Annotated in this window: 116 protein-coding genes (2 of these 116 running past the window's edge); 84 read left to right on the top strand and 32 right to left on the bottom strand. The window is 71.4% G+C overall.

Translation table 11 applies throughout. The annotated features are described in order from the left end of the window. The 10 genes from O3S82_RS05485 to O3S82_RS05530 all read left to right on the top strand — a co-directional run. On the top strand, window positions 1–39 hold the 3' end of the coding sequence (locus tag O3S82_RS05485; protein ID WP_269306164.1) for a F0F1 ATP synthase subunit B. It extends 504 nt beyond the left edge of the window; 39 of the gene's 543 nt are visible here — the last part of the coding sequence; its start codon lies off the left edge, out of view; its stop codon occupies window positions 37–39. Next, window positions 39–842 (top strand): F0F1 ATP synthase subunit delta, encoded by an 804-nt coding sequence (locus tag O3S82_RS05490; RefSeq protein WP_269306166.1) that lies wholly within the window; start codon window positions 39–41, stop codon window positions 840–842. Before O3S82_RS05485 ends, O3S82_RS05490 begins: the two co-directional genes overlap by 1 nt. Window positions 843–881: 39 nt before the next feature. Then, window positions 882–2,525: a F0F1 ATP synthase subunit alpha gene (atpA, locus tag O3S82_RS05495; RefSeq protein ID WP_269306168.1), complete on the top strand. Its 1,644-nt coding sequence runs from the start codon at window positions 882–884 to the stop codon at window positions 2,523–2,525. Between the two features lie 2 nt (window positions 2,526–2,527). Continuing rightward, complete coding sequence (locus O3S82_RS05500; protein ID WP_179425535.1) at window positions 2,528–3,457, top strand: F0F1 ATP synthase subunit gamma; 930 nt, start codon at window positions 2,528–2,530, stop codon at window positions 3,455–3,457. Window positions 3,458–3,467: 10 nt separating this feature from the next. Further along, window positions 3,468–4,922, top strand: coding sequence for a F0F1 ATP synthase subunit beta (atpD, locus tag O3S82_RS05505; RefSeq protein WP_179425533.1), 1,455 nt, complete (start codon window positions 3,468–3,470; stop codon window positions 4,920–4,922). A gap of 11 nt (window positions 4,923–4,933) precedes the next feature. Next, window positions 4,934–5,308 carry a F0F1 ATP synthase subunit epsilon gene (locus O3S82_RS05510; protein WP_179425531.1) on the top strand — a complete coding sequence of 125 codons (375 nt, stop codon included), beginning with the start codon at window positions 4,934–4,936 and terminating at the stop codon, window positions 5,306–5,308. A 23-nt stretch (window positions 5,309–5,331) separates the two neighbouring features. Beyond that, window positions 5,332–5,778, top strand: a complete 447-nt coding sequence (locus O3S82_RS05515) for a DUF2550 domain-containing protein (protein ID WP_179425529.1) — start codon at window positions 5,332–5,334, stop codon at window positions 5,776–5,778. 67 nt (window positions 5,779–5,845) lie between these two features. After that, window positions 5,846–5,968, top strand: coding sequence for a hypothetical protein (locus tag O3S82_RS05520; protein ID WP_263280671.1), 123 nt, complete (start codon window positions 5,846–5,848; stop codon window positions 5,966–5,968). A gap of 37 nt (window positions 5,969–6,005) precedes the next feature. Continuing rightward, window positions 6,006–6,587 carry a cob(I)yrinic acid a,c-diamide adenosyltransferase gene (locus O3S82_RS05525; RefSeq protein ID WP_179425527.1) on the top strand — a complete coding sequence of 194 codons (582 nt, stop codon included), beginning with the start codon at window positions 6,006–6,008 and terminating at the stop codon, window positions 6,585–6,587. Between the two features lie 68 nt (window positions 6,588–6,655). Then, entirely contained in the window at window positions 6,656–8,641 is a 1,986-nt protein-coding gene (locus O3S82_RS05530) for a protein meaA (protein WP_179425517.1), read from the top strand. 110 nt (window positions 8,642–8,751) lie between these two features. Here O3S82_RS05530 and O3S82_RS05535 read toward each other — a convergent pair whose 3' ends face one another. After that, window positions 8,752–8,952, bottom strand: a complete 201-nt coding sequence (locus tag O3S82_RS05535) for a hypothetical protein (protein ID WP_179425515.1) — start codon at window positions 8,950–8,952, stop codon at window positions 8,752–8,754. A gap of 52 nt (window positions 8,953–9,004) precedes the next feature. On the opposite strand from O3S82_RS05535, the gene O3S82_RS05540 reads away from it, so the two are divergent. Both O3S82_RS05540 and O3S82_RS05545 read left to right on the top strand, forming a co-directional pair. Further along, window positions 9,005–9,529: a ferritin gene (locus O3S82_RS05540; RefSeq protein WP_179425514.1), complete on the top strand. Its 525-nt coding sequence runs from the start codon at window positions 9,005–9,007 to the stop codon at window positions 9,527–9,529. Between the two features lie 4 nt (window positions 9,530–9,533). Then, the gene (locus O3S82_RS05545) at window positions 9,534–10,472 is read left to right on the top strand and encodes an endonuclease/exonuclease/phosphatase family protein (RefSeq protein ID WP_179425512.1); all 939 of its coding nucleotides are present in this window, start codon (window positions 9,534–9,536) and stop codon (window positions 10,470–10,472) included. 101 nt (window positions 10,473–10,573) lie between these two features. Here O3S82_RS05545 and nucS read toward each other — a convergent pair whose 3' ends face one another. Both nucS and O3S82_RS05555 read right to left on the bottom strand, forming a co-directional pair. Beyond that, window positions 10,574–11,251: an endonuclease NucS gene (gene nucS / locus O3S82_RS05550; RefSeq protein WP_179425510.1), complete on the bottom strand. Its 678-nt coding sequence runs from the start codon at window positions 11,249–11,251 to the stop codon at window positions 10,574–10,576. Continuing rightward, window positions 11,248–11,616: a hypothetical protein gene (locus O3S82_RS05555; protein WP_269306172.1), complete on the bottom strand. Its 369-nt coding sequence runs from the start codon at window positions 11,614–11,616 to the stop codon at window positions 11,248–11,250. The genes nucS and O3S82_RS05555 overlap by 4 nt, the downstream gene beginning before the upstream one ends. A gap of 96 nt (window positions 11,617–11,712) precedes the next feature. On the opposite strand from O3S82_RS05555, the gene O3S82_RS05560 reads away from it, so the two are divergent. Genes O3S82_RS05560 through O3S82_RS05570 form a run of 3 tightly spaced genes read left to right on the top strand, consistent with a single transcriptional unit; the run spans window position 11,713 to window position 14,052 of the window. Continuing rightward, complete coding sequence (locus O3S82_RS05560) at window positions 11,713–12,903, top strand: 3-hydroxyacyl-CoA dehydrogenase NAD-binding domain-containing protein (protein WP_269306174.1); 1,191 nt, start codon at window positions 11,713–11,715, stop codon at window positions 12,901–12,903. A gap of 50 nt (window positions 12,904–12,953) precedes the next feature. Then, window positions 12,954–13,229, top strand: coding sequence for a hypothetical protein (locus O3S82_RS05565; RefSeq protein ID WP_179425504.1), 276 nt, complete (start codon window positions 12,954–12,956; stop codon window positions 13,227–13,229). Window positions 13,230–13,275: 46 nt separating this feature from the next. Continuing rightward, the gene (locus O3S82_RS05570; protein WP_269306176.1) at window positions 13,276–14,052 is read left to right on the top strand and encodes an alpha/beta hydrolase; all 777 of its coding nucleotides are present in this window, start codon (window positions 13,276–13,278) and stop codon (window positions 14,050–14,052) included. Here the strand turns inward: O3S82_RS05570 and O3S82_RS05575 are convergent. From O3S82_RS05575 to mce, 3 genes are all read right to left on the bottom strand, one after another. After that, window positions 14,033–15,091, bottom strand: coding sequence for a heparan-alpha-glucosaminide N-acetyltransferase domain-containing protein (locus O3S82_RS05575; protein WP_269306178.1), 1,059 nt, complete (start codon window positions 15,089–15,091; stop codon window positions 14,033–14,035). The two genes, O3S82_RS05570 and O3S82_RS05575, sit on opposite strands and share 20 nt — an antisense overlap. Before the next feature lie 5 nt (window positions 15,092–15,096). After that, window positions 15,097–16,434, bottom strand: a complete 1,338-nt coding sequence (gene ccrA / locus O3S82_RS05580) for a crotonyl-CoA carboxylase/reductase (protein ID WP_179425498.1) — start codon at window positions 16,432–16,434, stop codon at window positions 15,097–15,099. Window positions 16,435–16,510: 76 nt separating this feature from the next. Then, the gene (gene mce, locus O3S82_RS05585; protein WP_269306181.1) at window positions 16,511–16,957 is read right to left on the bottom strand and encodes a methylmalonyl-CoA epimerase; all 447 of its coding nucleotides are present in this window, start codon (window positions 16,955–16,957) and stop codon (window positions 16,511–16,513) included. Window positions 16,958–17,023: 66 nt separating this feature from the next. Between mce and O3S82_RS05590 the strand changes: the two genes are divergently transcribed. The 6 genes from O3S82_RS05590 to O3S82_RS05615 all read left to right on the top strand — a co-directional run bounded on the left by O3S82_RS05590 (window position 17,024) and on the right by O3S82_RS05615 (window position 21,519). Beyond that, the gene (locus O3S82_RS05590; protein ID WP_179425494.1) at window positions 17,024–17,449 is read left to right on the top strand and encodes a pyridoxamine 5'-phosphate oxidase family protein; all 426 of its coding nucleotides are present in this window, start codon (window positions 17,024–17,026) and stop codon (window positions 17,447–17,449) included. A gap of 77 nt (window positions 17,450–17,526) precedes the next feature. Next, window positions 17,527–18,717, top strand: a complete 1,191-nt coding sequence (locus tag O3S82_RS05595; protein WP_269306183.1) for an acetyl-CoA C-acetyltransferase — start codon at window positions 17,527–17,529, stop codon at window positions 18,715–18,717. Window positions 18,718–18,742: 25 nt separating this feature from the next. Further along, window positions 18,743–19,699, top strand: coding sequence for a methylmalonyl Co-A mutase-associated GTPase MeaB (gene meaB, locus O3S82_RS05600; protein ID WP_179425490.1), 957 nt, complete (start codon window positions 18,743–18,745; stop codon window positions 19,697–19,699). Between the two features lie 58 nt (window positions 19,700–19,757). Beyond that, entirely contained in the window at window positions 19,758–19,913 is a 156-nt protein-coding gene (locus tag O3S82_RS05605; protein ID WP_179425488.1) for a hypothetical protein, read from the top strand. Window positions 19,914–19,922: 9 nt separating this feature from the next. Then, window positions 19,923–20,588, top strand: coding sequence for a PH domain-containing protein (locus tag O3S82_RS05610; RefSeq protein WP_223303418.1), 666 nt, complete (start codon window positions 19,923–19,925; stop codon window positions 20,586–20,588). 22 nt (window positions 20,589–20,610) lie between these two features. Next, window positions 20,611–21,519 (top strand): tetratricopeptide repeat protein, encoded by a 909-nt coding sequence (locus O3S82_RS05615; protein ID WP_179425486.1) that lies wholly within the window; start codon window positions 20,611–20,613, stop codon window positions 21,517–21,519. Window positions 21,520–21,535: 16 nt separating this feature from the next. Here the strand turns inward: O3S82_RS05615 and O3S82_RS05620 are convergent, their stop codons facing one another. Next, window positions 21,536–22,450: an NUDIX hydrolase gene (locus tag O3S82_RS05620; RefSeq protein ID WP_269306188.1), complete on the bottom strand. Its 915-nt coding sequence runs from the start codon at window positions 22,448–22,450 to the stop codon at window positions 21,536–21,538. A 39-nt stretch (window positions 22,451–22,489) separates the two neighbouring features. On the opposite strand from O3S82_RS05620, the gene O3S82_RS05625 reads away from it, so the two are divergent. From O3S82_RS05625 to O3S82_RS05660, 8 genes are all read left to right on the top strand, one after another. Further along, window positions 22,490–22,975, top strand: a complete 486-nt coding sequence (locus O3S82_RS05625; protein ID WP_179425484.1) for a GNAT family N-acetyltransferase — start codon at window positions 22,490–22,492, stop codon at window positions 22,973–22,975. 43 nt (window positions 22,976–23,018) lie between these two features. Continuing rightward, window positions 23,019–23,798 carry an enoyl-CoA hydratase/isomerase family protein gene (locus O3S82_RS05630; RefSeq protein WP_179425482.1) on the top strand — a complete coding sequence of 260 codons (780 nt, stop codon included), beginning with the start codon at window positions 23,019–23,021 and terminating at the stop codon, window positions 23,796–23,798. Window positions 23,799–23,961: 163 nt separating this feature from the next. Further along, complete coding sequence (locus O3S82_RS05635) at window positions 23,962–24,741, top strand: electron transfer flavoprotein subunit beta/FixA family protein (RefSeq protein ID WP_269306191.1); 780 nt, start codon at window positions 23,962–23,964, stop codon at window positions 24,739–24,741. Window positions 24,742–24,757: 16 nt separating this feature from the next. Next, window positions 24,758–25,720, top strand: a complete 963-nt coding sequence (locus tag O3S82_RS05640; protein ID WP_269306193.1) for an electron transfer flavoprotein subunit alpha/FixB family protein — start codon at window positions 24,758–24,760, stop codon at window positions 25,718–25,720. Between the two features lie 216 nt (window positions 25,721–25,936). Beyond that, complete coding sequence (locus tag O3S82_RS05645) at window positions 25,937–27,553, top strand: peptide ABC transporter substrate-binding protein (protein ID WP_179425478.1); 1,617 nt, start codon at window positions 25,937–25,939, stop codon at window positions 27,551–27,553. A 145-nt stretch (window positions 27,554–27,698) separates the two neighbouring features. Continuing rightward, on the top strand, window positions 27,699–28,625 hold the full coding sequence (locus O3S82_RS05650) for an ABC transporter permease (RefSeq protein WP_179425476.1): 927 nt from the start codon (window positions 27,699–27,701) through the stop codon (window positions 28,623–28,625). Beyond that, the gene (locus O3S82_RS05655) at window positions 28,618–29,616 is read left to right on the top strand and encodes an ABC transporter permease (RefSeq protein ID WP_269306197.1); all 999 of its coding nucleotides are present in this window, start codon (window positions 28,618–28,620) and stop codon (window positions 29,614–29,616) included. Before O3S82_RS05650 ends, O3S82_RS05655 begins: the two co-directional genes overlap by 8 nt. Beyond that, window positions 29,613–31,316: a dipeptide ABC transporter ATP-binding protein gene (locus tag O3S82_RS05660; RefSeq protein ID WP_269306199.1), complete on the top strand. Its 1,704-nt coding sequence runs from the start codon at window positions 29,613–29,615 to the stop codon at window positions 31,314–31,316. Before O3S82_RS05655 ends, O3S82_RS05660 begins: the two co-directional genes overlap by 4 nt. A gap of 58 nt (window positions 31,317–31,374) precedes the next feature. On the opposite strand, the gene O3S82_RS05665 is transcribed toward O3S82_RS05660, so the two are convergent. Continuing rightward, window positions 31,375–32,070 carry a CPBP family intramembrane glutamic endopeptidase gene (locus O3S82_RS05665; protein ID WP_269306201.1) on the bottom strand — a complete coding sequence of 232 codons (696 nt, stop codon included), beginning with the start codon at window positions 32,068–32,070 and terminating at the stop codon, window positions 31,375–31,377. A 50-nt stretch (window positions 32,071–32,120) separates the two neighbouring features. Here O3S82_RS05665 and O3S82_RS05670 point away from each other — a divergent pair, with 50 nt between their 5' ends. The 10 genes from O3S82_RS05670 (at window position 32,121) to O3S82_RS05715 (ending at window position 44,781) form a co-directional block, all read left to right on the top strand. Continuing rightward, window positions 32,121–32,726, top strand: a complete 606-nt coding sequence (locus O3S82_RS05670; protein WP_269306203.1) for a TetR/AcrR family transcriptional regulator — start codon at window positions 32,121–32,123, stop codon at window positions 32,724–32,726. A gap of 31 nt (window positions 32,727–32,757) precedes the next feature. Beyond that, window positions 32,758–33,429 (top strand): hypothetical protein, encoded by a 672-nt coding sequence (locus O3S82_RS05675; RefSeq protein WP_179425466.1) that lies wholly within the window; start codon window positions 32,758–32,760, stop codon window positions 33,427–33,429. Beyond that, window positions 33,429–35,003, top strand: a complete 1,575-nt coding sequence (locus O3S82_RS05680) for a DNA polymerase Y family protein (protein WP_269306205.1) — start codon at window positions 33,429–33,431, stop codon at window positions 35,001–35,003. Before O3S82_RS05675 ends, O3S82_RS05680 begins: the two co-directional genes overlap by 1 nt. A 90-nt stretch (window positions 35,004–35,093) precedes the next feature. Then, on the top strand, window positions 35,094–38,459 hold the full coding sequence (locus tag O3S82_RS05685) for an error-prone DNA polymerase (protein WP_269306207.1): 3,366 nt from the start codon (window positions 35,094–35,096) through the stop codon (window positions 38,457–38,459). 21 nt (window positions 38,460–38,480) lie between these two features. Continuing rightward, window positions 38,481–39,368, top strand: a complete 888-nt coding sequence (locus tag O3S82_RS05690; protein WP_269306209.1) for a GNAT family N-acetyltransferase — start codon at window positions 38,481–38,483, stop codon at window positions 39,366–39,368. 72 nt (window positions 39,369–39,440) lie between these two features. Continuing rightward, window positions 39,441–40,082, top strand: coding sequence for an NUDIX hydrolase (locus O3S82_RS05695; protein ID WP_269306211.1), 642 nt, complete (start codon window positions 39,441–39,443; stop codon window positions 40,080–40,082). Beyond that, window positions 40,079–41,323: a quinolinate synthase NadA gene (gene nadA / locus O3S82_RS05700; RefSeq protein WP_269306212.1), complete on the top strand. Its 1,245-nt coding sequence runs from the start codon at window positions 40,079–40,081 to the stop codon at window positions 41,321–41,323. The genes O3S82_RS05695 and nadA overlap by 4 nt, the downstream gene beginning before the upstream one ends. Beyond that, on the top strand, window positions 41,323–42,840 hold the full coding sequence (nadB, locus tag O3S82_RS05705; protein ID WP_269306215.1) for an L-aspartate oxidase: 1,518 nt from the start codon (window positions 41,323–41,325) through the stop codon (window positions 42,838–42,840). The genes nadA and nadB overlap by 1 nt, the downstream gene beginning before the upstream one ends. Beyond that, window positions 42,833–43,669 (top strand): carboxylating nicotinate-nucleotide diphosphorylase, encoded by an 837-nt coding sequence (gene nadC, locus O3S82_RS05710; RefSeq protein WP_269306217.1) that lies wholly within the window; start codon window positions 42,833–42,835, stop codon window positions 43,667–43,669. Before nadB ends, nadC begins: the two co-directional genes overlap by 8 nt. Beyond that, a complete protein-coding gene (locus tag O3S82_RS05715; protein ID WP_269306218.1) occupies window positions 43,666–44,781 on the top strand; it encodes a cysteine desulfurase family protein in 1,116 nt (371 codons plus the stop codon). Before nadC ends, O3S82_RS05715 begins: the two co-directional genes overlap by 4 nt. 1 nt (window position 44,782) lies before the next feature. Here the strand turns inward: O3S82_RS05715 and O3S82_RS05720 are convergent, their stop codons facing one another. The 3 genes from O3S82_RS05720 to O3S82_RS05730 are packed head-to-tail and all read right to left on the bottom strand — an operon-like array spanning window position 44,783 to window position 47,721. Continuing rightward, window positions 44,783–45,379 (bottom strand): hypothetical protein, encoded by a 597-nt coding sequence (locus O3S82_RS05720; protein ID WP_269306220.1) that lies wholly within the window; start codon window positions 45,377–45,379, stop codon window positions 44,783–44,785. Window positions 45,380–45,381: 2 nt separating this feature from the next. Continuing rightward, a complete protein-coding gene (locus O3S82_RS05725; RefSeq protein WP_179425446.1) occupies window positions 45,382–47,367 on the bottom strand; it encodes a DUF6571 family protein in 1,986 nt (661 codons plus the stop codon). 9 nt (window positions 47,368–47,376) lie between these two features. Further along, complete coding sequence (locus O3S82_RS05730) at window positions 47,377–47,721, bottom strand: hypothetical protein (protein ID WP_179425444.1); 345 nt, start codon at window positions 47,719–47,721, stop codon at window positions 47,377–47,379. A 203-nt stretch (window positions 47,722–47,924) separates the two neighbouring features. On the opposite strand from O3S82_RS05730, the gene O3S82_RS05735 reads away from it, so the two are divergent. The 3 genes from O3S82_RS05735 to O3S82_RS05745 all read left to right on the top strand — a co-directional run bounded on the left by O3S82_RS05735 (window position 47,925) and on the right by O3S82_RS05745 (window position 49,800). Continuing rightward, window positions 47,925–48,230 (top strand): WXG100 family type VII secretion target, encoded by a 306-nt coding sequence (locus O3S82_RS05735; RefSeq protein ID WP_269306224.1) that lies wholly within the window; start codon window positions 47,925–47,927, stop codon window positions 48,228–48,230. Between the two features lie 65 nt (window positions 48,231–48,295). Beyond that, entirely contained in the window at window positions 48,296–48,868 is a 573-nt protein-coding gene (locus O3S82_RS05740) for a DUF6318 family protein (RefSeq protein WP_269306226.1), read from the top strand. Further along, window positions 48,838–49,800: a hypothetical protein gene (locus O3S82_RS05745; protein WP_269306227.1), complete on the top strand. Its 963-nt coding sequence runs from the start codon at window positions 48,838–48,840 to the stop codon at window positions 49,798–49,800. Before O3S82_RS05740 ends, O3S82_RS05745 begins: the two co-directional genes overlap by 31 nt. A 102-nt stretch (window positions 49,801–49,902) precedes the next feature. Here O3S82_RS05745 and O3S82_RS05750 read toward each other — a convergent pair whose 3' ends face one another. Both O3S82_RS05750 and O3S82_RS05755 read right to left on the bottom strand, forming a co-directional pair. Next, window positions 49,903–50,832 (bottom strand): hypothetical protein, encoded by a 930-nt coding sequence (locus tag O3S82_RS05750; RefSeq protein ID WP_269306229.1) that lies wholly within the window; start codon window positions 50,830–50,832, stop codon window positions 49,903–49,905. Between the two features lie 116 nt (window positions 50,833–50,948). Then, window positions 50,949–55,505 carry an FtsK/SpoIIIE domain-containing protein gene (locus O3S82_RS05755; RefSeq protein ID WP_269306232.1) on the bottom strand — a complete coding sequence of 1,519 codons (4,557 nt, stop codon included), beginning with the start codon at window positions 55,503–55,505 and terminating at the stop codon, window positions 50,949–50,951. Between the two features lie 201 nt (window positions 55,506–55,706). Between O3S82_RS05755 and O3S82_RS05760 the strand changes: the two genes are divergently transcribed. The 10 genes from O3S82_RS05760 to O3S82_RS05805 all read left to right on the top strand — a co-directional run bounded on the left by O3S82_RS05760 (window position 55,707) and on the right by O3S82_RS05805 (window position 64,498). Next, window positions 55,707–56,477: an SAF domain-containing protein gene (locus tag O3S82_RS05760; RefSeq protein ID WP_269306234.1), complete on the top strand. Its 771-nt coding sequence runs from the start codon at window positions 55,707–55,709 to the stop codon at window positions 56,475–56,477. 79 nt (window positions 56,478–56,556) lie between these two features. Next, a complete protein-coding gene (locus O3S82_RS05765; protein WP_179425423.1) occupies window positions 56,557–57,333 on the top strand; it encodes a hypothetical protein in 777 nt (258 codons plus the stop codon). Beyond that, the gene (locus O3S82_RS05770) at window positions 57,333–58,640 is read left to right on the top strand and encodes a CpaF family protein (protein WP_179425421.1); all 1,308 of its coding nucleotides are present in this window, start codon (window positions 57,333–57,335) and stop codon (window positions 58,638–58,640) included. The genes O3S82_RS05765 and O3S82_RS05770 overlap by 1 nt, the downstream gene beginning before the upstream one ends. Further along, complete coding sequence (locus tag O3S82_RS05775) at window positions 58,640–59,494, top strand: type II secretion system F family protein (protein WP_269306237.1); 855 nt, start codon at window positions 58,640–58,642, stop codon at window positions 59,492–59,494. The genes O3S82_RS05770 and O3S82_RS05775 overlap by 1 nt, the downstream gene beginning before the upstream one ends. Beyond that, entirely contained in the window at window positions 59,491–60,396 is a 906-nt protein-coding gene (locus tag O3S82_RS05780) for a type II secretion system F family protein (RefSeq protein WP_269306239.1), read from the top strand. The genes O3S82_RS05775 and O3S82_RS05780 overlap by 4 nt, the downstream gene beginning before the upstream one ends. Before the next feature lie 29 nt (window positions 60,397–60,425). Beyond that, window positions 60,426–60,632: a Flp family type IVb pilin gene (locus tag O3S82_RS05785; protein ID WP_269306241.1), complete on the top strand. Its 207-nt coding sequence runs from the start codon at window positions 60,426–60,428 to the stop codon at window positions 60,630–60,632. A 4-nt stretch (window positions 60,633–60,636) separates the two neighbouring features. Then, a complete protein-coding gene (locus O3S82_RS05790) occupies window positions 60,637–61,026 on the top strand; it encodes a TadE/TadG family type IV pilus assembly protein (RefSeq protein ID WP_269306243.1) in 390 nt (129 codons plus the stop codon). Next, window positions 61,023–61,439: a TadE/TadG family type IV pilus assembly protein gene (locus O3S82_RS05795; RefSeq protein ID WP_269306245.1), complete on the top strand. Its 417-nt coding sequence runs from the start codon at window positions 61,023–61,025 to the stop codon at window positions 61,437–61,439. The genes O3S82_RS05790 and O3S82_RS05795 overlap by 4 nt, the downstream gene beginning before the upstream one ends. Further along, window positions 61,436–61,840 carry a TadE/TadG family type IV pilus assembly protein gene (locus O3S82_RS05800; RefSeq protein ID WP_179425404.1) on the top strand — a complete coding sequence of 135 codons (405 nt, stop codon included), beginning with the start codon at window positions 61,436–61,438 and terminating at the stop codon, window positions 61,838–61,840. Before O3S82_RS05795 ends, O3S82_RS05800 begins: the two co-directional genes overlap by 4 nt. A gap of 12 nt (window positions 61,841–61,852) precedes the next feature. Further along, a complete protein-coding gene (locus O3S82_RS05805; RefSeq protein ID WP_269306247.1) occupies window positions 61,853–64,498 on the top strand; it encodes a BTAD domain-containing putative transcriptional regulator in 2,646 nt (881 codons plus the stop codon). Window position 64,499: 1 nt separating this feature from the next. Here O3S82_RS05805 and O3S82_RS05810 read toward each other — a convergent pair whose 3' ends face one another. Both O3S82_RS05810 and O3S82_RS05815 read right to left on the bottom strand, forming a co-directional pair. Then, window positions 64,500–64,946, bottom strand: coding sequence for a hypothetical protein (locus O3S82_RS05810; RefSeq protein WP_269306249.1), 447 nt, complete (start codon window positions 64,944–64,946; stop codon window positions 64,500–64,502). Next, on the bottom strand, window positions 64,943–66,649 hold the full coding sequence (locus O3S82_RS05815) for an alpha/beta hydrolase (protein ID WP_269306251.1): 1,707 nt from the start codon (window positions 66,647–66,649) through the stop codon (window positions 64,943–64,945). Before O3S82_RS05815 ends, O3S82_RS05810 begins: the two co-directional genes overlap by 4 nt. A 110-nt stretch (window positions 66,650–66,759) precedes the next feature. On the opposite strand from O3S82_RS05815, the gene O3S82_RS05820 reads away from it, so the two are divergent. The 3 genes from O3S82_RS05820 to O3S82_RS05830 all read left to right on the top strand — a co-directional run bounded on the left by O3S82_RS05820 (window position 66,760) and on the right by O3S82_RS05830 (window position 70,317). Next, window positions 66,760–67,968: a cysteine desulfurase family protein gene (locus O3S82_RS05820; RefSeq protein WP_269306253.1), complete on the top strand. Its 1,209-nt coding sequence runs from the start codon at window positions 66,760–66,762 to the stop codon at window positions 67,966–67,968. Further along, complete coding sequence (mnmA, locus tag O3S82_RS05825; RefSeq protein ID WP_269306255.1) at window positions 67,965–69,062, top strand: tRNA 2-thiouridine(34) synthase MnmA; 1,098 nt, start codon at window positions 67,965–67,967, stop codon at window positions 69,060–69,062. The genes O3S82_RS05820 and mnmA overlap by 4 nt, the downstream gene beginning before the upstream one ends. Window positions 69,063–69,252: 190 nt before the next feature. After that, window positions 69,253–70,317, top strand: coding sequence for an NAD(P)-binding domain-containing protein (locus tag O3S82_RS05830; RefSeq protein WP_269306257.1), 1,065 nt, complete (start codon window positions 69,253–69,255; stop codon window positions 70,315–70,317). Here O3S82_RS05830 and O3S82_RS05835 read toward each other — a convergent pair. Further along, window positions 70,305–70,832 carry a GNAT family N-acetyltransferase gene (locus tag O3S82_RS05835; protein ID WP_179425390.1) on the bottom strand — a complete coding sequence of 176 codons (528 nt, stop codon included), beginning with the start codon at window positions 70,830–70,832 and terminating at the stop codon, window positions 70,305–70,307. The genes O3S82_RS05830 and O3S82_RS05835 overlap by 13 nt on opposite strands. 41 nt (window positions 70,833–70,873) lie before the next feature. Here O3S82_RS05835 and O3S82_RS05840 point away from each other — a divergent pair, with 41 nt between their 5' ends. Beyond that, window positions 70,874–71,806, top strand: coding sequence for a methionine synthase (locus O3S82_RS05840; protein ID WP_269306260.1), 933 nt, complete (start codon window positions 70,874–70,876; stop codon window positions 71,804–71,806). An 88-nt stretch (window positions 71,807–71,894) separates the two neighbouring features. Here the strand turns inward: O3S82_RS05840 and O3S82_RS05845 are convergent, their stop codons facing one another. Beyond that, window positions 71,895–72,896 (bottom strand): DNA topoisomerase IB, encoded by a 1,002-nt coding sequence (locus tag O3S82_RS05845; RefSeq protein ID WP_269306261.1) that lies wholly within the window; start codon window positions 72,894–72,896, stop codon window positions 71,895–71,897. Between the two features lie 94 nt (window positions 72,897–72,990). Here O3S82_RS05845 and ligA point away from each other — a divergent pair, with 94 nt between their 5' ends. Next, a complete protein-coding gene (gene ligA / locus O3S82_RS05850; RefSeq protein WP_269306263.1) occupies window positions 72,991–75,270 on the top strand; it encodes an NAD-dependent DNA ligase LigA in 2,280 nt (759 codons plus the stop codon). Between the two features lies 1 nt (window position 75,271). On the opposite strand, the gene O3S82_RS05855 is transcribed toward ligA, so the two are convergent. Then, on the bottom strand, window positions 75,272–75,976 hold the full coding sequence (locus O3S82_RS05855) for a cutinase family protein (protein WP_269306265.1): 705 nt from the start codon (window positions 75,974–75,976) through the stop codon (window positions 75,272–75,274). An 82-nt stretch (window positions 75,977–76,058) separates the two neighbouring features. Between O3S82_RS05855 and O3S82_RS05860 the strand changes: the two genes are divergently transcribed. The 6 genes from O3S82_RS05860 to O3S82_RS05885 all read left to right on the top strand — a co-directional run bounded on the left by O3S82_RS05860 (window position 76,059) and on the right by O3S82_RS05885 (window position 80,890). Then, window positions 76,059–76,619, top strand: a complete 561-nt coding sequence (locus O3S82_RS05860) for a hypothetical protein (RefSeq protein WP_269306267.1) — start codon at window positions 76,059–76,061, stop codon at window positions 76,617–76,619. Window positions 76,620–76,657: 38 nt separating this feature from the next. Beyond that, complete coding sequence (gene gatC, locus O3S82_RS05865) at window positions 76,658–76,960, top strand: Asp-tRNA(Asn)/Glu-tRNA(Gln) amidotransferase subunit GatC (protein WP_179425378.1); 303 nt, start codon at window positions 76,658–76,660, stop codon at window positions 76,958–76,960. Continuing rightward, entirely contained in the window at window positions 76,957–78,462 is a 1,506-nt protein-coding gene (gene gatA, locus O3S82_RS05870; protein WP_269306270.1) for an Asp-tRNA(Asn)/Glu-tRNA(Gln) amidotransferase subunit GatA, read from the top strand. The genes gatC and gatA overlap by 4 nt, the downstream gene beginning before the upstream one ends. Continuing rightward, window positions 78,459–79,979 carry an Asp-tRNA(Asn)/Glu-tRNA(Gln) amidotransferase subunit GatB gene (gene gatB / locus O3S82_RS05875; RefSeq protein WP_269306272.1) on the top strand — a complete coding sequence of 507 codons (1,521 nt, stop codon included), beginning with the start codon at window positions 78,459–78,461 and terminating at the stop codon, window positions 79,977–79,979. The genes gatA and gatB overlap by 4 nt, the downstream gene beginning before the upstream one ends. A 93-nt stretch (window positions 79,980–80,072) precedes the next feature. Further along, entirely contained in the window at window positions 80,073–80,363 is a 291-nt protein-coding gene (locus O3S82_RS05880) for a DUF1540 domain-containing protein (RefSeq protein ID WP_179425372.1), read from the top strand. Window positions 80,364–80,410: 47 nt separating this feature from the next. Beyond that, the gene (locus tag O3S82_RS05885; protein WP_269306274.1) at window positions 80,411–80,890 is read left to right on the top strand and encodes a pyridoxamine 5'-phosphate oxidase family protein; all 480 of its coding nucleotides are present in this window, start codon (window positions 80,411–80,413) and stop codon (window positions 80,888–80,890) included. Between the two features lie 10 nt (window positions 80,891–80,900). Here the strand turns inward: O3S82_RS05885 and O3S82_RS05890 are convergent, their stop codons facing one another. Together O3S82_RS05890 and O3S82_RS05895 are read right to left on the bottom strand one after the other, a co-directional pair. Continuing rightward, on the bottom strand, window positions 80,901–81,149 hold the full coding sequence (locus tag O3S82_RS05890; RefSeq protein ID WP_179425368.1) for a hypothetical protein: 249 nt from the start codon (window positions 81,147–81,149) through the stop codon (window positions 80,901–80,903). Further along, complete coding sequence (locus O3S82_RS05895; RefSeq protein WP_269306277.1) at window positions 81,146–81,541, bottom strand: hypothetical protein; 396 nt, start codon at window positions 81,539–81,541, stop codon at window positions 81,146–81,148. Before O3S82_RS05895 ends, O3S82_RS05890 begins: the two co-directional genes overlap by 4 nt. Window positions 81,542–81,681: 140 nt before the next feature. On the opposite strand from O3S82_RS05895, the gene O3S82_RS05900 reads away from it, so the two are divergent. After that, window positions 81,682–81,933, top strand: coding sequence for a type II toxin-antitoxin system Phd/YefM family antitoxin (locus O3S82_RS05900; RefSeq protein WP_269306280.1), 252 nt, complete (start codon window positions 81,682–81,684; stop codon window positions 81,931–81,933). Next, window positions 81,930–82,190, top strand: coding sequence for a Txe/YoeB family addiction module toxin (locus tag O3S82_RS05905; RefSeq protein ID WP_269306281.1), 261 nt, complete (start codon window positions 81,930–81,932; stop codon window positions 82,188–82,190). The genes O3S82_RS05900 and O3S82_RS05905 overlap by 4 nt, the downstream gene beginning before the upstream one ends. 12 nt (window positions 82,191–82,202) lie before the next feature. Here the strand turns inward: O3S82_RS05905 and O3S82_RS05910 are convergent, their stop codons facing one another. Next, entirely contained in the window at window positions 82,203–82,577 is a 375-nt protein-coding gene (locus O3S82_RS05910; protein WP_269306283.1) for a hypothetical protein, read from the bottom strand. Between the two features lie 78 nt (window positions 82,578–82,655). Here O3S82_RS05910 and O3S82_RS05915 point away from each other — a divergent pair, with 78 nt between their 5' ends. Both O3S82_RS05915 and O3S82_RS05920 read left to right on the top strand, forming a co-directional pair. Beyond that, the gene (locus O3S82_RS05915) at window positions 82,656–83,192 is read left to right on the top strand and encodes a hypothetical protein (RefSeq protein WP_269306285.1); all 537 of its coding nucleotides are present in this window, start codon (window positions 82,656–82,658) and stop codon (window positions 83,190–83,192) included. A 69-nt stretch (window positions 83,193–83,261) separates the two neighbouring features. Continuing rightward, complete coding sequence (locus O3S82_RS05920) at window positions 83,262–84,206, top strand: DUF2510 domain-containing protein (RefSeq protein ID WP_269306287.1); 945 nt, start codon at window positions 83,262–83,264, stop codon at window positions 84,204–84,206. On the opposite strand, the gene O3S82_RS05925 is transcribed toward O3S82_RS05920, so the two are convergent. The 5 genes from O3S82_RS05925 to O3S82_RS05945 form a co-directional block, all read right to left on the bottom strand. Next, the gene (locus tag O3S82_RS05925) at window positions 84,203–84,589 is read right to left on the bottom strand and encodes a nuclear transport factor 2 family protein (RefSeq protein ID WP_179425358.1); all 387 of its coding nucleotides are present in this window, start codon (window positions 84,587–84,589) and stop codon (window positions 84,203–84,205) included. The two genes, O3S82_RS05920 and O3S82_RS05925, sit on opposite strands and share 4 nt — an antisense overlap. Before the next feature lie 18 nt (window positions 84,590–84,607). Beyond that, complete coding sequence (gene hrpB, locus O3S82_RS05930) at window positions 84,608–87,130, bottom strand: ATP-dependent helicase HrpB (protein ID WP_269306290.1); 2,523 nt, start codon at window positions 87,128–87,130, stop codon at window positions 84,608–84,610. Window positions 87,131–87,174: 44 nt separating this feature from the next. Next, on the bottom strand, window positions 87,175–88,791 hold the full coding sequence (locus O3S82_RS05935; protein WP_269306292.1) for a helicase: 1,617 nt from the start codon (window positions 88,789–88,791) through the stop codon (window positions 87,175–87,177). 187 nt (window positions 88,792–88,978) lie between these two features. Continuing rightward, window positions 88,979–89,563: a hypothetical protein gene (locus O3S82_RS05940; protein WP_269306294.1), complete on the bottom strand. Its 585-nt coding sequence runs from the start codon at window positions 89,561–89,563 to the stop codon at window positions 88,979–88,981. Window positions 89,564–89,972: 409 nt separating this feature from the next. Next, entirely contained in the window at window positions 89,973–90,560 is a 588-nt protein-coding gene (locus tag O3S82_RS05945) for a hypothetical protein (protein WP_269306296.1), read from the bottom strand. 128 nt (window positions 90,561–90,688) lie between these two features. Here O3S82_RS05945 and O3S82_RS05950 point away from each other — a divergent pair, with 128 nt between their 5' ends. The 3 genes from O3S82_RS05950 to O3S82_RS05960 all read left to right on the top strand — a co-directional run bounded on the left by O3S82_RS05950 (window position 90,689) and on the right by O3S82_RS05960 (window position 92,008). After that, a complete protein-coding gene (locus tag O3S82_RS05950; RefSeq protein WP_269306298.1) occupies window positions 90,689–91,318 on the top strand; it encodes an NAD(P)-dependent oxidoreductase in 630 nt (209 codons plus the stop codon). Window positions 91,319–91,341: 23 nt separating this feature from the next. Further along, window positions 91,342–91,521: a hypothetical protein gene (locus tag O3S82_RS05955; protein ID WP_179425350.1), complete on the top strand. Its 180-nt coding sequence runs from the start codon at window positions 91,342–91,344 to the stop codon at window positions 91,519–91,521. Between the two features lie 85 nt (window positions 91,522–91,606). Beyond that, complete coding sequence (locus O3S82_RS05960; RefSeq protein ID WP_269306300.1) at window positions 91,607–92,008, top strand: Rid family detoxifying hydrolase; 402 nt, start codon at window positions 91,607–91,609, stop codon at window positions 92,006–92,008. A gap of 6 nt (window positions 92,009–92,014) precedes the next feature. Here O3S82_RS05960 and O3S82_RS05965 read toward each other — a convergent pair whose 3' ends face one another. Continuing rightward, entirely contained in the window at window positions 92,015–92,677 is a 663-nt protein-coding gene (locus O3S82_RS05965) for a response regulator (protein WP_269306302.1), read from the bottom strand. Beyond that, on the bottom strand, window positions 92,674–93,810 hold the full coding sequence (locus O3S82_RS05970) for a sensor histidine kinase (RefSeq protein ID WP_269306304.1): 1,137 nt from the start codon (window positions 93,808–93,810) through the stop codon (window positions 92,674–92,676). The genes O3S82_RS05965 and O3S82_RS05970 overlap by 4 nt, the downstream gene beginning before the upstream one ends. Window positions 93,811–93,969: 159 nt before the next feature. Between O3S82_RS05970 and O3S82_RS05975 the strand changes: the two genes are divergently transcribed. The 12 genes from O3S82_RS05975 to ilvC all read left to right on the top strand — a co-directional run bounded on the left by O3S82_RS05975 (window position 93,970) and on the right by ilvC (window position 106,111). Continuing rightward, window positions 93,970–94,440 carry a DUF6326 family protein gene (locus O3S82_RS05975; RefSeq protein WP_269306306.1) on the top strand — a complete coding sequence of 157 codons (471 nt, stop codon included), beginning with the start codon at window positions 93,970–93,972 and terminating at the stop codon, window positions 94,438–94,440. Between the two features lie 44 nt (window positions 94,441–94,484). Further along, window positions 94,485–95,324, top strand: a complete 840-nt coding sequence (locus O3S82_RS05980) for a hypothetical protein (protein WP_269306308.1) — start codon at window positions 94,485–94,487, stop codon at window positions 95,322–95,324. Then, the gene (locus O3S82_RS05985) at window positions 95,321–96,025 is read left to right on the top strand and encodes a hypothetical protein (RefSeq protein ID WP_269306310.1); all 705 of its coding nucleotides are present in this window, start codon (window positions 95,321–95,323) and stop codon (window positions 96,023–96,025) included. Before O3S82_RS05980 ends, O3S82_RS05985 begins: the two co-directional genes overlap by 4 nt. Window positions 96,026–96,208: 183 nt before the next feature. After that, on the top strand, window positions 96,209–97,246 hold the full coding sequence (locus tag O3S82_RS05990) for a patatin-like phospholipase family protein (RefSeq protein WP_269306312.1): 1,038 nt from the start codon (window positions 96,209–96,211) through the stop codon (window positions 97,244–97,246). A 73-nt stretch (window positions 97,247–97,319) separates the two neighbouring features. Then, entirely contained in the window at window positions 97,320–97,913 is a 594-nt protein-coding gene (locus O3S82_RS05995; protein WP_179425334.1) for a SatD family protein, read from the top strand. Beyond that, complete coding sequence (locus tag O3S82_RS06000; protein WP_269306315.1) at window positions 97,913–98,596, top strand: hypothetical protein; 684 nt, start codon at window positions 97,913–97,915, stop codon at window positions 98,594–98,596. The genes O3S82_RS05995 and O3S82_RS06000 overlap by 1 nt, the downstream gene beginning before the upstream one ends. Window positions 98,597–98,637: 41 nt before the next feature. Further along, complete coding sequence (gene ilvD / locus O3S82_RS06005) at window positions 98,638–100,332, top strand: dihydroxy-acid dehydratase (RefSeq protein ID WP_179425330.1); 1,695 nt, start codon at window positions 98,638–98,640, stop codon at window positions 100,330–100,332. Between the two features lie 148 nt (window positions 100,333–100,480). Continuing rightward, window positions 100,481–101,908, top strand: coding sequence for an SDR family NAD(P)-dependent oxidoreductase (locus O3S82_RS06010; protein WP_269306317.1), 1,428 nt, complete (start codon window positions 100,481–100,483; stop codon window positions 101,906–101,908). Between the two features lie 5 nt (window positions 101,909–101,913). Then, window positions 101,914–102,450 (top strand): GNAT family N-acetyltransferase, encoded by a 537-nt coding sequence (locus O3S82_RS06015; protein ID WP_269306319.1) that lies wholly within the window; start codon window positions 101,914–101,916, stop codon window positions 102,448–102,450. A gap of 256 nt (window positions 102,451–102,706) precedes the next feature. Continuing rightward, complete coding sequence (locus tag O3S82_RS06020) at window positions 102,707–104,482, top strand: acetolactate synthase large subunit (protein ID WP_233456579.1); 1,776 nt, start codon at window positions 102,707–102,709, stop codon at window positions 104,480–104,482. Beyond that, window positions 104,482–105,012 (top strand): acetolactate synthase small subunit, encoded by a 531-nt coding sequence (ilvN, locus tag O3S82_RS06025; RefSeq protein WP_179425324.1) that lies wholly within the window; start codon window positions 104,482–104,484, stop codon window positions 105,010–105,012. The genes O3S82_RS06020 and ilvN overlap by 1 nt, the downstream gene beginning before the upstream one ends. Before the next feature lie 73 nt (window positions 105,013–105,085). Then, window positions 105,086–106,111 carry a ketol-acid reductoisomerase gene (gene ilvC / locus O3S82_RS06030; RefSeq protein ID WP_179425315.1) on the top strand — a complete coding sequence of 342 codons (1,026 nt, stop codon included), beginning with the start codon at window positions 105,086–105,088 and terminating at the stop codon, window positions 106,109–106,111. Window positions 106,112–106,181: 70 nt separating this feature from the next. Here ilvC and O3S82_RS06035 read toward each other — a convergent pair whose 3' ends face one another. The 3 genes from O3S82_RS06035 to yczR form a co-directional block, all read right to left on the bottom strand. Beyond that, window positions 106,182–107,087 (bottom strand): universal stress protein, encoded by a 906-nt coding sequence (locus O3S82_RS06035; protein ID WP_269306323.1) that lies wholly within the window; start codon window positions 107,085–107,087, stop codon window positions 106,182–106,184. After that, entirely contained in the window at window positions 107,084–108,571 is a 1,488-nt protein-coding gene (locus tag O3S82_RS06040) for an APC family permease (protein WP_269306324.1), read from the bottom strand. The genes O3S82_RS06035 and O3S82_RS06040 overlap by 4 nt, the downstream gene beginning before the upstream one ends. Before the next feature lie 94 nt (window positions 108,572–108,665). Continuing rightward, a complete protein-coding gene (gene yczR, locus O3S82_RS06045; RefSeq protein WP_269306326.1) occupies window positions 108,666–110,111 on the bottom strand; it encodes a MocR-like transcription factor YczR in 1,446 nt (481 codons plus the stop codon). Window positions 110,112–110,171: 60 nt separating this feature from the next. Between yczR and O3S82_RS06050 the strand changes: the two genes are divergently transcribed. Next, a complete protein-coding gene (locus O3S82_RS06050) occupies window positions 110,172–110,303 on the top strand; it encodes a hypothetical protein (RefSeq protein WP_269306328.1) in 132 nt (43 codons plus the stop codon). Beyond that, window positions 110,300–110,902, top strand: a complete 603-nt coding sequence (gene yczE, locus O3S82_RS06055; protein ID WP_269306330.1) for a membrane protein YczE — start codon at window positions 110,300–110,302, stop codon at window positions 110,900–110,902. The genes O3S82_RS06050 and yczE overlap by 4 nt, the downstream gene beginning before the upstream one ends. 7 nt (window positions 110,903–110,909) lie before the next feature. Here yczE and O3S82_RS06060 read toward each other — a convergent pair whose 3' ends face one another. Then, a protein-coding gene (locus O3S82_RS06060) for an aromatic ring-opening dioxygenase LigA (RefSeq protein ID WP_269306332.1) crosses the window boundary here: on the bottom strand, window positions 110,910–111,093 show its 3' end. 251 nt of this gene lie beyond the right edge of the window; the window shows 184 of its 435 coding nt (coding positions 252–435); its start codon lies off the right edge, out of view; it ends in the stop codon at window positions 110,910–110,912.

The raw sequence follows: 111,093 nt of genomic DNA on the forward strand, positions 1-111,093 counted from the left end.
CAGCGCTTCATCGACGAGCTCGAGGGGTCGGCGAACTGATGCGCGGATCGTCTGCCAAGTCGCTCGACGCGACCCTCGCCGCGGTCTCCGCGGTGCCGGGCGCGTCGGCGGCCCAGGTCGGCGCCGAGCTGTTCGGCATCGTCGAGGCCCTCGACTCCGCCGTCGCGGCGCGTCGGGTGCTGACCGATCCCTCGATCGAGGCCGACGGCAAGCGCACGCTCGCCGCCGGCATCTTCGACGGCAAGGTCAGCCAGGACGCCCTCGCGGTCCTGCAGGCCGCGGTCGGCGGTCGCTGGGCCGCGGGTCGTGACCTCACCGACGGCCTCGAGATCGCCGGAGTCGCGGCGTTCACCCGGGCCGCCGACGAGGCCGGCCGGGGCGACGATCTCGAGAACGAGCTGTTCGAGGCCGGTCGCGTCATCCACCAGTCCGACGAGCTGCGTCAGGTCGTCTCCGACAAGACCGTTCCGGTCGCGGCGAAGACCACCCTGCTGCAGGACGTCTTCGGTGGAAAGGTCTCCGAGTCGACCCTGTCCCTCCTGGGCCAGGCCGCGGTCGGACGCTCCGGCTCCTTCGAGCGGGTCCTCGAGGCGTTCAGCCGTCAGGTCGCAGCGCGTGAGGACCGGCTCGTCGCCGTCGCCCGCGTGGCCTACGACCTCGACGACGCCGAGCGCCAGCGGCTCACCGACGCCCTCTCGCGTCGCTACGGCCGCGCGATCCAGCTCAACACCGTGGTCGATCCGTCCGTGATCGGCGGGATCGCCGTCTCCGTGGGCGACGAGGTCGTCGACGCCACCATGTCCACCCGCCTCGAGGCCGCCCGCCGGCGCATCGCAGGCTGACCAGAACGCATCGTTCGCACAAGAAGGCAGGCACACAGCATGACTGAACTCTCGATTCGTCCGGAGGAGATCCGCGACGCGTTGCAGAAGTTCGTGTCGGATTACACCCCGACGCAGGGCGAGGCCGAAGAAGTCGGCGTCGTCGCGACGGCGGCCGACGGCATCGCGCAGGTGGAGGGTCTTCCCTCGGCGATGGCCAACGAACTGCTCGAGTTCGAGGACGGCACCCTCGGTCTGGCGTTGAACCTCGACGTCCGCGAGATCGGTGTGGTCATCCTCGGTGACTTCGAGGGCATCGAAGAAGGCCAGAAGGTCAAGCGCACCGGCGAGGTCCTCTCGGTCCCCGTCGGCGAGGGCTACCTCGGCCGCGTCGTCGATCCGCTCGGCACGCCCATCGACGGCCTCGGCGAGATCGCTGACCTCGAGGGACGTCGTGCCCTCGAGCTCCAGGCGCCGAACGTCATGCAGCGCAAGAGCGTCCACGAGCCCCTGATGACCGGCCTGAAGGCGATCGACTCGCTGACCCCGGTCGGCCGTGGCCAGCGCCAGCTGATCATCGGCGACCGTCAGACCGGCAAGACCGCCATCGCGATCGACACGATCATCAACCAGAAGGAGTTCTGGGAGTCGGGCGATCCGAGCAAGCAGGTCCGCTGCATCTACGTCGGCATCGGCCAGAAGGGCTCGACGATCGCCTCCGTGCGCGGCGCGCTCGAGGCAGCCGGCGCCCTGGAGTACACCACGATCGTCGCGGCTCCCGCGTCGGACTCGGCGGGCTTCAAGTACCTCGCCCCGTACACCGGCTCGGCCATCGGCCAGCACTGGATGTACCAGGGCAAGCACGTCCTGGTGATCTTCGACGACCTGTCGAAGCAGGCCGAGGCGTACCGCGCCGTGTCGCTGCTGCTGCGCCGCCCGCCGGGCCGCGAGGCCTACCCGGGTGACGTCTTCTACCTGCACTCGCGGCTGCTCGAGCGTTGCGCCAAGCTCAGTGACGACCTGGGCGCGGGCTCGATGACCGGTCTGCCGATCATCGAGACGAAGGCCAACGACGTGTCGGCGTACATCCCGACCAACGTCATCTCGATCACCGACGGCCAGATCTTCCTGCAGTCGGACCTGTTCAACGCCAACCAGCGTCCCGCCGTGGACGTCGGCATCTCGGTCTCCCGCGTGGGCGGCTCGGCGATGACCAAGGCGATGAAGGCCGTCACCGGCTCGCTGAAGGTCGAGCTGGCCCAGTACCGCGCCATGGAGGCGTTCGCGATGTTCGCGTCCGACCTCGATGCCGCGTCGAAGGCCCAGCTCGCCCGTGGACAGCGCCTCATGGAGCTGTTCAAGCAGGCGCAGTACAACCCGTTCCCGATGGAGCAGCAGGTCGTCTCGATCTGGGCCGCCACCACGGGCAAGCTCGACGCCGTGCCCGTCAACGACGTGCACCGCTTCGAGGCCGAGTTCCTCGACTACGTCAAGCGTTCGCACTCCGGTGTCCTCGACGCGATCCGCGAGAGCGGCAAGTTCGAGGATTCGAGCGCCCAGACGCTCGACGGCGCGTACGACTCCTTCCTCGACCAGTTCGAGACCAGCGACGGTGGATCGATCAAGGCCGGCCACGAGGAGTTCGACGCACTCGCCGACGAGGACGTCGAGCAGGAGCAGATCGTCCGACAGAAGCGAGGCTGACGATGGCTGTCTCACTCCGCGAGTACCGCGCGAAGATCAGGTCGACGCAGTCGACCAAGAAGATCACGCGTGCGATGGAGTTGATCGCCGCGTCGCGGATCATCAAGGCCCAGCAGCACGCGGCCGCGGCCGCACCGTACGCGCGAGAGCTCACGCGTGCGGTGTCGGCCCTGGCCACGTACTCCAACGTCGACCACGTGCTGACGACGGAGAACCCGGACGCGAAGCGGGCCGCCATCCTCGTGGTCGCCAGCGACCGCGGTCTGGCGGGCGCCTACGCGTCCAGCGTGCTGAAGGAGACCGAGCAGCTCGCCGAGCGCCTGCGCGCGGAGGGCAAGGAGGTCACGTACTTCCTGGCCGGCCGCAAGGCGGAGTCGTACTTCAACTTCCGCCAGCGTGAGTTCGAGAAGTCGTGGACCGGCTTCTCGGACAAGCCCACGTACGACGACGCGCGCGCGATCGGCGACGAGCTGATCGCTCGCGGCGCGGAGCACGAGACGGCCGAGGAGGCCATCGACCCGGCCCAGGCCGTCGACGAGCTCTTCGTGGTCTACACGCGCTTCAAGTCGATGCTGGTGCAGGAGCCGACGGCGATCCGTCTGTTCCCGCTCGAGATCGTCGAGGGGGAGGAGGCCCCGGAGGACTCCGAGGTCCTGCCCCTCTACGAGTTCGAGCCGAGCGCCGCCGAGGTGCTCGAGGCCGTGCTGCCGAAGTACCTCTACAGCCGCATCTACTCCTGCCTGCTGCAGGCGGCGGCCTCCGAGCTCGCCGCGCGCCAGAAGGCCATGAAGTCCGCGACCGACAACGCGCAGGACCTGATCGAGAAGTACACCCGACTGGCGAACCAGGCTCGCCAGGCCGGCATCACCCAAGAAATCAGCGAGATCGTGGGTGGCGCGAACGCGCTCGCCGAGGCCTCCCAGTCCGATTGAGGAAGACACCATGACTGCAACCGTCGAAGAGACCACCACCGACTCGGCCGCCGTGACCGGCCGCGTGGCCCGGGTCATCGGCCCGGTGCTCGACATCGAGTTCCCGGCCGACCAGATGCCGGAGATCTACAACGCCCTGCTGGTCGACACCGAGGTCGCCGGCACCAAGGAGACGCTGACCCTCGAGGTCGCGCAGCACATCGGCGACGGCATGGTCCGCGCGATCAGCCTGCGTCCCACCGACGGCGTCGTCCGCGGCACCCCCGTCACCGACACCCGCGAGCCGATCTCGGTTCCCGTCGGCGACCAGACCCTCGGCAAGGTCTTCAACACCACCGGTCAGGTCATGAACCTGGCCGAGGGTGAGACCTGGGAGGTCAACGAGCGCTGGGGCATCCACCGCAAGGCCCCGGCCTTCGACCAGCTCGAGTCCAAGACCGAGATGTTCCAGACCGGCATCAAGGTCATCGACCTGCTGACGCCGTACGTGCTGGGCGGCAAGATCGGCCTGTTCGGTGGTGCCGGCGTCGGCAAGACCGTGCTGATCCAGGAGATGATCGCCCGCGTCGCCAAGGACCACGACGGCGTGTCGGTGTTCGCCGGCGTCGGCGAGCGCACCCGTGAGGGCAACGACCTCATCGTCGAGATGGAGGAGTCGGGCGTCCTCGACAAGGTGGCGCTGGTCTTCGGCCAGATGGACGAGCCGCCGGGAGCGCGTCTGCGCGTCGCCCTGTCGGCCCTGACGATGGCCGAGTACTTCCGCGACGTCCAGAACCAGGACGTGCTGCTGTTCATCGACAACATCTTCCGGTTCACCCAGGCCGGCTCCGAGGTCTCGACCCTGCTGGGTCGCGTCCCCTCGGCCGTGGGCTACCAGCCCACGCTGGCCGACGAGATGGGCGTGCTGCAGGAGCGGATCACCTCGACGCGTGGTCACTCGATCACCTCGATGCAGGCGATCTACGTGCCGGCCGACGACTACACCGACCCGGCCCCGGCCACGACGTTCGCCCACCTGGACGCCACGACCGAGCTGAGCCGTGAGATCGCGTCGCTGGGCATCTACCCGGCCGTGGACCCGCTGACCTCGACCTCGCGCATCCTGGACCCCCGCTACATCGCGGCGGACCACTACGCGACGGCCAACCGGGTCAAGGGCATCCTGCAGCGCAACCAGGAGCTCCAGGACATCATCGCGATCCTCGGTGTCGACGAGCTCAGCGAGGAGGACAAGACGATCGTCTCGCGCGCTCGTCGCATCCAGCGCTTCCTCTCGCAGAACACCTACGTGGCCAAGCAGTTCACCGGCATCGAGGGCTCGACCGTCCCGCTCGACGAGACGATCGACGCCTTCACCAAGATCTGTGACGGCGAGTACGACCACGTGGCCGAGCAGGCGTTCTTCATGTGCGGCGGTCTGGACGACGTCGACAAGAAGTGGGCCGAGATCCAGAAGAACCTCTGAGGTCCGCTGACATGACACTGCAGATCGAGCTCGTCGCCGCCGACCGCGTCGTGTGGTCGGGCGAGGCCCGTGAGGTCATCGCCCGTACCGCCGAGGGCGACATCGGCGTGCTCACCGGCCACGCGCCGCTGCTGTCCCTGCTGGTGCCCGGCGTCGTCGAGATCCACCCCGTGGAGGGCGGCGAGGTCCTGCGCGCCGCCGTCAGCGAGGGGTTCATCTCCGTGGCGGCCGACCGCGTGTCGATCCTGTCCGAGGACACGTTCCTCGCCGACGAGGTCGACGAGGCGGCCACCACCGCTGACCTGGAGAAGGCTCGCTCGTCCGACGACGAGCTGGCCGTCCGCCGCGCCGAGGCGAAGCTCCGCCTCATCGGCAAGGCGTCCTGATGGTGATCGCGAGGGGTTGATCGATGCCGCTGTGGTTGTGGCTGGTCGACTCCCTCGCGATCATCGTCGTGCTGGGCCTGCTCTTCCTCGTCGGGCTCATCGCACGTCGTCGGTGGATCGCCCGCCAGGGCGTGACCTTCGAGCTGAGCGTGAATCGTGGCGCCGAGCACTCCGCCTCCGGCTGGGTGCTCGGCGTCGCGGTCTATCGTGACGACGCCATCGACTGGTATCGCACCTTCTCCTTCTCCCCGCGCCCGCGCCACCGGTTCGAGCGCGGCGGCGTCCTCATCGAGGGGCGCCGCGACCCCGAGGGCGCCGAGGCGTACGCCCTGCACGACGGCCACATCGTCGTGCGCACCGAGAACGCTGCCGGCATCGAGCAGTTCGCGCTGAGCCCGAACTCGCTGACCGGGTTGCTGTCGTGGCTGGAGTCATCGCCGCCCGGACGTGGCGTGAACAACGTCCTGTGATCTTCGATACGAGGCAACTCCGCCATTTCGGTTGCTCGTGACCTCGCCACCCTTCACACTTGTGATCATGAAGAAGATCATCGCTGCAGCGCTCCTCGCCCTCGCCGTCGCCGCGGGCACCGTCGCCTCGCCCGCCCAGGCGGACGACTCCTCGGCGCCCATCAAGATCAACCGCATCGACTGGATGTGATGCGAGGTCCTCTGACCTCAACCTCTAGGGTGAACGCATGGTTCACCTGACGAGGATCTACACCAGGACCGGAGACGACGGGACCACCAATCTCGTCGACTTCTCGCGCACGTCGAAGAACGACGTGCGCTTGGTCGTCTACGCCGACGTCGACGAGGCGAACAGCCAGATCGGCGTGGCACTGGCCACCGGCGAGCTGGACGCCGACGTCACCGCCGTGCTGACGCACATCCAGAACGACCTGTTCGACCTCGGGTCCGACGTCGGAAACCCGATCGTCGATGAGCCCGAGTACCCGCCGCTGCGCGTGGAGCCCGACTACGTGGAGCGCCTTGAGCAGTGGTGCGACCGCTTCAACGAGGCGACGCCGAAGCTCGACTCGTTCATCCTCCCCGGCGGCACGATGGCCGCCGCGCAGCTGCACGTGGCCCGCACCGTCACCCGCCGTGCCGAGCGCGCAGCCTGGCGTGCCATCGAGGAGCACGGCGACACGGTCAACCCGCTCGTCGCGAAGTACCTCAACCGCCTCAGCGACCTGCTGTTCATCCTCGGTCGCTACGCGAACCGTGAGCGCGGCGACGTGCTCTGGGTTCCCGGCGGCGACCGCACCGGCGCCTGATCGCAACCGACCGTGACGGCGGGGTGGACCCGCCGTCGCGCGCCGCAGGGCAGCGGTACCCTTGCCGCATGTCAGTGCAGCCTGATCGCCCGTGGGTGATGCGAACCTACGCCGGCCACAGCTCCGCAGCCGAGTCCAACGCCCTCTACCGGCGCAACCTGGCGAAGGGTCAGACCGGCCTCTCGGTCGCCTTCGACCTGCCGACGCAGACGGGCTACGACCCCGACCACGTGCTGTCGCGTGGTGAGGTCGGCAAGGTCGGCGTGCCGATCCCGCACCTGGGCGCCATGCGCCGCCTCTTCGAGGACATCCCGCTGTCGGAGATGAACACCTCGATGACCATCAACGCCACGGCCATGTGGCTGCTGGCGATGTACCAGGTGGCCGCCGAGGAGCAGGGCGTCGATCCCTCGGCCCTCGCCGGCACGACCCAGAACGACATCATCAAGGAGTACCTCTCCCGGGGCACCTACGTGTTCCCGCCCGAGGCCTCGCTGCGGCTGACCACCGACATGATCGCGTACACCGTCGCGAACATCCCGAAGTGGAACCCGCTCAACATCTGCAGCTACCACCTGCAGGAGGCGGGCGCGACGCCCGTGCAGGAGCTCGCCTTCGCGATGAGCACGGCCATCGCCGTCCTCGACGCGGTCAAGGACTCCGGCCAGGTGCCCGACGACCAGTTCGAGCAGGTCGTGGGTCGCATCTCCTTCTTCGTGAACGCCGGCGTGCGCTTCGTCGAGGAGATGTGCAAGATGCGCGCCTTCGGCCGGCTGTGGGAGGAGATCACCCGCGACCGCTACGGCGTCAAGGACCCGAAGATGCGTCGCTTCCGCTACGGCGTGCAGGTCAACTCGCTCGGCCTCACCGAGGCGCAGCCCGAGAACAACGTCCAGCGCATCGTGCTGGAGATGCTCGGCGTCACCCTCAGCAAGAACGCCCGCGCCCGCGCGGTGCAGCTGCCCGCCTGGAACGAGGCGCTCGGCCTGCCGCGTCCGTGGGACCAGCAGTGGTCGCTGCGGCTCCAGCAGGTGCTGGCCTACGAGTCCGACCTGCTCGAGTACGGCGACATCTTCGACGGCTCGCACGTCATCGAGGCGAAGGTCGACGAGCTCGTCGAGGGCGCGAAGGCCGAGATGGACCGTGTCCAGGCGATGGGCGGCGCCGTCGCCGCGGTCGTCTCGGGCTACATGAAGCAGGAGCTCGTCACGTCGCACGCCGAGCGTCGCGCGCGCATCGAGTCCGGCGAGATGAAGGTCGTGGGACTCAACAGCTTCGTCGAGACCGAGCCGTCGCCGCTGACCGCCGACCTCGACACCGCGATCATGGTCGCCGACCCGCAGGCCGAGGCCAACGCGATCGCCGACGTGCAGCAGTGGCGCAGCCAGCGCGACCAGGCCGCCGTCGACGCGGCCCTCGAGGTCGTCCAGCAGCAGGCCAAGACCGATCAGAACCTCATGGCCGCCACCCTCGACGCCGTGCGCGCGGGCGCCACGGTGGGCGAGTGGTCCGCGGCGCTGCGCGAGGTCTTCGGCGAGTACCGGGCGCCCACGGGCGTGGCAGGGGTGAGTGGCGTGGCCGAGGCAGGATCCGAGCTGACCGCCGTGCGCGAGAAGGTCCGCCAGACCGGTGAGGAGCTGGGCGGCCGCCTGCGCTTCCTCGTCGGCAAGCCGGGACTCGACGGGCACTCCAACGGCGCCGAGCAGGTCGCTGTGCGGGCACGTGACGCCGGCTTCGAGGTCATCTACCAGGGCATCCGTCTGACGCCCGAGCAGATCGTGGCGGCCGCGGTGGCCGAGGACGTCCACGTGGTGGGCCTGTCGATCCTGTCCGGCTCGCACATGGAGCTGGTGCCCGACGTGCAGAAGGGCCTGGCGGACGCCGGCCTGACGAACGTCCCGATCATCGTCGGCGGCATCATCCCCGACTCCGACGGCCGCAAGCTCGAGGCCGCCGGCATCGCCGCCGTCTTCACGCCGAAGGACTTCGGCATGACCGACATCATGGGCCGCGTCGTCGACGAGATCCGCAAGGCCAACGACCTCCCCGTCTGATTCCGGGAAATGGTCCGCTCGAGGGACAGGTGGGCGAAGGCTCGCCTGTCCTTCGTGGCGTCGGCGCGCGCCGACCAATAGGCTCGCCGTGATCGAAGCGGTCGAAGTGATCAGGCGGCCAGCGGCTTGGCCTTGGTCTTGGAGGACTTCGAGGACTTCTTGTCCTTCTTCTTGTCCTTCTTGACCTTGACCAGCTTGCGCTTCTTGACGGTGTAGCCGTCGGGGAGCGTGCCGTCGGCCATCATGCGGATCGGGCAGCGCTTGCAGCGCGGCTTGCTCACGCAGCACTTCTTCTTCGGCGGCTTCGGCACGACAACCACGGTACATCGCGAGGTGAGGCTGTCCTCGCCGAAGGAGGAGCACATGGCGTCCCAGCAGTTCGTGAAGGCCCTGCAGGAGCAGATCGGACACGAGTTCAGCGCACACCAGCAGTACGTGGGGATCGCGACGTACTACGACGCGCTCACGATGCCGCAGATGGCCGCCCTGTTCTACGCCCAAGCGCTCGAGGAGCGCGACCACGCCATGATGATGGTGCAGTACCTGCTCGACCAGGACCAGCAGGTCGTCATCCCGGGCCTGCCCGCCCCGCGCATGGACTTCGCCGACGTGGTCGAGCCCGTCCAGGTCGCGCTCGACCAGGAGAAGCGCGTCACCGCGCAGATCAACGAGCTCACGAGACTCGCCCGCGAGGACAACGACTTCGCCTCCGACCAGTTCATGCAGTGGTTCATCAAGGAGCAGGTCGAGGAGGTCGCCAAGATGAGCGACCTGCTCGCGGTGGTCACGCGCTCGAAGGACGACTACGAGCGCATCGAAGACTGGATCGCGCGCGAGGAGACCGGCGAGGACTCCGACCCCACCGCTCCGCCGATCGCGGGCGCCTGACGCCGTGAGGGTCGTCCGGGCGCTGTTGACGCTCGTCGCCGTGGTGCTGCTGGCACTGGCGGCGACGCCGTGGCTGGACCGTGTGGAGCCGTCGTGGCTGCCCGCGGTCCAGGCGCTCGGGCGGCTCTGGATCGTGCTGGCCGTCGCGGGCATCGTCCTGAGCGTGCTCGCGCGGGCCTGGCTCGCGTGCGGCGCCAACGCCGTCGTGATCGCGGTGGCGCTCGTGACGATCCTCAACGTCAGCAACCGTCCGGACTGCGACGCGGGCCAGGCGCGGCTGTCGGTGATGACCCTCAACGCGTACTACGCCGAGGCCGACGTCGACGAGATCGTGGCGGCCGTGAAGAGCCACGACGTCGACGTGCTGATCCTCAACGAGGTCACCGAGCCGATGATCGCGGCGATCTCCGCCACCGAGGACGGCAAGCGCTTCACGCACCGCAGCGGCCAGACGCCCGAGGCGCGCGACACCGACGGCTCGGTGATCCTCTCGCGGTACCCGGCCACGCGCGTCGACGTGCCGGCCGGCGAGGCCGCCACCTTCCAGCAGCCGGCGATGTCCGTCGACGTCGACGGCACGGCCGTGCTGGTGCGCGCCGTGCACCCGATGCCGCCGGTGAGCCAGTGGCTCGAGGACTGGCGTGGCGGCCTGCTGGAGCTGGGGCAGTGGCAGCGCGCCAACCGCGGCCGCCCGCTCGTGATGGCGGGCGACTTCAACGCGTCCTCGGCGCACGCCGCCTTCCGCGACGCGAAGCGCGGCATGTATGACACCGCGGGGCTGTGGCCCACCGCCACGTGGCCGATGGACCGCCTCTACCCGCCGTTCGCCGACATCGACCACGTGCTCGTGCGCGGCCTCAGCGTGCAGGACTCGGGCACCGAGGACATCTCCGGCGCCGACCACCGCGCCGTCTGGGCCGACCTGCGCGTCTGCTCCCGCTGACCCGCGGCTCCGCCGCGCGAGATGTGTAGCGGCAGCCACCGTTTTCCGGCCAGGTCGGCCGGGAATGGGTGGATACCGCTACAGATCTGGCTGACCGGAGGTCAGAAGAGGCGCAGGCTCGGGTCGTCGAGGCCGCGGAGGTCGTCGTAGTCGACGACGACGCAGTCGATGCCGCGGTCCTTGGCGAGGGTGCGCGCCTGGGGCTTGATCTCCTGGGCGGCGAAGATGCCGCGCACGGGACGCAGCTTCGGGTCGCGGTTCATCAGCTCGAGGTAGCGCGTGAGCTGCTCGACGCCGTCGATCTCGCCCCGGCGCTTGATCTCCACGGCGACCGAGCCGCCGGCCGCGTCGCGGCACAGCAGGTCGACCGGGCCGATGGCGGTCATGTATTCGCGCCGCACGAGGGACATGCCGTCCTCGAGGGCCGAGGTGTGCTCCGCGAGCAGCTCCTGCAGGTGCTTCTCCACGCCGTCCTTCTGCAGGCCGGGGTCGACCCCCAGCTCGTGCTCGGAGTCGTGGATGACCTCCTCGAGGCGGATGCGCAGCGTGTCGTCGGTCTTCTTGGCCGTGACGGTCCACTCGACGACGCCGTCCTCGGCGACGCCCTCGCGCAGCGTGCACGGAGGGCTCATCCAGTTGAGCGGCTTGTAGGACCCGCCGTCGGCGTGCACGAGCACGGAGCCGTCGGACTTCACCATGATGACCCGCAGCGCGAGCGGCAGGTGCGCGGTCAGCCGGCCGGCGTAGTCGACCTGGCAGCGGGCGACGACGATCCTCACAGGCGCTCGAGCATCCCGAGCTTGAAGTTGATGGTCTCGCCGGAGAGCTCGCCCTCGGTGGTCTCGCCGTCGTCCCCGTCGAGGTAGACGATGCCGTCCTCGACACGGTACGCACCGCGGCGGAAGTCCACGTTGCCCTCGAAGTCCTCGGTGAACGAGCCGTCGGCCGCGAAGTGCACGGTCCAGTCGGCCTCGTCGGCGCGCCACGAGCCCACGAGCGCGGCGCGGGGATCGTCCGTGGGGACGGTGGCGCTGGGCGTCTGCGAGGTCGGGTCGGACGGCGTCGCGGGCTCGTCCTTCGCGCACCCGGCGATGCCGGCCAGCAGGACGGTCGCGAGGGCGGTGGCGGCGAGACGTGAGGACATGGGACTCCCATCGAGACAGAGGTGCTGTCACGCTACCCTTTCACGAACGCTCGGCGGGAAGCAGTACCGGCGGGCCAAGCCTCGAAGGAGATTCTGATGGCAGAGATCGTCGATCGCATCACCGCCGACGACGAGGGCGGACGCATCGCGCGCACGCTGCTCTACCCGTACCTCAACCACGCGGCCACGATGTACGGCGACGGTTACGCGACCGCGGCCGACATCGATGCGGGCATGCGCTTCGGCTGCGGCTACCCGATCGGCCCGCTGGCGCTGATCGACGCGCTCGGCGCGAAGACGGTCGTCGACGGCCTGGCCGAGCAGTTCGCCCAGACCGGCGACCCGCTGCACCGCCCGGCCCCCGCGCTGGTCGAGATCGCCGACTCCGGCTCCTCCTTCTCCGGCGAGGGCGCCGACGGCACCCCCGTCCCCGAGGTCAAGCGTCCCGTCGCCACGGTCGGCGTCGTCGGCACCGGCACCATGGCGTCGGGCATCGCCCAGGTCTTCGCCCAGGCCGGCTACGACGTCGTCTACGTCGGTCGCTCGCAGGAGAAGCTGGACGGCGTCGTCGCGTACGTCACCAAGAACCTCGACCGCGCCGTCGCGCGCGGCAAGCTCGACGAGGCCGGCAAGGACGCCGTGCTCGGCCGCCTCACCGGCGCCACCGAGCGCGAGGCACTGGCCGACGTCGACCTCGTCGTCGAGGCCATCGCCGAGGACCTCGACATCAAGCTCGAGCTGTTCCGCGACCTCGACCGCATCTGCAAGCCCGGCTCGATCCTGGCCACGACCACGTCGTCGCTGTCGATCCGCGCCTGCGCCGACGCCACGAGCCGTCCGGCCGACGTCATCGGCATGCACTTCTTCAACCCCGCCCCGGTCATGAAGCTGGTCGAGGTCGTCACCACCGAGGTCACCGACCCCGACGTCGACGAGACCGTGCGCGCCCTGTGCCTGGCCACCGCCAAGCACCCGGTCTCGTGCGGTGACCGCGCCGGCTTCATCGTCAACGCGCTGCTGTTCCCCTACCTCAACGACGCGATCCGTCTGCAGGAGTCCGGCGCCGCCTCGATGGAGCAGATCGACGCCGCGATGAAGGAGACCAAGCTGCCGATGGGCCCGTTCGAGCTGCTCGACGTGGTCGGCAACGACGTCTCGCTGGCGATCCAGCAGACCCTCGTCGAGACGTTCGGCCACGAGGGCTGGCAGCCGGCCCCGTCGCTGGAGAAGGTCGTCGCCGAGGGCCGCCTGGGCCGCAAGACCAAGGCCGGCTTCCACACCTACTGAGCCGCACCGCACGCCCCTCGCACATGGCCCCGATCGGTACGATCGGGGCCATGTCGCGTCGCAAGGCAGCCGCCGCCCGTGCCGCCCGACGCGAGCCTCCCGCGCGGCCCGAGGAGCTGGTCCGTCGGCGCTCCGGCGACTTCTGGCAGCGGTTCATCACCGGCACCACCTCGTCGTACCCCTACCGGTGCCCCGGCTGCGACCAGCTGATCCCGCCGGCGACCCCGCACTTCGTCGTGTGGCCCGACGTCCCGAGCCTGCTGGAGACCGACGGCATCAACGAGCGCCGGCACTGGCACCAGCACTGCTGGCAGCGCCAGTCCTGATCCCGCCCGGCGCGAGGCGTCGTGCCTCCTCGGGCAGGATGGACGTGTGAAGATCACGGGATCGTCGGTGCTGCCCGCCCGGCGCGAGGACATCGAGCTCACGACCGCCGACGGACTGACCCTGGTGGGCGAGCTGGCGCTGCCGCAGGACCGCGACCCGGTCGCGACGATGATCTGCCTGCACCCGCTGCCCACGCACGGCGGCATGATGGACAGCCACGTCTTCCGCAAGGCCTCCTACCGCCTGCCCGCGCTCGCCGACATCGCCGTCCTGCGGTTCAACACCCGCGGCACCGAGAGCGTGCGCGGCCGCAGCGAGGGCGAGTTCGACCGGGCGCAGGGGGAGCGGTTCGACGTGGCCGCCGCGATCGAGTACGCCGAGTTCTCCGAGCTGCCGAACGTGTGGATCGTGGGCTGGTCCTTCGGCACCGACCTGACCCTCATGTACGGGCTGGAGCCCGACGTCGCCGGGGCGATCCTGCTGTCGCCGCCGTTGCGCTTCAGCGCGCCCGAGCACCTGGAGGCCTGGGCCGCCGACGGCCGGCCGCTGATCGCGCTCGTGCCCGAGTTCGACGACTACCTCCAGCCCGCCGAGGCGCGGGAGCGCTTCGCCGCGGTGCCGCAGGCCGAGGTGATCGCGGTCGACGGCGCCAAGCACCTGTGGGTGGGGGACACCGAGCGCGTGCTGGACGAGATCGTCGCTCGCCTCAACCCACAGGCCGACCTGCCCCTGCCGGGGGAGTGGGACGGCCCGATGGAGCGCGCCGACTCGTCGGCCTACGCCGACCGCACCACCGCGGTGTTCAAGGACCACCCGCGCTGACGCCGTGCCGCGGCCCGAGGGTGGCCTGCACGATCCGGTGCAGCGCCCACTCGAGCGGACCGCGGGAGAACCGCAGGAACCACAGGCTCGCCAGCACGAGCGCGACGACCAGCGTCCACCCCGCCAGGGCGCCCGATCCTGCCTCGAGCACCGGATCGGTCTCGATCGCGATCCAGTAGGCCACGATGTGCCCGACGTAGAGCGTCAGCGCCATCCTGCCGGCGGACTCCAGCGGGTACAGCAGCCCGTGCAGCTGGGGCGTGAGCGCGATGAGCAGGGCCAGGACGGCCACGCTGATCGCCAGCACCGAGGCGGCCTCGATCGGGTTCTGCGACCGGTGGTCGGACCTCAGCAGGTTCAGCACCAGGCCGTCGCGCGCACCCGGCTCGCTCATCAGGCGCTGGAGGACGTCGAGCATGAGCTGGTGCAGGATGATCCCCACGCCGAGCCCGACGGCGGCGATCGCATACAGCGTGGTGTCGGAGGGCTGCAGGCGCCCCAGCGCGAGGCCCACGAGCAGGAACCCGGTCCACTGGATCGCGGGGTAGGGCATCGCGACGAAGAGGTCGCCCACGGGACTCTCCGCCAGCTCGGGCACCCGTTCGACGAGCCACGCGATGATGACCGGCCCGCCCACGGCGAGCACGGTGCCGGCGCCCAGCAGCACGGGGACCGGCGCCCGCAGGAAGGGCAGCGCCACGACGAAGTACACGGCGTACGAGGCCAGGATGACCGCCACGGGCGTGCCGAGGGCGGTCAGGGCGGCGCCGAGCGCGGCCAGCACGGCCGCGCGCACGAAGATCGCCAGCCGGTCGTCGGCCATCCGCTCGCCCTCGTGGGGACGCGTGCCGCCGGTGGTCAGCGCGAGCGCGAACCCGGCCACCACGACGAACAGCACGGCAGCGCGCCCGTCGCCCACATGGCGCCAGGACGCAGCGACACCCGGATCGAAGTCGATCCGGGTGTCGAGGTGGGCGACCACCATGCCGACGAGCGCGAGTCCGCGGGCGGCATCCAGCCCGCGGACTCGCGACCTCATCGGGATCAGATGCCGCGGAAGCGGTTGATCTCGTCGATGTACTTGGCGCGCTTGGCCTCGTCCGTCACGCCCAGGCCCTCCTCGGGCGCCAGCGTCAGGACGCCGACCTTGCCCTGGTGCTTGTTGTGATGGACGTCGAGCGCCGCCTGGCCGGTGTCCTCGAGCTTGTAGACCTTGGACACGGTCGGGTGGATGAGGCCCTTGTCGATGAGGCGGTTGGCCTCGAAGGCCTCGCGGTAGTTCGCGAAGTGCGAGCTCTTGATGTTCTTGAGGTTCATCCACAGGTAGCGGTTGTCGTACTGGTGCATGTAGCCCGAGGTCGACGCGCAGGTGATGATCGTTCCGCCCTTGCGGGTGACGTAGACGCTGGCGCCGAAGGTCTCGCGACCCGGGTGCTCGAACACGATGTCCGGGTCCTCGCCGCCGGTGAGCTCGCGGATCTTCTTGCCGAAGCGCTGCCACTCCTTCGGGTCCTGGTTGTGCTCGTCCTTCCAGAACTTGTAGCCCTCGGCCGAGCGGTCAATGATGTGCTCGGCGCCGAGGGAGCGCACGATCTCGGCCTTGTCGGGGCTGGACACGACGCACACGGGGATGGCGCCGCCGTTCAGGGCCATCTGCGTGGCGTAGGAGCCCAGGCCACCCGAGGCGCCCCAGATCAGGACGACGTCGCCCTGCTTCATGTTGGCGCCGTTCTTGCTGACCAGCTGGCGGTAGGCGGTGGAGTTCACCAGGCCCGGCGAGGCGGCCTCCTCCCACGACAGGTGGGCGGGCTTGGGCATCAGCTGGTTGGACTTGACGATCGCCAGCTCGGCGAGGCCGCCGAAGTTGGTCTCGAAGCCCCAGATCCGCTGCTGCGGGTCCATCATCGTGTCGTCGTGGCCGTCGGGGCTCTCGAGCTCGACCGACAGGCAGTGTGCGACGACCTCCTGGCCGGGCTTCCAGGCGTTGACGCCCGGGCCCGTGCGCAGCACGACGCCGGCGAGGTCGGAGCCGACCACGTGGTACGGCAGGTCGTGGCGCTTCGTGTACTCCGAGAGGCGGCCGTAGCGCTCGAGGAAGCCGAACGTCGAGACGGGCTCGAAGATCGAGGTCCACACCGTGTTGTAGTTGATCGCGCTGGCCATCACGGCGACGAGGGCCTCGCCCGGAGCCAGCTCGGGCAGGGGGACGTCGTCGAGGTGCAGGCTCTTGCGGGGATCCTTGTCCCGGGTGGCCACGCCCTCGAACATGTTCTGCTCGTCCTTGTGGACGGTGATGCCCCGGTAGGTCTCGGGGAGCTCGAGGTTCTGGTACGTCTCTGCGGTGCGGTCGCCGGACATGATGGCGTCGAGGATGTGCTGCACTGAGGGTCCTTCGCGTCGGTGGTGCAGGGGGTCTGCGGTGATGTTACTGGCGGGGAACTTGGGCCGCGAGCCGGAATCAGTGCGCGGCCGCAGGCTCGACAAGCTCGACGAGCACGCCCCCGGCGTCCTTCGGGTGCACGAAGTTGACGCGACTGTCGGACGTGCCCCGCTTGGGGGTGTCGTACAGGAGGCGCACGCCGCGGTCGCGCAGGGTGTTGGAGACCGCGTCGATGTCGGTCACACGGTACGCCAACTGCTGCACGCCCGGTCCGTTGCGGTCCAGGTACTTGGCGATCGTGGACTCCTCGCTCAGGGGGGCGAGCAGCTGGATGCACGAGCCGGAGTCGCCGACGGCGAGCATCGCCTCGCGCACGCCCTGCTCCTCGTTGACCTCCTCGTGGATCGACTCGAGGCCGAACACGCGCGAGTAGAACTCGATGGCGTCGTCGAGGTCGGGGACGGCGATGCCGACGTGGTCGATGGCGGTGAGCAGGTGGCCCGGAACGAGCGATTCACTGGTCATGGCGGGCAGCCTAGTACGGGAGCGGCGGGTCCTCCCCGTGGACCGCTTCCGGGGTGACAATGAGACATGGACACCTCTGCGATCACCGAGATGACCGGGAACGAGCCGTGGGACTTCGTCGCCGACCACACCTTCGGGCGGCTGGCGCTGACGGTCCTGGGCCAACCGGAGATCTTCCCCGTCAACTACGCACTCGTCGGCCGCCGGATCGCCTTCCGCACGGCCGAGGGCACCAAGCTCATGGGCGTCCTGCTGGACAGCCACGTCGCCTTCGAGGTCGACGAGGTCTCGGCCGACGGCGCCACGAGCGTCGTGCTGAAGGGCACGGCGCGCCGGATCGAGACGCAGGAGGAGGCCGAGGAGCTCGACCTGGCCGACCTGCACTCGTGGGTGCCCACGCTCAAGTACCACCTCGTCGTCATCGACGTCGGCGAGATCAGCGGACGCCGGTTCCGCTTCGGGCCGGAGCCCGACCTCACGCCCGTCATGTGAGGTGGCCCACGCCCAGTCGGGCCGTCCGGTCCCATGGGTACAGTGACCCCAACGCACGCACCGAAGGAGCACGTTTCATGACCACTTCCGTCATCGTCGCCGGGGCCCGTACCCCGATCGGTCGACTGCAGGGCGGCCTCAAGTCGCTGTCCGGTTCCGATCTCGGCGGCATCGCGATCAAGGGCGCCCTGGACAAGGCCGGCATCACCGGCGACCAGGTCGACTACGTGATCATGGGCCAGGTCCTCGGAGCCGGAGCCGGCCAGGTGCCCGCGCGCCAGGCCGCGTTCAAGGGCGGCATCCCGCTCGACGTCCCCGCGATCACCGTCAACAAGGTGTGCCTGTCGGGCATCAACGCGATCGCGCTGGCCGACCAGCTCATCCGTGCGGGCGAGTACGACGTCGTCGTCGCCGGCGGCCAGGAGTCGATGACCCAGGCCCCGCACCTGCTCACGGGCTCGCGCGACGGCCACAAGTACGGCAAGGTCACGATGCTCGACCACATGGAGTACGACGGCCTGTGGGACGCGCTCACCGACCAGGCCATGGGCTCGCTCACCGAGCAGCGCAACGCCGCCGCCGACACCCTCACCCGTGAGGAGCAGGACGCGTTCGGCGCCCGCTCGCACCAGCTCGCCGCCGAGGGCCAGAAGAACGGTGTCTTCGACGACGAGATCGTCCCCGTCGAGATCCCGCAGCGCAAGGGCGACCCGGTCGTCGTCAGCGCCGACGAGGGCGTGCGTGGCGACACCACCGGCGAGTCGCTCGGCCGCCTGCGTCCCGCGTTCTCCAAGGAGGGCACGATCACGGCCGGCACCGCCAGCCAGATCTCCGACGGCGCCTGTGCCGTGATCGTCATGAGCAAGGCCAAGGCCGAGGAGCTCGGCCTCACCTGGCTCGCCGAGATCGGCGCCCACGGCAACGTGTCGGGCCCCGACTCCACGCTGCAGGAGCAGCCGGCCAACGCGATCGAGAAGGCCGCCCAGAAGGAGGGCATCGCCGTCTCCGACATCGACCTGTTCGAGCTCAACGAGGCGTTCGCCGCCGTGGGCATCGTCTCGGCCAACAAGCTGGGCGTCAGCCAGGACAAGGTCAACGTCAACGGCGGTGCGATCGCGCTCGGCCACCCGATCGGCATGAGCGGTGCGCGCATCGTCCTGCACCTCGCCCTCGAGCTGCAGCGTCGTGGCGGCGGCACCGGCGCGGCCGCGCTGTGTGGCGGCGGTGGCCAGGGCGACGCCCTGATCATCCGGGTCCCGCAGGCCTGATCGGCCCTCACCCGAATCTGCGGAGTTGAGTCCCAGGAACGTCGACGTCACCGACCTGGTCACGCGGGCGCAAGCCGGCGAGGCCAGGTCGGTGGCGCGTCTGATCACCCTCGTCGAGACCGAGTCCGACCACCTGCGTGAGGTCAGCGCCGCGCTGGCCCCGCTCGTGGGCGGCGCACACGTCGTCGGCCTCACCGGGTCGCCGGGCGTGGGCAAGTCGACGACCACGTCGGCCCTCGTCACCGAGCTGCGCGCCCGGGGCCTGCGCGTCGGCGTGCTCGCGGTCGACCCCACCTCGCCCTTCAGCGGGGGAGCGCTGCTCGGCGACCGCATCCGCATGACCGACCACGCCACCGACTCCGAGGTCTTCATCCGCTCGATGGCCAGCCGCGGCCACCTCGGCGGCCTGTCGTGGGCCACGCCCCATGCGATCCGCGTCCTCGACGCCGCCGGCTGCGACGTGGTCCTGCTCGAGACGGTCGGCGTCGGGCAGTCCGAGGTCGAGGTCGCGGGTCTGGCCGACACCACGGTCGTGCTGCTGGCGCCCGGCATGGGCGACGGGATCCAGGCCGCGAAGGCGGGCATCCTCGAGATCGGTGACGTCTTCTGCGTCAACAAGGCCGACCGCGACGGCGCCGCCACCACGCGGCGCGAGCTACGCACGATGCTCTCGATGAGCGACCGCCAGGACGGCTGGAAGCGTCCGATCGACCTCACCGTGGCCACCGAGGGCACGGGCGTGCCCGAGCTCGTCGACCATCTGCAGGAGCACGCGGCCCATCTGCGCACCTCCGGCCAGCTGGCCCGGCGACGCACTGATCGGCTCCGCCGCGAGATCCAGGCGATCGCGCTCGACCAGGTCCGGCGACGGTTCGTCCTCGACGGCGGCGAGGAGCTCGACGCGCTCGCCGCGCGGGCGTTCGCGGGCGACGTCGACCCGTTCTCGGCCGCCGACACGCTCCTGGCCGATCTCGACGCGTAGCGCACACGCCTGCGCGGCGTCCCGCATTTCGGGTTGCAGGTCCGGTAGAACTGTGCGCGTGGTGAAGAAGGCAGTGATCCTGTTCGTGGTGGGCTTCGGGCTCTACTACCTGTTCAGCACGCCTGAGGACGCCGCGTCGGCCGTTCGCGGGGCCTTCGACGCCGCCATCAGCGCATTTGGGCAGGTCGGAGTGTTCGTCGCCGAGCTCTTCTAGGCCGGCGCCATGACCGAGCGTCCGGCGATCGAGACCGCGCCCCCTCCGGTGACGGCGCGGTTCTGGGGACGCCTGCGCGAGCCGTTCCCCGACCCCGAGCACCACGTCGCGCTCAACAAGCGCCTCAATCCCCGCAGCGGCGAGCGCGTCCTGCAGATCGTGCCCAAGCACGTGGCCGTGTACTGGCCGTTGCCCGCCTCGATGCTGGCGTCCGCGGGCTGCCTGCTCGTCCTGCTCTTCCACTGGAACTCCGGCCCGGCGCAGGTGCTGTGGCTGCTGTCCCTCGTCGTCGTCGGCGCGGCCGCCGTGCGCGCGTACGTCGAGTGGCGCGACGTCTTCGTCGTCACGAACTGGCGGGTCGTCCGGCTCAGCGGTGTCCTGACCGCGCGCGTGGCCACGATGCCCATCAACCGCATCCTCGACATGACCATGACGCGCCCGCTGCTCGGCCGGGTGTTCGGATACGGGCACTTCGTGTTCGAGTCGGCGGCGCAGGAGCAGGGCCTGCGCGAGATCAAGTTCGTGCCGGACATCCTTGCGGTCGACCGCGAGATCAACAACGCCGTGAACAAGGAGAACCGACGGCGCGAGCGGCTGATGTCGGCCTCGCGCGACCGGCGGCTCGACGGCGGACCCGACGGGGACGAGCGCACCGAGCCGATCCGCGGCCTGTGAGCCGTCTTCCTAGACTGTCCCCATGAGCTTCTCGCAGCCCGGCGCGTTCGACCTGTCCTCCCTGGCCCAGCCCCGCCCCGCCGCCGGCGGTGGCGCGCCCGCGCCCGAGGGCGCCGTCTACGTCATCGACGTCACCGAGGCCGACTTCCAGCAGGTGGTCGACTCCTCGATGCAGCACCTCGTCGTGCTGTCGGTGTGGTCCCCGCGCTCGCCGCAGAGCGTGGAGTTCAACGAGGTCCTCGCGCAGGCCACCGCCGCCTACGGGGGCGCGCTGCAGCTGGCCAAGGTCGACGCGGACACCAACCCGGGCATCGCCCAGGCGCTGCAGGTGCAGGCCGTGCCGTTCGTGGTGGGCCTCGTCCAGGGCCGTCCCGTCCCGCTGTTCCAGGGCACGGTCGACGCCAGCGAGGTCAAGCGGTTCTTCGACGAGCTCGTGCGCCTCGCCCAGCAGAACGGCCTCAACGGTCGGGCCCAGCCGTCGGGCGGCGCCGAGGTCGAGGCCCCGGAGGAGCCGGAGGACGACCCGCGCTTCGCCGCCGCCGACGAGGCCTACGCCCGCGGTGACTTCGCCGCCGCCGTGGCCGAGTACGAGGCCCTGCTCGCGCAGTCCCCGGCCGATGCCGAGGTGGCCGAGCGCCTCGCCGCGACCAAGCTGTACGCGCGGGTGGACGGCGCCGACCTCCAGGAGGCCCGTCGCGCCGCGGCCGACGCGCCCGACGACATCGACGCGCAGCTGCTCGTGGCCGATCTCGACGTCACCGGTGGCCACGTGGAGGATGCGTTCCTGCGCCTCATCGACCTGGTGAAGCGGACCTCGGAGGACGACCGGGAGCGCGTGCGCCAGCACCTGCTCGACCTGTTCACCGTGGTGGGCCTGGCCGACCCGCGCGTCGCGCAGGCCCGCCGCTCGCTCGCCGCCGCCCTCTTCTGAGGCGCTGGGCCGCAGGTCAGCGGGCCTGGTCGCGCACCGGGTCGGGCTGGCGCGGGGCCTCGCGGTAGGCCGGGAGCGGGGAGTCGGCCAGCGACTCGAGCAGCTCGGTCGTGGCCAGCGTGGCGCGCTCGCGCACGAGGTCGAGGTCGCACCAGTGCACGGCGGCGATCTCGGTGCGCTGCAAAACCATCTGCTCGACCAGCTCGGCGTCGACGACCCCGAGGTCGAACACGAACAGGCACGCGTCGTCCCAGCGGCTCCACGGCGGCAGCCAGTTCATCGTCACGAGCCCGTTGACCTCGACGGTGATGCCGAGCTCCTCCTCGAGCTCGCGGACCAGGCCGGTGGCCGGGCTCTCGCCCACCTCGACCACGCCGCCGGGCAGGTCCCACTCGCGCTTGTAGGTCAGCTCGCACAGCAGCACCCGGCCGTCGCGGTCGCGCAGGACGCCCTGTCCGATGACGCGCTTGCGGGGCAGCCCAGCGTTGAGGATGGCGACGAAGCCGTCGCGGCTGAAGGCCGGCGGGTCGTCGACGATGCGGCCCAGCAGGACGAGGTCCTCGGCGTCGCCGGGGGAGCGGGCGATGCCCTCGCGGCGCAGACCGGCGATCGACGCGGCGCGCAGGCCGAGCGGGTCGTCGGCGGGCACCCGCGCCTCGATCCGGGTCCAGCCCAGCTGCTCGAACGCGTACTCCACGGCGATGCGCAGGGCGCGGCTGGCGACCATCGCGCCGGGACCGGAGGAGAAGTTCCACCGCATCGAGCCGAGCCGGCGGCCGGCCTTGCCGTGGGCATGCTGCAGGGCCACGGTGCCGATGCGGTCGCCGCCGTAGACGACCGCGAAGCCGTGCAGGTCGTCCGCGCCCGAGGTGGGCTCGAGGACGAGGTCGTCGTCGCGCAGGGAGGCAGAGGGCTCGGCGGACTCGGTCACGTGGCCGAGGCTACCGGCCGCCGTGATGGAATCGAGCCCATGACCGATCCGCGGATCCGCCCCGCCACCGCCGCCGACGTGCCCGACATGGTGCGTCTCGTCCATGACCTCGCCGCCTACGAGCGGGCCCCGGAGCAGTGCGTCCTGACCGACGAGATGCTGCACGAGCGGCTGTTCGGCACGCAGCCCGCGCTCTACGCGCACGTCGCCGAGGCCGACGGCGCGGTCGTCGGTACCGCGATCTGGTTCCTCAACTTCTCCACGTGGGACGGGGTCCACGGCATCCACCTCGAGGACCTCTACGTCGACCCGGCGCAGCGGGGGAGCGGACTGGGCAAGGCCCTGCTGACCGAGCTCGCCCGGGTGTGCGTGGAGCGGGGCTACAGCCGGCTGCAGTGGCAGGTGCTGGACTGGAACACCCCGTCGATCGAGTTCTACCGATCCCTGGGCGCGGTCGACCTCGAGGACTGGCGCACCTACCGGCTGTCGGGGGAGGCGCTGCAGGCCGTCGGATCGGTGTCCTGACGCTGTCCTATGCTCGGGCGCAACCCACACAGGAGGCACTGACATGGCCGCATTCGTCCGACTCGAGGTGACCGACGGCGTCGGCACGATCCGCCTCGACCGGCCCAAGATGAACGCACTCGACGCACAGGTCCAGACCGAGCTGCTGGAGGCGGCGCGCGAGGCCGACCGCCGCGACGACGTCGCCGCGGTCGTGGTGTGGGGCGGCGAGCGCGTCTTCGCCGCGGGCGCGGACGTCAAGGAGATGGCCGACATGGGCTACCAGGAGATGTTCCGTCACGGACACCTCCTGCAGGACTTCACCCGGGCGATCGCCGCGATCGGCAAGCCCACGGTCTCGGCCATCACGGGCTTCGCGCTCGGCGGCGGCCTCGAGCTCGCCCTCTCCACCGACCTGCGCTTCTGCGCCGACGACGCGAAGCTCGGCCAGCCCGAGATCCTGCTGGGCATCATCCCCGGCGCCGGCGGCACCCAGCGCCTCGCGCGCCTGATCGGCCCGTCGAAGGCCAAGGACCTCATCTACACGGGCCGGTTCGTCGGTGCCGACGAGGCGCTCGCGCTGGGTCTGGTCGACGAGGTCCTGCCCGCGGCGCAGGTGTACGAGCGCGCCGTCGCGTGGGCGTCGCAGTTCGTCGGGGGGCCGGCGATCGCGCTGCGCACCGCGAAGGACGTGGTCGACCGGGGTCTGGAGGTCGACCTGCAGACCGGCCTGGAGATCGAGCGGGCCGGCTTCAGCGGCCTGTTCGCCACCGAGGACCAGACGAACGGCATGCGGTCCTTCGTCGAGAACGGTCCCGGCAAGGCGACGTTCACCGGCACGTGACCCACGCCACTCCCGCTGGGATGGGCGCGCTGGTTACCTTTCGGTAACATCGTCCACAGGAAGGGTCGCCTCACTCGCGAATGGCTTCGCGTGGCAAGGTGGACCCGATAACTCGCGAGTGATCAAACCGTCGCTCGCGCCCCGAATTCACAGGAGGGTCCTCGTGACCAAGATCGTTGTCGCTGTGAAGTACGTGCCGGACGCCACGGCGGACCGCACGTTCGAAGCGGATAACACTGTCGATCGTGAGAACGTCGACGGACTTCTGTCCGAGCTCGACGAGTACGCGGTCGAGCAGGCGCTGCAGGTCGTCGAGGCCGGCGACGGCGAGGTGACCGTGCTGACGGTCGGTCCCGCCGACGCCTCCGACGCGGTCCGCAAGGCCCTGCAGATGGGCGCCGACGCCGGCGTGCACGTCGAGGACGACGCCATCGCGGGCTCCGACGCCTTCGCGACGTCGCTCGTGCTGGCCAAGGCCATCGAGAAGCTCGACTACGACCTGGTGTTCTTCGGCATGGGCTCCACCGACGCCGGCATGGGCGTCGTGCCCACGCTGGTCGCCGAGCGCCTGGGCCTGCCGGCCATCACGTTCGCCTCGGAGATCTCGGTCGACGGCGAGACGGTCAAGATCCGTCGTGACGGCGATGCCGCCACGCAGGAGATCGAGGCCACCGGCAAGCTCGTCGTCTCGGTCACCGACCAGACGGGCGAGGCCCGCTACCCGTCCTTCAAGGGCATCATGGCCGCGAAGAAGAAGCCGGTCGAGGAGTGGACGCTCGCCGACCTGGGTGTCGACGCGGCCGAGGTCGGCCTCGACAACGCCTGGACCAAGGTCGAGTCCACGACCCCCCGCCCGCCGCGCACCGCCGGCGAGATCGTCACCGACGAGGGAGACGGCGGCACCAAGCTCGTCGAGTTCCTCGCGTCCAAGAAGTTCGTGTGAGTAGGAGCCTGAATCAATGAGTGAAGTTCTCGTTCTGATCGACGCCCCGCAGGGCAAGGTCACGAAGCCCTCGCTGGAGCTCCTGACGATCGCCCGCCGCATCGGCGAGGCCTCGGCCGTCGTCTTCGCCGACGCTGATGGGCAGAGTGCGGACACCTCGGTCCTGGCCGAGTACGGCGCGGAGAAGATCTACACGTACGCCGACAGCGCCTTCGCCGAGTACCTCGTGGCCCCCAAGGCCGAGGCGCTCGCGGCCCTGGTCGCCGAGAAGTCGCCCGCGGCCGTCCTGGTCCCGTCGACCTCGGAGGGCAAGGAGATCGCGGCTCGCGTCGCGCTCAAGTCCGAGGCCGGCCTGATCACCGACGCCATCGACGTCGCCGTCGACGGCGGCTCGATCACCACCACCCAGGCGGCCTTCGCCGGCAACTTCACCGTTGCCGCGCAGGTCACCAAGGGCGCCCCGGTCATCGCCGTCAAGCCGAACTCGGCCGCTCCGGAGGCCGCTGCCGGCGCCGGGACCGTCGAGGCCGTGTCCTTCGACGTCCCCGAGTCGGCCAAGCAGGTCAAGATCGTGTCCTCCGAGGCGCGTGTCTCCACCGGTCGTCCCGAGCTGACCGAGGCCGCCATCGTGGTCTCCGGTGGCCGTGGCACCGGTGGCGACTTCTCCGAGGTCGAGGCCCTGGCCGACGCCCTCGGTGCCGCCGTCGGCGCCTCGCGCGCCGCCGTGGACTCGGGCTGGAAGCCGCACACGTTCCAGGTCGGCCAGACCGGCAAGACCGTGTCGCCGCAGCTGTACGTCGCCAACGGCATCTCCGGTGCGATCCAGCACCGCGCCGGCATGCAGACGTCCAAGACGATCGTCGCGGTCAACAAGGACGAGGAGGCGCCGATCTTCGAGCTCGTCGACTTCGGCGTCGTGGGCGACCTCAAGTCGGTCCTGCCGCAGGCGACCGAGGAGATCACCAAGCGCAAGGGCTGACCGGCCCTCGTCCGACGGCCCCGCTCCCTTCCGGGAGCGGGGCCGTCGTCGTGCTCGGGCATGGCCCGATCGTGCCAATGGGAGTGGTTCTTTCGTTTGGTTGCAGTTCGATGAAGTACGCCGTCGGGAGTGGGCTGGGGCACCCCCGAGGTGATACCTATGAAGCACGCGTACACATGCACGTTCACCGACGTACGCCTTCACAGGAGGAAATACATGCGAACTCGGCGTTCAGCCCTCGCAGGTGTCGCCCTCGCCGCAGTCGCCAGCCTGACCCTGGCGGCCTGCTCGAGCGGCGGCGATGACGACAACGGCGGTTCGGAGTCGACCGATGCGGTCATCACCGCCTACGGCACCGAGCCCCAGAACCCGCTGATCACGACCAACACGAACGAGGTCGGCGGCGGCAACATCATCGACCTGATCTACGCGGGTCTCGTCTCGTACAAGGCTGACGGCTCGCAGGAGCTCGAGATCGCCGAGTCGATCGAGTCCGACGACAACAAGGTCTGGACGATCAAGCTCAAGGACTGGAGCTTCACCGACGGCACCCCGGTCACCGCCGAGTCCTTCGTGAAGGCGTGGAACTTCGGCGCTGCCGCCGAGAACGCCCAGCTGCAGAGCTACTTCTACTACCCCATCGAGGGCACCGACGACGAGGGCGTCATCCTCGACAAGGGCACCGAGATGAGCGGCCTGAAGGTCGTCGACGAGAAGACCTTCGAGGTCACGCTCAAGAACCCCGAGGCGCTCTTCCCGCTGCGTCTGGGCTACTCGGCGTACTACCCGCTGCCCGAGGCCGCGTTCGAGGACATGGACGCCTTCGGCAAGGCCCCCATCGGCAACGGCCCCTACAAGCTCGACAAGTGGGAGAACAACGTCGAGGCCGTCATGACGCCGAACGAGGAGTACAAGGGCAACCGCGAGGCCAAGAACGGCGGCGTGACCTTCAAGTTCTACACGAACCCGGACTCGGCCTACTCCGACGTCCAGGCGGGCAACCTCGACGTCCTCGACCAGGCTCCGCCGAGCGCCCTGACGACCTTCAAGACCGACGACTCGGTCCAGGCGTTCGAGGCGGCCGGCTCGGTCAACGGCACGGTCACGATCCCCGAGTCGCTCGATCACTTCTCCGGTGAGGAGGGCAACCTGCGTCGCCAGGCCATCAGCCGCGCGATCGACCGCAAGGAGATCACCGACAAGATCTTCGACGGCACCCGTTCGCCCTCGAAGGACTTCAGCTCCGAGCTGATGCCCGAGTTCACCGCCGACATCCCCGGCTCCGAGGTCCTGGAGTTCGACGCCGACGAGGCCAAGAAGCTCTGGGCCGAGGCCGACGCCATCGCCCCGTTCGAGGGCAAGTTCGTCGTCGCGTACAACGGTGACGGCCCGGGCAACAAGGAGTGGGTCGAGGCCCTCACCAACCAGCTCAAGAACAACCTGGAGATCGACGCGGAGCCCAAGGCCTACGCGACGTTCGCCGAGCTGCGCACCAAGGTCACCGATCGCACGATCGGCACCGCCTTCCGTACCGGCTGGCAGCCCGACTACCCGTCGGTCTACAACTACCTCGGCCCGGTCTTCGGCACGGGCGCCGGCTCGAACGACGGCGACTACTCCAACAAGGAGTTCGACAAGCTCCTGTCCGACGCGCTGAGCGCCGAGGGCGACGAGATGGCCAAGCTGCTGGCGCAGGCCCAGGAGATCCTGTTCAAGGATCTGCCGGCCATCCCGCTCTGGAACACCAACGTCGCGGCTGTCGCGGCCAAGGGTGTCGAGAACGTGGAGTTCAACTGGCAGAACAAGCCGGAATACCAGAACATCACCAAGTGATGCTCGCGTGAGGTGGGGCGGCACCAACCCGGTGCCGCCCCACACTCATGACCGAACGCACCCCGTGCCCGCGCTCGATCCGTGGGCACGCGGGTACGCTTAATCGACGCACGGGACGACCCTCGTGCCCCGGAGGTAGCTAACAATGTGGTGGTACATCGGCCGGCGAATCCTGCAGGCCATCCCCGTGCTGCTCGGGTCCACGTTCCTGATCTACGCCATGGTCTTCGCCATGCCGGGAGATCCGATCGTGGCCCTGTTCGGCGAGAAGCCCGTCTCGGAAGCGGTTCGCTCCCAGATCGAGCAGCAGTACAACCTCGACAAGCCGTTCCTGGTGCAGTGGCTGCTGTTCCTGGGCAACGCCGCTCAGGGTGACCTCGGCGTCTCCTTCTCGGGACGTCCCGTCAGCGAGCTGCTCGCCGAGACGATCCCGGTGACCTTCAAGCTCGCGCTGATGGCGCTGGTCATCGAGGGCGTGCTCGGCATCGCCGCCGGCTTCTACGCCGGCCTCAAGCGCGGCAAGCTCTTCGACTCCACGATGCTCGTGGCCTCGCTGCTCGTCATCGCCGTCCCGATCTTCGTCTTCGGCTTCACGATGCAGCTGATCTTCGGTGTGAAGCTCGGCTGGGCACCGGTCACCGTCGGCGGAGACGCCAGCTGGGACCGCCTGATCATCCCGGCATTCGTGCTGGGACTCGTGTCCTTCGCGTACGTCCTACGCCTCACCCGCACCTCCGTGGTCGAGAACCTCACGGCCGACCACGTGCGCACCGCTCGCGCCAAGGGCCTCACCGACGGCCAGGTCAACCGCCGTCACGTCCTGCGCAACTCGCTCATCCCCGTCGTCACCTACCTCGGCGCCGATCTCGGCACGCTGATGGCCGGCGCGATCGTGACGGAGGGCATCTTCAACATCCCGGGCCTGGGCAACCTGGCCTTCCGCGCCATCCAGCAGAAGGAGGGCCCCACGATCGTCTCGGTCGTGACGGTGATGGTCCTCATCTACGTCGTCATGAGCCTCATCGTCGACCTTCTGTACGCCTGGCTCGACCCGAGGATCCGCTATGCCTGAGTTCCCCACCGACATCCCCCCGAAGGCCCTGCCGGGCCAGGAGCGCTTCGTCGCCGCCGTCGAGCTGACGCCGCTGGCCGAGACGGGCTCCTTCGACGACAGCCGCAGCCCCGAGAGCCAGTGGAAGGAGGCGTGGAAGCGCCTCCGCAAGAACTGGATCTTCTGGGTCTCGGTCGTCATCCTGACGATCGTCACGATCGTCGTGCTCTTCCCGCAGCTGTTCACCGACGTCGACCCGACCCGCGCCGACCTGAGCCGCAGCCTCGAGGGCCCCAGCGAGGGTCACATCGCCGGCTTCGACAAGCAGGGCTACGACGTCTTCGCCCGCACGATCTACGGCGCCCGCGCCTCGGTGCTGGTGGGCGTGCTGTGCACCATCGTGGTGACGGTCCCGGGCGTGATCTTCGGTGCCATGGCCGGCTTCTTCGGTGGCTGGTCCGACACGATCATCTCCCGCGTCGCCGACGTCTTCTTCGCGATCCCGCTGCTGCTGGGCGCGCTGGTCGGCCTGTCGATCATCAACAACCTGTGGCCCGACCGCGGCTACTGGGGCTTCATCCTCACGGTGGTGTTCGCCCTCGCGGCGTTCGGCTGGCCGCAGGTGCTGCGCATCTCGCGCGGTGCCGTGCTGGAGGTCAAGAACCTCGAGTTCGTCGACGCCGCCCGCGCGATCGGCAAGACCCGCCGCGCGAACCTGTGGGGCCACGTGGTGCCGAACTCGCTGGCACCGGTGATCGTGCTGGCGACGGTGTCGCTGGGCGTCTACATCGTGGCCGAGGCGACGCTGTCGTTCCTGGGCCTGGGCCTGCCGACCAGCATCGTCTCGTGGGGCAACGACATCTCCGCGGCCCAGAACCAGGTGCGCTCCGGCGAGCGCCTCGGCGTCATGTTCTGGCCCGCCTCGGCGCTGGCACTGACCTCGCTGGGATTCATCCTGCTGGGCGACGCCGTGAGCGACGCCCTCGATCCGAAGTCGAGGAACCGCGCATGACGACACCGCTGCTGGAGGTCATCGACCTCGACGTCGCGTTCCGCCAGGGCAAGGAGGTCATCCCGGCCGTCCGTGGTGCGAACCTCACCGTCTACCCGGGCCAGACCGTCGCCATCGTGGGCGAGTCCGGATCGGGCAAGTCCACCACCGCGCACGCCATCATCGACCTGCTGCCCGGCACGGGCCATGTCACCGGCGGCTCGATCCTGTTCGACGGCAAGGACGTCGCGAAGGCGAACAAGAAGGACATCCTGGCGCTGCGCGGCTCGCGCATCGGCCTGGTGCCCCAGGACCCGATGAGCAACCTGAACCCGCTCGTCAAGGTCGGCAAGCAGATCGCCGAGGTCCTCGTGGCCAACGAGGTGGTCAAGGGCTCCGACGTCGAGCGACGCGTCGTCGAGCTGCTGGAGGAGGCGGGTCTGCCCGACGCCGAGCAGCGCGCGAAGCAGTACCCGCACGAGTTCAGCGGTGGCATGCGCCAGCGTGCGCTCATCGCGATGGGCCTGGCCGCGCGGCCGAAGCTGCTCATCGCCGACGAGCCCACCAGCGCGCTCGACGTGACCGTCCAGAAGCAGATCCTGGACCACCTCGACCAGCTGACCGCCGATCTGGGCACCGCCGTGCTGCTGATCACCCACGACCTCGGCCTGGCCGCCGAGCGCGCCGACCACCTGGTCGTCATGTACAAGGGTCAGGTCGTCGAGTCGGGTCCGGCGCTGGAGATCCTCCAGGAGCCGCAGCACCCGTACTCCAAGCGCCTCATCTCCAGCGCTCCGTCGCTGGCCTCGCAGCGGCTGCTGTCGCAGCAGCGCGCCGAGGTCCGTGAGCACGCGCAGGAGGCCGCCGAGGAGCTGGCGGAGGAGGTCGCCCAGACCGATCCCGAGTTCGGCTCGGGCACCGACATCGTGCTGGAGGCCAAGCACCTCACGAAGGTCTTCAACATCCCCGGCTCGGCCCCGTGGCGCAAGAACGACTTCGTCGCCGTCGACGACGTGTCGTTCCAGCTGCGTCGCGGCACCACCACGGCGATCGTGGGCGAGTCCGGCTCGGGCAAGTCCACCGTCGCGCGGATGGTGCTCGACCTGCTCGAGCCCACCACGGGCTCGGTGGAGTTCGACGGCGTCGACATCTCCACCCTGCGCACCAAGAAGCAGCAGCTGGCCCTGCGCCGGCAGATGCAGCCGGTGTTCCAGAACCCGTACGCCTCGCTGGATCCGCAGTACACGATCTTCCGGGCGATCGAGGAGCCGCTGCTCACGCACGACATCGGCTCCAAGGCCGAGCGAGAGGCGCGGGTCCGCGACCTGCTCCAGAAGGTCTCGCTGCCCTGGACGGTCGCGCGCCGGTTCCCCAACGAGCTGTCCGGCGGCCAGCGTCAGCGCGTCGCCATCGCGCGCGCCCTGGCCCTGCAGCCCGAGGTGGTCATCCTGGACGAGGCCGTCAGCGCGCTCGACGTGCTGGTCCAGGCGCAGATCCTGTCGCTGCTGGCCGACCTGCAGGCCGAGCTGGGCCTGTCGTACCTGTTCATCACCCACGACCTCGCCGTCGTGCGCCAGATCGCCGACGACGTGCTGGTGATGGAGAAGGGCAAGCTGGTCGAGCACGCCTCGGTCGACGAGGTCTACAGCAACCCCAAGCAGGCGTACACGCGCCGACTGCTCGACGCGATCCCCGGCGGGTCGATCGAGCTCTCGCGCTGATCGCTCGAGGCTGAGGGCGGGTCGTCCCACGGGACGGCCCGCCCTTCGTCGTTCTCGGTCAGCCGGCGAGCCGCTGGCCGATCGTGGGGATCAGGATCGGCAGGTTGACGCCCAGGTGCAGCAGCATGCAGGCGGGCAGGTTGCGCGTGATGGCGTAGAGGACGTAGATCGCGACCGTGCCCGCGCCGGCGGTCCAGAGCCACGGCAGGCCGAAGAAGGCCACGTGGGGCGCCACGAACAGCGGGACCGTGAGCGCGAAGGCGATCGTGCGCCGTCCGGTCAGCTCGCTGAGTCGCTCGATCGGATAGCCGCGGCACAGGATCTCCTCGAAGACCGCGGCCGAGACGACGAGGGCCAGGACGACGGCGACCGGCTGCGCCGTGAGGGTCGCCGTGCCGTCGTCGGCCGGTGGTGGCCAGAGGGTGAGGACGACCCACTGCCACGTCATGGCGATCCCGAACAGGTACATCGCCCACTCGAGGTCCTTGGCCCGCGGGCGCGAGATGCCGAGGGAGGCCAGCGGGCGTCGCTCGACGACCAGGACGTGGGCGAGCAGGACGGTGACGGCCAGCCCGTTCCAGACGATGGACGAGGCGGGCCCGTCGACGCCCGGCGAGAGGCCGGCCGCGCGGCCCAGCGGGGGCAGCCACATCGGGGCGTAGGCGATGGCCAGCCCGACTCCCACGACCAGCCAGGGCAGTGGACCCGGGGGCCGGGCGGGCGAGGAGGCGGGGGAGGGCGTCCGATCATTCATAGAGTAGCCACTCTAGAGTGTTTGCTCTATTCATGCCCTAGAGTGCGGACGTGCCTCGATCCGTGGACCCCCAGCGCCATGGCGCGCGTCGTGCCGTCATCGTCGCCGCCGCGGCGGCCCAGTTCGCCGAGCTCGGCTACGACCGTGCGACGACGGCCGGCATCTGCCGGGCCGCCGGCATCTCGTCCGGCACGTTCTTCCACTACTTCCCCAGCAAGCTCGACGTCCTGGTGGCGGTCCTGACGACCGAGCTCGAGAGCCTGCGCGAGTCGCTGGAGCAGGTGGCCCGCGAGGCGTCGGGGCTGGCGGCGGTCCTGGCCCATGCCGCGAGGATCGAGGCGGAGATGGCCGACGACTCGTACGTCACGTTCGTGAACGGCCTGCTGGGCGTGGTCGGGGAGCCCGAGGTCGCCGCAGCGCTCGCCGCCGAGAGCGAGATGGTCGAGCGGTTCCTCGCCGAGCACCTGGGGCGCGGCCGCCGCGACGGCGACGTGCGCGAGGATGTGGATCTGGCGGACCTGGTGACGTGGATCGGCTGGCTCGTGGACGGGGCGTCCCAGGGGGCCCTCCAGCGGCCGACGGGCGCGGCGTCGCCGCTGGCGGCGGCGATCCTGGCACTCGTCGCGACACGCCCGGGAGTGCTCGAACCGGATTGACTGATTCGAACAGGTGTTCGATGATGGGAGGGTGAGCTCCGCCGTCCCCACCGCCACCCTGGTCGATGACCTGCGGGCCACGATCGGGCGGATGCAGGGACGTCCGTCGGTGCTCTCGATGGCCACGCATCCGGCGCTCAGCGGTCTGCTCGCGCTGCAGCCCGGCGGCAGCTACGCGGTCGACTCCACCAGCCTGGCGCTGCTGCTCATGGCGGGTCCGTCGCGCGACGGCGCCTGGTCGGCGATCGTCGGCAGCGACCGAGTGGGCTTCGAGGCCGCCGCCGCGATGGGGGTCGACCTCGACCGCACCGTCTGGGTGCCCGACGCGGGCGCCGACCCGGCCTCGGTGCTGGGCGCGCTGGTCGACGCGGTGGGCGTGGTCATGGTCGACCGGGTCAGCCTGCCCGAGCGCGAGGTCGCGCGGCTGCGGGCCCGGCTGCACCGGCGGCAGGCCGTGCTCGTGGCCGTGGGGGACTGGCCGCGGGTCGACGCCCGGCTGCGCCTGAGCGACGCGGTCTGGGCGGGTCCGCAGGACGGCCACGGTCACCTCGTCGCGCGCCAGGTCACGGTCGAGGTCGAGCGCGGGGGCCGCGTCGCGGGCACGCGTCGGCTGTGGCTGCCCAGCCGCGACGCGCGGGTGGCCCCGGTGGGCGTGTCCGTCGCCGACGCTCGTCGTGGCGCGATGGAGCAGGTGGCGGGCTGATGCGCACGATGGTGGTGTGGGTGCCCGACTGGCCCGCGCTGGTCCAGCTGGCCGACCACGTCGAGGCCGCCCGTGGGGGCGCGGCCGAGCCGTCCGACGCGTTGGCCGTCCTGGAGAAGGGCGTCGTGCTGGCCTGCACGCCGGCCGCCCGCGCGCAGGGGGTCCGGCGCGGGATGCGCCGCCGCGACGCGCAGTCGCGCTGCCCCGACCTCGTGGTGAGCGACCACCGTCCCGAGGCCGACGCGAAGGCGTTCGAGCAGGTCGTCACCACGCTCGAGGAGCTCAGCCCCGGCGTGGCGCCGCTGCGCCCGGGCCTGTGCGCGCTCACCGTCCCCGACCGGTACTACGGGGGCGAGCCCGAGGCCGTCGCGGTGATGGCCGAGGCGCTCGTGGGCCTGGGCGTGTGGGACGTGCGGTTCGGCATCGCCGACGGGGTCTTCGTCGCCGAGCTGGCCGCCCGCCAGGCCCCGGCCCAGGACAGCGTGATCGTGGCGGCCGGCGGGAACGTCGACTTCCTGCGCGACCTGCCCGTCGAGGTGCTCGAGGTGCCCGACCCGGCCGGCACGTCCGCGCCCGGCCTCGACCTCGTCACGGTGCTGCGGCGGCTGGGGATCCGTCGCGTGGGGGAGTTCGCGGCGCTGGCCGGCTCCGACGTGCTCGCGCGGTTCGGCGCGCACGGCGCGCTGCTGCACCGGTGGGCCCGCGGCGAGGAGGTCCGCCAGATCTCGCGCCGCACCCCGCCGGCCGAGCTGACGGCGTCGGTGGCGTTCGAGCCGCCGCTCGAGCGCGCCGACGCGGTGGTGTTCAGCGCCCGCCAGACCGTGGAGGACTTCGTCTGGCGGCTCGACCGCGCGGGGCTGGTGTGCGCCACGCTGCGGATCGAGGTCGACGCCGAGGTCGCGGGGGAGTCTCGGGTCTCCAGTCGGCTGTGGCGCCACCCTCGCTGGTTCGGCTCGGGCGACGTGCTCGACCGGCTGCGCTGGCAGCTGTCCGCCGACCCGCCCGGAGGTCCCGTGGCGGCGGTGCGGTGCGTCCCGGTCGAGGTCGAGCCCCTCGGCGAGCACGCCGAGAGCCTGTTCGGCGGCGGTCCCGACGACCAGGTCGAGCGGTCGGTGGCGCGCGTGCAGGCGCTCGTCGGGCCCGAGGGGGTCCGCTCGGTGGGGGTGCAGGGCGGTCGTGGTCCGTCCGACCGGCGGCTCTCCGCCGCGTGGCGCGAGCGTGCCGTCGTGCAGCGCCCGCTCGACCGGCCGTGGCCCGGCAGCGTGCCGGCGCCTGCGCCCGCCACGGTGTTCGCCGAGCCGGCGCCCGCCCAGGTCGTGGGCGCCGAGGGGATGCCGGTCAGCGTCAGCGGCCGCGGTGGGCTGTCGGGGCGACCCGCCCGCTTCCGGGCCGGTGCCGACCTGGCCTGGCAGCCCGTCGCGGCGTGGGCCGGTCCGTGGCCCGTGGACGAGCACTGGTGGGACGAGGCCTCCGCCCGTCGCGTCGCCCGCTTCCAGGTGGTCGGCGTCGACGGCAGCGCCTGGCTCATGGTCGTCGAGAACGGCCGCTGGTGGACCGAGGCCCGCTATGACTGAGCCGACCGCAGCCCTGGGCGTGACGTTCGCGGGGTCGTTCACGGCGTGTCGACCCCGTGAACGTCACGGCCAGCGCTCCGGGGGGTCCTGATGGGCTGGAACAACCCCGACATCTCGTGGCGCGAGCTGGAGGCGCGGCTCTCGGGGCGGTGGCGCGATCCCGCGCAGCCGCTGCCCGACGGCGGCGACGGGCCGGCGTTCTCGCGCAAGCGCGGCGCCTACGAGGCCGCCGAGCTGCCCGAGGCGCCCGGCGCGGTCGTGCCCTACGCCGAGCTGCACTGCCACAGCAACCACAGCTTCCTCGACGGCGCGAGCCACCCCGAGGAGCTCGTGCGCGAGGCGAAGGCGCTGGGCCTGTCGGCGCTCGCCCTGACCGACCACGACGGCTTCAGCGGCGCCGCCCGGTTCGCCGAGGCGGCCCAGCTGCACGGGCTCCGCACGGTCTACGGCGCCGAGCTGTCGCTGGGCCTGTCCGGCCCGCAGAACGGCGTCCCCGACCCCGAGGGCGACCACCTGCTCGTGCTGGCCCGCGGCGTCGAGGGCTACCACGCGCTGGCCGCGGCGATCACCGAGGCGAACCTCGCCGGCACCCAGAAGGGCCAGCCGGTCTACGACCTGCGCGAGCTCGCCGAGCGGGGCCGCGACCGGTGGGTCGTGCTCACCGGCTGCCGCAAGGGCTGGGCGCGCCGCGAGGGGATCGCGGGTCTGCGCCGCCTGGTCGACCTCTTCGGCGCCGAGCACGTCGTGGTCGAGCTGACCGACCACGGCGGGCCCGGCGACGGTCCCGCCAACGACGCGCTCGCCGGCTGGGCCGCCGACCTCGGCCTGCCCACCGTCGCCACCGGCAACGTCCACGCCGCCCGGCCGGCCGATGCCCGGCTGGCCCAGGCGTTCGCCGCGGTGCGGGCGCGCCGCAGCCTCGCCGAGCTCGACGGCTGGCTCGCGCCGCCGCCGTTCCTGCGCTCGGGCGCCGAGATGGCCCAGCGGTTCGCCCGCTGGCCCGGGTCGGTGGCGCGCTCGGTCGAGATCGCCGACGCCTGCGCCTTCGACCTGCGCAAGGCCTCGCCGCGGCTGCCCAAGCAGGAGGTCCCCGAGGGCCACACGCCGATGAGCTGGCTGCGTGAGCTCGTGCGCCGGGGCGCCGACCGGCTCTACGCCGACATGCGCGACGAGGCCGAGCAGCGGCTCCAGCGCGAGCTCGCCGTCATCGAGGACAAGGACTTCGCCGGCTACTTCCTCATCGTCCACGACATCGTCGCGTTCGCCCGCGGCCGCGGCATCCTGTGCCAGGGTCGCGGCTCGGCCGCGAACTCGGCGGTCTGCTACGCCCTCGAGATCACCGCGGTCGACTCGATCACCTACGGCCTGCCGTTCGAGCGCTTCCTGTCGGCCACCCGCGACGAGGAGCCCGACATCGACGTGGACTTCGACTCCGAACGGCGCGAGGAGGTGATCCAGTGGGTCTACGAGAAGTACGGCCGCCGCAACGCCGCCCAGGTCTGCAACGTCATCAGCTATCGCCCGAAGTCGGCGGTGCGCGACATGGCCAAGGCGCTGGGGTACTCCGTCGGCCAGCAGGACGCGTGGAGCAAGCGCATCGACTCGTGGTCCTCGGTCCGCACCGACGTCCCCGAGGCCGAGACGATCCCCGAGCCGGTCGTGCGACTGGCCGAGCAGGCGATGAAGTCGCCGCGGCACCTGGGCATCCACTCCGGCGGCATGGTGCTCACCGAGCGCCCCGTCGGCGAGGTCGTGCCGATCGAGCGCGCCCGGATGGAGAACCGCACCGTGCTGCAGTGGGACAAGGACGACTGCGCCTACATGGGCCTGGTCAAGTTCGACCTGCTCGGCCTGGGCATGCTCGGCGCGATCCAGCACACCTTCGACATCGTCGAGGAGCGCGTCGGCGAGCGCTGGACCCTGGCCACGATGCCCAAGGAGGAGCAGGGCGTCTACGACATGCTGTGCCGCGCCGACTCGATCGGCGTGTTCCAGGTCGAGAGCCGCGCCCAGGTCGGCACGCTGCCACGGCTGCGACCGCGCCGGTTCTACGAGCTCGTCATCGAGATCGCACTGATCCGGCCCGGACCCATCCAGGGCGGCGCCGTGCACCCCTACATCCGGCGCAAGCTCGGCGAGGAGCCGATCACCTACCCGCACCCCGTGCTCGAGCCGGTGCTGGAGCGCACGCTGGGGGTCCCGCTGTTCCAGGAGCAGCTCATGCAGATCGCGATGGTCCTCGGTGGCTGCACGGGCGACGAGGCCGACCTGCTGCGCCGGGCGATGGGCTCCAAGCGCGGCGTCGAGAAGATCGACCGGCTGCGCGACCAGCTCTACCGGGGGATGGCCGAGAAGGGCATCACCGGCGACCTCGCCGACGACATCTACGGCCGGATCCAGGCGTTCGCGAACTTCGGGTTCGCCGAGAGCCACGCGATCAGCTTCGCGCTGCTGGTCTACGCCAGCAGTTGGCTCAAGCTGCACCACCCGGCCGCGTTCCTGGCTGGACTGCTGCGGGCGCAGCCGATGGGCTTCTACTCGCCGCAGTCGCTCGTGGCCGACGCGCGGCGCCACGGGGTCGAGGTGCGCCGACCCGACATCGTGCGGTCGGGCGTCCACGCCGACCTCGAGCCGACCGGCGACCGCACGGGCCCTTCGGGGCGGGCGTCCTGCGCGCAGGCCCAGCAGCCACCGGTGGGGGAGTTCGACGCCGCAGCGGCCCCCGACCACGCCGACCACCGTCGCGACGGCCACCACGCGGTGCGGCTGGGGCTGACCTCGGTGCAGGGCATCGGCACGGCCGACGCCGAGCGGATCCTGGCGGCGCGGGCGGAGCGGCCGTTCGCCGACATGGCCGACGTGGTGCGCCGCTGCGGCCTCACCCGTGCGCAGCAGGAGCAGCTGGCCACGGCGGGCGCCTTCGACGACTTCGGCCTGACCCGCCGCCAGGCGATCTGGAACGCGGGCTACACCGACGGCCAGGACCGGCTGCCCGGCACGGCCATCGTGGCGCCACCGCCGATGCTGCCGGGGATGAGCGACGTCGAGCTGACCCTGGCCGACCTCGAGTCCACGAAGATCTCGCCGAGCGAGCATCCGTTCGAGCACCTGCGCCCGATGCTGCAGGAGCAGGGGATCCTCGCCGTCGGGGGACTGCTGCACCACGAGCCCGATCGGCGGGTGCGGGTGGCGGGGCTCATCACGCACCGCCAGCGGCCGTACACCGCCGGCGGCGTCACCTTCCTCAACCTCGAGGACGAGACCGGGATGCTCAACGTGGTCGTGTTCGACGCGGTCTGGCAGCGGCACCGCGCCGTGGCGCGCTCCAGCGCCGCCGTGGTGATCCGGGGTCGTCTCGAGCACCAGCAGGGCGCGGTCAACCTGGTGGCCGAGACCCTCGAGCGCCTCATCGACCCCGCCGTCCCGCGCGGCCACCGCTCCCGCGACTACCGCTGAGGGATCGCCTACGGTCGGTCCATGGAGATCCGCAGACTGACCGAGGCCGACCGCGACGCGCTCATCGCCGTGAGGCTGCCGGCGTTCGGGTCGGGCCGGCTGCCGAACGACCGCGTCGAGCACCCGGCGTACGAGCGGTGGGGGCTGTTCGTCGACGGGCAGCTCGCGGCCACCGCGTCGCGCAAGCCCTACGCCTCGTGGTTCGCCGGTCGCGCGGTGCCCACGTGCGGCATCGGCGGCGTCGCCATCGCGCCGGAGCACCGCGGTCGCGGCCTGCTGCGCCCCCTCATCGAGCGCCTGCACGAGTCGGCCCGCTCGCAGGGTGATGTCATCGGCACGCTGTTCGCCAGCTCGCCCGGCATCTACCGGAGCCTCGGCTACCGCACGGTGGGCGCGATGGACACGATCGAGGTCCCGACGACGGCGCTCCACCGCTTCGAGCGCACCCGCGAGCTGCGCCGCGCGACCGCCGGCGACCTGCCCACGCTCAAGCGCCTGTACGCCGACTGGGCGCGGCAGCAGGACGGCCCGCTCACGCGCGAGTCGGCCGAGTTCGACGACGACGCCTGGCTGCACGACGCCACCGGCGTGACGCTCGCCCTCGACGAGGACGGCTCGGCGGTCGCGTACGCGGCGTGGAACCGTTCGCCGGGGGAGGGCGAGGGTGCGTACGTCGAGGTCGAGGACATGGTCTGGGCCGACGACGCGGCGCGCGACTCGCTGTTCTGGATGCTCGGCACGTTCTCGACCGTGGTCCCCGCGGTCCGCTTCGACACGTCCGGCACCGAGCTGACCGACGTGCTCACCGAGCACCGGGTCCTGGAGCACCGCCCCTACGACCTCGCGGTGCTGCAGCCCGGCTTCTTCGAGGCGCCGACCGCGCCCGTCATCATCCGCGACTACTTCTGAGACGGGTCGCACTTAGTGTTGACATGACCTTAACCACCCCTTAGTGTCGCGGTGACCCTAAGGAGGTGCGTGATGGAGCAGCGAATCGAGCTGGCCGTGTCGACCGTGATCTTCGCGCTGCGCCCGCACCCCACCACCGGCTGCGACACGCTGTGGCTGCCGCTGGTCCGCCGCATCCGCGACCCGTTCCTCGGCCAGTGGGCGCTGCCCGGCGGTCCGCTGGAGCCCGCGCAGGACCTCGACACCTCCGCGCGCGGCACCCTGATGCGCACCACCGGCCTCGAGCCGGCCCACCTCGAGCAGCTCTACAGCTTCGGCGGCATCGACCGCTCGCCCGACCGTGTCGTCTCGATCGTCTACTGGGCACTCGTGCGCCCCGACGAGGACGCCCGCGCGATCGACGGCGAGAACGTCGAGTGGTTCGTCGCCGACGAGGTGCCGCGGCTGGCCTTCGACCACAACCTCATCGTCGAGTACGCCCTCAGCCGGCTGCGCGCCAAGATCACCTACTCCGACATCGCGCATGCGTTCACGGGCGAGGAGTTCACGATCGCCCAGCTGCGCGAGGTGCACGAGGCCGTCCGCCAGGTCCGCCTCGACCCCGCCAACTTCCGACGCCAGACCCTCGCGCGCCCGCGCATCGTCGCCACGGGCCGTCACGTCACCGGCACCAGCCACCGACCCCCGGCCCTCTACCGACTGGAGACAACATGACCCTCTCGATCAACGACCTCATCGTGTCGGCGCCGGGCAGCAGCTGCGACGCCGACCTGGCGAAGCAGCCGTGGGAGTTCGACCGGATGCCCGGCTACGGCCCCGGCGCGTCCGAGACCGACGTGATCCCCGCTCCGGTCACGCGTCCCGGTCAGCTGCCCGCGGCGTACCAGCGCATGGACGAGGCCGAGCTGCACGCGCGGATCCGGGCCGCCAAGGCCACGCTCGGCGATCGCCTCGTGATCCTCGGGCACTTCTACCAGCGCGACGAGGTCGTCCAGTACGCCGACTTCGTGGGCGACTCGTTCCAGCTGGCCAACGCCGCGCTGACCCGTCCCGACGCCGAGGCCATCGTCTTCTGCGGCGTCCACTTCATGGCCGAGACCGCCGACATCCTGGCCCGGCCCGAGCAGCGGGTCATCCTGCCCAACCTCGCCGCGGGCTGCTCGATGGCCGACATGGCCGACGAGGACTCGGTCGAGGCCGCCTGGGAGGCGCTGACCGAGTTCTACGGCGACGACGACACCGTGCCCGTCACGTACATGAACTCCTCGGCTGCGCTCAAGGCGTTCTGCGGCCGTCACGGCGGCATCGTCTGCACGTCGTCGAACGCCTCCACCGTGCTGGAGTGGGCGTTCGAGCAGGGTCGCCGGGTGCTCTTCTTCCCCGACCAGCACCTCGGTCGCAACACCGGCAAGGCGATGGGCGTACCGCTGGAGCAGATGCCGATGATCAACCCGCGCCGGCCCGACCTCGGTGTCGAGGCCGATGTCCTGCGCGACGCCCGCGTGCTCCTGTGGCCGGGCTTCTGCTCGGTGCACAAGCGGTTCACCGTGGCGCAGATCGAGCAGGCGCGCGCCCAGTACCCCGGCGTGCGCGTCATCGTGCACCCCGAGAGCCCCATGGCCGTGGTCGACGCCGCCGACGCCGCGGGCTCCACCGACGCGATCAAGAAGTTCGTGGCGGCGGCGCCGGCCGGCTCCGTGGTCGCGATCGGCACCGAGATCAACCTCGTGAACCGGCTCGCCGCCGAGAACCCCGACAAGACGATCTTCTGCCTCGACCCGGTCGTGTGCCCGTGCTCGACGATGTACCGGATCCACCCCGGCTACCTCGCGTGGGTGCTCGACGGCCTCGTCGAGGGCGAGGTCCGCAACGAGATCGTCGTGGACGACGACGTCGCCGTCCACGCCAAGGTCGCCCTCGAGCGGATGCTCGCGGCCCTGCCGAAGGACGCCTGATGGTGCACGTCGTCGTGGTGGGCAGCGGCGTCGCGGGACTCACCACGGCCCTCGACCTCGTCTCGCGTCCCGGCGTCGAGGTCACGCTCGTCGCCAAGGCCCGGCTCGACCAGTCCAACACCGCGGTCGCCCAGGGCGGGATCGCCGTGGTGACCTCGCCCGAGGACACCGTCGCCTCGCACGTGGCCGACACGCTCGCCGCCGGGGCGGGCCTGTGCGCCCAGGACGCGGTCGAGGTGCTGTGCGGGCACGGCCCGTCCGCGGTCGCCACGCTGATCCGCCGCGGCGTGCCGTTCGACCGGGTCGGCGGACGCATCGCGCTCGGCCTCGAGGCGGCGCACTCGCACCAGCGGATCCTGCACTCCGGCGGCGACGCCACGGGTGCCGCGATCGCCACGGCGCTGATCGGGCACCTCGCCACCAGCGGGATCGCGGTCCGCGAGAACACCACGGTCGTCGACGTCGTCCTCGAGGGCGGTCGTGCCCGAGGCGTCCGTCTGCTCGACGGTGAGGAGCTGCCCGCCGACGCCGTCGTGCTCGCCACCGGCGGCGCTGGCCAGCTCTTCCCCTGCACCACGAACCCCGCGGTCGCCACGGCCGACGGCGTCGCGATCGCGCTGCGCGCCGGCGCCGTGGTGGCCGACCTCGAGTTCGTCCAGTTCCACCCCACGTCGCTGGCCACGCCGGGAAACCACCTCGTGTCCGAGGCGGTACGCGGGGAGGGTGCCGTCCTGGTCGACGAGGCCGGCCACCGGTTCATGACCGACCTGCACCCCGACGCCGAGCTCGCGCCGCGCGACGTCGTGGCGCGCGGGATCGCCGAGCGGATGCGCGCCCAGGGCGGCACTCCCGTGCGGCTCGACGCCACGGCATTGGGCGCGCGCTTCCTCGCCGAGCGCTTCCCGACGATCGACGCCGTCGTCCGATCACAGGGGCTCGACTGGTCCCGCGATCCGATCGCCGTCACGCCCGCCGCGCACTACGCGATGGGCGGCGTCCGCACCGACCTCTCGGGCCGCACCAGCGTGCCCGGCCTCTACGCCGTCGGCGAGGTCGCCTGCACGGGCCTCCACGGCGCCAACCGGCTCGCGTCGAACTCGCTGCTCGAGGGCGCCGTCTACGGCACCCGGGTGGCCGACGCGATTCTCAGCCGCCCCTTTGGCGCGCACGCCGACTTCGACGACTCCTGGGGGGCGCCGCTCGGGCTGGACGTCCGCGCCGGTGACGAGGCGTTCGGACGCACCGACCTCCAGCAGCTGATGTGGGACGCCGCGGGACTGGCGCGCGACCGTGCCGGCCTCGAGGAGGCGGCGGCGGTGCTGGCCGGCTGGGCGCCCCCCGCTCCGATCGACGCGAAGTCCGCCGAGGACGCCAACCTGTGGTGGGTCGCGCGCGCCGTGGTGGCCAGCGCGCTCGCCCGAGAGGAGTCGCGCGGCGGGCACTTCCGCCGCGACGTCCCCGAGGCTGCGCCGGGACCGGTCCGGCACTCCACGCTCACGGCGGTGCACCATGCTTGAGCGCCGCCAGATCCTCCGCGTGGTCGAGATGGCCCTCGACGAGGACGCGCCCCATGGCGACCTCACCTCCGAGGTCTTCGTGCCGCGCGACGCCGTCGCCACCGCCGACCTCGTCGCCCGAGAGCCCGGTGTCCTCGCCGGTGCCGAGGTCGTCGAGGTCGCCTTCACCGCGATCGACCCGGCCGTCGAGGTCGAGGTGCTGGTCGCCGACGGCCACCGGTTCGCGGCGGGGGAGAAGCTGGGCACGATCCGCGGCAACGCTCGCGCCGTGCTGCGCGGCGAGCGCATCGCCCTCAACCTCGTCCAGCGGATGTGCGGCATCGCCACGCTGACGGCGGCCTATGTGGAAGCGGCCGGACCGTCCGTGCGCGTCGCCGACACCCGCAAGACCACGCCGGGCCTGCGCGCGCTCGAGCGGCACGCCGTGCGCTGCGGGGGCGGCCACAACCACCGCTTCAGCCTGTCCGACGCGGTGATGGCCAAGGACAACCACCTGGCCCTCGTCGACGACATCACCGCCGCCATCCGGTCGGCGCGCGAGCAGCTCCCGCACACGACCCACCTCGAGGTGGAGGTCGACCGCCTCGACCAGATCGAGCCCGTGCTGGCCGGCGGCGTGGACACGATCATGCTCGACAACTTCAGCCTCGACGACCTGCGTGCGGGCGTCGAGCTGGTCGCCGGCCGAGCGCTCGTCGAGGCGTCCGGGGGAGTGGACCTCACGACCATCGGGGCGATCGCCGCCACGGGCGTCGACGTCGTCAGCGTGGGCGCGCTGACCCACTCGGTGCGCAACCTCGACCTCGGCCTGGACGTGCGGCTCTCGTGATCTACCTCGACCACGCCGCCACCTCGCCCGTCCGGCGCGAGGTGCTCGAGGCGATGTGGCCGTACCTCACGCGCGACTTCGGCAACCCCGCGAGCCACCACGAGCCGGGCGCGGTCGCGCGACAGGCGCTCGACGACGCCCGGCGCCGGGTCGCCGGCGTGCTGGGCGCGCGCGCCGGTGAGGTCACGTTCTGCAGCGGCGGCACCGAGTCGGACAACACGGCGATCAAGGGCATCGCGCTCGCGGCGCCTCGCGGGCGGCACGTGGTGGTGAGCGCGGTCGAGCACCCGGCGGTGCTCGAGTCGGCCGAGTGGCTCGGACGCCTCGGCTTCGACGTCACGGTGCTCCCGGTGGACCGCAACGGCACGGTCGCGCCGCAGACCCTTGCCGACGCGCTGCGCGACGACACCACGCTCGTCAGCATCCAGCACGCGAACAACGAGGTCGGCACGATCCAGCCGATCGCCGCGCTCGCGGGCCTTGCCGCCGAGCGCGGCGTGCCGTTCCACACCGACGCGGTGCAGGCGGCGGGCTGGCTCGACCTCGACGTGAGCACGTCGGGCGTCACGGCGCTGAGCCTCAGCGGTCACAAGCTCGGTACGCCCAAGGGCGTCGGCGTGCTGTGGGTCCAGCGTCGTCAGCCGTGGGAGCCGCTCGTGCACGGCGGGGGACAGCAGGACGGCCGTCGCTCGGGCACCGAGGACGTGGCCGGAGCCGTCGGGCTGGCCACCGCCCTCGAGCTGGGCCACGGCGACCCGCAGGTCGTCACCGAACGGCGCGACCGGTTCGTCGGCCTGGTCGAGCGGCTCGTCCCCGGCGCGAAGCTCACGGGTCACCGCACGCATCGCCTGCCCGGGCATGTCTCGTTCGTGCTGACCCGCACGCCGCGCAGTGGCGAGTCGATCCTCGTCGACCTCGATGCGCGCGGCATCGTGTCGTCCAGCGGGTCCGCCTGCGCCGCCGGCAGCGACGAGCCCAGCCACGTGCTCACCGCGATGGGCTACGACCGCGAGACGGCGCAGACCGCCGTGCGGTTCACCTTCGACGACTCGGTCGACGACGCGACCTTGGAGCAGGTGGCGCGTGAGCTCGCGCAGGTGACGAAGGGCTGAGTCAGCCCTGGGCCCGCTCGAGCGCCTTCGGCAGCAGCTCGGCGGCGGTGACGGCCGGCTCGCCCTCGCCGACGTGGTCGACGGTGACCACCACGGCGGTGTCGTCGTCGGCCGCGACGTACGCGCGCTCGGTGGTCTGCGGGCCCTCGGACGTGTCGGTGACGGTGCGGAAGCCCACCGCGCCCTCGGGCAGGCCCTCGATCCGGGCGAAGGTGCCGGTGGCGGCGCCGGGCGCGGAGCAGGCGGTGACCGCGGTGTCGACCTGCTCGAGCGTGTGGTCGACCGTGGTCTGGTTCTGCGCGGGCCCCTGCAGAGAGGACCTCACCTGGTCGCCGTCGGCGAGGACGTAGAGTGCGCTCACGTCATCGCTGTCGGTGATCGTGAGGTTGTACTCGCCGTCCATGTCGGCGCAGTTCGTCTTGGTGAGGATCGAGCGGTCGTCGGTGGTGACCTTCTCGACGTCGGGGAGGTCGTCCCGCTGCAGCAGCGTGCTGGGCACGCCGTCGTCGTTCGTGCCACCCTCGCCGCCGTTGTCGTCGTCGGCGCAGCCCGCCAGCATGGCGGCGCACGCGACGGCCCCGATCACCAGACGTCGCACCGTCACTCTCCCGCCGGTCCGTAGTACTCGAGGAACTCGTCCCGGTACGGCCCCTCGAGGTCGTTGTTCGACGCGTACGAGCTGACGCCGGACATCGCGGTCTGGGCGTAGGCGGACACCTGGTCGGGCGGGATGTCGGCGGCGCTGATGAGGCGACCGTTCTGGAAGAACGAGTCCGGCACCTCGTCGCGCGGGATGACGCCCGACTCGACCAGGGCGAGGTACGCCGTGATCTTGACCCGGTTGGTGCCGGCCGCGGCCCGGTCGTTGGCGTTGTCGGTGGCCGCTGCGGCCTCGGACGTGAACGCGTCACCGGCCGCGTCGGTGCCGAGGTCGACGGCCTGGCTGAAGCCGAAGTCGATCAGGTCGCTGCCGAACTCGCCGACCACGTCGGCCCCAGGCAGGGGCACGAGGCTGGTGGCGTCGCTGACCAGGTCGATGAAGGCCTGGCGCTGCGCGTCGCGGTCCTCGGCGCCGTCGATCTCGACCTGGCCGACCGAGTACTCGCCGAAGCCCTGGAGGGCCGCCGAGCGCTGCAGCACGTCGCGCAGCTGCATGCGCAGGTCGGGATCGTCGGGGTTCGCCTCGAGCGCGGCGGCGATGTTGTTGATCTGCGTCTGCTGGTAGACGCCGACGCCCTCCGCGATGCGCTGCATGCCCTCGGGCGTGCTCATCGAGACCTGCATGAGCGAGTCGAGGTCGTCGGTGAACAGGATCGGGTAGTGGTCGAACGACCCGAAGTTGTCGATCGTCAGCGACGTGGAGCCGCCGTCGCCGTCCTCGTTCGGGAACCGCAAGGCCGTGTCGACCGCCGGCATGTAGAACTTCAGCAGGTCGGCGATGTACGGCGAGGCCGGCTGGGCGTCGTTGGCGTTGAAGCCAGGGCTGTTGGCGACCTGGTCGAGGAACCGCGAGACCAGGCCGGTGGTGGCCTCCGGGTCGTTCGTCAGGTTCTCCGCGGAGGTGCCGATGCCCTCGACCGCGTGCGAGATGCCGCCGTAGCCGTCGGCCTTCCACTCGCGGTCGTTGAAGTAGTAGGTCTGACGGTCCCAGCCGTCCTCGGTGGGCTGGGTGAAGAAGGTCAGGCCAGCCTCGGGGTTCTCCCCGAAGTTGTGCATGATCATCGCCATCGGATCGTCGTACCAGCCGGTCTCGTTGCCGGTGGGCAGCGGTCCGTAGCCGTTGTGGCTGTACCAGTCCTGCGCGGTCAGCACGCCGTCGCGGGCCATCCGCTCGAAGTCGTCGAGCTGGTTGGCCGCCCCGAGCAGGAAGTCGTCGGAGTACGACGTGTCGCCCATGAGGAACGTGAGGATGTTCGCGCCGTTCATGCCCATGCCGAACTCCTCGGCGAAGGCCTGCTGCTCCTCGTCGGTGAGCAGGGGCGCGACGCTGAAGCGCACGATCTCCTGGCCGAACTCCTCGGCCGGGAAGCCGGGGGCGTTCGAGGCGGTGGCGAGTCCGGAGCGGAAGTCCTCGGCCAGGGACGTGTAGACGTCGGGGTCGCCGACGCCGCCGTAGCCCATCGCCGAGGAGATGGTGGCCATGAAGCCGACGGTGCCGTCGGGGCCGAGCTCGGTGAACATCGCCGACATGACGTCGGGATCGTCCTTCCACGTCTCGAGCAGGCCGGCGAGGTGGTCGAGCTGGTCCTGGTCGGACGTGGCGTCGATGGTGCCCGCGGCGGCCGCGAGCTCCTGGCCGAGCATCTCCTTGACGTTGGACAGCGTGTCGCTGGTGACCGTGTACGACGCGGAGCCAGTGCCCTCGGTGTCGAGCAGGATCGCCAGGTCGCGGCGCGTGGTGAGGTCCTCGAGGTGGTCGTCGAGCCAGCGGGTCTTCTTGCCCAGCGTGCTCTCGGACAGGCTCGGCAGGCTGATCGGGGACGCGGATCGCGCGACCCCCGCCTGGGAGGTGACCTCTGAGGAGAGGTCCTCCATCGCGGTGATGGCGGCGCTGATCTCGTCGATCTTGATGGTGACGGTGGTCATGGGCCGTCCTCAGTACATGCTCTGCATGCGCCACTGGCGCGGCCAGTTGTTCCCGCGCCAGTCGTTCTCGGGCACCCGGTCGGGCTCGGAGCCGATGCGCGCCTGGATCGTGGAGACGGCGTCGTCGAAGGCCTCGGGGATGCCAGTGCACTGCTCCTTGAGCTCGGCGATCCACGAGTCGGCCTCGGTGCAGACCCAGCCGCCGTTGGCGAGCGGGTTGGCGATCGCGTCAAGCGGCGATCCGTAGCCCGAGTACACGTTGTTCCCACAGTTCGTGACCGTGGTCTTGGCGGACTGCAGCGTCCCCCGGAACAGGTTGGGCTCGGTCTTTTCCTCGGTGTCTTCAGGTGTCATCGTTTCCCCCGGCGATGGTGTGCTTCGGCAGGGCCAGCGTAGCGTCGATCGCCGACCTCGTCAGCCCGGCATGGTCACAACGGGCCATGTTCGATGGTCGGGTAGGGCTGCCAGCGTGCGCATCGTCCGATACGCTCGTGCCCAGCATCCTGGTCCCTGCGTTCGAATAAATCGGGGGACGAACTCACGAAGGAGACAAACCCATGGTGCAAGCTCGGATCGAAGATCTCTACGCGCTGTACAACACGCTGAACAAGTCGATGCAGGAAACCGACACGATGATCAACAACGTGGACGGCTCCCTGAACCAGGCCAACGAGGAGTGGCAGTCGACCGGCGCCAAGGAGTTCAACGAGGCCTGGGTCCAGTTCAAGCAGGCGCTCACGCAGCTGTGCCAGGCGTTCGCCAACGCCGGCACCGACGTGGCCTTCCAGCACAACAAGTTCGCCGAGGGCGCCAAGGAGGCCGACCAGCACCCCGTGCTGTCGCCCCTGCAGTCGCCTCGCTGACCTGCCTGTGACGCCCGGCCTCCCGTGGGGGCCGGGCGTCTCGGCTGTGCCGAAGGGAGCACCTCATGCGCAGGACCATCGCCACCGCTGCCGTGGCGCTGATGCTCGGACTGACCGCCGCGTGCGGCGGTGGTGACGACGACACCGCGGGCCCGCGGCCCAGTGCGTCCGCCACGACCGAGCCCACCACCGAGGCCACCTGGGCCGCCGATGCGCTGCCGCAGCGGCCCGCCGACGAGCAGAGTGCCGAGGGCGCCGAGGCGTTTGCGCAGTACGCGGCCGACACCGTGTTCTACATGATGGCCACCTCGGACGTTCCCGCCCTGACCTCGATCGCCGACCTCGGCTCGTGCGAGACGTGCCGCGAGTGGGCCGACAACCATGACAACGGCAAGATCAACAAGCAGTCGATCCTGTCCGGCCCGGTCACCTACGAGTTGGCTGGAAAGCCGACCATCAACGACGATGTCTTCTACCAGGTGAAGCTGACGATGGACGTGCCTGCGGGCGAGTCCGTGGTCACCACCGACGGCAAGAAGAAGACGACGACCATCGACGCGGCCAAGGGCTTGCCCTTCACGGCCGATCTTCAGTGGAAGGACGACCAATGGGTGCTGCTGCGCTACCAGTTGGGCTGACCTCGTTCGCGCGCCGCGTCGGCGCGCTCCTGTCCGCCACGGTCCTGCTCGCAGGCCTCGTGGCGGCTCTCCAGCTGTCCACCGTGGCTCCCGCCACCGCTGACGACTGCCCCGGGGGATGGGGTGGCGAGGCCGGCTCCGGCGGCGTCGACGTCTGCGGCTCCGAGGGCGGCGAGCAGGGCAACCCGGGCGGCGGTGGTGGTGGAGGCGGAGGTGCCATCAGCGTGCCGGTGCCGTGGACCCAGCGGGTGTACGTGCCCAACTGCGCCGACAACTCCGTCCGTGCCACGGGCCCCGGTGTGAGGGACTACGAGACCATCAACGACGTTCTCTGCACCGCCTTCGACGCGCAGTGCCCGGTGGACGGCGAGTACAGCTACCGGGTGTTCGAACGGGCGATGGGCGCGGACAACCGCGCCACGGAGGACAACTTCTCCAGCGCCGGCATCACGTGCCGTGGATCGGACGAGCCGAACGAGTCCGAGCCGCCGACGATCACCACCGAGGACATCATCGAGCGGGCGCTCGCGCTCGCGCCGACGCCCACGTTCGTGATCGAACCGGCCGACCGCTCCTACGTCAACATTCCGACGAACTTCGCCGCCGAGGCGCAGGCGACCACGGTCACGGTCGACATCCTCGGCTTCCAGATCCCGGTGGAGTTCACGCCGGGCACGGTGACGTGGTCGTTCGGCGACGGTCGGTCGGGCAGCGGCATCGGCGTCGAGGGCGCCGCGGTCGGCCAGTCCGGCGCGGTCGAGCACGCCTACGCCCGGTCGGGTGCGTTCGACGTCTCCGTGTCGGTCGCCTACACCGTGCGCATCACGACGCCCGCGGGCCCGATCGACCTGCCGGCCCCGATCGACCGGACCTCGGCGCCGCAGACCCTCGAGGTCGGCGAGATCCAGTCCGTCGTCACCGAGGTCGACTGACCCTCCGCCGTTCCCGCCTCCGGCGGGCGAGATGTGTAGCGGTGTCCACCGTTTTCCGAGCCATCCGGCCGGATTCCGGTGGACACCGCTACACATTTTCTGTCAGAGGCGCTGGCGGACCACGCGGTGCCACCGCGGGCCGAACACCGGGCGAGGCCCGCGGTAGCCGCCGCGCACCAGGGCGTCGTGCACCCGGGTCACGATCGAGACCGGCTTCGCGAGGTCGGTGTCGTGCACGACGATCACGGTCCAGCCACGCCGCTCCAGCTCCTCGCGCCGGTCGCGCTGCCAGCGCCGGTCGTCGGGTGACCGCTCGTGCCAGATCCCGTCGTACTCGACCACCACCTTGAAGCGCGCCCACTGGAGGTCGGGCGTGGCGACCAGGCGCCCTGCGTCGTCGAGGAGCATCACGTTGCACGCCGGGTGCGGCAGCCCCGAGAGCACGATCATGAGGCGTACGAGCGTCTCCATCGGCGAGCGCGCGTCGGCCACGAGGTACTGCATCGCGCGGCGGGCGTTGACGACGCCGTCGAGGTGACGACCGCGGCAGTAGTGCAGCAGCTCGTCGAACTCCACGAGCCCGCGGTGGATCAGCCAGTCGCCGAAGACCACGAGCTGGACGAACGTCAGCGACAGCGCGCAGTCCACGAAGGTGCGCGCCGGCGTCGTGACCGGGAGACCGTCGACCTCGTGCGACGCGATCGGGTGGAGGCGGCGGTGCACGGCGATGCGCTCGTCCCGGCTGACGGCGTTGCGCCGGGTGGACAGGTGGATGCGGTCGTCGGCGCCGCTGAGCTCGGGTCCGTAGAGCTCCTGCGCGGTGCGGTGGCTGACCACGGCGTCGGAGGGCCCGGCCAGGACCGCGGCCCTCAGCCACGTCCGTGACGTCGGCTCCTCGGAGGCGAGGACATGGACGCCGCGGAACAGCCGCCGGAAGCGACTGCCGTCGAGCGTCCGCGCGCTCACTCCCGCAGCACGCGCCTCGGCGACGGTGAACGGCCGACCGGTCAGCGACTCAGGGATCTCGCGCATCCCTCGAGGCTGGCGGGCAGGGGAGGGGGAGGGAACAGCCGCGCGGTGGCCTGTGGACGAGGGAGAACGCTGTCCCCAGCGCTACACATCTCGCTCGCCGGAGGCGAGAGCCCCGGTCAGGCCTTGGGGACCTGGACCCAGCGGTAGCCGGTGGGGTTGATGAGGAGGCCGCGGCCGGGTGGGACCGCGGCGCCGACCGAGCGGGGGAGGCGGGCGTTGAGGACGTCGCCGTCGTTCGAGGCGCGGGGCGACAGGATGAGGCCCGTGCGACCGCGTTTGAGGTCGGACGGGAGGCCGCGGTAGACCGAGCCGAGCTCGTCGATGCCGCCCGCGATGATCATCGCGTTCGACGTGTCGCGCATCGCGCCGTAGGTCTCGCCGAGCAGCTGCCCGATCGGCGAGTCCGCGCCGAGGACCTCGAAGTCGTCGACGACGATCAGGTGCTGCGTGCGCAGGCGCCCGATGGCCTCGCGGATCTCCTCGATGGGCTCGGCGCCGGTGAACTGCTGGAGGCGCCGGTCGTCGAGGTCGCGCAGCGGCGAGCGGCGCGGCGCGATGACCAGGACGTCGCGCCGGTGCGCGAGGTGCTGGCCGATCGGCACGACGAGCGCCGAGCTGCGGCCCGAGCGCGGAGGACCGGCGACGAGGAAGCCCGGGCCGGTGGACAGCGGGTCGAAGCCCTCGAACGCGAGCGTGTCACCGCCGACGCCGACCGGGATGAAGCTGGGGCTGAGCGCGGCCTCGGACGGCTCGAGGGTGAGCGCCTCGTCGAGGCTGATCGCCACGGGCAGCTCGTCGATGCGGTGCGGCCGCAGCTCGCGGGGGATGTCGCCGTAGCGCTCGGAGACGGCGCGGCCGAGCTCGTGGATCGCGCGGACCTGCGCGGTGCCCTCGCCCGAGGCGTCGAGCATCGCGAACTGCACCTCCTGCGGGCGCTCGCCGGCGCGGAAGCCGCGACCCGGCGGGATGTGCGCGGGCACCTGTTTCGTCGGCAGGCCGACGACCGAGTAGTCGGACGGGTCGCTCATCGACAGGACGATCCGGTCGTCGACCAGCAGCGCGTACCGACCGAGCACGCCCGAGCGGTCGGCGCCGATGACGATGCGGATGCCGGCGCCCACGCCCTCCTGGAGCAGGCCGACGAGGCGCTCCAGCAGGACGCCGCCGTCGACGGACTCGAACGCGCTGGTGAAGCCCTCGAGCCGGTCGAGCAGCACCACGAGGTACGGCAGCCGGTCGGCGCCGGCGACCGCCGCGCGCTGCTCGCCGATGTCGGCGAAGCCCTGCTCGGCCAGCAGCTGCTGGCGCCGCGTGAGCTCACGACCGAGGTGGTCGAACAGGCGGAAGATCCGGTCGATCTGGGTGCGGGTGACGACGGCGCCCACGTGCGGCAGCGACACGAGCGGCAGCAGGGCGTTGTTGCCGGCGTCGATGCCGAAGACGTGCACGTCGGTGGGCGCGGTCTGCCGGGCGATCGCGGCGGCGATGGCACGCAGCGACCACGAGCGGCCCGACCGCGACTGGCCGGCGATCACGAGGTGGCCGGCGTTCTGCAGGTCCCACGAGGCGACCTCCTGCTGCTGCAGGTGCGGCAGGTCGCCGCGACCGAAAACGATCGGTGCGATGACGGGCTCGGCGCCGATGTCCGGTGCGGTGGGCGCCTCGAGGTCGTCGAGGACCAGGGTCTCGGGCAGCGGCGGCAGCCACGGCTTGCGCATGGGCTCAAGGCCGATGAGATCGTTCGCCTCGCGCACCGCGCCGACCAGGGTGGCCAGGTCGGTGGGGATCGAGACGTCGTCCTCGTCGGACGTCGCGGCGGACGGCGGCGCCACGAGCTCGTCGACGCCGAAGCCGCGGGTGCGCAATTCGGCGCGCTCGGTGCCGGCGGGACGGCCACCCACGCGCGAGCTCTGGAACGGCGTCAGCGACGAGTGGCCCAGACGCGCGTACGCGCGGCCGGGGAACGACTTCGGGATCTCGGCGGCCACCTTGGACTCGATGACGTCGTCGGAGTCGTTGGCGTCGGTGACGCGCAGGGCGATGCGCAGGTTGGTGTTCGACTTGATCTCGGCGTTGACGACGCCCGCGGGGCGCTGCGTGGCCAGGATCAGGTGCACGCCGAGCGAGCGACCGCGTCGGGCGACGTCGACCAGGCCGGTGACGAAGTCGGGCAGCTCGGCCACGAGGGCCGCGAACTCGTCGATGATGATGAGCAGTCGCGGCATCGGCTCGTCGCCCGGCTGGCGGGCGGCGAGGTAGTCCTCGATGTCCTTCGCCGCGGCGTCGGCGAGCTGGTGCTCGCGCCGCCGCAGCTCGGCACCGAGGGACTCGAGTGCCCGCGTCGTGAGGTGGCCGTCGAGGTCGGTGACCATGCCGACGGTGTGGGGCAGGTGCTGGCAGTCCATGAAGGCCGCGCCGCCCTTGTAGTCGATGAGGACGAAGTTGAACTCGTCCGGCCGGTTGCCCACCGCCAGCGACGCGATGATCGTCTGGAGGAGCTCGGACTTGCCCGAGCCGGTCGTGCCGGCGATGAGACCGTGCGGTCCGTCGGCGCGCACGTCGATGCGGAAGGGTCCGTCGAGGCCCTCGCCGATGACGGCCTTGGTGGTGCGGCCGCCGCCGGCCCAGCGGCGGACGAGGTCCTGGCCGGTGGGGGAGTCCAGGCTCAGCACGTCGAGCAGACGGCTGGCGGCCGGGAGGCTCGAGCTCAGGTCCTCGGTGCTGACGTCGCGGATCGGCGCGACCGCGCGACCGAGCCGCTCGAGCCACACGCCGTCGACCTCGTCGCGACGCACGGCATCGATGTGGCGCTCGGCGGTGGTCTCGAGGTCGAGCAGGTCGCCGTGCAGCTCGACGATCGCCCGGCACTCCTCGGGCAGCTCGCGGCGCGTGCGGTCGAGGCAGATGAAGTAGACGTGCACGAACGCGCCCATCTTGAGCAGCGAGGTCATGCCGGGCGCCATGCGCAGCTCGCGGGCGCCGTCGAGGACGACGACGACCGAGGGCAGCGCCTCGCGCTCGTCGGTGTCGAGCTCCTTGCGCCGGTCGACCAGGTGCGTCAGCTCGGAGATCATCGAGGCGCGATCGTCCTCGTCGAGGGCGAGCCGGGCCGCGCGCGGGTGGTCCTCGCTGGTGCGCGCGTGGGGCAGCCACTTCGTCCACTCCCACGCGGCGGCGTTGTCGCGGTCGGTGAAGACCCAGACCGAGGCGTCGGTGGGGGAGTGCAGCGCCGCGACCTGGGCGATGAGCCAGGACGTGGTGGACAGGCACTGGTCGGACGGGCCGCACACGCCGAGCACCGCGGTGGGCGCCAGCGGCACGATCACCGGGACGTCGGGCGCGGTCCAGCGCAGCGGGCCCTCGTGCTGCTCACGCGTGGAGTCCTTGACGACGACGTCGGACGGCAGGTCGCTGGTGCCCAGGCGCAGCTCGAGGAAGTCGGGGTCCCAGCGACGGCGCTCCCACAGGCGCGCCCGCGGTCCGGTGGCGAACAGCAGCACGGAGGCCGGGTCGGGGTAGATGGAGCGACGCTGGCCCCGCTCGTCGGCCAGCGACTTCACGGCGGCCTTCTCCACGTCGGCGCGGCGGCGGTGGAACTCGGCGAGCTGCTCCTGGTAGCGGACCTTCTGCTGGCGGCGCGTGCCCGTGGCGTTCAGCAGCATCATGATCGGCATCAGGATCATGAACATGAGCGAGAAGATCGAGCCGGTGCGCCAGTACATGAAGCCGCTCATGACCATCGGCGACAGCATCATCACCAGCGGAATGGGCGACTTGTCGGGCTTCTTCGGCTCGGTGGGCAGCGAGAACTCGCGGGTGCGCGCGGGCGGGTGCAGTCGCGGCGGACGGTTGTAGTCCAGCTCGGGACCGTTGGCCGAGGGCGACAGCGAGGCGTCCGGGGCGCTCACCGAGCCGAGCTCGAAGAGCACGTCGGCGACGCCCAGGACGGCGCCCGGCGCCCAGGTCACCGAGGCGGTGACGGGCTCGCGGTCGAGCCGGACGAGCGGCAGGGGAGCGGACGGGTCGACCTGGCGTCCCTGCTGCAGGGCGCTGAGGCCGGGCTTGCGGCGGCGGAAGCGGCGCTTCGTGCGGGTGGCGACGCTGGCCTGCAGGACGATCGGCTCGGTGGGCGGCTCGCGCCGCTCGGGGATGGGCAGGGTGAGGTCGCGCGCGGACTCGTCAGCGGTGACGACGACCCGGCCCTGCGCGTCGACCTCGAGGCGGGCGGCCACCTCGGGGGCGCCGTCGACGCGGATCGCGCAGTGGCCGGCGGACCCGATCGTCCAGGTGCCGATCCCGAGGCGGTGCACGCGGCCGGCGCCGCGGCCCGAGCTGACGCGCACCTCGACGAGGCCCTGCGGCTCGCGCTCGCGGTGGCGGCTGGGACCGCCGAGGCCCACCACGACGCCGTGGCGGATGCCGGCCGACGCGAGGGTGTCGGCGGGGTCGAGGCGGCGGGAGCCGAGGAAGACGCCGGGACCCGTGCGGTCGACTCCGCCGCGCCGGGCGTCGAGGTCGATGACGTCCGCGACGTCGGCATGGGGGCTGCGCATCCCGAAGAGCTGCTGCAGCACGGACTCGAGATCCCCGACCGTGCTCGTGGCGGAATAGGCGACGATGGCATCTCGGATCTCCCCCGACGATGCCGCCTCCGCGGTGACGAGCAATCGCATGGACCTCAGCGTAGAGGGTGGGACGCCGCGTTTCGGCCCGAGCGGCGGGACGGAGGGCGCCTTCGTGACGTCCGACCACCCGACAGGACGAGATGGCTGGATCGGGCTAGACTGTGGTGGTTCCTGCGGGGGGCTGCGCTGAGGGAGCGTGTCTTCAGTCCGTCGTGGGGCGCCTCAACGTCTGCAAGGGGGAGCCACTTCATGTCGATGCGCACCAGCACCGATTCGGTCGGCGACGCGGTCCAGGACCGTCAGCGCGCACGCACCGCTCGCGGGGTCGGGGGACGAGCCGCTCCGTCGGCCGCGCGTCCCACGCCGCCGCGCCGCCGCCGTCCGGCCGTGGCGCTGCTCGGCGTCCTGCTGATCGTCGGCGGTGCCGCGCTCGCCGGACTGCTCGCCCTGCGCATGGACTCGCGCGACCCCGTGCTGGTCGTCGCCACCGACGTGCCCGCCGGCACCGAGATCACCCGCGACATGCTCCGCGAGACCAACGTGGCCACCGAGTCCGACCTCATCGTCCCGTCGGGCGCGCTGTCGAGCGTGCTGGGCACGTACTCGCGCGTCCCGCTCGTGGAGGGTCAGCTGCTCGACACGACGATGCTCGTGCGCACCAACCCGCTCAGCGGTGGCCAGCGCGCCGAGGTCGGCGTGCCGCTCGTCGAGGGCCGCGTCCCCGACGACCTCGACTCCGGCGACCTCGTGCGCGTCGTGCGCATCGGCGAGGGCGAGACGCCCAGCCAGCCGCTCGCGCTCGCGCTCGTGATCCGTCCGCCGGTCTCCTCCGGTGGTGGCGGCGTCCTCGGCGGCGGCAGCGACGCGAAGGGCTCGGCGGCCACGCTGCTCGTCCCGCTCGAGGTGGCCGACGCGATCGTCGACGCGGCGGGCAACAACCGCATCGGCATGTCGCTCGTCGACCGCGGGGTGGCGGTGACCGACTCCGACCGGCTCCGCAGCCTGGCGAGTGCGCGATGAGCGAGCGTCAGCGAGTGAACGAGTCCACGCTCTCCATCGCGGCACCGACCTACCGTGCCCTTTCCGAGGCGGTGGCGCGATGACCGTGATCAGCTTCGTCTCCGCGAAGGGATCGCCGGGCGTGAGCACGGCCGTGATGGGCCTGGCCGCGCGCTGGCCCGAGCCGGTCGTCGTCGCCGACCTCGACCCGATCGGGGGCGACGTCGCCACGCGTGAGCGCGACGCCGACGACAACGCGCTCGACGAGCAGCGTGGCCTGGTCTCCCTCGGCGCGGCCGTCCGCTCCGGTGACGAGGTCGACCTGGCCGACCACCTGCAGGAGACCAGCCACGGCATCGACGTCCTCGTCGGCGCCTCGGGCCCGCGCCAGGCGCAGAGCCTCGGTCCGGCCTGGCCCCACCTGCAGCGCACGCTGCGTGCCCACTCGGGCGACGTCCTGGCCGACGCCGGCCGGTTCATCGCCGGCTCGCCCGCCGGTCCGGTGGTCGAGGGCTCCGACGCCGTCGTCTTCCTCGTCCGCTCCGAGATCGCCGCGGTCGCGCACCTGCGCGACCGGCTCTCCACCGTGAAGGAGCCCTGGTCGCTCGGCCGTCCCGGTGCCACCCGCGTCGGCGTCGCCGTGGTCGGCGACCCGCGCGACCAGCGCGCCGTCGACGACATCGGCCGGCTCCTCGCCGCGTCCGAGCTCGACGTCACGATGCTCGGCACGATCGCCTGGGACCCGAAGGCCGCCGCCCGCGGCGCCGCCTCGTCCTCGCGCGCCGTGCAGCGCTCCCTGTTCTCGCGGTCGCTCGTCGACCTGGTGCCCCGGGTCCGCGCCCTGGCCGCTCCGTCCACCGTCGCGCAGGAGATCTGATGGACCAGCAGCTGCTGCGCACCCTGCGCGAGGAAGTCGCCGACACGCTGGCCCGCCAGCGTCGTGAGGACGCGGCCGCCGGCCTGCCCTCCATGTCCACCGAGGACGAGCGCCAGTTCGCGCGCGCCATCATCGCGCGAGTCCTGGAGTCCTACGCCCGCCAGGAGATCGCGGCCGGTCGCGCCCCGCTCTCGGGCACCGAGGAGGCCGAGCTCGCCGACGGCATCCACGCCGCTCTCTACGGCGTCGGCCGTCTCCAGCCACTGCTGGACGACCCCGACGTCGAGAACATCGACATCAACGGCTGCGACAACGTGTTCGTCGGCTACGCCAACGGCGAGGAGCGGCGGATGCCGCCCGTAGCCGACAGCGACGACGAGCTCGTCGAGCTGGTGCAGGTGCTGGGCGCCTACTCCGGCCTCACCAGCCGCCCGTTCGACACGGCCAACCCGCAGCTCGACCTGCGCCTGCCCGACGGCAGCCGCCTCTCGGCGGTCATGGGCGTCACGCCGCGGCCGTCGCTGTCGATCCGTCGCTCGCGCCTGGCGCGGGTGTCGCTCGACATGCTGATCGAGAGCGGCACGATGACGCCCGAGCTGGCGTCGTTCCTGTCCGCCGCGATCGCGGCGCGCAAGAACATCATGATCGCGGGCGCCACGAACGCCGGCAAGACCACGCTGCTGCGTGCGCTGGCCAACGAGATCAAGCCCGCCGAGCGCCTCATCACCGTCGAGCGCGCACTCGAGCTGGGCCTGGGGGAGTTCCCCGACCTGCACCCGAACGTCGTCGCGTTCGAGGAGCGGCTGCCGAACTCCGAGGGCCAGGGTGCGATCCACATGTCCGAGCTCGTGCGCCGCTCGCTGCGCATGAACCCCAGCCGCGTCATCGTCGGCGAGGTGCTCGGCGACGAGATCGTCACGATGCTCAACGCGATGAGCCAGGGCAACGACGGCTCGCTGTCCACGATCCACGCGAACTCCTCGCTCGAGGTGTTCAACCGCATCTGCACGTACGCGATCCAGTCCGCGGAGCGGCTGCCGGCCGACGCCACGATGATGCTCATCGCCGGCGCGATCGACTTCGTGATCTTCGTGGAGCGCCGCAACGAGTTCCAGACCGGTGGCGGCCTGCGCCGCGTCATCACGTCGGTCCGCGAGGTCAACGGCGTCGACGGCCGCGTGCTGTCGAGCGAGGTCTTCGCCGAGGGCCCCGACGGCATGGCCCACGCCGCCGCCGCGGTCAGCTGCATCGAGGACCTGCAGATGCACGGCTACCGGCCCACCGCCTACGAGGGCCAGGCGTACTGATGCTGTCCCTGGCCTTGATGGTGACGCTCCTCGGCGCCGTGGTCGGCGCCGGGATCCTGCTCGTCGTGGTGGGCATGTCCGACCACGACGACACCCCGAAGCGTCCGGGTCCCTCGCTGCGCGACCGCCTCCAGGGCAGCGCGCGCCGGGCCCTGCTCGGCGCCGGCGCCGGACTCCTCGTGCTGCTGCTCACCAGCTGGCCCGTGCTGGCCATCGCGGTCGGCGCGCTCGTGTGGTTCGCGCCCCTGCTGTTCGGCGGCCTGGCCAGCGAGAAGCGCGCGATGGCGCGACTCGAGGGCCTCGCGGCCTGGACCGAGTCCCTGCGCGACACGATCGCCGGTGCCGTCGGCCTCGAGCAGGCCATCCCGGCCACCGCCTACGCCGCGTCCCCCGCGATCAAGCCCGCGCTGATCCGGCTCACCGACCGGCTCCGCGTGCGCACGTCGCTGCCCACCGCGCTGCAGGGCTTCGCCGACGACATCGACGACCCCAGCGCCGACCTCATCGTCGCCACCCTGATCCTCAACGCGCGGCTGCGCGGCCCGGGCCTGCGCGAGGTGCTGACCTCGCTGGCGAAGTCGGCACGCGCCGACCTCGACATGCGCCGCCGCATCGCCGCCAGCCGCTCCAGCACGCGTCGCAGCGTCCAGATCGTCATGGCGATCTCCGTGTCCTTCGTGCTCTTCCTCTCGATCTTCAACCGTGGCTACGTCGAGCCCTACTCCTCTCCGATCGGCCAGGTCGTCCTGCTCGTCGTGATCGGCCTGTTCGGCGCCGGGTTCGTCTGGATGCGCCGCCTGTCGGAGTTCGAGATGCCCGAGCGGTTCCTGCTGGCGAAAGAGGAGTCGCGATGACCCTCATCCTCATCTGTGGCGCGATCGTGGGCGCCGGCGCTTGGCTGCTGTTCAGCAGGACGCCTGCCTTCAGCGCGACCGCAGCCTCCGAGCTGGCCCGTCTCGACGTCCAACGTCGGCGCGGCGGGGTGCGGACCAACCGTGGTCCGCTGGAGCCTGCGGAATCACGGACGCAGAAGCTCGGCACGCGACTGGCCGGCCTGCTCAACGACCGTGGCATCGAACTGCCCGCGAGCATCCGCTCCGACCTGTCGGTCGTCGACCGCTCGGTCGACAGTCACCTGGGCAACACGCTCGTGGCGGCCATCGTCGGCGCGTTCGCACCTGCGCTCATGCTGTCGCCGTTCATGGTCGCGGGCTGGATCAGCCCCGTCCTGCCGCTGTGGCTGGCGATTCTCGGTGCCCTCGGCGGCGCGGTGCTCGGCCAGCTGCAGCTGCATTCCGAGGCCACCGACCGTCGACGCGACTTCCGCCACGTCGTCAGCGCCTTCCTCGATCTCGTGTCGATGAACCTCGCCGGCGGCCGCGGCGTGCCCGAGGCCCTCTCGGCCGCGGCCGGCGTCAGCCAGGGCTGGGGCATGGTTCGGCTGCGCGAGACCATCGAGAACGCCCGGCTCCAGGGCATCACCCCGTGGGCCGCGCTCGGCCGCCTCGGCGACGACATGAAGGTCGAGGAGCTGCGCGACCTCGCCGCGGCACTGGCCCTCGTGGCCGAGGACGGCGCCAAGGTCCGCGACTCGCTCACCGCCCGAGCGGCGTCGATGCGCCAGCGCGAGCTGGCCGACTCGGAGAGCCGCGCGCAGGAGCGTTCTCAGTCCATGCTCGTGGCCCAGCTCCTGTTGGCCGCAGGCTTCCTCGTCTTCCTCATCTTCCCGGCGCTGTCAGGCATCGTCGGGCTCTGAAACCACCGCACCATCGAAGGAGAAACACCATGATTCATCCCACCGCACTGGGGTTCCTCGTCACGCTGCTGGGTGCACGACTCGACAAGGCTCGTCGCGAGGAGGGCGCGTCCGCGGTCGAATGGGTCGTCATTGCCGCCGTTCTGGTTGCGATCTGCGCAGCCATCGCCGTGATCCTGCGAGGCGCGCTCGAAGGCAAGGCCAACAACATCGGCGACCAGATCGAGGGCGCCTGATCACATGCGGTCCAGGGCAAGGGCTGAGCGGGGGACCAGTGCGATCGAGCTGGTCCTCTACACGCCCCTGCTCATGATTGCCATGATCATCACCATCCAGTTCGCGCTGACCTATCTGGCCAAGCAGTCGGCCAGCGCGGCGGCCCGCGAGGCCTCGCGTGTCGCCCGCGTCACGGGCGACGCGGACCAAGGTCGCGCGAAGGGTATGGCATCGGCCACGGCCCTCGGCCGCGGAGTATTGCGGGGGCCGCAGGTCTCGGTGGTGCAGGTGGGCGACAGCATGCGGGCCACGGTCTCCGGGCGGGCCAGTCAGCTGTTGCCGTTCATCGGCTCCCCGCGGGTGGAGGAAGTGGTCCAAGGGCCGATCGAGGAGTTCCAGGAGGACACGCCGTGATCCGCCTGATGCGCAGGTCCGAGCGCGGCTCGATGTCGGTCGAGGTCGTGCTGATGGTGCCGATCCTCGTCATGTTCCTCATGCTCGTGCTCGCCGGCGGCCGCTACGTAGCCGTCCGGGCCGACATCGATGCCGCTGCCCGCGATGCCGCCCGCGCGGCGTCCTTCGAGCGCAGCCAGTCAGCGGCGTACTCGGCCGCCTACGCCGCGGCGAACGCCAGCGACGTCGACGACAGCTTCTCGTCGTGCGACGTCGCGAACATCGGCGGCACGTTCGCCGCGGGCGGCGTGGTCGAGGTGACCATCCGCTGCCGCGTGTCCAACGATGGCCTCGGGCTCGTCGGCCTCACCGGCAGCCGCGACTTCGAGGCCAGCAGCAGTGCCCCCATCGACCAGTACCGGAGGTTCGGATGAGCAGGCGTGAACGCGGAGGCGCGACGATCTTCGTGCTCGGCATGTCGCTCGTGCTCATGCTGTGCGCCGGCCTCGTGATCGACGGCGGCATGGGCATCAACGCCCGCATGCGCGTCGCCGACGACGCCGAGCAGGCCGCGCGGGCCGGCGCCAACGCCGTCAACGTCGACCAGCTGCGCAGCGGTGGCGCGCTCGCGGTCGACCCCGGCCTGGCCCGGCTCTACGCGCAGGACTTCCTCAGCGCGCGGGGCTACCCCGCCTCGCAGTTCTCGATCACGGTGAACGCCAACACCGTCGCTATCGAGGTCCGCGACACCAGCGAGACCACGATGCTCAAGCTCATCGGCATCAACCAGTACCCGGTCACCGCCCGCGCCACCGCGACCGCCGCCACCTCCTGACGTAGGAGCACCATGACTGATCCCACCCTGACCCCGGACGCCAGCCGCTTCGAGTCGCTCGCACCTGCCCCGGTGGAGGAGTCCTCGTCGGTCGCCTCGCGGATCGGGTCCGCGCTCGCGCTCGTCGCGCTGCTCGTCGGTCTGCCCGTCGCGCTGCTGCTGCTCGGCGGCGCCCCGCCGATCCCCAGCGAGCTGCCGGCCCTGCGCGACCTCGCGCGCCAGCTCGGTCCCGAGGACCTCGTGTCCGTGCTCGTCGGGATCGTCTGGCTGCTGTGGCTCGTGTTCGTGGTCTGTGTGGTCCTCGAGATCGTCGCCACGCGTCGCGGCGGCCTCGCCCGCACCGTGCCGTTCGCCGGCCCGCTGCAGCACCTCGCGCGCGCCCTCATCGGCGGCCTGCTCGTGACCGGTCTGGTCGCCGGTCCGGCCGCCAACGCCGCGGGTCCGTCCGAGTCGGACATCGCCCCGCAGACCGGTGCCGTGGCGGCTGCCGTCGTCGACGCCGTCACCCCGGCGCCCGAGGAGAAGCCGGCGGCCACGGACAAGATCGAGAACCGTCTCGAGGGCGAGCTCGTCTACACCGTGAAGGCGCCGAAGGACGGCTACCACGACAACCTCTGGGACATCGCCGAGCGCCACCTGGGCGACGGCTTCCGCTACAAGGAGATCTACGAGCTCAACAAGGACAAGGTCCAGCTCGACGGTCGCAAGCTCGAGCTCGCCCGGCTGATCCAGCCCGGCTGGCAGCTGGTCATGCCCGGCGACGCCAGCGGCGTCGACCGCGTGGCGGTCGAGCAGGCGCCGGTCACCCCGCCCGCCGGCTCGCAGGGCGGCGGCGGTGGCGGCACGTCCGACGCCGGCGGCGTCGAGGCCGACTCCACGGCACAGGCCCCCGAGTCCACCGCCTGGTGGATGGGCGCCGGCCTGCTGGCCAGCGGCCTGCTCGCCGCGCTCGCGGTGGCGCGTCGCCGTCGTCCCGGTGGCGAGCCCGACGAGAAGGCACGCGAGACCGAGGCCGACCTGCGACTGGCCGCGGACCCCGAGCGCGCCGCCGCGCTCGACACCGTGCTGCGTCACCTCACGGACGCCTGCGAGCGCGCGGGCGTCGACGTCCCGGCAGCCTACGCGGCTGTCGTCGGCCACGACGACGTGGCCCTGCACCTCGCGCCTGCCGTCCCCGAGGCGGTGGAGGGCTGGGAGGCCGTCGAGGACGGCGCCGTGTGGCGCCTGACCGCCGACCTCGCCACGCTCGAGGCGCCCGAGGACGCCGAGCCGGCGTACCCGTCGCTGGTCAGCCTCGGCGTCGACACCGAGGGCCGTGACGTCCTGGTCGATCTCGCGTCGTCGGGCGGCCTCATCACCGTCGGCGGCGACCTGCACGTCAGCGCCGAGGTCATCACCTCGCTCGTCCTGCAGGCTGCCGTCAGCCCTTGGTCGCGATCGGTCCGCGTCCTGGCCACCGGCCTGCCGTCCGCGGTCGCCGAGGTGGCCGAGCGCGTCACGCTCGTGTCCGACCTCGAGGCCGCCGCCTCCGAGCTCGAGGCCACCCGCGCCGACGACGTCCTCACCGGCCGCCGTCGCGAGGACGAGGTCGCGATCCTGGCCGTCGGCAGCCAGTCGCCGGGCTTCGCGCTCGAGCGGCTCGCCGGCGTGGCCGCGGCCCACCCGGGCACGGCCGCCATCGCCGTGGGCGACCACGACGCCGCACGCTGGCGCCTGCACGTCGACGAGCACGGCACGCTGCACGTGCCCCAGCTCGGCCTGGCCGTCACGGCCAACCGCATCGGCGCGCACCACGCCGAGGCCGTGGCCTCGCTGTTCGCCTCGGCCGGCCTGACCACGCGTCCCGGCGACGGCGACCGCGTGGCCATCGCGCTGCCGCGCCGCGACGCCGACGACGCCGCCTGGCTCACCGCCACGAGCCGCGTCGGCATCCTCGGCTCGGTCGTCGTCGACGGCCCGGGGGAGCAGACCGAGCGTCGCGCCACGGTCCTCACCGAGATCATCACGTTCCTGGCCCTGCACCCCGAGGGCGTGCACCCGACCGTGCTCGCCGGCGCCGTCTGGCCGCTCGGCGTCACGCCCGAGGTGCGCGACGCCAACATCGAGCGCGCCCGCGTGTGGCTCGGCTCCGACCGCGAGGGCCACCACCGCCTGCGCGAGAGCCTCGACGGCCGCCTGTCGCTCGGTCCCGACGTCGTGTGCGACTGGGACGCGTTCCGTCACCTGGTGATCGCCAGCCGCCGGGCCGAGTTCCCGCGCGACGAGATCGACCTGCTGCGTCGCGCGCTCAAGCTCGTGCGCGGTCCGGCGTTCGAGGGCGCGCCGCGCGGCCGCTACGCCTGGGCGGCCACGCTCGACCTGCCGCGCACGATCGGCGAGCTCGTGATCGACGCGGCCCTGCGTCTGGCCACACTGCTGCAGGACGGCCGCGACCCGGCCGGCTCCGCGGCGGCGGCCGGCGCGATCCTGCGGATCTACCCGACGCACGAGGAGGCGTGGCGCATCATCCTGCGCGCCCGTCACGAGACCGGCGGCGTGTCCGCGGTCGCCGTCGCGGTCGACCAGCTCGAGACCGCGCTCGCGGGCGAGCCGATGGACCACACCACCGCCACGCTCGTGGACGAGCTGCTGCCGCACCGCGGCTCGCAGATCTCCTGAGTCAGAGCACGCAGCCGCCGGTGCCGCTCACCGCGGCCCGGCCGGCTGTCGTGCTGATGTTGGCGCCCATGGTGAACGGGCCCTTGGCGAAGCGGACGCTGACCTCGTCCTTCGCGGGGTCCACGGGGTCGGCCTTGATCTCCCAGCCCTCGGCCGCGAAGTGGTCGGCGATCTCGCCGCGCAGCCGATCGGCCGCGGCGTCGTCCACCGTGACGTGCACGGCGTAGGACAGGTCGATCCCGCTGTCCTCCTGGCCCGGCACGCAGTCGCCGAGCTCGTCCTGCACGACCTCGGGGTCGGCGCCCACGCGAGCGGCCAGGTCGTCGACGTACGTGCGTGCCTCGGCCGCGCGGGCCTCGGCCCGTTCCTGCAGGTCCATGTCGTCCTCCTTGCCGCACCCTGCCAGGACGATCCCGCAGAGCATGAGCGCCGCCACCGCGCGCCTCATCGGATGTCGATCCTCTCCCCGTCGTCCTGCCAGCCCACCTGCACGGGGATCGCGGGGCCATGGGGCGACCGAGGGACCTGGTACTCGGGCGAGCGGTACGTCTCCACGACGCCTCCGGTGAACACCTCGTACATGTTCCTCCATGCGTCGCTCTGCTCCTCGAACACGCCCGAGTGCGAGTCGGGACCGGTGTTCAGCGAGCCGTCGACGCGGTCACCGGTGTGCAGCCGCGTGGTGCCGTCGAAGTGGTCGGGGTCGGCACCGTGCCCGATGTCCCCGATCTGGACCCCTTGGGTCAGCTCGATGATGTCGCCCGGCGCGGTCATGGAGTAGCGGTCCACCGACGACTGCGAGTCGGGGAGGTCGTCGGGGTCCCGGACGTCGTGCCCCATCCCGGCGGACTCGATGTGCAGGACGCGGTCGGCGACGAGTCCGCTGAGCTCCGACCGGCCGACCACGGCGCCACCGTAGGAGTGCCCGGCGACGGTGACGCTCGGCCGGGAGTCGGTGGCGCTGCCGATCTCCTGGTCGAGGTCGCGCGAGAACTCGGCGAGCCGCGGACCGAGGTCGAGGCTGTAGCTCGCGAAGGGCGCGTCGGCGACCACGTCGTCGGGCAGGTCGCCGCCCATCCACGACACCATCGCCAGCTCGCCCGCGGCGTTGGTGTTGACGAAGCCGCGCGACCGCCGGGCCACGCCGCCCTCGTAGTTCGACAGGTCGCTCCCGGTGCCGGGCACCAGCACCCCGACGTTGCGGGTCCTGGCGTCGATCGTGCCATGAAGCTCGGCGATCGCGCCGTCGCCCGCCAGGTCGAAGAAGACGATCGTGCGATCGTCCTCGAGGATCGACTCGTACAGGCTGATCCGGTCCTCGAGGTTGCCGATCGGGCCCTCGAGGTCGTCGTTGTTGAGCCCGAGGAAGTGCCAGTCGTCCTGGTTCCGGGCGTGCTGCTCGCGCAGGTCGGCCAGCTCGCGACGCTCGTCCGCGAGCGCCGCCACGACGTTCACCGTGTTCGCGTGGGCGCGGTTGGCGAAGGGGACGCCCGCGAGGTTGCCCACGATCGACGGGTAGGTCATGGCGAGGATCGCGGCGTCGTCGGGGGAGAGGCTCGCGAACAGCTCGCGCGCGTCGGCCCGGCGCTGGTCCCAGACCTCGGCGGCGCCGCCGGGCGCGGTCATGAACGGGCCGGTGAGGGACCGCAGCGAGCCCGCCGGCCCGGTGCCGAGCGGCAGCGTCGACTGCAGCGCCGTGGCGACACGGGGATGGTCGACGACGAAGCGGCGCAGCTCGGCGGCCGTCATCGCCGACCCGGGAGGAAGGTCGCGGCCCACCGACCCCAGTGTGAGGAGCAGGGCCGACAGCTCCTCGCCCTCCAGCCCGGTCGCCTCGACGAACCCGGGACCGAACCTCTGGTCGCCGGCCTGTCCGACCAGCGTCGCAGCGTCCCAGCCGCCCTCGGGCACGGTGACGACGGTCGTGCCGTCGCCGTCCTCGTCGAGCAGGAGGGCGATCGCGGCGAGGTTGCCCACCATCGGCAGCTGCTCGTGCAGCCAGGTGGCCTTCTCGCGCAATGGCGCCAGGCTCGGGAGCGTCACGGGCGACGTCGCCACGGCGAGACCGGACTCGGCGTCGACGGACTGGACCAGCCGCCGCATCTCCCCGCGCGCGGCCAGCAGCAGGGCGTGATCCAGTTCGACCCGCACGCGTCCCCCCGATGGTCCGTGTCCGGTCAATCTATGAGCGCCGCCCGGCCACGGCAACCGCGGCTGGACGGCCCGGGCGGCCCTCGTGCGCCCCCATTACGCTGGAGACGATGAGCACGACCCCCGATCGCGTCTACCTCGACCACGCGGCCACCACCACGATGTGGCCCGAGGCCGTCGAGGTGATGCACGACGAGCTGCGCCGCACGGGGAACCCCTCGAGCCTGCACGAGGCCGGCCGCCGCGCCCGCCGCGTCGTGGAGGAGTCGCGCGAGTCGATCGCCGAGCGACTGGGCGCCCGGCCCAGCGAGGTCGTGTTCTGCTCCGGCGGCACCGAGGCCAACAACCTCGCGATCAAGGGACTCTTCTGGTCGCGCCGGTCCGCCGATCCGCAGCGCGACCGCATCGTCTTCAGCTCGATCGAGCACCACGCGCTGCTCGACCCCGTCACCTGGCTCGCCGCGCACGAGGGCGCCCGCATCGACGTCACGCCCGTCGACCGCCAGGGCCGCGTGCGCCTCGACGCCCTCCGCGAGTCCATCGAGGACCGTCCCGAGGACGTCACGGCGATCACCACGATGTGGGCCAACAACGAGATGGGCACGATCCAGCCCGTCAGGGAGGTCGTCGAGATCGCCCGCGCGCACGGCATCCCCGTGCACTCCGACGCGGTCCAGGCCGCCGGCTACCTGCCCCTCGACTTCGCGGGCATGGGCCTCGACGCGATGACCGTCACCGCGCACAAGCTCGGCGGCCCCGTCGGCGTGGGCGCGCTGGTGATCCGCCGCGAGATCGAGGCCACCCCGCTGCTGCACGGCGGCGGCCAGGAGCGCGACCTGCGCTCCGGCACGGTCGGCGTGGCGCTGATCGCCGGCTTCGCCACGGCCCTCGAGCTCACGGTGCAGCGACAGGCGGAGAACGCCGCCCGCATCGAGACCCTGCGCACGCGCCTCGTCGAGGGCATCGCTCGCGTCGTGCCCGAGGCGGTCGTGAACGGCGATCCCGAGCCCGGCCCCACGCACCGTCTGCCGAACATCGCGCACGTGACGTTCCCGGGCTGCGAGGGCGACGCGCTGCTCATGCTGCTCGACGCCCAGGGCGTGGAGGTCTCCACCGGCTCGGCGTGCCAGGCCGGCGTGCCCCAGCCCAGCCACGTGCTGCTCGCGATGGGCTTCGACGACGCCGCCGCGCGGGGCTCGCTGCGGTTCAGCCTCGGCCACACCTCCACCGAGGCCGACGTCGAACGCCTGCTCGAGGTGCTGCCCGCCGTCCACGAGCGAGCCCGCTCGGCCGGCCTGGTCCGGAGCCGCACGCGATGAGGCTCATCGCCGCGATGTCCGGCGGCGTCGACTCCGCCGTCGCGGCCGCTCGCGCCGTGGACGCCGGCCACGACGTCACCGGGGTGCACCTCGCGCTCAGCCGCAACCCGCGGTCCTACCGCTCCGGCGCCCGCGGCTGCTGCTCGATCGAGGACGCGGGTGACGCGCGCCGCGCGGCCGACGTCATCGGCATCCCGTTCTTCGTGTGGGACATGAGCGACGAGTTCGCCGACGAGGTCGTCGACGACTTCATCGCCGAGTACACCGCCGGCCGCACGCCCAACCCGTGCCTGCGCTGCAACGAGAAGATCAAGTTCGCGGCGGTGCTCGAGCGGGCCGTCGCGCTCGGCTTCGACGGCGTCGTCACCGGCCACTACGCGCGACTGGCGACCTCCGAGCGAGCTGGCGGAGAGGTCGTCGAGCTGCACCGCGCCGTCGACCACGGCAAGGACCAGTCCTATGTCCTCGGCGTGCTCACGCAGGACCAGCTGGGGCGCTCGGTGTTCCCGCTCGGCGACGACCCGAAGACCCTCGTGCGCGAGGAGGCCGCCCTGCGTGGCCTCCAGGTGGCGAACAAGCCCGACAGCCACGACATCTGCTTCATCGCCGACGGCGACAACGCGGGCTGGCTGGCCGACAGGCTCGGTCCGCGGCCCGGGCCGATCGTCGACGAGTCCGGGGCCGAGGTCGGCTCCCACGACGGCGCCTACGCGTTCACGATCGGCCAGCGCAAGGGTCTGCGCCTCGGCGTCCCGGCGTCCGACGGCAAGCCGCGCTTCGTGCTCGACATCGAGCCGGTCTCGGGCACCGTCACGGTCGGGCCGCGCGAGCACCTGGCCATCGACGCGATCGAGGGCATCAAGCCGCTCTGGTGCGACGAGCCGCCCACCGAGCCGCTCGACTGCACGGTCCAGCTGCGCGCCCACGGCGACGAGCACCGCGCCACCGTCACCGTGGACGGCGACGTCGTCCGGGTCGAGCTGCGCGACCCCGCCGCCGGCATCGCCCCGGGTCAGGCCTGCGTGATCTACGCCGGCACCCGCGTCGTCGGCTCGGCCACCATCGCGCGCACCTCCCGCTCCGTCCCCGCCTGACCCCCGACCCGGACCGCTTGGAGGGCGGTGAGTGGTCAACCCTTCCGCTGGCTGAGCGGTGAGTGGTCAACCCTTCGAGGGTCGGATGCGGTTGACAGCTCACCGCTCCCACCCGGGTGCGGTTGACAGCTCACCGCTCACCGAGGGTGCCCGGGGGAATCGCGGAGGGACCGGAGCCGTTGACCCTGGCGTGTGGGACAGCATCGTCATCGGAGCCGGGCAGGCCGGCCTGTCGACCTCGTTCCACCTGAGCCGGCTCGGCGTGCGCCACCTCGTCCTCGACGCGAATCCTCGCGCGGGCGGGGCGTGGCAGCACCGGTGGGACGCCCTCACGATGGCCGACGTCCACGGGGTCGCCGACCTGCCGGACGACCCGGTGCCGCCGGCCAGCGGCTCCGAGCGTGCCAACGACTTCGTGCCGGGCTACTTCAGCGACTACGAGACCCACCACGACCTGCCCGTCGTGCGCCCGGTGGTGGTGAGGTCCGTGCGCGACGAGGACGGCGTGCTCCGCGTGGAGGCCGAGGACGGCCGCACGTGGCACACCCGCACGCTCGTGAACGCCACCGGCACCTGGCGTCGCCCGTTCGTGCCGCGCTACCCGGGACAGGAGTCGTTCAGGGGCCGCCAGCTGCACACCGCAGGCTTCGGCGATCCGGAGGACTTCCGCGGGAAGCGCGTGCTCGTGGTCGGCGGTGGCGCGTCGGCCGTGCAGTTCCTCGGCCTGCTGCGCCCCCTCACCGACACCCTCTGGGTCACGCGACGCGAGCCGGTCTGGCGCACGGACGAGTTCGACCAGGAGGCGGGCCGCGCGGCCGTCGCGATGGTCGAGGAGCGAGTGCGTCGCGGACTGCCGCCGCGCAGCGTCGTCAGCGTCACCGGGCTCATGCTGCGGCCCCAGGAGCAGGAGGCCGCGCGCCTCGGCGCCTACGAGCGCCTGCCGATGTTCGAGCGGATCGAGCCCGACGGCGTGCGCTGGGCCGACGGCACGTTCGAGCCCGTCGACGTCATCCTGTGGGCGACGGGCTTCCGGCCCGACGTCGACCACCTGCGACCGCTGAGACTGCGTTCGCCGCTCGGCGGCATCCAGCTGGGGGACACGACGGCGACCTCGACGACCTCCGTCGCGGACCCGCGCGTGCAGCTGGTCGGATACGGCCCCTCGGCCTCGACGATCGGCGCGAACCGAGCCGGCCGCGTGGCCGCCCGCGCGGTGCAGCGGGCGCTGGAGCAGGCCTCCGCTCAGGCCAGCTGACGCTCGAGGACCAGGTCGTCCTCGGTGTGCGCGCCGACGACGAAGCGGCGCTCGCCGACGACCTCGAAGCCCTGCTTGGCGTAGAAGCGCTGGGCCCGGGCGTTGCGGCCGTTCACCCCCAGCCACACGCTGGCCGCGCCCGCGGCGCGCGCCGACTCGACGACGGCCTCCATCAGCCGCGCGGCGACGCCGGTGCCGTGCGCGGTCGGGTCGGCGTAGCACTTGCTGAGCTCCACCGTGGGCCGCAGCCGCACGAGCGAGGCCAGGTGATCGTCGTAGGGCTCGCGCGCGAACGTCAGCGTGTAGCCGGTCAGGACGCCGTCGTCCTCGGCCACCAGGACCTCGGCGACCTCGTGCGCGAGGTACTGCGCGAACCGCTCGAGCGACAGATGCTCGGCGACGAACGCGGTCATGCTCGCCTCGGGCATGTCGGGCGGGCAGGCGAGCGGGAACGTGCGCGCGGCCAGGTCGGCCAGGGCGGGCAGGTCGGCTTCCGTGGCGGGTCGAACGGTCACCGGATGATTCTCACAGGCGACCGTGCGGGAGAATCGTCGGCATGCGCGCCACGGGGATCGGATCCATGCCCGGCGAGGAGCTCGCTCCCGTCGCGCGGCACGTGATCGACACCTTCGGCGACGACGGGATCGTCTTCGTCCCCGAGCTGCCCGACCGCGGCGCGCCGTCGGCGATGCTCGGCCGCACGCTCGGGCTCGTGCCGCTGCCGATCGACCTGCAGCCCGCCGGCTGGCGACTCGCGCCGGGGGAGGGCATGGACCAGCGTCGCGCCCGCTCGGCGCTGCGGGCCGACCTCGACCTGCTCGAGGAGCTGCTCGCCGAGCACGATGCCGCGGTCAAGCAGCAGGTCACCGGTCCGCTGACGCTCGCCGCCATGGTCGAGCGGCCGCGCGGCGACAAGGTGCTCTCCGACCACGGGGCGCGACGCGAGCTGGCGGAGGCGCTGGGCGAGGGCGTCCGCGATCACGTGCGCGAGCTGCGCCGGCGGTTCAGCGGCGAGCTCACCGTCCAGGTGGACGAGCCCGCGATCACCGCCGTGCTGGGCGGCAAGGTGCCGACCGCGAGTGGCTTCGGACGGCACCGATCGGTCGACGCGCCGCTCGCCGACGCGCTGCTGCGGCCCGTCGTCCGGGCGATCGTGGACGAGGGTGCGCGGCCCGTCGTGCACTCGTGCGCGCCCGACGTGCCCGTCGCGCTGCTGGCCGGCGCGGGCTTCGAGGCGATCGCGTTCGACGTGTCGCTGGCCCGGCCGTCGGACGAGTGGGCGCAGGCCTTCGAGTCCGGCACCGACCTGTGGTTCGGCGGGGCCGACGAGGCTCGGGTCGAGGACTTCATGGGACGGCTCGGGTTCGCGGCGGAGTCGTTCGCCGCGCGCGGCGCGGTGACCCCCGCCTGCGGCCTCGCCGGCCGCTCGCCCGCCGACGCCCGCCGCGCCCTCGAGCTCGCCGCCACCGCCGCCCGCTCCCTGACCTGACTGCCCCCGCCGAGATTTGCTCCAGTTTCTACCTTTCAACCGGTCTGAAAGGTGGAAATGGGAGCAAATCTCGGGAGAGGCCGAGAGCTCAGTCGGCCTTGCGCAGCAGCCGGAGGGTCTCGCGCTCGACCGCGTTGCGTCGCTCGAGCTCGTCGATCTCCTGCTCGAAGGACTGCCGCGGGATGACGGTGCCGGACTCGTAGAGGCTCACCAGGCGCGGATCGACGTAGGAGCTGCGCACCACCGACGGCGTGTTGCCGAGCGCCAGCGCGACCTCGGTCATCGCCGAGCGCACCGCCCGAGCTCGTGAGGCCTTCGTGTCACCGGGCTCGTCGGACAGCGCCAGCACCTCGGCCGCGAGCACGGTGGCGGCCCACGTGCGCAGGTCCTTCGCACTGATGTCGAGGCCGGTCTGCTCGCGCAGGTACTCGTTGACGTCGGAGGAGTCCAGCGCGTAGCGCGCCCGGTTGGCGCGGTACTCGAGCAGTCGAGGCCCGCCGCCGCGCCGCCGCCGCATCCGGTTCACGGCGTCCACGACCGGCGCGTCCTCGAGCACCACCTGGTGCTCCACGCCGGACTTGCCGATGAACCTGAACACGAGCGCCTCGCCCTTGGCGCGCACGTGGCGCCGCTCCAGCGTGGTCAGCCCGAAGCTGCCCTGGCGGGCGTAGACGTCGTTGCCGACGCGGAACGAGCCCGAGTCCAGCAGGCGCACCGCCACCGCGGCCGCGTGCTCGCGCGACGAGTCGGTCGCGGTGATGTGGTCGGTCACGAGCGCGCGCAGCTTCGGCAGCTCCTGGGCGATCTGGCTGACCCGGTCGAACTTCTCCAGGTTCCGCTGGCGCACCCACTCGGGGTGGTAGAGGTACTGCGTCCGCCCGGCCTCGTCCACGCCGGTGGCCTGCAGGTGACCGTTCTCCCAGGGGCTGATCCAGACGTCGGTCCACGCGGGCGGGATCACCAGGGCCTCGATGCGCTCGCGCTCCTCGCCGGTGATCGTGGCGCCGAGCTCGTCGAGGTAGGTCCACCCGCGCCCGGCACGCCGCCGCGTCCAGCCCCGGGTGCGGGTCGTCACGCGGCGAAGTCTCATGTTCCGCACCTTAGGTCGCTCGCGGCGCGCGGCAACTCGGCCGCACGCGCGCACCGGCGTGGCAGTGTCCGACGCTCGCACTAGGCTCGGCGACATGGCGGAAACACGTGCGACGGCGGTCCCCGACGACGATCCCGGCGCGGCGGGTGCGCGCACGGAGGCGGCCGAGCTCACCGAGCAGATCGAGCGTGCACGGGACGCCTACTACGGCCAGGACACGTCGCTCGTCGACGACGCCACGTACGACGGCTGGATGCACCGGCTGGAGGAGCTCGAGCGGCTCCACCCCGAGCTGCAGGGGCAGGACTCGCCCACGCTGAACGTCGGCGCGGCCACGGGCGCCACGGCGCTGCCGCCGATCCAGCACGCCGAGCGGATGCTCAGCCTCGACAACGTCTTCTCGCCCGAGGACCTGCGCGAATGGTGCGCCAAGACCGAGCGCGCGGCGGGCCGCCAGGTCCGCTGGCTCACCGAGGCCAAGATCGACGGCCTCGCGATCAACCTGCGCTACGAGGACGGCGTGCTGGTCTCGGCCGCCACGCGCGGCGACGGGCGGGTCGGCGAGGACGTCACGGTCAACGCGCTGAAGGTCCGCGGCATCCCCGAGCGACTCGACGGCGAGGGCCACCCGCCGCTTGTCGAGGTCCGCGGCGAGGTCTTCATCGGCATCGCCGAGTTCGAGCGGCTCAACGCGTTCCAGGCCGACCTGCGCGATCGCGCCGTCGCCGAGTCCACGAGCCGCGGCGTCAGCGAGGAGCGCGCCACCGCCAGTGCGGCCCGCCGCTTCCCGGCCTTCGCCAACCCGCGCAACGCCGCCAGCGGCGGCCTGCGCCAGCAGCTCGACAAGAAGTCGGGCCTCGAGCTCGAGGCCGGCCACGAGCGCATCGCGGTGCTCAACCTCTACGTCCACGGCATCGGTGCCTGGGAGCGCCCGCCGGTCGCCGCCCAGAGCGAGGTCTACGACCTGCTGCAGGGCTGGGGCCTGCCCACCAGCCCGAACACGCGCGTCCTCGACGACGTCGACGCCGTGGTGGCGCGCATGGAGGAGCTGGGCGGTCAGCGGCACTCGCTCCAGCACGAGATCGACGGCCTCGTCGTCAAGGTCGACGAGCTCGCCCTGCACCCCGAGCTCGGCGAGACCAGCCGCGCGCCGCGGTGGGCGATCGCCTACAAGTACCCGCCCGAGGAGGTCCAGACCCGGCTGCTCGACATCGTCGTGTCGGTCGGCCGCACGGGCCGCGCCACGCCCTACGCGCAGATGGAGCCGGTCCGGGTGGCCGGCAGCGTCGTCCGCCAGGCCACCCTCCACAACCAGGACGTCGTGAAGGCCAAGGGCGTGCTGATCGGCGACACCGTCGTCCTGCGCAAGGCCGGCGACGTGATCCCCGAGGTCCTCGGTCCGGTCGTCGAGCGCCGCGACGGCAGCGAGCGCGCGTTCGTCATGCCTGAGGGCTGCCCCGAGTGCGGCACGCCGCTGCGGGCGATGAAGGAGGGCGACAAGGACCTCCGCTGCCCCAACGCCCGCACCTGCCCGGCGCAGGTGCGCGGACGCGTCGAGCACGTCGGCTCGCGCGGCGCCCTCGACATCGAGGCGCTCGGCGAGGTCACGGCCGCCGCGCTCACCCAGGGCAAGGGCGCTCCGCTCGACTCCGAGGCCGGGCTGTTCTCCCTCACGATCGACCAGCTCGTCCCGATCGAGGTCGAGGTCCGCGACGCCGAGACCGGCGAGCCGAAGCTCGACGAGAAGACCGGCGAGCCCGTGGTCCGCACGCCGTTCCGGGTCAAGACGGGCGATCCGTCCAAGCAGGCCCAGGTGCTGCTCGACGAGCTCGAGAAGGCCAAGACCAAGGACTTCTGGCGCCAGCTGGTGTCGCTCAACATCCGCCACGTCGGCCCGGTCGCGGCGAGGGCACTGGCGCAGTGGTTCGGGTCGATCGAGGCGATTCGGGCGGCCACGCGTGAGGAGCTCGCGGCGGTCGAGGGAGTCGGTGGGATCATCGCCGACTCGGTCACCGACTGGTTCGAGGTCGACTGGCACCGCGAGATCGTCGACCAGTGGCAGGCCGCCGGTGTGCGCTTCGCGATCCCCGACCACCCGGGCCCCGGCGCCGCGTCCACGGCCGGGGGAGTGCTCGACGGGCTCACGGTCGTCGTCACCGGCGGGCTCGAGGGCTTCACGCGTGACTCGGTCAAGGAGGCGATCATCGCCGCCGGCGGCAAGGCGGCCGGCTCGGTGAGCAAGAAGACCGACTACGTCGTCGTGGGCGAGAACGCGGGCTCGAAGGCCGACAAGGCCGAGGAGCTCGGCGTCCCGATCCTCGACGAGGCGGGCTTCGTCAAGCTGCTCGAGGGCGGCCCCGACGCGCTGGCGTGAGTCAGCCCAGCACGTCGGCGGCGGCGTCCGCGATCGCCTGCGCCACGGCCGGCCTCTCGTAGGCCTTCCGGTGCACGGCGAGGTCGGACGAGCCGTCGTTCGCGCACACGGTGTCGCCGGTGACGCAGGCCTCCACGGTTCGCGCGGACAGGTCGCCGAGGTCCGGGCCGGGGCCGAGCCGGCCACCGGCCGACGGCACGCCACCGGGCAGCTCCACGTGGTGGAACGGCGACGACGGGTCGCGCAACGGGCTGCCCACCAGCACCAGCGCGTCCACGTCGCGCGCCAGCCCCGGCTCGGCCGCCAGCGCCTCGCGGGCGATCTGAGAGCCCTGGCTGAAGCCGATCACGGCGACCCGGGTGTCAGGGCACTCGGCGGCGAGCGACCGCAGCCGCTCGCCCAGCAGCTCGCGCCCTTCGGCGACGTCCTCGACGTAGTCGTCCCAGCTCCCGAGGCCGCTCTCGTGCCGGATCGCCGTCGTCCGCACGGTGCCGGTCGACGCGAGATCGTCGGCGAGGGCCGTCGCGATCCCGTCCACCTCGGCACCGAGGCCGCGATGCGCGTCGAGCGACTGGCCCTGCCCGCGGATGCCGACGATCTCGATGACGGGACAGCTCGACGCCTGCTCGCGCTCATCGGTCGGACTGCTCTGGCATCCCGTGAGCAGCGCGCATCCCATGGCGAGCGCCGCGGTCCGAGGGAGCATGGACGTCATCCTCGCCCATCGCCGCCGCTGACGGGCGCGTACGGTGAAGCCAGCCGTGACCGCATCTCGGGGAGGGGTGCTGATGCATCGTCTGCGCGCCTTGGCCGCCTCGTTGGTCCTCGTGCTGCCGCTGGCAGGGTGCTGGGGAGGTGACGATGACCCCACGCCGACTCCCGAGCTCACCGCCCCGACGAAGACGCCGGCGGAGAGTGAGGGGTGGAACCAGCTACTCAGGCCCGAGCGTCCTCGAGATGTGAAGTCCGAGGAGGGCCTGCGCGCCTACGTCGACTATCTCGTGGCGGTGCCGACGTACGCCTTCGCCGCGCAGGATCCCTCCTCGCTCGCGGACCTCGGCGACGCGGAGTCGTGCCACCTGTGCGTCCTGGCGGGCGACGTCGGTGCGTTCTACGCCCAAGAGATCCACCTCTACGAGGAGCGGCCCACGGTGCGGATCATGTCGCTCGAGAATCCGAGCGAGAACAGGTTCGTCGTGGAGGCCGAGATCCACTCCCCGCCCTCACGACGGTTCGACCCGCGGAGCGGTGAGCTCAGGGGTGAGGAGCCGGCGCACACGTCCGGCGTCCGGTTCGAGGTCGAGTGGGTCGAGGGCCGCTGGGAGCTGACCTACCACCGGGCGTCCTGAGTGCTGGCGGTCCGATGTCGCTCACTAGGATGGAAGGCATGTCGTCACCCGAGATCTCCCGCGACGACGTCGCCCATCTGGCGAGCCTCGCGCGGATCGAACTGTCCGAGTCCGAGCTCGATCGCCTGGGGGCCGAGCTCCCCGCGATCCTCGACTACGTCCAGGTCGTCCAGCAGGCCGCCGGCGACGACGTCCCGGCCATGAGTCACCCCGTGCCGGTGACCAACGTCTTCCGTCCCGACGAGGTGACGCCGAGCCTGACGCCCGACGAGGCGCTCGCCGGTGCCCCCGCCAGTGAGGAACAGCGCTTCCTCGTCCCGCAGATCCTGGGAGAAGAATGAGCGACCTGACCCGTTCCACCGCCGCTGACCTCGCGGCGGCGCTCGCCGAGGGCTCCGTCACCTCCGTCGAGGTCACGCAGCAGCACCTCGACCGGATCGCCGCGGTCGACGGCGAGATCCACGCCTACCTGCACGTCGACGCCGAGGGCGCGCTCGCCGCGGCCGCCGACGTCGACCGCCGCCGCGACGCGGGGGAGTCCCTGCACCACCTGGCCGGCGTGCCGATCGCGGTCAAGGACGTCCTGACCACCACGGGCCTGCCCACCACGTGCGGCTCGATGATGCTCGAGGGCTGGATCCCGCCGTACGACGCCACGGTCGTCTCGCGACTCAAGGCCGCGGGCCTGCCGATCCTGGGCAAGACCAACATGGACGAGTTCGCGATGGGCTCCTCCACCGAGCACTCGGCCTACGGCCCCACCCGCAACCCGTGGGACACCGACCGGATCCCCGGCGGCTCCGGCGGCGGCTCGGCGGCCGCGGTGGCCGCGTTCGAGGCGCCGCTCGCCGTGGGCACCGACACCGGCGGCTCGATCCGTCAGCCCGGCGCCGTCACCGGGACCGTCGGCGTGAAGCCCACGTACGGCGGTGTCTCGCGCTACGGCCTCGTCGCGATGGCCAGCAGCCTCGACCAGGCCGGCCCGGTCACCCGCACCGTCCTCGACGCAGCGCTGCTGCACGAGGTGATGGCCGGACACGACCCCCGCGACTCCACCAGCCTCGACGTCCCGGTGCCGCCGGTGGTCGAGGCCGCCCGCCGCGCCGACGTCTCGGGACTGCGGGTCGGCGTCATCCGCGAGCTCGGCGGCGAGGGCTTCCAGCCCGGCGTGCGCCAGCGCTTCGAGGAGTCGATCGAGCTCCTCGCGAAGGCCGGCGCCGAGATCGTCGAGGTCTCGTGCCCGAGCTTCGCGCACGGCCTGGCCGCCTACTACCTGGTGATGCCGAGCGAGGTCAGCAGCAACCTCGCCAAGTTCGACGCCATGCGGTACGGCCTGCGCGTCTCGCCCGACGGCGTCGAGGTGCCCAGCGCCGAGCAGGTCATGGCCGCCTCGCGCGACGCGGGCTTCGGCGACGAGGTCAAGCGCCGCATCATCCTGGGCACCTACGCCCTCTCGAGCGGCTACTACGACGCGTACTACGGTTCGGCCCAGAAGGTGCGCACGCTGATCGCGCGCGACTTCGAGGCCGCGTTCGAGCAGGTCGACGTCCTCGCCTCGCCCACGTCGCCCGCCGTCGCGTGGCGCCTGGGGGAGAAGCTCGACGACCCGCTGGCCATGTATGCCCAGGACATCGCGACGATCCCGGCCAACCTCGCCGGCGTGCCCGGCATCTCGCTGCCGATCGGCCTGTCCGAGGGCCTGCCGGTGGGCCTGCAGTTCCTCGCCCCCGCGATGGCCGACGACCGCCTGTACAACGCGGGTGCCGCCGTGGAGCGCCTCGTCGCCGAGCGCGACGGCAGCCCCTTCGCCGCACTCGCCCCCGAGCTGGAGGCCGCCCGATGAGCACCACCGACACGAAGCTCGTCCCGTTCGAGGACGCCCTGACCCGGTACCAGCCCGTGATGGGCCTGGAGATCCACGTCGAGCTCAACACGGCGTCGAAGATGTTCTGCGGCTGCTCCACGGCGTTCGGCGCCGAGCCGAACACGCAGATCTGCCCCGTGTGCCTGGGCCTTCCGGGCGCCCTGCCGGTGGTGAACGCGAAGGCCGTCGAGTCAGCGATCCGGATGGGTCTGGCGCTCAACTGCGAGATCGCCGAGTGGTGCCGCTTCGCGCGGAAGAACTACTTCTACCCGGACATGCCGAAGAACTTCCAGACGTCGCAGTACGACGAGCCGATCGCCTTCGACGGGTGGACCGACGTCACTGTGCCTTCCGAGGACGGGGGCGAGGGCGAGACCTTCCGCATCCAGATCGAGCGTGCGCACATGGAGGAGGACACGGGCAAGTCGCTGCACGTCGGCGGCAGCACGGGTCGCATCCACGGCGCCGACTACTCGCTGCTGGACTACAACCGCGCCGGCATCCCCCTGATCGAGATCGTCACCCGCACGATCGAGGTCCCCGGCGACAAGGCGCCCGCGGTCGCGCGCGCGTTCGTCAACCAGGTCCGCGACCTCATGGTCGCCCTCGGCGTCTCGGACGCCCGCATGGACCAGGGCTCGATGCGCGCCGACGTCAACCTGTCGCTGAAGCCGCTGGGCTCCGACCAGCTCGGCACCCGCTCGGAGACCAAGAACGTCAACTCGTTCCGCTCGGTGGAGCGCGCCGTCCGCTACGAGATCAGCCGGCACGCCGGGATCCTCGACGCGGGTGGCTCGATCCTGCAGGAGACGCGTCACTTCCACGAGTCCGACGGCACCACGTCGGCCGGCCGCCCGAAGTCCGACGCCGACGACTACCGCTACTTCCCCGAGCCCGACCTGGCGCCCGTCGCCCCGTCGCGCGAGTGGGTCGAGGAGTTGCGCGGCACGCTGCCCGAGCCGCCGTCGGAGCGCCGCAAGCGCCTGCAGTCCGAGTGGGGCTTCAGCGATCTCGACATGCGCGACACGGTGGGCGCGGGTGCGCTCGATCTCGTCGTCGAGACCGTGGCCGCGGGCGCCTCGCCGCAGGTCGCCAAGAAGTGGTGGCTCGGCGAGCTGGCCCGCACGGCCAACGAGCAGGGCACCGACGTCAGCGCGCTGGCGATCACTCCGGCCCAGGTCGCCCAGATCCAGGGCCTGATCGACGCCGGCCGGATCAACGACAAGCTGGCCCGCCAGGTCTTCGAGGGGGTGCTGGCCGGCGAGGGTGAGCCCGAGGCGGTCGTGGCCTCCCGCGGCCTCGAGGTGGTCTCGGACGACGGCGCGCTCGGCGAGGCCGTCGACCGAGCGATCGCGAACGACCCCGACGCCGCGCAGAAGATCCGCGACGGCAAGCAGGCCGCCGCCGGAGCGCTGATCGGCTTCGTCATGAAGGAGATGCGCGGCCAGGCCGACGCCGGCCGCGTGCGCGAGCTGATCCTCGAGAAGCTCTCCTGACGCACCGACGAAACGCCCCCGTACTGAGTCTTCCCTCAGTGCGGGGGCGTCGTCGTACCGTCGAAGGCAGGACCACCACCGCCGGAGGCGACCATGAGCGTCAAGGAACTGCCACCCGTCCACGACTGCGCGGTCGAGGGCTGCTCGTACAACGCGGACCACGAGTGCCACGCAGGGGCCATCAACATCACGGGGACCGAGGCCGGCTGCGGCACGTTCATCGACATCAGCGTCTCCGGTGGCCTGCCCACCGCGACCGCGATGGTCGGCGCCTGTCACCGCACCGACTGCACCCACAACGACCATCTCGAGTGCCACGCGGACTCGATCCGGGTCGGGCCGGGCGCCGACGCCGCGGACTGCCTGACCTACCAGGTGGCGTAGTCGCTCCTCGAGAGGCGGTCTCCCGGTCGTGGTGCGAGGGTCGAGGCATGACCTCACGCGACCAGACCGAGACCGTCACCAAGATCATGCGCGACACCAGGATCGCGGTCCTGACGTACGTCTCGCAGGAGGGCCTCCTCGTGTCCACGCCGATGGGCGTGCAGGACTTCGAGCACCCCGGCACGACCTGGTTCCTCACCGAGCGCAGCAGCGAGAAGGTGCAGGCCCTGGAGGCCGACCCGCGCGTGAACGTGGCCTACGCCAGCGACGCCGGCTGGGTCTCCCTCAGCGGCACCGCGCACGTCGAGCAGAACCGCGGCAAGGTCGAGGACCTCTGGGACGCGTCCTCCGGTGCCTTCATGTCCGGTGGCCCCGAGGACCCCGACAACATCGCCCTGCGCATCGACGCCACCACGGCGGAGTACTGGGAGTCCCCGGGCAAGGTCACGGCGGCCGTCCAGTTCGTGAAGGGTCTCGTCACCGACTCCCAGCCCGACCTCGGCGACAACGACACCGTTCAGCTCTGAGCCAAGTCGCCTACTCGAGCACGGCGCACGCGCGCCGCGCCGGGACTCCGTGGCTCAGCGCTCCGAGCAGATGCTCCTCGACGTCGAGGTCCAACGTGACGCCCTCGTCCGCGAGCGCCTCGCGGAACGCGGCATCGCGGAGCTCCGGCGGCTGACGGAGGGCCTGCTGATAGGCCGCCCGGGCCGCGTTGGCGTCCGGGTGCCGCGTGAGCCGCTCGAGGACCCGGTCGACGAGGTGCTCCACGAACGCCGAGATCACGGTCGCCTCCTCGACCCGGCCCAGATCTCCAGCACCAGGATGGCGAGGAAGTAGAGACCCAGCGCCGCGAGCAGGGCGGCGTCCCACGGCCAGACGCCGCTGGAGAGCGGACCGAGAGTCATCAGGATGCTGAACAGCGCGAACATCCCGATCGCGACGAGGCCACCGATGTTCGACGCCCCGCGGAGAGCCTGCCACAGGCGGACACCACACCAGATCCCGAACGCGACGAGTCCGAGGCCGACGACTGAGCTGACCGCGGACAGCGCCGCGTAGATCCAGCTCCACGAGGCACCTTCCTCGCTCAGCGGCATGACGAGCGAGGAGCCGAAGAAGACGAGGACGAAGCTCAGGGCCGTCAGCTCGGCAGTCGAATACGTGGCCCGGCGCACGAGCGTGATCGTACCCTCGGCTCGTGCCTCGCGGCGGCGGTGACGATCAACCCGCCTGCGGAGGACTGGAGTGCGGCGGACGCACTTGGCGACACTCGACTTTGACGCGTACAATTTCCTGTACCTAGGAGGGATGAGCCATGAGGACGATGTCGTACAGCGAATCGCGCCGGCGGTACGCCGAAGTGCTCGATGCGGTAGTCGATGACCGCGAGGAGGTCGTCATCACCCGCGCCGGCCACGAGCCGGCGGTGATCGTCTCGCTCGATGACTACGAGTCCCTCAAGGAGACCGCCTACCTCCTGCGCAGCCCGGCCAACGCGCGCCGGCTGCTCGGCTCGATCGAGGAGCTCGAGGCCGAGCAAGGCACGTCGCAGGAACTGCTCGATTGAGCATCGTCTTCAGCACAGCGGCGTGGGATGACTACTTGTGGTGGCAGCAGCAAGACCGCAAGGTGCTCAAGCGGATCAACGTGCTGATTCGCGACATCGAGCGCAACGGCAACGAGGGCATCGGGAAGCCTGAGCCGCTCAAGCACGGATTCCAGGGGTACTGGTCGCGTCGGATCACCGATGAGCACCGACTGGTCTACAAGATCGTTGACGAGGACGTCCGCATCGCAGCCTGTCGTTACCACTACAGCGACTGAAGGTTCCCGACCTCACTCGCCGTAGTGCTGCTGCCACAGCACCTCGGGGGAGCGGCCATGCTGGGCTGCGTAGGCCGCGACCATCTCGTCCTTCACATCCTCGCCGGCCTGAAGCCGCACCAGGTAGGGCACGAGCCAGTGGAGCTCGGCCGCGTCGAACTCCGTCGCGAACATCGGGTTCAGGCCGGCTTGGTTCTCGTCGAGGACACGAGCCAGCGCGACCTGTCCTCCCGCGTTCGCGGCGTGCGGCCCGATCGAGAACGACATACGCGAGCTCGCCCCGTCGGGGTGAACGGCGACCTCCACCGGGTGCGGATAGTGGCCGTGCTCGGTGCGCGCCATGACGAAGAACGGCAGCTGGCGGTCCCGGCTCCTCTCCCTGGCCATCCCGAAAGCGTACGGGCGGCGGGCTCGACTTCGAGGAACTGGCCCGCTGGCGCCAGTCCTCGTGGGAGAGTGCACGACATGCGTGTGGATCGCCCGGTGGCGTACCGGTGGGTCGGTGCCGAGGCGATCGTCCTGCTGCTCGGCTCAGCGCTGTTCGCCGCCGGCTACTGGTGGACCCACCCGACTGTTCTCGCCCAGGGAGGGCAGGAGGGCGAGAGCCTGACTGTGGGCCAGACTCACGTCATCTCCGTCGTGGATCACCTGAGTGGAGTGGACGAGACGGTCAAGGTCCTCGACATCGCGCCACGCGTCGTCCGGGACGAGACCGCTGCGCGCTTCGGGTTCCTGACGTGCGTGCTCCAGGATGCGAATGGTGGTCTCGGCTCCGGGGACGAGGGGGACATCGCCGACTTCTGCGCCACGACGGGGCCCACGGCCAGAAGGACGTTCGGGCAGGACGGCCGGCGATCACAGATCCTGATGACGGTGACCGCCACGAGGCCTGGACGGCTGACGATCGATGGTGCTGACATCACGTACCGGCGCTCGGGTCGACACCTCTTCCAGACCGCAACGCAGGCGGCGGGGTCCCTCGTGGAGATGACAGCCCGGTAGCGCGTGGGGCCGCCGCTGGATTGACCCTGTTTCGCCACATTCGCAGAACGATCATGGGACGCTCGTTCGATGACCGAGGGTCCCCGCGCCGGCTGGTATGCCGATGACCAGGGTGAGCTGCGCTACTGGGACGGGTCCGCGTGGACCAACTACACCGCGCGGAACTATCCGTACGCCTTGAACGCCTACCAGTCGTCCGCGGGCTTCACGGCCGACACTCACCGCGTCCGCAAGCCGTGGCTTCGCAGGTGGGAGCTCTGGCTGGTCGCAGGATGCGCGGCCGTCATGGGGATCGTGGCGGTCGGTGCCGCGGCCACGTCGGAGACCAACGACACCGTGACGAGCGAGCCGGTCCATGCGACAGAGCCCGCCCGGACGGTCGACCAGTCGCCGGCCGACGTCGAGCCGTCACCGACGACCGAGCCGTCCACGACGCCCGAACCGACCGACGAGCCCGTCGTCATGCTGTTCATCACGGACCAGAAGGACGGCGACTCCTGGGTGGGATCCGACGGCAACGAGTACCGCCTGGGACTCGTCAACACGCCGGAGCGCAATGAGCAGTGCGGATCCGAGGCCACGGCCTTCACACGGAAGCTCCTGCGCAACGGGTACTCGGTGAACGCGTATGCCGAGGACACGCACGGCCGCCTGGTCGCTGAGGTGCGGGACGCGAAGGGCAGGTCGCTGAACGTCATGCTCGCGCGGCGCGGGCTCGGCGACGACCGCTACCTCGAGGAGTTCCGTCACGAGAACCCCGAGCTCGGTCGTCGACTCGACCGTGCCTTCGCCTCGGCCTCGGTGCCGGCGTGTCGGAAGGCTGCGAAGCCCGTCCCACTGGTTCCGCAGCCTCCCCAGGCGAAGACAGCTGACAAGGACTGCATGGCCGGGTACTCGCCCTGCCTGCCGATCGTCGCGGACCTCGACTGCGGCGAGATCGGGCACCCCGTCACAGTGACGGGCAGCGACCCGTACCGGCTCGACAGGGACGGTGACGGAACCGGGTGCGACTAGGCGGATGTCGACGCTTCACCCGCCACGGCGTCCTGGGGTTCGACCCTCATGCGCTGGACCAGGGGTCCCGCGAACTCGTAGACGTGCGTCGTCTCGGAGCGCTCCAGGACGGTCCCGGCGGGGTCGCGGACGACCAGGCGGACACGTGCCTCGACGGTGCCGTCGGGACGCTCGGCGATGTGTCGGACGACGGTCATCGGGCGGATCTCCTCCCACTGGCGCTGCCAGTACGCCCTCACCTCGTCGCGACCCGTCAGCCGCCCACCGCGCCAGCCGTTCGGCCACTCGACGCTCGGTGCCATCGCCGCCAGCACGGCATCGAGGTCGCGGTCGTTGAACGACTGGTACAGGGCGCGGACGCGGTCCGCGCGTTCGGTGGTCATGCGTCCATCATGGACGGCTCAGTCCCGGGTGCGGCGCGCGTTCGTGCGGCGGGTCGCCGGGGCGGTGCGCGGGTCGTCGGGCCAGGAGTGCTTGGGGTACCGGCCGCGGAGGTCGGCGCGGACGCCCGGGTAGCCGTTGTCCCAGAACGAGTCGAGGTCGGCCGTGACGGCGGCCGGACGTCGGGCGGGGGAGAGCAGGTGCAGCAGGAGCGGCACCCTGCCGTCCGCGAGGGCCGGCGCCGAGTCCCAGCCGAAGACCTCCTGCAGCCGGACGGCGAGCACCGGCTGCTCCTGGGAGTAGTCGATCCGCACGATCGAGCCGCTCGGGACCTCCACGCGCTCCGGCGCCAGCGCGTCCAGCCGCGCCGCCTCGGGCCACGGCAACAGCGCCCGCAGTGCGGCCACGACGTCGATGCGGCGAAGGTCGCGGGCCGAGCGGACTCGCGCCAGCTGCGGACCCAGCCACGACTGAAGGTTCTGCGTCAGCGCCTCGTCGCTCACGTCGGGCCACGGGTCGCCCATCGCGCGGTGCAGGAAGTCGAGCCGAGCTCGCAGCGCGATCGCCGCCTCCGACCACGTGAGCAGGCCGATGCCCTCGCTCTCCACGGCCTCCCCGATCGCTTGGGCCACGGCCTCCACCGGCGGATCGCTGATCGGGACCGAGCTGAGCTCGATCGCGCCGAGCAGCGTGCGGCGGCGAGCCACGACGCGTCCGTCGGTCCAGCCGACCTCGTCGACCTCGGTCCACGACGAGCCTGCGGCCTCGAGCGCCAGGTCCTCCGTGAGCGGAGCCGCCGAGCGGATCCGGGCCTCACGCTGCCCGGACCGTCGCTCCGCGTCACCGACCGCGAGCCACTCCAGGCCGGCGAGCGGTCCGGGGTCGCGCGGATCGAGGGCCGCGCCCGTGCCGGACGTCATGAGGTAGCTCGAGCCGCCGGAGCGCTTGCGCGCGATGCGGTCCGGGTGCGCGAGGGCGACCACGAGCCCGACCGCGACGTCGTCCGTCAGCGCGGGGACGTTGTCCCTCTGTCCGACCTGTTCCTTCACCACGGACTCCAAGCGCGTGACCTGGCTGCGCCAGGCGCCGGACCGCTGTCCGGAGCGCAGTGATCTGAGCGCCGCGACAAGATCGCCTCCGGGAGCACGGACGTCCTCGCTGAGCATCGCGACCACCTCGGCAGCGCGCCTCGACCCGACGAGTGGGGCTCCGTCGATGAGGGCTCGCGCGAGCCGCGGGTCGACCGGGACGTCGGCCATGGCTCGACCCCGCGAGGTGGCTCTCCCGTCCTCCGTGATGGCGCCGAGCTCCACGAGCACCCGCCGGGCCGCCCCGAGGGCGTGCGGAGGGGGCTGGTCGAGGAGCGCCAGCTCTCGGACGTCATGGCTGCCCCAGCACGCCACCTCCAGCGTGAAGGCCGTCAGGTCGGCGGTGGCGATCTCGGGCGCCGGGTGCGCCGACAGGTGCGCGTTCTCCGCCTCGGACCAGCACCGCAGCACGGCGCCCGGACCCAGGCGGCCGGCTCGTCCTGCTCGCTGGTCGGCCGCGGCCCGACTCACGGTGACGGTGACGAGGGAGGCCAGACCGCGGCGGTGGTCGGTCCGGGGCTCGCGCGAGAAGCCGGCGTCCACCACGACACGCACCCCGGGCACGGTCAGCGACGACTCGGCGACCGCCGTCGAGACGATGACGCGTCGACGTGGGCCCTCGCTCAGCGCTCGGTCCTGCTCGGCGCCGGACAGTCGTCCGTGCAGCGGGTGGACGTCCGCCTCCACCCCGCCGAGCCGACGGATGACCGCGTCGATCTCCGCGACCCCCGGGACGAAGACCAGGACGTCGCCCCCGTGCTCGGCGAGCGCGCGACGCACGGTCGCAGCGACGTGGTCGTGGAAGGCCGGGGTGATGCCGCGGTCGTCGGTGCGACGCGTCCCCGGAGGCACCGGACACCAGACGGTCTCGACCGGATGGAGCGCCCCCGGAACGCTGATCACCGGGGCAGCCTCGCCGCCACCGATCAGCGCGGCCGTGCGCTCGGCCTCGATGGTGGCGGACATCGCGACGAGGGAGAGGTCCTCGCGCAGGTTCGCGCGGACGTCCAGGAGCAGCGCGAGGGTCAGGTCGGCATCGAGGTGGCGCTCGTGCACCTCGTCGAGGATGACGGCGCCGACGCCGGCGAGCTCGGGATCGTGCTGGAGCCGCCGGAGCAGCAGTCCCGTCGTGACGACCTCGATGCGCGTGCTCCGGCTGGTCCGTCGTTCGCCACGCACCGAGTACCCGACCGTCTCGCCGACCGGCTCGCCCAGCAGGTGCGCCAGTCGCCGGGCGGCGGCACGCGCCGCAATGCGGCTGGGCTGCGTGACGACGACGCGCCCCGTGACGGACTGGGCCACGGCAGGCGGGACCAAGGTCGTCTTGCCCGTGCCGGGCGGCGCGTGCACCACCGCGAGGCTGCGGCTGCGAAGCGCCTCGTCGAGAGCCGGCAGGCCCGCGGTGACCGGGAGGTCGGGCGGTGCGGCGAGCAGCCTGCGCAGCGGGTCGGACACCCCAGCAGTCTGCCCGACCTCAGCCGAGCATGGACGTGGCGAGCTCAGGCGCCGTCCTCGGTGAGGGTCGTGGGCGGCAGCCAGTCGGCCCCGAGGAGCTGCGCCAGGTCGGCGAGGCCGGTGGTGTCGCTGCCCACGGTGTCGGACGCCGCGGCGATCCGCTCCACCATCACCTTGCCGACCTGCTCCTCGACCGTGGCCTCGGCGTAGGCGATGTGCCACGGCGAGACACGATGATCCCGGTGGGTGCGGCCGGTCACCTGTCTAGCGGCGATCCCCGAGAAGCGGGCCTGGTGGAAGAGGCCGACCCGCGGCTCGGTGCTCGCCTGGCGGCCGTCGGCGAGGGTCTCCCCGGCGTGCAGGCTGATCGAGGCGACGGCGGTGAAGACGCAGACCCTCGCCTCCCCGGTCTGGAAGCGGAGCCGTTCGGCCTCGGTGTCGAACCGGTCGCGGCCGTAGATGGTGGCCACCTCGATGCCGGAGTCACGGAGCCGGTCGGTGATCGGGTCAGCCGCGGTGGTGACGAACTCCACCGAGCACGCCACCTGCCGGTCGGACTCGATCTGCTGGGCGATCCAGGCGACCGTGGAGTCGACGCGGATGAGCCCGGCCTTCTGCCGGAAGCGCAGAAGGGCGGCGCGGCCCTTCGCCACGTTGCGTCCGCGACGGGCGATGTCCATCTCACGGCAGAACTCGCCCCACTCGGCCTCGTAGGCGGCTCGCTCCGCGGGCGTCAGCGCGACCGGCATGCCGGAGATCGGCACGGGCCCCCACGGTGCGGGGCGGTGCAGCATCGCGGGCGGCTGTTCCTCGTTCAGCCAGCCACGCACCAGCTTGAGGTCGGCGGCGCGTCGCGCCGGGTCGGCGGTCCAGGCCGCGCCGTAGCGGCCGTGCTCGAGCTCGACGCCGTGGCGCTCGAGTGCGGTCGCGAACACGGCGGCGGGCTGCGTCGCCGAGGTCCACTCGCTCATCGGCTCACCGAGGATCTGGGCGTAGGCCGGGGCGAGGTAGGGGAGCTCGAGCGGCGTGTGCCCGGGCGTCGCCGTGGTCGCGATGACGAACGGCGCCTTGTCGTGCGGGCGCGCGTGTCCGGAGATCCGCGCCCAGAGCTTCCACCGCTTCGTCGTCGTCCGCCGCAGGGCGTGCGCCTCGTCCGCGATGATCACGTCCCACGCGTGGTCCTTGACCTTCTCCAGCCGGTCCCACGTGATCACGACCCACTCCAGGCCCCCGTGGCCGAGCGCCTCGATCGTGCGGCACCAGTGGCCGATGGTGATCGCGGCGGGTCGGTCGGCGACGACGAGCACTCGTCGCGCACCGCGCAGGTCGCCCACGGCCGTCGCGCCGAGGACGGCCGAGATCGTCTTGCCCACGCCGGGCTCGTCGGCCAGCAGGAACTGCCGTCCGCCGGCCTCGGCCCGTGCCGCGATGGCGTCCGCCGCCTCGAACTGGATCCTGCGGGGCTCGAGCGCTTCGGTCGGCTCGGGGTTGGGCGTCGGCTCGGGATTGAGGGAGTTCTCGACGAACCGACCGAGCGTGTACGGCCCGGGAGCGTGCGGCTCGAGGTGTGCGGGCAGAGCGCGCCCGACGTAGAGGTGGGTCTTGATCGCAGGGTGCCAAGTGGCCCCATCGACTTGGGTCCCGAAGGGGACGTCGAGCACCCAGATGCGCTCACCCGGTCCGGCCGACGGCAGCGGCCTCGTCGACTGTCGCGTCCCGCCGCGGCGGGAGGACGTGCTGCGGCGACGAGCACGAGAACGGCGAGGACTGGCCACCCTCGGACGCTACCCGGCGGTTCGTGTCCAGGGCCGTCGGCTCGCCCACGCCAGGTGAGCGAGGGAGCGCGGTTCAGCGCGCGTTGACCTCCGCACCGACCTGGATGGTCTGGGTCCCGCGCTGGTGGAAGTGCTCGGGACGTCGGTAGTCGACGTCGATCGACGACAGGCGTGCCACGCCGGCTCGCGTCGGCGTGATGGTGACGAACAGGTAGTCACTGTTCGGGTCCACGCCGTGGTTGAAGCGTGCTGGTGCCTCGAACGGCTCGATGTCGCCACAGGTCGACTGTGGCTCGAAGACGGCACCGATGGGGTCCTCGTCCGCGGCCATGTGGCAGATCGAGAACGTGACGCCCGCCTTGGCGGTGTTGGTGGAGAACGTCGCGTCGAGCCCCTCGATCTCCACCACCTCCGGAGAACCGCTGGTCTGGGGATAGATCACCGTGGTCGAGAGAGCAGCGTCGGCCACCGGCAACGGCTGAGTTCCGTACGAATCGCCGAGATCACGAAAGGTCGTCGGGTGCGTCCACCAGTGCACCGCCGCGATTCCCGCTGCGACCACGACGACAGCGAGAAAGCCGGCCAGCAGCCGGCGGAGACGTCGGCGACTCTTGGGACGAGGGCTTGGCGCCGACCCGGCCCCGGCGATGACTGACACCCGGAGAGTGTTCCACGGCGGAGCGGTCTCCGGGGCACCTTCGCCGGTCATCCCCAGGGGTCGAACGGCTCCGGCCCGGTGTGTGCGGTCAGCAGGCCGACGACGGAGAGGAAGACGAGCGGCAGCCCGGCGTAGATGAAGTACAGGCCGAAGAAGTCCGTGGCCGTCCCGTTGAGGTACTGGACCCAGCCCAGAGCACCACCCCGACAGGTGCAAGGCTCAGGGCATACACGCACTTCGCCAGGACGACTCGAACACGAAAGATGCAGACCACGGTGATGGTCACGACAACGGACCAGATGACGACCCACGCGAGGTCGCTCCAACGGAAGGCGAATATCGCCGCATAGCTCGCGACCTGCACGACCGTGCAGGCTAGGCCGCTCCCACTCGGCGTTCAGCCCATGACTCAGCGCACCGTGACGACGCGAGCGGCAGCGATGGTCTCGGTTCCCCGCTGGTAGAGATGACGCTTCGACCGCGAGTAGTCGATGTCGACGGACTCGAGTTTCGCGACGCCCGATCGAGTCGGCGTGATGGTGACGAAGAGGTAGTCGCTGTCCGGCCGGACGCCGTGCTCGAAGCGCATGGGGGTGGTGACCTTCTCGATGTCGGCACAGGTCGACTCCGGGTCGAACACGGCAAGGATGGGAGCTTCGCCCTCGGTCATGTGACAGATCCAGAAGGTGGCACCGGCCTTGGCGGTGTTCTCGGAGAATGTCGCGTCGAGTCCCCTGATCGTGACGGTCTCGGGAGAGCCCTTGATCTTGGGGAAGACCACCGTGGTCGAGAGAGCTGAATCCGCCAGCGGTCGGGGATCGGGCTCATAGCCGTCGCCCAGTCCACCGAACGCCTTCGGATGCGTCCACCAGTTCCACGCCACCATCCCCGCCGCCGCCAGCACGATCGCGACGAGGATCGCCACGATCCCCTTGCGGCGGCGCCGAGCCGTCGGTCGGAGTCCGGAAGCCGCGCGGTCCGTGGATGTCGTCGACACGCCGAGAGTCTGACACGACCGAGCGCCGGACCGACGCGCTTTGGAGGTTCCGCGCCGGATGGGAGCCGCCTGGACCCGGGGCATGTTTCGATGGACGTACCAAGTCCGAGTCAGAGGGGTGGCCTGCGATGCGACTGTTCGTGGTGGGAGCGTCGGGCGGTGTCGGCTCGCGGCTGCTGGCCCGCGCGGTCGCGCAGGGACACACCGTCACCGCCCAGACCCGAGAGGCGTCCAGGGTGACCCCGTCCGAGGACGTGCGCGTCGCTGAGGGCGAGCCGACCGACGAGCCCTTTCTCCGGCGAAGTCTCGAGGGGCACGACGCCGTCGTCCTGTGCCTGGGCATCGACTCGCTCGGCCGGACGACGCTGTTCTCCGACTCGACGAGGGCATTGGGCGCGGCGATGGAGGCGACCGGCGTGAAGCGCCTGGTCGCCGTCACCGGGATCGGCGCGGGCGACTCGAAGGGGCACGGCGGCTGGTACTACAACCACGTCCTCTTCCCGCTCTTCACGCGCCACCGCTACGCCGACAAGGACCGTCAGGAGGCGCTGATCGAGCGCACGAGCCTCGACTGGACGATCGTCAGGCCGGCCCCGTTCGCGAAGAGCGCTCCCGATGGTGAGCTGCAGGTGTTCACCGAGATCCCGCCCAGACTCCAGCTCAGCGCGATCACGCGGGACGAGACCGCGGCCTTCCTGCTCGAGTGCGTGGAGGACGCGACCTTCGTACGGCAGAAGCCCTTCATCGGTCACGCCTGAGAGTCGCGGATAGGCTCGCCGGCATGGACTCGTCGAAGCTCGCCGTCGGACTCGCGATCGGCATGTCCATGGGCGTCGCGCTGTCCGTGGCGCTCGACCAGTGGGCCTTCATCGGCTTCGGCATCGCGATCGGCGTCGCGTTCGGCGCAGCGCTGAGCAGCGAGGACGAGGACGACGACTCGGAGGGCGACCCCCAGCCGTAGGCGGAACTGCGTCCCGGCGCGGGGTGAGAGAGGCGACGCCCTCGCAACTCTGTTCAAGAGCCTCGACGCTGCCTAGGCTCGCTGCATGGGCCACGAAGGTGGAGCGGCCAGGGTGGCGATCGAGACGGACGCGGCTCCGGCTGCGCTCGGTCCCTACAGTCAGGCGATCGTCGCGGGCGGCTTTGTCTTCTGTTCGGGAACTGCGGGCATCGATCCCGAGACCGGGCAGGTGGTCGAGGGCATCGAGGCGCAGACGGAGCAGGCGCTGATCAACCTCTCGGCCATCCTCGAGGCGGCGGGCGCGTCGCTGGCAGACCTCGTGAAGACCACGATCTTCTACGCCGACGTCGACGACTTCGCGAAGCTGAACGAGGTCTACGCCCGATTCATGCCCGACCCGCCGCCCGCACGGTCCGCGCCTGCGAACGTGCGGCTGCCGCGAGGACTCCTCGTCTCGATCGAGGCCGTCGCGTTGGCCCGGGACTGAGAGCGCTCACGACTGGTCGGCCCTGACCCGCCGCGTGTCGTATGCCCACATCGCGATCTCGACGCGGTTGCGGGCGCCGAGCTTGGCCATCAGCGAGGCGACGTGGGACTTGACCGTGCTCAGGCCGACGAAGAGCTCGGAGGCGATCTCGGCGTTGGTCCGTCCCCGTGCCACCAGGGCGAGCACCTCCTCCTCGCGCTCAGTGAGGGGCGCGACGGGCTGGACCGGAGTCGTCGGGGCCTGGTCGGCGAACGTCGACAGCAGTCGGCGGGTGACGTTGGGCGCGATCAGTGCGTCGCCGTTCGCGGCCGCGGTGATGGCCTGCACGAGGAGGTCCGGCCCGGCGTCCTTGAGCAGGAATCCGCGGGCGCCGGCGCGAAGGGCGCCGAGGACGTACTCGTCGAGGTCGAAGGTGGTGATCACGACGACCGCCATCGGGTCGGCCACGTCAGGTCCGGCGAGGCGGCGCGTGACCTCGACGCCGTCAAGTCCGGGCATCCGGATGTCGACGAGGAGGACGTCGGGGCGCAGCCGCGTGGCCAGGTCGAGCGCTGCGAGCCCGTCCGCGGCCTCACCCACGACCTCGAGACCGGGCTGCGCGCCGAGGATCATCACGAGCCCGGTGCGGACCAGGTCCTGGTCGTCGGCCACCACCACGCGGATGGTCATGCCGGAGCCTTCAGGGGTAGCGCGGCCTCGACCACCCAGCCGCCCTCTGGCCCCGGACCCGCACTGAGCGACCCGCCGAGCAGCTGGGCGCGCTCGGCCATCCCCAGCAGGCCGAAACCGGGTTCGGGCGTCTCCGTCTCGATCCGTCCGTCGTCACTGACACGCAGTCTGACGGCGTCGCCCTCGCGGTGGACGTCGATCGCGACTCGCGTCGCGCCGCGGGCGTGCCGCACGGCATTCGTCAGCGACTCCTGCGCGAGCCGGTACAGCGCCGCGTCCACGGGGCGCGCCAGCTCGGTGAGCGAGCCGTCCAGCGAGACCTCGACGGCAGGCGTCGTGTCGACGCGCGCCAGCGCAGGCAGGTCCGCGACGCCCCGCTGCGGTGCGTAGTCGACGGACTCCTCCTCGCGCAGGAGGCGCACCATGGACCTCATCTCCGCGAGGGTTCGCGAGGCCTCGGACTCGATCGCGGCCAGGACCTCGGCGGCCTTCTCGGGCTGGGAGCCGACGACCACGCCGCCGGCCTGCGCCTGCACCGCGATGGCCGAGACGTGGTGAGCCACGGTGTCGTGCAGCTCGCGCGCGAGCGCCACCCGCTCCTGGTTGCGGATCTCCCTCTGCTGACGACTCCAGAGGTCTGCGCGGTAGCGGAACACCGCCGCGAGGGCGACGACCAGCAGCAGGAGAACGCTCCCACCGAAGAGGTCGGCGAAGCCCGCGTTGGAGGCGACCATCCCGAGCACGGCGACGGCCGCCACGAAGGCCAATCCCGCCGCGATCTCGCGTCCCGAGCCCCAACGCACGAGGGAGTAGAGCAGGACCAGCACGGCGAGCATGGAGTAGAGGCCGAGGTCCGAGGTGTCGGCGGTCAGCTGGAGGACCGAGAGCACCCCGGCGACACCCCACCCGACCGAGGCGGCCGGCAAGGGATGGCTCCGCCGCCAGAGGAGAGCCGGCACGAGTGCCAGTCCCAGCACCGTCACGAGGGGACGCCAGGCCACGTCCGGCCGCACCGCGCCCTCAACCAGCGTCGCGATCGCGAACACGCCTGCCAGCAGCCAGTCGAGCCGTCCGACGGGCGGGGCGTCGGCAGGTCGCGGCTCGTCCCACAGGGAGCGCCGGACAGTGAACACGGCTCCACCCTAGGGATCGGCGCGCGCCGGCACACCCGCCGAAAGAACGAGAATCAGGCCATTCCATCGGCCGGATCGGCTCAGGCCTCGGGACCGATGTGCAGGCCGCCGTGCCGGGCGAGCGTGGACGCAACGATCCTCACGAAAACGGAGCCCACCATGAGCACACGCCAACCCAACACCTTCGACGACCAGCCGATCCCGGTGCGCGTCAGGCTCGCCGCAGCCTGGACCAGCCTCATGTTCCTGTACGCCTACGTGGACATTCTCAACTTCTTCACGCCAGGCGTCGTGGAGGACATCCTCGACGGCCGGGTCTTCGAGTTCGACCTCTCCCAGACCTTCTCGACCGCGGCGCTGGCCCTCATGTCCGTCCCGTCCCTGATGGTCGTGCTGTCGGCGGCACTGCCGGCCCGGGTGAACCGCATCGCGAACCTCGTCGCGGCTTCGCTCTTCGTGCCCGTGACGGCGTTCAACGTGGCGGGGGAGTCCTGGCTGCTCTTCTACGGACTCGGCGTCGTGCTGGAGTTGATGGTGCTCGCGTTCATCCTGCGCAGCGCCTGGACCTGGCCTCGTGTCGCTCCGTCGGTGGCAGCGACCACGCGGCAGGGAACGGTCCGCTCCCGGTAGCAAGTGCGGGTCACGGTGCCGATGGATGCGGCACAATCTGGTCCGTGCCTCACGTCTTGGACCTCGGGTCGAGGAGCTTCTGGCGACTCACCGGTCGCCGCGTCGACCTCGACGGGGCGGAGCGGTGGCTCGACGCGCCGGTGAGCTCCTCGGCCCGCGTGGGCACGGACTGGATCGGCACGGAGGCCGCACGGCACGGCGGCGTGCTGGGGGAGGCCGACCCCGACGCGGGACTGCTGCCGTCCATGGCCGTCCTCGACGGTCCCGGGTTCGCGGCGGATCGCCTGAACCCGCTGGTGCGCGACTTCTACGAGCACACCGCGCGCTGGCGGATGGACGTGTGGTCCGGCTGGTCGCCGGTGTTCTGGCCGGCCGGTGAGCTGATCTCGCGCCTGTGGGGCCGCCGTGTCGAGCAGCTCGCCCTGCCGATGAGGCCGCTCGACGTCGCGCACGGCATGGACAGCCACGTGACGCCGGTACGGAACCGCGACGGCCTCCACGTCGCGTCCGCGTGGACGCGGACCCTGCGTGCGAGTGGTCGGACGGTCTTCAGCGGCGCCTACTCCGCGCGGACGCTGCCGGGCGCCGCGGGCCCGAGCGTGCATGTCGCCTTCCCCCTCGAGTCGGGGAACCTGCAGGTGTTCCTGCGGCCTTCGGTCACGCCCGACGGCGGACTGCTCCTCGAGTCGCCTCGCGGTCGTTTCGGACAGGACGGGGCGTACGTGGTCGTCCGTGAGGCCGGAGAGCACGCCGCACGCGTGCCGCTGCACGAGACCTTCCACGTCTTCGTCGATCCGGACGGCGTGCTGCGCACCGATCATGAGCTGCGCATGTGGGGCGTCTCGGCCCTGCGCCTGCACTACAGGCTCGAGCGTGAGTCGTGACGATCCACAGCTTCCACCTCGCCGAGGTCCCGCGCCGCACGGGGACCAGAGCCCTGCTGCGACCGCCCACGCCGGACACCGTCCCCGGGCTCGACCACCTCGAGAGCCTCTCGCTCATGCGGCTCGGCGCGCCGGTCGTGTCGCCCGACCGACTCCAGCTGCGCAGGCTCGCGGTCTTCGCGCAGTGGCAGGACGAAGCCTCACTCGAGCGGTTCCTTGCCAGTGACGGACTGGGCCGCTCGCTCGCCGCCGGCTGGCACGTGCGGCTGGAGTACCTGCGCCGCTGGTCGAGCCTCGCCGCCTTGCCCGGACTGCCCGTCCGGGCCGGCTCGTGGGACCAGGACGAGCCGGTCGTGGCCGTCACGCTGGCCCGGATGCGCATCCCCGAGATCCCCCGCTTCCTCCACCACGGCCGGCCTGTGGAGCGCCTCGTGCGCGACCACCCGGGCGTCACGCTCGCCGTCGCCGCCTTCCGTCCGCCGCGGACGATCTCGACCTTCACGATCTGGCGCAGCGCGCGCCAGATGGTGGAGATGGTGCACGGACGCTCCGACGTGCCCGACCCGACGCGGCACGTCGACGCCATGCGCGAGCGCGAGCGCCGCGACTTCCACCACGAGTTCGCGACCTTCCGGTTCCGGCCCTTGTCCGAGCACGGTTCCTGGGGCGGCCGCACGGGCCTCGTGCCCACCCGCCAGTGACGTCATTTCCGGTTGAGACGGAAGGGCACAGAGCGCGCCATATTGCAGGCGCCGGGTGACCACAGTCCGGTGCGTTGTTCACCGGGTGCCATCGCGCATCAGGTCGGTCAGAACATCACATGGCGCACCGGGCCCGAACGCTTGAGCCGGGCCGTGGTCGCGCCGAGCCCATAGAGTCGAACCGTGGAGCAGACGCGCGCGATCGACCTCGTCCTGGAGGGCGGGGGAGTCAAGGGGATCGCCCTCGTGGGGGCGGCGACCGCGCTGGCCGAGAACGGCTACACGTTCGCGCGGATCGGCGGGTCGTCCGCCGGTGCGATGGTCGGAGCCGTGATGGCGGCGATGCAGCACGCGGGGGAGCCGTTCAGTCGGGTCGACGAGATCATGCGCACGATCGACTACAGCGCCTTCCTCGACCGTCGCAAGCGCGGCGCGATGCTCGGCTGGTGGCCGCGCGCTGCTGACGCGTGGGGCGTGCTCTTCCACCTCGGCGCGCACCCCGGCCGGCACATGGAGCAGTGGGTGCGGGGCGTCCTGGGCGACCTCGGCGTGCGCACCTTCGGCGACCTCTACTTCGACGACCCGGGCAGCGCGCTGCCGCAGGGGCAGTCGTTCCGGCTCGTCGTCACCGCCAGCGACCTGTCCCGCCAGCGGGCGATGTTCCTACCGTGGGACCTGCCCGCGCACGGCCACGACCCGAACGAGTACTCCGTCGCCCGCGCGGTGCGAGCCTCGGCCGCGATCCCGTTCCTCTTCGAGCCCGTTCGGCTGAAGTCGCAGTACGGCACGCTCACCCTCGCCGACGGCTCGCTTCTGCGCAGCTATCCCATCGAGCTCTTCGACCGCCACGACGGCAAGCCCAGCCGCTGGCCCACCCTCGGCGTGCGGCTCAGCTCGCCGGCAGGGGAGCGCGCCAAGGCCAAGCCGGTCACGTCGCCGCTGTCGCTGCTGACGAACCTGATCTTCACCACCGTCGACTCCACGCAGGTGCGCCACGTCAGCGACCCTGCCGCGATCGACCGCAGCATCTTCGCCAAGCCCAAGGGCGTGCGCTGGACCGACTTCGACCTCACCCCCGAGCAGCGGGCGAGCCTGTTCGACGCGGGACACAGCGCCGCGACTGCCTGGGTGAGGAAGCACCCTGCCGGGCCCCCGGCGCCCGAGCCCGATCCCGACCGCGACCTGGTGGTGCCGGCATGGCGGCCGGAAGCGATGGAATGAAGCCAAACCCTTCATTTTCTCGAAATAAAGTCATATGCTTCATTTCATGGAAATGAAGCCGTCGACTTCAGAGGTGGTCGCGCTGATCGGTGACCTCGTCGCCTCGCGCACGGCCTCGTCCCGATCGGGAGCGCAGGAGGCGCTGATCACCGCGCTCGAGACGGCGGCCCAGCTGGTGCCATCGCTGCAGGCCCCGGCGCCCACGATCGGCGACGAGTTCCAGTCGACGCACGCGAGCCTGCGCGACGCGCTGGTCACCGCGCTCGCCGTGAGGCTCGCGCTCCCGCCGGAGATGGACGCCCGCGTCGGCATCGGCATCGGCACGATCGAAGTCGTCGGTCGCTCCGAGTACGGTCTCACCCAGGACGGACCCGCCTGGTGGAACGCGCGCGACGCGATCGGTCAGGTGGAACGGCGCGAAGGGCGCCAGTCCGGCCTGCGCAGCTGGGTGCACGAAGGGGGAACGGTGAACGCCTACCTGATGGTCCGCGACCACGTCGTCAGCGGCTTCGACGGCCGCCAGCGACGCCTCGCGCTCGGCCTCCTGCAGGGTCGCACGCAGCGCGAGCTCGCCGAGGCCGAGGGCATCTCGCCGTCGGCGGTCTCGCAGTCCCTGCGCCGCAGCGGCGCCCACGCCGTGCTCGACGGACTGGAGCTGGTGCGCTGATGGCCCTGCTCGCCCTCGTCCTGCTGGCGATCTGCCTCGCCGAGTACCTCCGCCACGTCGACCGTCTCTGGATCGTCGTCCTCGAGGTCATCGCGATGGTCGCGATCGTCATCCTCGCCGCGTACGGCCTCGGCTACGGCCCGGGCGCCGGCTGGCTGCCGGCCGTCGTCGGCCTCTGGTGGGCCAGTGCCCGCACGGTTCCGTCGTGGCGGGTCCCGGGCATGGTCGTCTCGGGGATCGGCGCGCTGCTGGCCCTCATCGCCTCGCCCGTGATCGAGCGCGACCGCCCACCGATGCTCAGCTGGTACGAGGACCTCGACGTCCCGGCGCTCGCCGGCGTGAGCCTCGACGAGCTCGTCCTCGCCGTCATCACCGCCGTTGCCATCATCGGACCCGCCAACGCGGTCGTGCGCGAGGTGCTCGACCACGTCGGCCGCGGCCTGCTCGCCGAGGAGCGACGCCTCAAGGGCGGCCGCGTCATCGGCCCCCTCGAGCGCGTGCTCGTGTTCGGCTTCGCCGTCGGCGGCAACTACGGAGGAGTGGCCGCGATCCTGGCCGCCAAGGGCATCCTGCGATTCCCCGAGATCTCCAAGGACGAGGGCGACGGCTCGCGCGCCGAGTACGTCCTGGTCGGCAGCTTCGTCAGCTGGTTCCTCGCCCTCGTGCTCGTGCCGCTGTTCTGACCGGGCGTCGTCCTCGCGAAAGCCGGTCGTACGATGCCGGTATGGCCGAGACCCCCGACACGCCCGAGATCGACATCAAGCCGCGCAGCCGCGACGTCACCGACGGTCTGGAGAAGACCGCCGCCCGCGGCATGCTCCGTGCGGTGGGCATGGGCGACGACGACTGGGTGAAGCCCCAGATCGGCGTCGCGTCCAGCTGGAACGAGATCACCCCGTGCAACCTCTCGCTCGACCGCCTGGCCAAGGCCGTCAAGGAGGGCGTCCACGCCGGTGGCGGTTACCCGCTCGAGTTCGGCACCATCAGCGTCTCCGACGGCATCAGCATGGGCCACGAGGGCATGCACTTCTCGCTCGTCAGCCGTGAGGTCATCGCGGACTCGGTCGAGGTCGTCATGTCGGCCGAGCGCCTCGACGGCTCGGTGCTGCTCGCCGGCTGCGACAAGAGCCTGCCCGGCATGCTCATGGCCGCCGCGCGCCTCGACCTGTCGAGCGTCTTCCTCTACGCCGGCTCCACCCTGCCGGGCAACGTCGACGGCAAGGACGTCACGATCATCGACGCCTTCGAGGCCGTCGGCGCCTGCATGAAGGGCCTCATCACCCGCGACGAGGTCGACCGCATCGAGCGCGCGATCTGCCCCGGCGAGGGCGCCTGCGGCGGCATGTACACCGCCAACACGATGGCCTCCGCGGCCGAGGCGCTCGGCATGAGCCTGCCCGGCTCGGCCGCCCCGCCGGCCCCCGACCGCCGCCGCGACGACTACGCCAAGAAGTCGGGCGAGGCCGTCGTCGAGCTGCTCCGCAAGGGCATCACCGCCCGCGACATCATGACGCTCGAGGCCTTCGAGAACGCCATCACCGTGGTCATGGCGCTCGGCGGCTCCACCAATGCCGTGCTGCACCTGCTCGCGATCGCGCGCGAGGCCGGCGTGCCGCTCACGCTCGACGACTTCAGCCGCGTCGGCGACAAGGTGCCCCACCTGGGCGACCTCAAGCCGTTCGGCCGATACGTCATGAACGACGTCGACAAGGTCGGCGGCATCCCCGTGATCATGAAGGCGCTGCTCGACGCGGGCCTCATGCACGGCGACGTCATGACCGTCACCGGCAAGACGATGGCCGAGAACCTCGCGCACATCGACCTCGGACTCGACGGCGACGTCATCCGTCCGCTCGACCAGCCGATCCACAAGACCGGCGGCCTGACGATCCTGCACGGCTCGCTCGCCCCCGAGGGCGCGGTCGTCAAGAGCGCCGGCTTCGACGAGTCGGTCTTCCGCGGCACCGCCCGCGTGTTCGACGGCGAGCGTGCGGCGATGGACGCGCTGGAGGACGGCACCGTCGTCGCCGGCGACGTCGTCGTCATCCGCTACGAGGGCCCCAAGGGCGGTCCCGGCATGCGCGAGATGCTCGCCATCACCGGCGCCATCAAGGGCGCAGGCCTGGGCAAGGACGTCCTGCTGCTCACCGACGGCCGCTTCTCCGGCGGCACCACCGGCCTGTGCGTCGGCCATGTCGCCCCCGAGGCCGTCGACGGTGGTCCGATCGCGTTCGTGCGCGACGGCGACCCGATCGTCCTCGACGTCGCGAACAAGCTCCTCGACGTCGAGATCGACGAGGACGAGCTGGCCCGTCGCCAGGAGGGCTGGGAGCCCAACCCGCCGAAGTACACCTCCGGCGTGTTGGCCAAGTACCGCAAGCTCGTCAGCTCCGCCGCGCACGGCGCCGTCACGGGCTGATCGGCTCCCGCCGCTGGGTGAGCGGTGAGTCGTCAACCGAATCCAGACCTCAGAAGGTTGACGCCTCACCGCTCGGCCGGGGGATCGGTTGACATCTCACCGCCCACTCAGCGGCCAGGCTCGCGGAACGGCACCGTAGAATCAGTCGGTGCCGAACTTCACCGACGACGAGCTCGCGATCGCCCTCAAGGTGCTGGGCGAGGCGCAGCACCTCGGTGACGAGGACGAGGCCTACGTCGCGCTGCGACGCGCCTGCGGCAAGTTCTACAAGGACGTCAAGAAGCAGCGCCGCAAGGCCAAGCGCGACGCCGTGAACGCCGCCGACCGCGAGGTCGTCTCGCTCACCGCCACCGGCTCGCCCCGCCGCATCGACGACGAGACCGCCGGCATCGCGCTGGTCTCGAACGCGCGTGGTGCCTCCGCGGGCGTGCTGCAGGTGCCGCGCGGCTGCTACATCTGCAAGGAGAAGTACACGGTGGTGGACGCGTTCTACCACCAGCTGTGCCCCGACTGCGCCGCGCTGAGCCACGCCAAGCGCGACGCCCGCACCGACCTCACCGGCCGCCGCGCGCTGCTCACCGGCGGCCGCGCCAAGATCGGCATGTACATCGCGCTGCGGCTGCTGCGCGACGGCGCGCACCTCACGATCACCACGCGCTTCCCGCGCGACGCCGTGCGCCGTTTCAGCGCCCAGCCCGACAGCAGCGAGTGGCTCGACCGACTCAAGATCGTCGGCATCGACCTGCGCGATCCCGCCCAGGTGATCGGCCTGGCCGACGAGGTCGCCGCGGCCGGCCCGCTCGACATCCTCATCAACAACGCCGCGCAGACCGTGAAGCGCCAGCCCGGCGCCTACCAGGCCATCGCCGACGCCGAGCTGCAGCCGTTGCCCGAGGGGTTCGTCCCCGAGCTCGTCACCTTCGGCCACACCAGCGACGCCCACCCGGCCTCGCTCGTCGGCTCGGTCAGCTCGCACCCCGCGCTCGCGGGCGACGCCGTCACGGCCGACGAGCTCACCGCCCTCGCGCTCGAGGCCGGCTCGGCCGACCTCGAGCGCATCGACGCCGGCGGCCTCCTGCCCGACCTCGTCGACACGAACAGCTGGGTGCAGCACGTCGGTCAGGTCGACGCGCTCGAGCTGCTCGAGGTCCAGCTGTGCAACAGCGTCGCGCCGTTCATCCTCGTCAGCCGTCTGCGTCCCGCCATGGCGGCCTCGGCCGCGCGCCGCAAGTACGTCGTCAACGTCTCGGCGATGGAGGGGCAGTTCGCCCGCGGCTACAAGGGTCCCGGCCATCCGCACACCAACATGGCCAAGGCAGCGCTCAACATGCTCACGCGCACGAGCGCCCGCGAGATGTTCGAGTCCGACGGCATCCTCATGACCGCCGTCGACACCGGCTGGATCACCGACGAGCGTCCGCACGTGACGAAGCAGCGCCTCGCGCAGGAGGGCTTCAAGGCGCCGCTCGACCTCGTCGACGGAGCCGCGCGCGTCTACGACCCGATCGTCCAGGGCGAGGCCGGCGTCGACCTCCACGGCGTGTTCCTCAAGGACTTCGAGCCCTTCCCCTGGTGAGCGGGATGGACCTCACCAGGCTGAGCACGGAGCGGCTGGAGCTCGCGGCGGTGTCCGAGGGCGACCTCGACGAGCTGCACGCGCTGAACGCGGACCCGCGGGTCTGGCGGCACCTGCCCTCGGGGGTGCACACCGACGTCCAGCAGACCCGCGACCAGATCGCCGACTACACGGCGGACTGGGAGCGCGACGGCCTCGGCTACTGGATCGCGCGCCGCGGCGGTGAGCTGGTCGGCATCGGGGGAGTGCGGCGCCGCCCCGGCGGCACGTGGAACCTCTACTACCGGATCGCAGCCGAGCGCCACGGTCACGGCTACGCCACCGAGGTCGCCCGGGCGGGCGTCGACGCGGCCGCGCGGCTCGCTCCCGAGGAGCCCGTCGTCGCCTACCTCCTCGAGCACAACGAAGCCTCGCGGCGCACCGCCGAGCGCGTAGGGCTGGGCCTCGTCTGGCGCGGACCCGACCACGAGGTGCCGGACGGCATCCGTCTCGTCCTCGCCGACCGGACGCTCGACGAGGCCACGCTCGGCACCCTCCACTGACGCCCGGCTGTCCGGATGCTGGACGACTTGTCTCACAACTTGACCACTCGCGCCTCCCGGCGCACACTGGAGTCATGCACGCGCTGCTTCTCGTAGTCCACTGACGCACGGCACCTCGCCGCGCGTCTCGCCCTCGTCGCCTCACGGCCGGGGGTTTTTTCATGCGATGAATGGACGACAGGAAGCAGGGAATACGATGGGGAACCGAGCACCGGCCGCCGCCACGGGGCTGCCGGCAGACGAGAAGAGTGGGGCCATGACCGAGACGGCACCGGAGCCGATGACCGGGGCGCAGAGCCTCGTCCGATCGCTGGAACAGGCCGGTGTGGAGGTCATCTTCGGGATCCCCGGCGGCGCGATCCTGCCGGCCTACGACCCGCTCTTCGACTCCTCGATCCGCCACGTGCTGGTCCGTCACGAGCAGGGCGCCGGCCACGCCGCGCAGGGCTACGCGATGGCCACCGGCAAGGTCGGCGTCTGCATGGCCACCTCCGGCCCGGGCGCCACCAACCTCGTCACCGCGATCGCCGACGCCTACCTCGACTCCGTGCCGATCGTCGCCGTCACGGGCCAGGTCGCCAGCAGCGTCATCGGCTCCGACGCCTTCCAGGAGGCCGACATCCGCGGCATCACGATGCCGATCACGAAGCACAGCTTCCTGGTGACCGACCCCGCCGAGATCCCGCGCGTCGTCGCGGAGGCCTTCCACATCGCCTCCACCGGTCGTCCCGGCCCGGTCCTGGTCGACGTCGCCAAGGACGCCCTCCAGGCGATGACCACCTACGAGTGGCCGCACGAGCTCGCGCTGCCGGGCTACCGCCCCACCACGCGCCCGCACAACAAGCAGGTCCGCGAGGCGGCGCGCCTCATCGCCGAGGCGAAGAAGCCGATCCTCTACGTCGGCGGCGGCGTCATCAAGGCCGACGCGTCGGCCGAGCTGGCGATGCTCGCCGAGCTGACGCAGATCCCGGTCGTCACCACGCTGATGGCACGCGGCGCGTTCCCCGACTCGCACGACCTGCACCTGGGCATGCCCGGCATGCACGGCACGGTCGCGGCCGTCGCCGGCCTGCAGAAGGCCGACCTGCTCATCACGCTGGGCGCTCGCTTCGACGACCGCGTCACCGGCAACCTCGACACGTTCGCGCCCGGCGCGAAGGTCATCCACGCCGACATCGACCCGGCCGAGATCAGCAAGAACCGCGTGGCCGACGTCCCGATCGTGGGCGACGCCCGCGAGGTCATCGCCGACCTCATCCGCGCGCTGCGCAAGCAGTCCGACGAGGACGGGCTGACGGGCGACTACGACCAGTGGCGCCAGTACATCCTCGGCGTGAAGGCGAAGTTCCCGGTCGCGTACGAGAAGCCGCACGACGGCCTCGCCCCGCAGACCGTGATCGAGCGGATCAACGCCGCCGCCGGTGCCGAGGCGATCTACTCCTCGGGCGTCGGTCAGCACCAGATGTGGGCCGCGCACTTCGTGAAGTACGAGCGCCCGCGCCAGTGGCTCAACTCCGGCGGCGCCGGCACGATGGGCTACGGCGTCCCCGCCGCGATGGGTGCCAAGGTGGGCGACCCCGATCGCGTCGTGTGGGCGATCGACGGCGACGGCTGCTTCCAGATGACCAACCAGGAGCTGGCCACCTGTGCCCTCGAGGGCATCCCGATCAAGGTCGCGGTCATCAACAACTCCTCGCTGGGCATGGTGCGCCAGTGGCAGACCCTGTTCTACGAGGGCCGCTACTCCAACACCGACCTCAACACCGGCCCGGAGACCATCGGCGCCCGCCGGATCCCCGACTTCGTCAAGCTCGCCGAGGCCTACGGCTGCGTGGGCCTGCGCTGCGAGAGCGAGGACGAGCTCGACGAGGTCATCGCCAAGGCGATGAGCATCAACGACGTGCCCGTCGTGATCGACTTCGTCGTCGAGCGCGACGCGATGGTCTGGCCGATGGTGGCCGCCGGCACGAGCAACGACGACATCAAGATCGCCCGCGATCTGGCCCCCGAATGGGAAGAGGAAGACCTCTGATGCCCCAGCACACCCTGAGCGTCCTGGTCGAGAACACGCCCGGCGTCCTCGCGCGCGTCTCGAGCCTGTTCATGCGCCGCGGCTTCAACATCGACTCGCTCGCGGTCGGTCCCACCGAGATCCCCGAGATCTCGCGGATGACCATCGTCGTGAACGTCGAGGAGCTCCCGCTCGAGCAGGTCACGAAGCAGCTCAACAAGCTCGTCAACGTGCTCAAGATCGTCGAGCTCGACTCGGGCAACGCGGTCGAGCGTGAGCTCATGCTGATCAAGGTCAAGACCGACCAGCAGACCCGCGGCCAGGTCCTCGAGACCGTCCAGCTGTTCCGGGCCAAGGTCGTCGACGTCGCGCAGGACTCGGTCACGATCGAGGCCACCGGCGACGCCGGCAAGCTCACGGCCATGCTCAACGTGCTCGAGCCCTTCGGCATCCGCGAGATCGCGCAGTCCGGACGCGTCGCGATCGGCCGCGGCTCGCGGTCGATCACCGACCGCACGCTGCGCACCGTGCCCGGCACCGCCGCCGGCTGACCCACCCGCACCCCACATCGCGCCGGCGCACGCACCTGCGCCTTCGACCCCCAACCAAGGAGAACCGAGAATCGTGGCTGAACTGTTCTACGACGACGACGCCGACCTGTCCCTGATCCAGGGCAAGAACGTGGCCGTGATCGGCTACGGCAGCCAGGGCCACGCCCACGCGCTCAACCTGCGCGACTCGGGCGTCGACGTCCGCATCGGCCTGGCCGACGGCAGCAAGAGCAAGGCCAAGGCCGAGGCCGAGGGCCTGCGCGTCCTCCCGGTCGCCGAGGCGGTCGAGGAGTCCGACGTGATCGTCATCCTCACGCCCGACCAGGTGCAGCGTCACGTCTACACCGAGTCGATCGCGCCCAACCTGACCACCGGCGACACGCTGGTGTTCGGCCACGGCTTCAACATCCGCTTCGGCTACATCAAGCCGGCCGAGGGCGTCGACGTCATCATGGTCGCCCCGAAGGCCCCCGGCCACACCGTGCGTCGCGAGTTCGTCGCCGGCCGCGGCATCCCCGACATCATCGCGGTCGAGCAGGACGCCTCGGGCCAGGCCTGGGACCTCGCGCTCTCGTACGCGAAGGGCATCGGCGGCACGCGCGCCGGCGTCATCAAGACCACCTTCACCGAGGAGACCGAGACCGACCTCTTCGGCGAGCAGGCCGTGCTGTGCGGCGGCATGTCGCACCTGGTCCAGGCGGGCTTCGAGGTGCTGACCGAGGCCGGCTACCAGCCCGAGATCGCCTACTTCGAGGTGCTGCACGAGCTCAAGCTGATCGTCGACCTCATGTGGGAGGGCGGCATCGCCAAGCAGCGCTGGAGCATCTCCGACACCGCCGAGTACGGCGACTACGTGTCCGGCCCCCGCGTCATCGACTCGGGCGTCAAGGAGCGCATGCAGCAGGTCCTGGGCGACATCCAGTCCGGCGCGTTCGCCGAGCGCTTCATCGCCGACCAGGACAACGGAGGCAAGGAGTTCCTCGAGCTGCGCGAGAAGGAGGCCGGTCATCCTATCGAGGCCACCGGCAAGGCCCTGCGCTCGCACTTCTCGTGGAAGCAGGCCGACGACGACTACACCGAGGGCAGCGCGGCTCGCTGAGTCCGTCCTCCGTCGCCGAGCGCGGCGTCCCGTCCGACCACGTGTCGGTGTGGGGCGCCGCGTTCGTGCGTCAGGAGCGGGGCGCGCGGGCGCGCGGAGGGCGGGGGAGCAGGATCACCGGCACGGGGCTGTGGTTGACGATCCTGGTCGCGGTGGACCCCATGAAGACGCGCGATACGGGGCCGTGACGGCTGGAGCCGACGGCGAGCAGGTCTCCGGGGCTCCACTCGAACGAGTCGAGCGCGAGCGACCAGCGCTCGGCGCTGGTGACCTGGGTCGTGGTGACGTCGACGCCGGGCGCGAGCGCGCGGATGCCGTCGGCCAGCTGGTCCTGATGCTGGCGCACGAGCGCCGCCCACGCCTCGCGCACGCCTTGGTCGGCGAAGGCCGCGAAGGCGGTGCGCGAGCCGCTGCGCACGGCGAACGTCACGATCTCGACCGGCACCTTGAGCCAGAGCGCGAGCGAGGCGATCGGTCCGTTCAGTGCCGCGTCCGACGCGGTCGGGTCCACCGCCACGACGAGTCGCTCGATGCCGCCGTCGTGGGCGTGGAAGCCGCGGGGCGCCAGCGCCACCGGGATCGCCGAGCTGTGCGCCAGCCGGCCGTTCGTGCTGCCGAAGGCGATGCGGCCCAGGGCGCCGTGCGACGCCGAGCCCGCCACCACGAGCCGGGCGTTCCGGGCGCGGCTCTCGTCCAGCAGCGCCTGCGGCACCGACGAGGCGGTGCGCGAGACGGTGACGACGTCGGCCTCCTCGCCCAGGTGCGCCCGGGCGATGGCCAGCGCCTCCTCGGTCTGCTCCTTGACGTAGCGGCGCCACTCGTCGTCCACGCCGGCGAAGTCGCGCAGCGAGTCCCAGCTGTCCTGGACCACGCTCGTGACGACCAGCTCCTCGCCCGTGGTGCGCGCGAACTCGACCGCGAGGTCGAGCGCCGCGAGGCTGCGAGTGTCGCTGCCGAACCCGACGACGACGCTCACGCGGGATCACCCTCGGGGGACTTGTTGAGCCGCGAGTGGCGGTACCCGTAGGCGAAGTACACGACGAAGCCGAGCGCGAGCCAGACCAGGAACCGCAGCCACGTGTCGACCTTGAGGCTGGCCATGAGGCCCACGCACGAGGCGACGGTGGCGATCGGCAGGATCGGCACCCACGGCGTGCGGAAGGGGCGCTTCATGTCGGGCTGCGTGCGGCGCAGCACGATCACGGCGATCGCCACGACGACGAAGGCGAACAGCGTGCCGATGCTGACCATCTCCGCCAGCACCGAGATCGGGACGAGACCGGCGAGCAGTGCCACCGCCACCACGGTGAGGCTGGTCATCAGGACGGGCGTGCCCCACGTGGGGTGGATGCGGCGGAACGCCTCGGGCAGCAGGCCGTCACGTGCCAGTGCGAAGCCGATGCGCGGCATGGCGACGAGGTCGACGAGGATCACCGACGTCAGGCCGGCGACGGCGGCGATGCCGATGAGGATGCCCGCCCACTCCAGGCCGACCTGGTCGAAGACGTCGGCGACGGCGTCGCCCTCGGACAGATCGGAGTAGTGGACCATGCCGGTCAGGACGATGCACACGCCCACGTAGAGCGCGGTGCAGATGCCGAGGGTGCCGAGGAGGCCGAGCGGCATGTCGCGCTCGGGCCTCTTGGTCTCCTCGCCGAGGTTCGCCACGGCCTCGAAGCCGGAGTAGGCGAAGAACACCACGGCGGCGGCGACGAAGATGCCGGTGAGGCCGAACGTGGCCGGCTCGACGCCGGAGAGGAACTGCCACAGCGGCGCGTGCAGGCTGCTCGAGGAGCCGCCGTCGCCCGACGGGGGCTGCGACTCGGGGATGAACGGCACGAGGTTGCCGGTGTTGACGTAGAAGGCGCCGACCGCGATGACGAACACGCACACGAGCACCTTGATGACGACGAGTCCGTTCGTGACCCACGCCGACTCGCGGATGCCGCGCAGCGCGACCCAGCCCAGCACGAACACGATGAAGATCGCGCCGACGTTGACGACGGAGCCCTCCTCGGCGAACCACTTGGCCGGAAGGTCGAAGACGCCGGCGACGTAGCCCGACCAGCCGCGCGCCACCACCGCCGCGCCGAGCGCGAACTCGAGGATGAGGTCCCACGCGATGATCCAGGCGAAGATCTCGCCGATCGTCGTGTAGCTGTAGGTGTACGAGCTGCCGGCCGTCGGCACGGCCGAGGCGAGCTCGGCATAGCAGAGGGCCGCCAGCAGGGCGACCGCTCCGGCGATGAGGAAGGAGATCGTCACGCCGGGTCCGGCGTTCTCCTTCGCCTGCAGGCCGGTCAGCGTGAAGATGCCCGTGCCGATGACGATGCCGATCCCGAAGCCGATCAGGTCCAGCGCCGACAGGTTCTTCTTGAGGCTGCCGTGCTCCTGGCTCTCCGGCGTCTCGTCGTTCTGGTGGATGACGTCGTCGACGCTCTTCTTCCTCAGCAGATCCATGCCCTGCCCCCTGCGGATCGTGCCCCGGGTGGGGCGAAATGGCCTGCACAGAAGCCTGCGGGCATCGGTACCGGCCCGCAACAGGAGCGGACGCTCAGGCGATGAGGTCGACCGCGTCCGGATCGCGGGTGGCGCCCGCGTGGCCCTCGGTGACGCGCGCCCACGCCCGGGCGAGGCGCGCCACCGCGTCCTCCAGCTCGTCGGGCGCCAGCGCGAAGGGAAGTCGCAGTCGTCGCTCGCCGACCGCGGCGCTGGTCGCGTAGAACCGCGGCCCGGGCGTGAGGGTCAGGCCCTCCTCCTCGGCCACCGCGACGAGCGCCGAGCTCAGGGGAGCGGGCAGCGTGGCCCACGCGGTCAGGCCGCCCTCGGGCCGCGTCAGCGACCAGTCGGGCAGGTGGGTGCCGACGGCCCGGACGAGGACGTCGCGGCGGTGCCGCAGCTCGGCTCGCCGCGCCGTCAGGTCGAGGTCGCCGTCCTCGAGCGCCGTGGCCATGACCAGCTGGTCGAGCGCGGCCGTGCCGAGGTCTCGCGTCATGCGGGCGTGGACGAGCCGGGGCACCAACGTGCGGGGAGCGCGGATCCATCCGATGCGCAGCCCGCCCCAGAGCGACTTCGCCGCCGAGCCCACGACGATCGCGGACGAGTCGTGAGCGGCGTAGTGCTCGGGCAGGGGAGCGTCGCCCAGGCTCACGTCGCGCAGGGTCTCGTCGATGATCGTGGTGACGCCGGCCGCCGGCAGGATGCGCGCCAGCTCGCGGCGCTGCGCCGAGGGCATCAGGGTGCCGGTGGGGTTGTGGAAGTCGGCCACGAACAGGGCGAGGCCGGCGGCGGGCGCGAGCCGGGCCACCTCGTCGACGGGCCACGGGTCGTCGCCGGTGGGCAGCGGCAGCAGCCGCGCGCCGGCGCGCCCCAGCAGGTCGAACGCATGGGGGTAGCCGCAGCCCTCCACGAGGACCCGCTCGCCGGGCCGCACGAGCACCGAGACGAGCAGCGACAGCGCGCTCTGGGCGCCGGTCGTGACGACGATCTGCTCCGGGTCGGTGGGCAGACCGTGGCTCGTGTACCGGGCGGCGAGCCTCTCGCGCAGGATCGGCAGGCCGTCCGGCAGGTAGCCGTCGGTCGCCAGCAGCGCGGGCAGGCTGGTCATCGCCCGCTGGATCAGGGCGGCGAAGCCCTCCGGCGCCTCCGACGCCGCGGCGGTGAGGGCGATGCCGTCGTGGCGCGAGGGTCGCGCCAGCATGCTCGTCGAGCCCGCGCGGCCGACGGGCAGCTCGACCACGGTTCCGGAGCCCTGCCGTGTGCGCACCAGGCGACTCTCGCGCAGCACCTCGTAGGCGCGCGTGGTGGTGGTGCGGCTCAGCCCGGTGGCCTCGGCCAGCGAGCGCTCGCTCGGCAGGGTCGTCCCCGACGGGATGCGCCCGTCCATCACCGCGCCGCGGATCTGGGTGGCGAGCCGGCGGTAGGCGGGGCCGGCTCCGGGGTCGGCGTCGCCGAGCATCGACGCGAGACGGCGGGCGGAGAGGGCGGTGGCACGGGCCATGAGGCCACTTTGGCAGGATTGGCTATGGAATCCAAGTCCAGTTCGGCGCAGAGTGAGAGGGTGCTCCTGTGGATGATCCTGATGGCCCTCGCGATGTGGGGGATCGCGGCCACCGTGCGCGTCGTGCGACGCGACGGGCTGCGTCGGCTGCCCACCGCGCCGATCCTGCGCCGGCCCGAGGCGCGGCGATGACGCGCCGTCTCGTGCAGCTCTTCGTCGGGCTGTGGCTCTACGGCGCGACCATGGCCCTGCTGGTGCGGGCCGGCATGGGGCTCGACCCGTGGGACGTCTTCCACGAGGGTCTGACCCACCACCTGCCGCTGACGTTCGGGCAGGTCGTCATCCTCGTCGGGGCACTCGTGCTGCTGGTCTGGATCCCGCTGCGCCAGCGTCCGGGCTTCGGCACGATCGCGAACGTCGTGGTGATCGGCCTGGCGGCCGACGCCACCCTGGCGGTCCTGCCCGAGGCCTCGGGTCCGGTGTGGGGCACGGCGATGCTGGTGGCCGGCGTCGTCGGCAACGGCATGGCGGGCGCCATGTACGTCGGAGCGGGCCTGGGCCCGGGCCCGCGCGACGGCCTGTGGACCGGCATCGTCCGACGCACCGGCGCGAGCGTGCGGCGCGTGCGCACGATGCTCGAGCTGGCCGTCCTCGCCACGGGCTTCCTGCTGGGCGGCACGGTGGGCATCGGCACGGTGCTCTATGCCGTGGCCATCGGCCCGATCGTGCAGCTCTTCCTGCCGTGGTTCGAGGTGCGCCGGGTCGCGGCCGCCGAGCCGGCCACGACCTGACGTCCGCTCAGGGCGCGAGGCGACGCAGCGACCAGCCCATCAGGATCCACATGAGACCCATGCCGGCCGCGAACAGCGCGACGCCGTAGGCGACCACCGACGTGAACAGCGAGGCACGCAGGAACGAGGCGTTCATCGCGACCTCGCGCAGTGGGTCGTCCTGCTCCAGCTCGGCGTAGGTCTTGCCACCC

The organism is Aeromicrobium sp. HA (assembly GCF_027171405.1).
Classification (GTDB): Bacteria; Actinomycetota; Actinomycetes; order Propionibacteriales; family Nocardioidaceae; genus Aeromicrobium; species Aeromicrobium tamlense.

Excerpts from the sequence above, each read along its gene's own strand:
- O3S82_RS05490 (WP_269306166.1), top strand. The coding sequence starts at position 39 with ATGCGCGGATCGTCTGCCAAGTCGCTCGACGCGACCCTCGCCGCGGTC.
- atpA (WP_269306168.1), top strand. The coding sequence starts at position 882 with ATGACTGAACTCTCGATTCGTCCGGAGGAGATCCGCGACGCGTTGCAG.
- O3S82_RS05500 (WP_179425535.1), top strand. The coding sequence starts at position 2,528 with ATGGCTGTCTCACTCCGCGAGTACCGCGCGAAGATCAGGTCGACGCAG.
- atpD (WP_179425533.1), top strand. The coding sequence starts at position 3,468 with ATGACTGCAACCGTCGAAGAGACCACCACCGACTCGGCCGCCGTGACC.
- O3S82_RS05510 (WP_179425531.1), top strand. The coding sequence starts at position 4,934 with ATGACACTGCAGATCGAGCTCGTCGCCGCCGACCGCGTCGTGTGGTCG.
- O3S82_RS05515 (WP_179425529.1), top strand. The coding sequence starts at position 5,332 with ATGCCGCTGTGGTTGTGGCTGGTCGACTCCCTCGCGATCATCGTCGTG.
- O3S82_RS05520 (WP_263280671.1), top strand. The coding sequence starts at position 5,846 with ATGAAGAAGATCATCGCTGCAGCGCTCCTCGCCCTCGCCGTCGCCGCG.
- O3S82_RS05525 (WP_179425527.1), top strand. The coding sequence starts at position 6,006 with ATGGTTCACCTGACGAGGATCTACACCAGGACCGGAGACGACGGGACC.
- O3S82_RS05530 (WP_179425517.1), top strand. The coding sequence starts at position 6,656 with ATGTCAGTGCAGCCTGATCGCCCGTGGGTGATGCGAACCTACGCCGGC.
- O3S82_RS05540 (WP_179425514.1), top strand. The coding sequence starts at position 9,005 with ATGGCGTCCCAGCAGTTCGTGAAGGCCCTGCAGGAGCAGATCGGACAC.
- O3S82_RS05555 (WP_269306172.1), bottom strand. The coding sequence starts at position 11,616 with ATGTCCTCACGTCTCGCCGCCACCGCCCTCGCGACCGTCCTGCTGGCC.
- O3S82_RS05560 (WP_269306174.1), top strand. The coding sequence starts at position 11,713 with ATGGCAGAGATCGTCGATCGCATCACCGCCGACGACGAGGGCGGACGC.
- O3S82_RS05565 (WP_179425504.1), top strand. The coding sequence starts at position 12,954 with ATGTCGCGTCGCAAGGCAGCCGCCGCCCGTGCCGCCCGACGCGAGCCT.
- O3S82_RS05575 (WP_269306178.1), bottom strand. The coding sequence starts at position 15,091 with ATGAGGTCGCGAGTCCGCGGGCTGGATGCCGCCCGCGGACTCGCGCTC.
- mce (WP_269306181.1), bottom strand. The coding sequence starts at position 16,957 with ATGACCAGTGAATCGCTCGTTCCGGGCCACCTGCTCACCGCCATCGAC.
- O3S82_RS05590 (WP_179425494.1), top strand. The coding sequence starts at position 17,024 with ATGGACACCTCTGCGATCACCGAGATGACCGGGAACGAGCCGTGGGAC.
- O3S82_RS05595 (WP_269306183.1), top strand. The coding sequence starts at position 17,527 with ATGACCACTTCCGTCATCGTCGCCGGGGCCCGTACCCCGATCGGTCGA.
- O3S82_RS05610 (WP_223303418.1), top strand. The coding sequence starts at position 19,923 with ATGACCGAGCGTCCGGCGATCGAGACCGCGCCCCCTCCGGTGACGGCG.
- O3S82_RS05615 (WP_179425486.1), top strand. The coding sequence starts at position 20,611 with ATGAGCTTCTCGCAGCCCGGCGCGTTCGACCTGTCCTCCCTGGCCCAG.
- O3S82_RS05625 (WP_179425484.1), top strand. The coding sequence starts at position 22,490 with ATGACCGATCCGCGGATCCGCCCCGCCACCGCCGCCGACGTGCCCGAC.
- O3S82_RS05630 (WP_179425482.1), top strand. The coding sequence starts at position 23,019 with ATGGCCGCATTCGTCCGACTCGAGGTGACCGACGGCGTCGGCACGATC.
- O3S82_RS05640 (WP_269306193.1), top strand. The coding sequence starts at position 24,758 with ATGAGTGAAGTTCTCGTTCTGATCGACGCCCCGCAGGGCAAGGTCACG.
- O3S82_RS05645 (WP_179425478.1), top strand. The coding sequence starts at position 25,937 with ATGCGAACTCGGCGTTCAGCCCTCGCAGGTGTCGCCCTCGCCGCAGTC.
- O3S82_RS05650 (WP_179425476.1), top strand. The coding sequence starts at position 27,699 with ATGTGGTGGTACATCGGCCGGCGAATCCTGCAGGCCATCCCCGTGCTG.
- O3S82_RS05655 (WP_269306197.1), top strand. The coding sequence starts at position 28,618 with ATGCCTGAGTTCCCCACCGACATCCCCCCGAAGGCCCTGCCGGGCCAG.
- O3S82_RS05660 (WP_269306199.1), top strand. The coding sequence starts at position 29,613 with ATGACGACACCGCTGCTGGAGGTCATCGACCTCGACGTCGCGTTCCGC.
- O3S82_RS05665 (WP_269306201.1), bottom strand. The coding sequence starts at position 32,070 with ATGAATGATCGGACGCCCTCCCCCGCCTCCTCGCCCGCCCGGCCCCCG.
- O3S82_RS05680 (WP_269306205.1), top strand. The coding sequence starts at position 33,429 with ATGCGCACGATGGTGGTGTGGGTGCCCGACTGGCCCGCGCTGGTCCAG.
- O3S82_RS05685 (WP_269306207.1), top strand. The coding sequence starts at position 35,094 with ATGGGCTGGAACAACCCCGACATCTCGTGGCGCGAGCTGGAGGCGCGG.
- O3S82_RS05690 (WP_269306209.1), top strand. The coding sequence starts at position 38,481 with ATGGAGATCCGCAGACTGACCGAGGCCGACCGCGACGCGCTCATCGCC.
- O3S82_RS05695 (WP_269306211.1), top strand. The coding sequence starts at position 39,441 with ATGGAGCAGCGAATCGAGCTGGCCGTGTCGACCGTGATCTTCGCGCTG.
- nadA (WP_269306212.1), top strand. The coding sequence starts at position 40,079 with ATGACCCTCTCGATCAACGACCTCATCGTGTCGGCGCCGGGCAGCAGC.
- nadB (WP_269306215.1), top strand. The coding sequence starts at position 41,323 with ATGGTGCACGTCGTCGTGGTGGGCAGCGGCGTCGCGGGACTCACCACG.
- nadC (WP_269306217.1), top strand. The coding sequence starts at position 42,833 with ATGCTTGAGCGCCGCCAGATCCTCCGCGTGGTCGAGATGGCCCTCGAC.
- O3S82_RS05725 (WP_179425446.1), bottom strand. The coding sequence starts at position 47,367 with ATGACCACCGTCACCATCAAGATCGACGAGATCAGCGCCGCCATCACC.
- O3S82_RS05730 (WP_179425444.1), bottom strand. The coding sequence starts at position 47,721 with ATGACACCTGAAGACACCGAGGAAAAGACCGAGCCCAACCTGTTCCGG.
- O3S82_RS05735 (WP_269306224.1), top strand. The coding sequence starts at position 47,925 with ATGGTGCAAGCTCGGATCGAAGATCTCTACGCGCTGTACAACACGCTG.
- O3S82_RS05740 (WP_269306226.1), top strand. The coding sequence starts at position 48,296 with ATGCGCAGGACCATCGCCACCGCTGCCGTGGCGCTGATGCTCGGACTG.
- O3S82_RS05745 (WP_269306227.1), top strand. The coding sequence starts at position 48,838 with ATGGGTGCTGCTGCGCTACCAGTTGGGCTGACCTCGTTCGCGCGCCGC.
- O3S82_RS05750 (WP_269306229.1), bottom strand. The coding sequence starts at position 50,832 with ATGCGCGAGATCCCTGAGTCGCTGACCGGTCGGCCGTTCACCGTCGCC.
- O3S82_RS05755 (WP_269306232.1), bottom strand. The coding sequence starts at position 55,505 with ATGCGATTGCTCGTCACCGCGGAGGCGGCATCGTCGGGGGAGATCCGA.
- O3S82_RS05760 (WP_269306234.1), top strand. The coding sequence starts at position 55,707 with ATGTCGATGCGCACCAGCACCGATTCGGTCGGCGACGCGGTCCAGGAC.
- O3S82_RS05765 (WP_179425423.1), top strand. The coding sequence starts at position 56,557 with ATGACCGTGATCAGCTTCGTCTCCGCGAAGGGATCGCCGGGCGTGAGC.
- O3S82_RS05770 (WP_179425421.1), top strand. The coding sequence starts at position 57,333 with ATGGACCAGCAGCTGCTGCGCACCCTGCGCGAGGAAGTCGCCGACACG.
- O3S82_RS05775 (WP_269306237.1), top strand. The coding sequence starts at position 58,640 with ATGCTGTCCCTGGCCTTGATGGTGACGCTCCTCGGCGCCGTGGTCGGC.
- O3S82_RS05780 (WP_269306239.1), top strand. The coding sequence starts at position 59,491 with ATGACCCTCATCCTCATCTGTGGCGCGATCGTGGGCGCCGGCGCTTGG.
- O3S82_RS05785 (WP_269306241.1), top strand. The coding sequence starts at position 60,426 with ATGATTCATCCCACCGCACTGGGGTTCCTCGTCACGCTGCTGGGTGCA.
- O3S82_RS05790 (WP_269306243.1), top strand. The coding sequence starts at position 60,637 with ATGCGGTCCAGGGCAAGGGCTGAGCGGGGGACCAGTGCGATCGAGCTG.
- O3S82_RS05800 (WP_179425404.1), top strand. The coding sequence starts at position 61,436 with ATGAGCAGGCGTGAACGCGGAGGCGCGACGATCTTCGTGCTCGGCATG.
- O3S82_RS05805 (WP_269306247.1), top strand. The coding sequence starts at position 61,853 with ATGACTGATCCCACCCTGACCCCGGACGCCAGCCGCTTCGAGTCGCTC.
- O3S82_RS05810 (WP_269306249.1), bottom strand. The coding sequence starts at position 64,946 with ATGAGGCGCGCGGTGGCGGCGCTCATGCTCTGCGGGATCGTCCTGGCA.
- O3S82_RS05820 (WP_269306253.1), top strand. The coding sequence starts at position 66,760 with ATGAGCACGACCCCCGATCGCGTCTACCTCGACCACGCGGCCACCACC.
- mnmA (WP_269306255.1), top strand. The coding sequence starts at position 67,965 with ATGAGGCTCATCGCCGCGATGTCCGGCGGCGTCGACTCCGCCGTCGCG.
- O3S82_RS05840 (WP_269306260.1), top strand. The coding sequence starts at position 70,874 with ATGCGCGCCACGGGGATCGGATCCATGCCCGGCGAGGAGCTCGCTCCC.
- O3S82_RS05845 (WP_269306261.1), bottom strand. The coding sequence starts at position 72,896 with ATGAGACTTCGCCGCGTGACGACCCGCACCCGGGGCTGGACGCGGCGG.
- ligA (WP_269306263.1), top strand. The coding sequence starts at position 72,991 with ATGGCGGAAACACGTGCGACGGCGGTCCCCGACGACGATCCCGGCGCG.
- O3S82_RS05855 (WP_269306265.1), bottom strand. The coding sequence starts at position 75,976 with ATGCTCCCTCGGACCGCGGCGCTCGCCATGGGATGCGCGCTGCTCACG.
- O3S82_RS05860 (WP_269306267.1), top strand. The coding sequence starts at position 76,059 with ATGCATCGTCTGCGCGCCTTGGCCGCCTCGTTGGTCCTCGTGCTGCCG.
- gatC (WP_179425378.1), top strand. The coding sequence starts at position 76,658 with ATGTCGTCACCCGAGATCTCCCGCGACGACGTCGCCCATCTGGCGAGC.
- gatA (WP_269306270.1), top strand. The coding sequence starts at position 76,957 with ATGAGCGACCTGACCCGTTCCACCGCCGCTGACCTCGCGGCGGCGCTC.
- gatB (WP_269306272.1), top strand. The coding sequence starts at position 78,459 with ATGAGCACCACCGACACGAAGCTCGTCCCGTTCGAGGACGCCCTGACC.
- O3S82_RS05880 (WP_179425372.1), top strand. The coding sequence starts at position 80,073 with ATGAGCGTCAAGGAACTGCCACCCGTCCACGACTGCGCGGTCGAGGGC.
- O3S82_RS05885 (WP_269306274.1), top strand. The coding sequence starts at position 80,411 with ATGACCTCACGCGACCAGACCGAGACCGTCACCAAGATCATGCGCGAC.
- O3S82_RS05900 (WP_269306280.1), top strand. The coding sequence starts at position 81,682 with ATGAGGACGATGTCGTACAGCGAATCGCGCCGGCGGTACGCCGAAGTG.
- O3S82_RS05910 (WP_269306283.1), bottom strand. The coding sequence starts at position 82,577 with ATGGCCAGGGAGAGGAGCCGGGACCGCCAGCTGCCGTTCTTCGTCATG.
- O3S82_RS05915 (WP_269306285.1), top strand. The coding sequence starts at position 82,656 with ATGCGTGTGGATCGCCCGGTGGCGTACCGGTGGGTCGGTGCCGAGGCG.
- O3S82_RS05920 (WP_269306287.1), top strand. The coding sequence starts at position 83,262 with ATGACCGAGGGTCCCCGCGCCGGCTGGTATGCCGATGACCAGGGTGAG.
- O3S82_RS05925 (WP_179425358.1), bottom strand. The coding sequence starts at position 84,589 with ATGACCACCGAACGCGCGGACCGCGTCCGCGCCCTGTACCAGTCGTTC.
- O3S82_RS05950 (WP_269306298.1), top strand. The coding sequence starts at position 90,689 with ATGCGACTGTTCGTGGTGGGAGCGTCGGGCGGTGTCGGCTCGCGGCTG.
- O3S82_RS05955 (WP_179425350.1), top strand. The coding sequence starts at position 91,342 with ATGGACTCGTCGAAGCTCGCCGTCGGACTCGCGATCGGCATGTCCATG.
- O3S82_RS05960 (WP_269306300.1), top strand. The coding sequence starts at position 91,607 with ATGGGCCACGAAGGTGGAGCGGCCAGGGTGGCGATCGAGACGGACGCG.
- O3S82_RS05965 (WP_269306302.1), bottom strand. The coding sequence starts at position 92,677 with ATGACCATCCGCGTGGTGGTGGCCGACGACCAGGACCTGGTCCGCACC.
- O3S82_RS05975 (WP_269306306.1), top strand. The coding sequence starts at position 93,970 with ATGAGCACACGCCAACCCAACACCTTCGACGACCAGCCGATCCCGGTG.
- O3S82_RS06000 (WP_269306315.1), top strand. The coding sequence starts at position 97,913 with ATGGCCCTGCTCGCCCTCGTCCTGCTGGCGATCTGCCTCGCCGAGTAC.
- ilvD (WP_179425330.1), top strand. The coding sequence starts at position 98,638 with ATGGCCGAGACCCCCGACACGCCCGAGATCGACATCAAGCCGCGCAGC.
- O3S82_RS06015 (WP_269306319.1), top strand. The coding sequence starts at position 101,914 with ATGGACCTCACCAGGCTGAGCACGGAGCGGCTGGAGCTCGCGGCGGTG.
- O3S82_RS06020 (WP_233456579.1), top strand. The coding sequence starts at position 102,707 with ATGACCGAGACGGCACCGGAGCCGATGACCGGGGCGCAGAGCCTCGTC.
- ilvN (WP_179425324.1), top strand. The coding sequence starts at position 104,482 with ATGCCCCAGCACACCCTGAGCGTCCTGGTCGAGAACACGCCCGGCGTC.
- O3S82_RS06040 (WP_269306324.1), bottom strand. The coding sequence starts at position 108,571 with ATGGATCTGCTGAGGAAGAAGAGCGTCGACGACGTCATCCACCAGAAC.
- yczR (WP_269306326.1), bottom strand. The coding sequence starts at position 110,111 with ATGGCCCGTGCCACCGCCCTCTCCGCCCGCCGTCTCGCGTCGATGCTC.
- yczE (WP_269306330.1), top strand. The coding sequence starts at position 110,300 with ATGACGCGCCGTCTCGTGCAGCTCTTCGTCGGGCTGTGGCTCTACGGC.